This is a genomic window from Paenibacillus ihumii (assembly GCF_001403875.1).
Lineage (GTDB): Bacteria > Bacillota > Bacilli > Paenibacillales > Paenibacillaceae > Fontibacillus > Fontibacillus ihumii.
Window position 1 is genome coordinate 3841373 of sequence record NZ_LN884299.1, and the last position, 115343, is coordinate 3956715.

94 protein-coding genes and 11 pseudogenes (1 of these 105 cut by a window edge) are annotated in these 115343 nt (G+C 47.2%); 28 read left to right on the top strand and 77 right to left on the bottom strand.

Features of this window, described 5'->3' with window-relative positions; genetic code table 11:
* Nucleotides 1-453, top strand: the 3' end of a protein-coding gene (gene glf / locus BN2762_RS24465) for a UDP-galactopyranose mutase (protein WP_055109458.1). It extends 651 nt beyond the left edge of the window; 453 of the gene's 1104 nt are visible here — the last part of the coding sequence; its start codon lies off the left edge, out of view; its stop codon occupies nt 451-453.
* 156 nt (nt 454-609) lie between these two features.
* Here glf and BN2762_RS24470 read toward each other — a convergent pair whose 3' ends face one another.
* The 3 genes from BN2762_RS24470 to BN2762_RS24480 all read right to left on the bottom strand — a co-directional run bounded on the left by BN2762_RS24470 (nt 610) and on the right by BN2762_RS24480 (nt 3675).
* Nucleotides 610-1497 carry an O-methyltransferase gene (locus BN2762_RS24470; RefSeq protein WP_230202591.1) on the bottom strand — a complete coding sequence of 296 codons (888 nt, stop codon included), beginning with the start codon at nt 1495-1497 and terminating at the stop codon, nt 610-612.
* A 25-nt stretch (nt 1498-1522) separates the two neighbouring features.
* Nucleotides 1523-2650, bottom strand: coding sequence for an aminotransferase class I/II-fold pyridoxal phosphate-dependent enzyme (locus tag BN2762_RS24475; RefSeq protein ID WP_262362841.1), 1128 nt, complete (start codon nt 2648-2650; stop codon nt 1523-1525).
* Nucleotides 2651-2889: 239 nt separating this feature from the next.
* Nucleotides 2890-3675: a YheC/YheD family protein gene (locus BN2762_RS24480; protein WP_055109463.1), complete on the bottom strand. Its 786-nt coding sequence runs from the start codon at nt 3673-3675 to the stop codon at nt 2890-2892.
* Between the two features lie 159 nt (nt 3676-3834).
* On the opposite strand from BN2762_RS24480, the gene BN2762_RS24485 reads away from it, so the two are divergent.
* The 3 genes from BN2762_RS24485 to BN2762_RS24495 are packed head-to-tail and all read left to right on the top strand — an operon-like array spanning nt 3835 to nt 7063.
* Nucleotides 3835-5061: a phenylacetate--CoA ligase family protein gene (locus BN2762_RS24485; protein ID WP_055109465.1), complete on the top strand. Its 1227-nt coding sequence runs from the start codon at nt 3835-3837 to the stop codon at nt 5059-5061.
* 17 nt (nt 5062-5078) lie between these two features.
* Entirely contained in the window at nt 5079-6041 is a 963-nt protein-coding gene (sbnA, locus tag BN2762_RS24490; RefSeq protein WP_055109466.1) for a 2,3-diaminopropionate biosynthesis protein SbnA, read from the top strand.
* Between the two features lie 32 nt (nt 6042-6073).
* Nucleotides 6074-7063: a 2,3-diaminopropionate biosynthesis protein SbnB gene (locus tag BN2762_RS24495; protein WP_055109469.1), complete on the top strand. Its 990-nt coding sequence runs from the start codon at nt 6074-6076 to the stop codon at nt 7061-7063.
* Between the two features lie 215 nt (nt 7064-7278).
* Here BN2762_RS24495 and BN2762_RS24500 read toward each other — a convergent pair whose 3' ends face one another.
* The 3 genes from BN2762_RS24500 to BN2762_RS24510 form a co-directional block, all read right to left on the bottom strand.
* Nucleotides 7279-8115 (bottom strand): YitT family protein, encoded by an 837-nt coding sequence (locus BN2762_RS24500; protein ID WP_055109471.1) that lies wholly within the window; start codon nt 8113-8115, stop codon nt 7279-7281.
* A gap of 166 nt (nt 8116-8281) precedes the next feature.
* On the bottom strand, nt 8282-8674 hold the full coding sequence (locus BN2762_RS24505) for a hypothetical protein (protein WP_055109473.1): 393 nt from the start codon (nt 8672-8674) through the stop codon (nt 8282-8284).
* Nucleotides 8675-8702: 28 nt separating this feature from the next.
* Nucleotides 8703-8885 (bottom strand): hypothetical protein, encoded by a 183-nt coding sequence (locus tag BN2762_RS24510; RefSeq protein WP_055109475.1) that lies wholly within the window; start codon nt 8883-8885, stop codon nt 8703-8705.
* A gap of 135 nt (nt 8886-9020) precedes the next feature.
* Here BN2762_RS24510 and BN2762_RS24515 point away from each other — a divergent pair, with 135 nt between their 5' ends.
* Together BN2762_RS24515 and BN2762_RS24520 are read left to right on the top strand one after the other, a co-directional pair.
* Nucleotides 9021-9287 (top strand): helix-turn-helix domain-containing protein, encoded by a 267-nt coding sequence (locus tag BN2762_RS24515; RefSeq protein ID WP_055109477.1) that lies wholly within the window; start codon nt 9021-9023, stop codon nt 9285-9287.
* A 336-nt stretch (nt 9288-9623) separates the two neighbouring features.
* Nucleotides 9624-9881, top strand: coding sequence for a helix-turn-helix domain-containing protein (locus tag BN2762_RS24520; RefSeq protein WP_055109480.1), 258 nt, complete (start codon nt 9624-9626; stop codon nt 9879-9881).
* 141 nt (nt 9882-10022) lie between these two features.
* Here the strand turns inward: BN2762_RS24520 and BN2762_RS24525 are convergent, their stop codons facing one another.
* Both BN2762_RS24525 and BN2762_RS24530 read right to left on the bottom strand, forming a co-directional pair.
* The gene (locus BN2762_RS24525; protein ID WP_055109482.1) at nt 10023-10883 is read right to left on the bottom strand and encodes a formylglycine-generating enzyme family protein; all 861 of its coding nucleotides are present in this window, start codon (nt 10881-10883) and stop codon (nt 10023-10025) included.
* Between the two features lie 106 nt (nt 10884-10989).
* On the bottom strand, nt 10990-11625 hold the full coding sequence (locus tag BN2762_RS24530; protein ID WP_055109484.1) for a glycoside hydrolase family 11 protein: 636 nt from the start codon (nt 11623-11625) through the stop codon (nt 10990-10992).
* Between the two features lie 418 nt (nt 11626-12043).
* Here BN2762_RS24530 and BN2762_RS27970 point away from each other — a divergent pair, with 418 nt between their 5' ends.
* The gene (locus BN2762_RS27970) at nt 12044-12391 is read left to right on the top strand and encodes a hypothetical protein (protein WP_230202592.1); all 348 of its coding nucleotides are present in this window, start codon (nt 12044-12046) and stop codon (nt 12389-12391) included.
* Between the two features lie 79 nt (nt 12392-12470).
* Entirely contained in the window at nt 12471-12782 is a 312-nt protein-coding gene (locus tag BN2762_RS27975) for a GNAT family N-acetyltransferase (RefSeq protein WP_230202593.1), read from the top strand.
* A 473-nt stretch (nt 12783-13255) separates the two neighbouring features.
* Here BN2762_RS27975 and BN2762_RS24540 read toward each other — a convergent pair whose 3' ends face one another.
* The 6 genes from BN2762_RS24540 to BN2762_RS24565 all read right to left on the bottom strand — a co-directional run bounded on the left by BN2762_RS24540 (nt 13256) and on the right by BN2762_RS24565 (nt 24942).
* Complete coding sequence (locus BN2762_RS24540) at nt 13256-13834, bottom strand: DUF4256 domain-containing protein (protein ID WP_055109486.1); 579 nt, start codon at nt 13832-13834, stop codon at nt 13256-13258.
* A gap of 256 nt (nt 13835-14090) precedes the next feature.
* The gene (gene srtB / locus BN2762_RS24545; RefSeq protein ID WP_055109488.1) at nt 14091-14858 is read right to left on the bottom strand and encodes a class B sortase; all 768 of its coding nucleotides are present in this window, start codon (nt 14856-14858) and stop codon (nt 14091-14093) included.
* A gap of 22 nt (nt 14859-14880) precedes the next feature.
* Entirely contained in the window at nt 14881-21231 is a 6351-nt protein-coding gene (locus BN2762_RS24550; RefSeq protein WP_055109490.1) for a DUF7601 domain-containing protein, read from the bottom strand.
* Between the two features lie 476 nt (nt 21232-21707).
* On the bottom strand, nt 21708-22703 hold the full coding sequence (locus tag BN2762_RS24555; RefSeq protein ID WP_074048685.1) for a tRNA dihydrouridine synthase: 996 nt from the start codon (nt 22701-22703) through the stop codon (nt 21708-21710).
* A gap of 201 nt (nt 22704-22904) precedes the next feature.
* Nucleotides 22905-23702 carry a sensor domain-containing protein gene (locus BN2762_RS24560; RefSeq protein ID WP_055110392.1) on the bottom strand — a complete coding sequence of 266 codons (798 nt, stop codon included), beginning with the start codon at nt 23700-23702 and terminating at the stop codon, nt 22905-22907.
* 163 nt (nt 23703-23865) lie between these two features.
* Nucleotides 23866-24942, bottom strand: a complete 1077-nt coding sequence (locus tag BN2762_RS24565) for a LacI family DNA-binding transcriptional regulator (RefSeq protein WP_055109492.1) — start codon at nt 24940-24942, stop codon at nt 23866-23868.
* A 411-nt stretch (nt 24943-25353) separates the two neighbouring features.
* Here BN2762_RS24565 and BN2762_RS24570 point away from each other — a divergent pair, with 411 nt between their 5' ends.
* The 4 genes from BN2762_RS24570 to BN2762_RS24585 all read left to right on the top strand — a co-directional run bounded on the left by BN2762_RS24570 (nt 25354) and on the right by BN2762_RS24585 (nt 30480).
* Nucleotides 25354-26670, top strand: coding sequence for an ABC transporter substrate-binding protein (locus tag BN2762_RS24570; protein ID WP_055109495.1), 1317 nt, complete (start codon nt 25354-25356; stop codon nt 26668-26670).
* A gap of 86 nt (nt 26671-26756) precedes the next feature.
* The gene (locus tag BN2762_RS24575; protein WP_055110395.1) at nt 26757-27626 is read left to right on the top strand and encodes a carbohydrate ABC transporter permease; all 870 of its coding nucleotides are present in this window, start codon (nt 26757-26759) and stop codon (nt 27624-27626) included.
* 52 nt (nt 27627-27678) lie between these two features.
* Nucleotides 27679-28542, top strand: coding sequence for a carbohydrate ABC transporter permease (locus BN2762_RS24580; protein ID WP_222861115.1), 864 nt, complete (start codon nt 27679-27681; stop codon nt 28540-28542).
* A gap of 24 nt (nt 28543-28566) precedes the next feature.
* Nucleotides 28567-30480, top strand: coding sequence for a DUF4838 domain-containing protein (locus BN2762_RS24585; RefSeq protein WP_055109497.1), 1914 nt, complete (start codon nt 28567-28569; stop codon nt 30478-30480).
* 85 nt (nt 30481-30565) lie between these two features.
* On the opposite strand, the gene BN2762_RS24590 is transcribed toward BN2762_RS24585, so the two are convergent.
* Entirely contained in the window at nt 30566-31852 is a 1287-nt protein-coding gene (locus BN2762_RS24590; protein WP_055109500.1) for a glycoside hydrolase family 18 protein, read from the bottom strand.
* Between the two features lie 292 nt (nt 31853-32144).
* Here BN2762_RS24590 and BN2762_RS26650 point away from each other — a divergent pair, with 292 nt between their 5' ends.
* Nucleotides 32145-32897 carry a hypothetical protein gene (locus BN2762_RS26650; RefSeq protein ID WP_055109502.1) on the top strand — a complete coding sequence of 251 codons (753 nt, stop codon included), beginning with the start codon at nt 32145-32147 and terminating at the stop codon, nt 32895-32897.
* 119 nt (nt 32898-33016) lie between these two features.
* Here the strand turns inward: BN2762_RS26650 and BN2762_RS24600 are convergent, their stop codons facing one another.
* The 25 genes from BN2762_RS24600 to BN2762_RS24710 form a co-directional block, all read right to left on the bottom strand.
* Nucleotides 33017-35035, bottom strand: a complete 2019-nt coding sequence (locus tag BN2762_RS24600; protein WP_055109504.1) for a 5'-nucleotidase C-terminal domain-containing protein — start codon at nt 35033-35035, stop codon at nt 33017-33019.
* Nucleotides 35036-35315: 280 nt separating this feature from the next.
* Nucleotides 35316-35891, bottom strand: coding sequence for a TetR/AcrR family transcriptional regulator (locus BN2762_RS24605; RefSeq protein WP_055109506.1), 576 nt, complete (start codon nt 35889-35891; stop codon nt 35316-35318).
* The gene (locus BN2762_RS24610) at nt 35888-36349 is read right to left on the bottom strand and encodes a nuclear transport factor 2 family protein (protein WP_055109508.1); all 462 of its coding nucleotides are present in this window, start codon (nt 36347-36349) and stop codon (nt 35888-35890) included. Before BN2762_RS24610 ends, BN2762_RS24605 begins: the two co-directional genes overlap by 4 nt.
* A 238-nt stretch (nt 36350-36587) precedes the next feature.
* On the bottom strand, nt 36588-37988 hold the full coding sequence (locus tag BN2762_RS24615) for a VWA domain-containing protein (protein WP_055109509.1): 1401 nt from the start codon (nt 37986-37988) through the stop codon (nt 36588-36590).
* A 222-nt stretch (nt 37989-38210) separates the two neighbouring features.
* Complete coding sequence (locus BN2762_RS27115; RefSeq protein WP_154674788.1) at nt 38211-38348, bottom strand: hypothetical protein; 138 nt, start codon at nt 38346-38348, stop codon at nt 38211-38213.
* Nucleotides 38349-38598: 250 nt separating this feature from the next.
* Complete coding sequence (ltrA, locus tag BN2762_RS24620) at nt 38599-39891, bottom strand: group II intron reverse transcriptase/maturase (RefSeq protein WP_055107312.1); 1293 nt, start codon at nt 39889-39891, stop codon at nt 38599-38601.
* A gap of 567 nt (nt 39892-40458) precedes the next feature.
* Complete coding sequence (locus tag BN2762_RS24625; RefSeq protein WP_055110399.1) at nt 40459-43746, bottom strand: S-layer homology domain-containing protein; 3288 nt, start codon at nt 43744-43746, stop codon at nt 40459-40461.
* Between the two features lie 209 nt (nt 43747-43955).
* Entirely contained in the window at nt 43956-46415 is a 2460-nt protein-coding gene (locus BN2762_RS27980) for a chitobiase/beta-hexosaminidase C-terminal domain-containing protein (protein WP_074048687.1), read from the bottom strand.
* Nucleotides 46391-47797, bottom strand: coding sequence for an RCC1 domain-containing protein (locus tag BN2762_RS24635; RefSeq protein WP_083485117.1), 1407 nt, complete (start codon nt 47795-47797; stop codon nt 46391-46393). Before BN2762_RS24635 ends, BN2762_RS27980 begins: the two co-directional genes overlap by 25 nt.
* A 156-nt stretch (nt 47798-47953) precedes the next feature.
* On the bottom strand, nt 47954-50515 hold the full coding sequence (locus BN2762_RS24640; RefSeq protein WP_007130939.1) for a winged helix-turn-helix domain-containing protein: 2562 nt from the start codon (nt 50513-50515) through the stop codon (nt 47954-47956).
* A 194-nt stretch (nt 50516-50709) separates the two neighbouring features.
* On the bottom strand, nt 50710-50928 hold the full coding sequence (locus BN2762_RS24645; RefSeq protein WP_007130946.1) for a hypothetical protein: 219 nt from the start codon (nt 50926-50928) through the stop codon (nt 50710-50712).
* 7 nt (nt 50929-50935) lie between these two features.
* Nucleotides 50936-52027 (bottom strand): GerAB/ArcD/ProY family transporter, encoded by a 1092-nt coding sequence (locus BN2762_RS24650; RefSeq protein ID WP_055109516.1) that lies wholly within the window; start codon nt 52025-52027, stop codon nt 50936-50938.
* The gene (locus tag BN2762_RS24655) at nt 52024-53208 is read right to left on the bottom strand and encodes a Ger(x)C family spore germination protein (RefSeq protein WP_055109518.1); all 1185 of its coding nucleotides are present in this window, start codon (nt 53206-53208) and stop codon (nt 52024-52026) included. Before BN2762_RS24655 ends, BN2762_RS24650 begins: the two co-directional genes overlap by 4 nt.
* Nucleotides 53205-54689 carry a spore germination protein gene (locus BN2762_RS24660; protein ID WP_055109520.1) on the bottom strand — a complete coding sequence of 495 codons (1485 nt, stop codon included), beginning with the start codon at nt 54687-54689 and terminating at the stop codon, nt 53205-53207. Before BN2762_RS24660 ends, BN2762_RS24655 begins: the two co-directional genes overlap by 4 nt.
* A gap of 320 nt (nt 54690-55009) precedes the next feature.
* A complete protein-coding gene (locus tag BN2762_RS27145; RefSeq protein WP_213509925.1) occupies nt 55010-55294 on the bottom strand; it encodes a type II toxin-antitoxin system HicB family antitoxin in 285 nt (94 codons plus the stop codon).
* A gap of 39 nt (nt 55295-55333) precedes the next feature.
* A complete protein-coding gene (locus BN2762_RS26365; RefSeq protein WP_074048767.1) occupies nt 55334-55501 on the bottom strand; it encodes a type II toxin-antitoxin system HicA family toxin in 168 nt (55 codons plus the stop codon).
* A gap of 414 nt (nt 55502-55915) precedes the next feature.
* Nucleotides 55916-56317: an Rrf2 family transcriptional regulator gene (locus tag BN2762_RS24670; RefSeq protein WP_036623450.1), complete on the bottom strand. Its 402-nt coding sequence runs from the start codon at nt 56315-56317 to the stop codon at nt 55916-55918.
* A 122-nt stretch (nt 56318-56439) separates the two neighbouring features.
* Entirely contained in the window at nt 56440-57825 is a 1386-nt protein-coding gene (locus BN2762_RS24675; protein ID WP_036628256.1) for a DHA2 family efflux MFS transporter permease subunit, read from the bottom strand.
* Nucleotides 57826-57903: 78 nt separating this feature from the next.
* Nucleotides 57904-58812: a class I SAM-dependent methyltransferase gene (locus BN2762_RS24680; protein ID WP_036628257.1), complete on the bottom strand. Its 909-nt coding sequence runs from the start codon at nt 58810-58812 to the stop codon at nt 57904-57906.
* A 110-nt stretch (nt 58813-58922) separates the two neighbouring features.
* A complete protein-coding gene (locus BN2762_RS24685) occupies nt 58923-59825 on the bottom strand; it encodes an NAD(P)/FAD-dependent oxidoreductase (protein WP_036623451.1) in 903 nt (300 codons plus the stop codon).
* 24 nt (nt 59826-59849) lie between these two features.
* Entirely contained in the window at nt 59850-60164 is a 315-nt protein-coding gene (gene trxA / locus BN2762_RS24690) for a thioredoxin (protein ID WP_036623452.1), read from the bottom strand.
* A gap of 345 nt (nt 60165-60509) precedes the next feature.
* Nucleotides 60510-61280 (bottom strand): DJ-1/PfpI family protein, encoded by a 771-nt coding sequence (locus BN2762_RS24695; RefSeq protein WP_051985478.1) that lies wholly within the window; start codon nt 61278-61280, stop codon nt 60510-60512.
* Entirely contained in the window at nt 61277-61921 is a 645-nt protein-coding gene (locus BN2762_RS24700; RefSeq protein WP_036623456.1) for a DUF2306 domain-containing protein, read from the bottom strand. The genes BN2762_RS24695 and BN2762_RS24700 overlap by 4 nt, the downstream gene beginning before the upstream one ends.
* Before the next feature lie 43 nt (nt 61922-61964).
* Nucleotides 61965-62996 carry a DJ-1/PfpI family protein gene (locus tag BN2762_RS24705; protein WP_036623458.1) on the bottom strand — a complete coding sequence of 344 codons (1032 nt, stop codon included), beginning with the start codon at nt 62994-62996 and terminating at the stop codon, nt 61965-61967.
* 68 nt (nt 62997-63064) lie between these two features.
* Nucleotides 63065-63280 carry an SHOCT domain-containing protein gene (locus BN2762_RS24710; protein WP_115311194.1) on the bottom strand — a complete coding sequence of 72 codons (216 nt, stop codon included), beginning with the start codon at nt 63278-63280 and terminating at the stop codon, nt 63065-63067.
* Nucleotides 63281-63491: 211 nt separating this feature from the next.
* Here BN2762_RS24710 and BN2762_RS24715 point away from each other — a divergent pair, with 211 nt between their 5' ends.
* The 4 genes from BN2762_RS24715 (at nt 63492) to BN2762_RS24730 (ending at nt 67766) form a co-directional block, all read left to right on the top strand.
* Nucleotides 63492-64178, top strand: a complete 687-nt coding sequence (locus BN2762_RS24715) for a response regulator transcription factor (protein WP_036628261.1) — start codon at nt 63492-63494, stop codon at nt 64176-64178.
* A gap of 1 nt (nt 64179) precedes the next feature.
* Complete coding sequence (locus BN2762_RS24720; RefSeq protein WP_036623462.1) at nt 64180-65514, top strand: sensor histidine kinase; 1335 nt, start codon at nt 64180-64182, stop codon at nt 65512-65514.
* Between the two features lie 330 nt (nt 65515-65844).
* Complete coding sequence (locus BN2762_RS24725; RefSeq protein ID WP_036623465.1) at nt 65845-66657, top strand: CPBP family intramembrane glutamic endopeptidase; 813 nt, start codon at nt 65845-65847, stop codon at nt 66655-66657.
* 707 nt (nt 66658-67364) lie between these two features.
* On the top strand, nt 67365-67766 hold the full coding sequence (locus tag BN2762_RS24730; protein WP_036623467.1) for a hypothetical protein: 402 nt from the start codon (nt 67365-67367) through the stop codon (nt 67764-67766).
* Nucleotides 67767-67830: 64 nt separating this feature from the next.
* Here the strand turns inward: BN2762_RS24730 and BN2762_RS27150 are convergent, their stop codons facing one another.
* The 6 genes and pseudogenes from BN2762_RS27150 to BN2762_RS26655 all read right to left on the bottom strand — a co-directional run.
* Complete coding sequence (locus BN2762_RS27150) at nt 67831-68058, bottom strand: WCX domain-containing protein (RefSeq protein WP_115311195.1); 228 nt, start codon at nt 68056-68058, stop codon at nt 67831-67833.
* A gap of 1 nt (nt 68059) precedes the next feature.
* Nucleotides 68060-68806, bottom strand: a complete 747-nt coding sequence (gene map, locus BN2762_RS24735; protein WP_036623469.1) for a type I methionyl aminopeptidase — start codon at nt 68804-68806, stop codon at nt 68060-68062.
* 7 nt (nt 68807-68813) lie between these two features.
* A complete protein-coding gene (locus tag BN2762_RS24740) occupies nt 68814-69398 on the bottom strand; it encodes a TetR/AcrR family transcriptional regulator (RefSeq protein WP_036623471.1) in 585 nt (194 codons plus the stop codon).
* A 248-nt stretch (nt 69399-69646) separates the two neighbouring features.
* Nucleotides 69647-69769, bottom strand: a pseudogene (locus BN2762_RS28380) (DJ-1/PfpI family protein); the annotation flags it as partial.
* 17 nt (nt 69770-69786) lie between these two features.
* A pseudogene (locus tag BN2762_RS28385) lies at nt 69787-69955 on the bottom strand (IS5/IS1182 family transposase); the annotation flags it as partial.
* A 27-nt stretch (nt 69956-69982) separates the two neighbouring features.
* A pseudogene (locus BN2762_RS26655) lies at nt 69983-70413 on the bottom strand (transposase); the annotation flags it as partial.
* A 394-nt stretch (nt 70414-70807) separates the two neighbouring features.
* On the opposite strand from BN2762_RS26655, the pseudogene BN2762_RS24755 reads away from it, so the two are divergent.
* A pseudogene (locus BN2762_RS24755) lies at nt 70808-72165 on the top strand (IS4 family transposase).
* 78 nt (nt 72166-72243) lie between these two features.
* Complete coding sequence (locus BN2762_RS27985) at nt 72244-72495, top strand: hypothetical protein (protein ID WP_222861116.1); 252 nt, start codon at nt 72244-72246, stop codon at nt 72493-72495.
* Nucleotides 72496-72624: 129 nt separating this feature from the next.
* Here the strand turns inward: BN2762_RS27985 and BN2762_RS27990 are convergent, their stop codons facing one another.
* Entirely contained in the window at nt 72625-74658 is a 2034-nt protein-coding gene (locus BN2762_RS27990) for a C40 family peptidase (RefSeq protein ID WP_055109525.1), read from the bottom strand.
* A 25-nt stretch (nt 74659-74683) separates the two neighbouring features.
* Nucleotides 74684-74998: pseudogene (locus tag BN2762_RS28390) on the bottom strand (DUF6075 family protein).
* 2 nt (nt 74999-75000) lie between these two features.
* On the opposite strand from BN2762_RS28390, the pseudogene BN2762_RS27405 reads away from it, so the two are divergent.
* Nucleotides 75001-75282, top strand: a pseudogene (locus tag BN2762_RS27405) (IS3 family transposase); the annotation flags it as partial.
* Nucleotides 75283-75551: 269 nt separating this feature from the next.
* On the opposite strand, the pseudogene BN2762_RS24770 reads toward BN2762_RS27405, so the two are convergent.
* From BN2762_RS24770 to BN2762_RS24820, 12 genes and pseudogenes are all read right to left on the bottom strand, one after another.
* Nucleotides 75552-75909: pseudogene (locus BN2762_RS24770) on the bottom strand (IS4 family transposase); the annotation flags it as partial.
* Between the two features lie 140 nt (nt 75910-76049).
* Nucleotides 76050-77357 (bottom strand): group II intron reverse transcriptase/maturase, encoded by a 1308-nt coding sequence (gene ltrA, locus BN2762_RS24775; RefSeq protein ID WP_055109533.1) that lies wholly within the window; start codon nt 77355-77357, stop codon nt 76050-76052.
* Between the two features lie 34 nt (nt 77358-77391).
* On the bottom strand, nt 77392-77535 hold the full coding sequence (locus BN2762_RS27410; RefSeq protein ID WP_187386581.1) for a hypothetical protein: 144 nt from the start codon (nt 77533-77535) through the stop codon (nt 77392-77394).
* Nucleotides 77536-77874: 339 nt separating this feature from the next.
* Nucleotides 77875-78863 (bottom strand): annotated as a pseudogene (locus BN2762_RS24780) (IS4 family transposase); the annotation flags it as partial.
* Between the two features lie 237 nt (nt 78864-79100).
* Nucleotides 79101-80387 (bottom strand): ABC transporter substrate-binding protein, encoded by a 1287-nt coding sequence (locus BN2762_RS24785; protein WP_055109536.1) that lies wholly within the window; start codon nt 80385-80387, stop codon nt 79101-79103.
* Between the two features lie 28 nt (nt 80388-80415).
* Nucleotides 80416-81570, bottom strand: a complete 1155-nt coding sequence (locus BN2762_RS24790; RefSeq protein ID WP_055109539.1) for an efflux RND transporter periplasmic adaptor subunit — start codon at nt 81568-81570, stop codon at nt 80416-80418.
* A 48-nt stretch (nt 81571-81618) separates the two neighbouring features.
* The gene (locus BN2762_RS24795) at nt 81619-82431 is read right to left on the bottom strand and encodes a carbohydrate ABC transporter permease (protein ID WP_083485226.1); all 813 of its coding nucleotides are present in this window, start codon (nt 82429-82431) and stop codon (nt 81619-81621) included.
* Between the two features lie 78 nt (nt 82432-82509).
* Nucleotides 82510-83415, bottom strand: a complete 906-nt coding sequence (locus tag BN2762_RS24800) for a carbohydrate ABC transporter permease (RefSeq protein WP_187386582.1) — start codon at nt 83413-83415, stop codon at nt 82510-82512.
* Nucleotides 83416-83681: 266 nt separating this feature from the next.
* Nucleotides 83682-84791, bottom strand: a complete 1110-nt coding sequence (locus tag BN2762_RS24805; protein ID WP_055109542.1) for a HAMP domain-containing sensor histidine kinase — start codon at nt 84789-84791, stop codon at nt 83682-83684.
* Nucleotides 84784-85479: a response regulator transcription factor gene (locus tag BN2762_RS24810; RefSeq protein ID WP_054819298.1), complete on the bottom strand. Its 696-nt coding sequence runs from the start codon at nt 85477-85479 to the stop codon at nt 84784-84786. Before BN2762_RS24810 ends, BN2762_RS24805 begins: the two co-directional genes overlap by 8 nt.
* 40 nt (nt 85480-85519) lie before the next feature.
* Nucleotides 85520-86059, bottom strand: coding sequence for a VanZ family protein (locus BN2762_RS24815; RefSeq protein WP_055109544.1), 540 nt, complete (start codon nt 86057-86059; stop codon nt 85520-85522).
* Between the two features lie 209 nt (nt 86060-86268).
* Nucleotides 86269-87189, bottom strand: a pseudogene (locus tag BN2762_RS24820) (M15 family metallopeptidase); the annotation flags it as partial.
* Between the two features lie 368 nt (nt 87190-87557).
* On the opposite strand from BN2762_RS24820, the pseudogene BN2762_RS26665 reads away from it, so the two are divergent.
* Nucleotides 87558-89184 (top strand): annotated as a pseudogene (locus BN2762_RS26665) (IS5 family transposase).
* 309 nt (nt 89185-89493) lie between these two features.
* Here the strand turns inward: BN2762_RS26665 and BN2762_RS28395 are convergent.
* Nucleotides 89494-89616, bottom strand: coding sequence for a DUF4367 domain-containing protein (locus tag BN2762_RS28395; RefSeq protein ID WP_366925988.1), 123 nt, complete (start codon nt 89614-89616; stop codon nt 89494-89496).
* A 367-nt stretch (nt 89617-89983) separates the two neighbouring features.
* Between BN2762_RS28395 and BN2762_RS24835 the strand changes: the two genes are divergently transcribed.
* Nucleotides 89984-90844 (top strand): AraC family transcriptional regulator, encoded by an 861-nt coding sequence (locus BN2762_RS24835; RefSeq protein ID WP_055109548.1) that lies wholly within the window; start codon nt 89984-89986, stop codon nt 90842-90844.
* A 103-nt stretch (nt 90845-90947) separates the two neighbouring features.
* The gene (locus BN2762_RS24840; protein WP_055109550.1) at nt 90948-91349 is read left to right on the top strand and encodes a nuclear transport factor 2 family protein; all 402 of its coding nucleotides are present in this window, start codon (nt 90948-90950) and stop codon (nt 91347-91349) included.
* A 220-nt stretch (nt 91350-91569) separates the two neighbouring features.
* On the opposite strand, the gene BN2762_RS24845 is transcribed toward BN2762_RS24840, so the two are convergent.
* Nucleotides 91570-92163 carry a TetR/AcrR family transcriptional regulator gene (locus BN2762_RS24845; RefSeq protein ID WP_055109553.1) on the bottom strand — a complete coding sequence of 198 codons (594 nt, stop codon included), beginning with the start codon at nt 92161-92163 and terminating at the stop codon, nt 91570-91572.
* Nucleotides 92164-92251: 88 nt separating this feature from the next.
* Here BN2762_RS24845 and BN2762_RS24850 point away from each other — a divergent pair, with 88 nt between their 5' ends.
* Together BN2762_RS24850 and BN2762_RS24855 are read left to right on the top strand one after the other, a co-directional pair.
* Complete coding sequence (locus BN2762_RS24850; RefSeq protein WP_055109555.1) at nt 92252-92962, top strand: GAP family protein; 711 nt, start codon at nt 92252-92254, stop codon at nt 92960-92962.
* Nucleotides 92963-92993: 31 nt separating this feature from the next.
* Nucleotides 92994-93206, top strand: coding sequence for a hypothetical protein (locus tag BN2762_RS24855; RefSeq protein ID WP_054819294.1), 213 nt, complete (start codon nt 92994-92996; stop codon nt 93204-93206).
* Between the two features lie 106 nt (nt 93207-93312).
* Here the strand turns inward: BN2762_RS24855 and BN2762_RS24860 are convergent, their stop codons facing one another.
* The 10 genes from BN2762_RS24860 to BN2762_RS24905 all read right to left on the bottom strand — a co-directional run bounded on the left by BN2762_RS24860 (nt 93313) and on the right by BN2762_RS24905 (nt 105929).
* Nucleotides 93313-94227, bottom strand: a complete 915-nt coding sequence (locus BN2762_RS24860; protein WP_055109557.1) for an NAD(P)/FAD-dependent oxidoreductase — start codon at nt 94225-94227, stop codon at nt 93313-93315.
* Between the two features lie 129 nt (nt 94228-94356).
* Nucleotides 94357-94548, bottom strand: a complete 192-nt coding sequence (locus BN2762_RS28255; RefSeq protein ID WP_306437000.1) for a metal ABC transporter permease — start codon at nt 94546-94548, stop codon at nt 94357-94359.
* A gap of 175 nt (nt 94549-94723) precedes the next feature.
* The gene (locus BN2762_RS24870; protein WP_055109559.1) at nt 94724-95617 is read right to left on the bottom strand and encodes a class I SAM-dependent methyltransferase; all 894 of its coding nucleotides are present in this window, start codon (nt 95615-95617) and stop codon (nt 94724-94726) included.
* A 59-nt stretch (nt 95618-95676) separates the two neighbouring features.
* Nucleotides 95677-99375, bottom strand: coding sequence for a magnesium chelatase subunit H (gene bchH, locus BN2762_RS24875; RefSeq protein ID WP_007130963.1), 3699 nt, complete (start codon nt 99373-99375; stop codon nt 95677-95679).
* Between the two features lie 39 nt (nt 99376-99414).
* The gene (locus BN2762_RS24880) at nt 99415-101412 is read right to left on the bottom strand and encodes a VWA domain-containing protein (RefSeq protein WP_055109561.1); all 1998 of its coding nucleotides are present in this window, start codon (nt 101410-101412) and stop codon (nt 99415-99417) included.
* Complete coding sequence (locus BN2762_RS24885; RefSeq protein WP_055109564.1) at nt 101402-102340, bottom strand: magnesium chelatase ATPase subunit I; 939 nt, start codon at nt 102338-102340, stop codon at nt 101402-101404. The genes BN2762_RS24880 and BN2762_RS24885 overlap by 11 nt, the downstream gene beginning before the upstream one ends.
* Before the next feature lie 85 nt (nt 102341-102425).
* Nucleotides 102426-103253, bottom strand: coding sequence for an ABC transporter ATP-binding protein (locus BN2762_RS24890; protein ID WP_055109566.1), 828 nt, complete (start codon nt 103251-103253; stop codon nt 102426-102428).
* Nucleotides 103250-104257 carry a FecCD family ABC transporter permease gene (locus BN2762_RS24895; RefSeq protein WP_055109568.1) on the bottom strand — a complete coding sequence of 336 codons (1008 nt, stop codon included), beginning with the start codon at nt 104255-104257 and terminating at the stop codon, nt 103250-103252. The genes BN2762_RS24890 and BN2762_RS24895 overlap by 4 nt, the downstream gene beginning before the upstream one ends.
* Nucleotides 104241-105290 carry an ABC transporter substrate-binding protein gene (locus BN2762_RS24900; RefSeq protein ID WP_230202649.1) on the bottom strand — a complete coding sequence of 350 codons (1050 nt, stop codon included), beginning with the start codon at nt 105288-105290 and terminating at the stop codon, nt 104241-104243. The genes BN2762_RS24895 and BN2762_RS24900 overlap by 17 nt, the downstream gene beginning before the upstream one ends.
* A gap of 186 nt (nt 105291-105476) precedes the next feature.
* Nucleotides 105477-105929, bottom strand: a complete 453-nt coding sequence (locus tag BN2762_RS24905) for a site-specific integrase (RefSeq protein ID WP_074048690.1) — start codon at nt 105927-105929, stop codon at nt 105477-105479.
* Nucleotides 105930-106006: 77 nt separating this feature from the next.
* Here BN2762_RS24905 and BN2762_RS24910 point away from each other — a divergent pair, with 77 nt between their 5' ends.
* On the top strand, nt 106007-106372 hold the full coding sequence (locus tag BN2762_RS24910) for a helix-turn-helix domain-containing protein (RefSeq protein ID WP_055109574.1): 366 nt from the start codon (nt 106007-106009) through the stop codon (nt 106370-106372).
* A gap of 132 nt (nt 106373-106504) precedes the next feature.
* On the opposite strand, the gene BN2762_RS24915 is transcribed toward BN2762_RS24910, so the two are convergent.
* The 5 genes and pseudogenes from BN2762_RS24915 to BN2762_RS24930 all read right to left on the bottom strand — a co-directional run bounded on the left by BN2762_RS24915 (nt 106505) and on the right by BN2762_RS24930 (nt 113135).
* A complete protein-coding gene (locus BN2762_RS24915; protein WP_095397593.1) occupies nt 106505-106987 on the bottom strand; it encodes a hypothetical protein in 483 nt (160 codons plus the stop codon).
* A 131-nt stretch (nt 106988-107118) separates the two neighbouring features.
* A complete protein-coding gene (locus BN2762_RS24920; RefSeq protein WP_055109576.1) occupies nt 107119-108057 on the bottom strand; it encodes a VanZ family protein in 939 nt (312 codons plus the stop codon).
* A 530-nt stretch (nt 108058-108587) separates the two neighbouring features.
* Nucleotides 108588-108876 (bottom strand): annotated as a pseudogene (locus BN2762_RS28410) (transposase); the annotation flags it as partial.
* Between the two features lie 310 nt (nt 108877-109186).
* Nucleotides 109187-112381, bottom strand: coding sequence for an FtsX-like permease family protein (locus BN2762_RS24925; RefSeq protein ID WP_055109578.1), 3195 nt, complete (start codon nt 112379-112381; stop codon nt 109187-109189).
* Entirely contained in the window at nt 112368-113135 is a 768-nt protein-coding gene (locus BN2762_RS24930) for an ABC transporter ATP-binding protein (RefSeq protein ID WP_055109580.1), read from the bottom strand. The genes BN2762_RS24925 and BN2762_RS24930 overlap by 14 nt, the downstream gene beginning before the upstream one ends.
* A 186-nt stretch (nt 113136-113321) precedes the next feature.
* Here BN2762_RS24930 and BN2762_RS24935 point away from each other — a divergent pair, with 186 nt between their 5' ends.
* Nucleotides 113322-113993 (top strand): response regulator transcription factor, encoded by a 672-nt coding sequence (locus BN2762_RS24935; protein ID WP_055110401.1) that lies wholly within the window; start codon nt 113322-113324, stop codon nt 113991-113993.
* On the top strand, nt 113990-115015 hold the full coding sequence (locus BN2762_RS24940) for a sensor histidine kinase (protein WP_055109582.1): 1026 nt from the start codon (nt 113990-113992) through the stop codon (nt 115013-115015). The genes BN2762_RS24935 and BN2762_RS24940 overlap by 4 nt, the downstream gene beginning before the upstream one ends.
* The last annotated feature ends 328 nt before the right edge of the window (nt 115016-115343 follow it).

Sequence of the window (115343 nt, forward strand, 5' to 3'; positions counted from 1 at the left end):
GAAGCCTTTCGGAGCAGCGCCAAAAAAGTTGTATATACCGGTATGATCGACCAATATTTCGACTATAAATATGGCGTGCTCGAATATCGAAGCCTGCAGTTCGAAACGAAGGTACTGCACGATACGGCCAATTACCAAGGCAATGCCGTCGTCAATTACACGGACCCAGAGACGCCATATACGCGGATTATTGAGCATAAGCATTTTGATTTCGGCACGCAGGACAAGACAGTCATCACAGAGGAATATCCTAAAGAGTGGAAGCCGGGCGACGAGCCCTATTATCCGATCAACGATGATCACAACAATGAGATCTACAAGAAGTACAAAGCGCTGGCCAACAGCGAAGCCAACGTCATCTTCGGCGGACGCTTGGCTACCTATAAGTATTACGACATGCATCAGGTCATCGGTGCCGCTTTAGCTGCCGTGAGCAGGGAGCTTGGGGAGTAATTGTTAGTGGCTGACTGAAAATAACCCGCCTAGGTTTTGAGCCTGGGGCGGGTTAAATTTATTTCGATTCTGGATAACTTTTCAACGTATTCGCTACTAACCATAATAATACATCAGCGGATTTGGTTTTTTTTCAGCAAAACACCCTCTCGCCCTTTACAAATAACACAAAATTGACTTCTCGATCCAATACGTAAACACCGTGCCCGGACTCCGATTTTCATATTCCTTCATTCTCAAATACATGCCCATTCCATCGGAAACATCATGCCATAAATCCGTAAATACAAAATCATATTGCCCTTTGCCCATGTGCTCCTGCGCATATTCAAAGGCATCCGCCCGGATGATGCGAATCTTGTCGGCATGCTTGAATTGCGGCAGCACGTATTCCCGGAACAAGTCGATCACATGCTCATTGCTTTCAACGATTGTTACGCTTGCTACATTCTCCTTTTCAGATACCATGTATGCATAGTAACCAAGCCCCATTCCATAGGTAAGCACGTTGCCGAAGGCTTGATCGACCGGCTCCTTCATCGTTTCGATTTCATTCGGCGTAATGGTCATCCAGATGCGGCCGTTTTCCAGCATGGCCGGAAATTTGAATTCCGTGTCAAAAAATCCGATTTGGGGAATCTGCCTTCCCTCTTCCGTCCGGACGATATCGTTGCATACAAAGCCTTCAAAAGGCTTGTATTGTTCATATTTCAATTCGCTGTTCCCTATTTTGACCGCCGGGATCTGGATATGGCTGTAGTACGGATTGCCAGAGTACTCCTCTGCCTCAAGCTTGTGAATCATGTGGTTGAAGTAACGGTTGAACAGGTCTTTATCATCCGCATTATCCACGATATCCATGCCGAAGGCTGCTGCCAGCAAAGCCCCAAAGGCATATTCGTAGGAAACGCCGCCCTGCAGAATTTCTTCCATTTCTTCCTTGTTGATGAAATCAGGAGCCTGGTTCAAATAGTGGCTTAGTAAAGCAAATACTTTGGCGTTATCGGCCTTGATTTTCTCTGTTATCGGTTGATTATGTTCCATTTTCTCTCCTGTCTATGGTTCTGCATTATTCCATGCTGCGTATTAAAATCCCGCTATCATGAACCGCATCGACCGCCTGCTTCAGAATCTCTGTATCCTGAACTAACGCCATTCTCACATACCCTTCACCCGAAGGGCCGAAGGCGCTGCCCGGAGTAACAATGACTCCGGCCTTGGCCACCAGATCCATTGCAAAATCCTCTGACTTCTCGTAATGCCCGGGAATCGCGGCCCAGACGAACATCGTTGCCGATGGCTTTTCCATACTCCAGCCGATCGCATTCAAGCCCTCGCAGAGGACGTCTCTACGCCGTTCGTAAGCCTTCCTCGTTGTCTCTACCCCGCTCTGATCGCCCGTTATCGCGGCAATCGCCGCGTGCTGGAGCGGCAGGAACATGCCATAGTCCATGTTCGATTTAAGAATTCTCAGTCGGGATACAACCTCGGCATTTCCCATGCAGAAGCCGATTCTGGCACCGGCCAGTCCATAGGTTTTGGACAGGGAATTGAACTCGACACCAACCTCCTTCGCCCCAGGAAAGGCGAGGAAGCTGCCGCAGTCTTGTCCATCAAACACTAATTCACTATAAGCATTATCATGAAGAACGATAATATCATATTTCTTCGCAAAAGCAATCAGATCAGCGTAGAAGCTGTCCGGCGCCATGGCGGTGGTCGGGTTATTGGGATAGGACACCAGCATCAGCTTGGCTTGTCTAGCTACATGCTCGGGAATGTCCTGCAGGTTGATCACATAGCCGTTTTCTTTGTTCTGGGGCATGTAATGCAGCTTCGCCCCCGCCAGCAGCGGCCCGTCGGCAAACACAGGGTAGCAGGGATCCGGCACCAGCACGATATCTCCCTCATCCACGATGGATAATGAAATATGCGCCAGCCCTTCCTGTGAGCCTAACAGCGAGCAGATCTCCGTCTTCGGATCCAGCTCAACGTTATATCTCTTCTTATACCAGCTGCTGACCGCCTCCAAGAGCTCACTCTGATCGCTGAGAGCGTAAATATAGTTCTTCTCCTCAGCCGCGGCCGTGCACAAGGCTTCTATCACATGAGGGGCCGGCGGAATATTCGGCGTGCCTATGCTCAGGTCAATCACCCTCTCTCCACGCTGCAATCTGCCGCTTTTTATATCTGACAATTTAGTGAAGATGCCTTCCCCAAATCGGTCCATTCGTTTTGCGAACTGCATTTTTTGGGCTCCTTCTTGATTTGAAATAAAATAGGACTATATGTAAGTTCTCATCAACTCCATCCTTTATTCAACCATATCTTGTGCGTTAAAAAAAGGGGCCCTTTGACCGGCTAAAGCTTAGCAGCATGGAAGCCTGTTAGACGAATGACTAATCTAACAGGCTTGATTGCTGTAAATGCGGCCGGCTATCTGCCGCGTTTTGCTTTTCTGACGACCAGACTATATTTTTTGCCGTACGCTCTGCCGTATCTGACGATCCGTCTGATTATGCTTTTATCCCGCAGCAGCGTATACGGGGATACCCCCGGCTTCGAGTTCACCTCCAGAATCCAAAGCTTCAGCTTGCGGTCGATCGCATAATCCATACCGAGCTCCTTAATCCCGGGGGTCGCGCGCCACAGCTGCCTAACGGTTCGGTGTGCCAGAGTGTTCATGCGGCGATACAATTTCCTGCGCCTTGCGGGACTGATAAACTTCCGCAATATGGCATCCGTTGAATAAATTGAGCCGCCCTGGCTTCCATTCGTCACGATTTTGCGGGGATGGGCCACTCTAGTAAATGTACCGGTCGTTGCAAACCCGCCTCGAGGCGCTCGCTGGATCATTTGCCTAATATCGAATGGACGCCCTCTATACTTAAGCAGCCAAATTCCCTTCTGCACTACATATCGTTCGCCCTTCATCTCCCTGCGTAAGGACGCATAGGCCTGGTGGTAGGTTGCGAATGTCCGCTTGCGCTCACCAAGCTGGTATGCATATCTCCGCTTTCTGCCTTTGCGTATCTGAACCCTCATGACGCCTCGTCCCTGCTGCCCATTATCCGGCTTCATATAGACCATTCCGTACCGCAAGAGCATCCTAAGCAACTGCCTCTTCGTGACGATTCTTGTCGGTGGCATATGCTGCCGCAGGATTCTTTCCTTTCGCATGACCACGTATTTTCCCCATTTATTCAACTTACGGTATCCCATTTGATCCCTCCATTTCTCGTTTACTCCTAGCATACGTTTCAAACAAAAAAAAGGATGTAGGCTGCTGTCGGCACGAGACGAAAGGTTCCGCCATATGCTTAATTGACTAACAGCTGGCAGAGCTGCGTCCACTACTATGTTTAGGAGGCTTAATAGGATATGGCCCTACCCCCTTCGCTTCAACAGCATTTGTCCCGCATCATCCAGTTGCATCCCGCCTATGGCGATCTGCTTGCAGAGCAAGGCATCCTGCCTCATGCTGCGGTCTTGTCCGAACTCCCGCTCCTGACCGAGGAACGTCTGAATACGATCTATTACAAGCAAGAGCCGCGAACAGAGACCGGCCTTACCGTCTACCGGACATCTGGAACCTCAACCGGCATACGCAAATCGATTTATTATTCACCGGAGGATGAAGAGCATTACCGATTGGACAAAATGGCTTGCTACCGCGAGTGGCTTGCAACCAGTACCCGGCAGATACACAGAGCTTTTGCAGATGTAGGCACCGGACATGCGGCAAGCACGGCCAATGCGATTTTTGGCGAGCTGGGCATGCAGACGGAGTCGATCTCCTTCTCCATGCCGATTGAAGAGCATATCGCCCGGATTAACGCATTCAAGCCCGAGCTGCTATATACGATGCCTTCTATTCTGGAAGCCATTGCCCGAGCCGCCGGGAATCCTGCCACACTTGGCATCCGCAAGATCATTCTCGTCGGAGAAATGGCTTCACCCGCCTGGCAGGCCAATATGGCAGCAAGATTCGGCATAGATGCCCACGATATTCTCGATACCTATGGCTCCATCGAGGTAGGCGCGATTGCCTCCTATTCCCACCAGCATGGCGTCTATCTGTTCGCTGACGGGATCCACGCGGAGACGGTGCCCGCCGAGCAGCTTGATCCTCGCTTCGAACCGCTGGAAGATAACGAGGGAGTGCTCGTTCTAACCTCCACCAGACGCAGCTTGTTCCCCGTCATCCGGTATGTCACCTACGATGTTGTGCGCGATTTCCGCACCGTAGAGATTGGCGGGACGATGCGGCAGGCGTTTGCTTGTATCTCCAAACGAATCGGAAGCGAGCTCAAGCACGGCGAGAAAATCAGCTTGTACGATATCGAAAACGTCGTGCATAGCTTCGTCAAGGATGCCGAGCTGCGCGTCAGCGTAGACGACAACAAGCTGACCGTCCGCATCCGCAGCAAGTCGCTCCATAACGAGCTGCTGGCCTCCATCCAGCATGCGATTGAGCATACGATAGAAGCTATCGGACAAATGATCGAAGGCCGTATGCTGGATCGTATTGAGGTTATTCGCGTGAAAGATGATGAGCCTTTTAACCAGGGGCAAGGCTCCGTGAAGTCCAAAAAACTGTATAACTAGGAGGCGTAATGTCATTCATGGCCAAAGATTGGCTTTCTTGTATCGGCAACACCCCACTTGTCCTGCTCTCCCGCCTGTTCGCCAACGATCGCGGAATCGCCGTCTATGCCAAGCTTGAAATGCTAAATCCGAACGGAAGCGCCAAGGACCGCCCAGCTGCGCGTATTATTTCTGCAGCGCTGGAGCAAGGCTTAATCGGTCCCGGCTCGGTCATTATCGAATCCAGCTCAGGCAATATGGCCATCAGCCTGGCTGCCATCTGCTCCCGGCTGGGTATGCGCTTCATTAGCGTTGTTGATCCCAAAACAACGGCCCAAAATATCCGCATCATGCAAGCTTATGGAGCTGAAGTCGAGCTTGTGCAGCAGCCTGACCCCGAAACCGGCGAATTCCTTCCGGCCAGGCTGAACAGGGTTAAACAGCTCGTTAAGAGCATTCCAAACAGCTTCTGGCCTAACCAGTATGAGAATGAAAACAATTACTTATCTCATAAGGACGGAACGATGCGGGAAATTATCGCCGAGCTCGGCCAAGTCGATTATGTCATTGGCGGCGTTAGCACCTGCGGTACGATGCTGGGCTGCGCCGCACTCATCAAGGAGCAGCAGCTTCGCACTAAAATTGTCGCTGTGGATGCCGTAGGCAGCGTCATTCTCGGCGGATCGAAAGGCAAGCGATTCTTCCCCGGCCTTGGCGCCGGCATCGCGCCCCCGTTCAGCCAATCCAAATTTATGGACCACGCCATTCATGTCAATGAAGCTGATATGGTTGCCGGCTGCCGCATGCTTGCGCAGCATGAATCTATCCTCGCTGGCCCCTCTTCCGGCGCCGTCGTTTATGCTCTTAAAGAAGCTTTGATTCACAAAATACCGGATGGTTCGGTATGCGCCATCATTCTCCATGACCGCGGCGAGCGTTATATGGATACGGTATACAACGATGATTGGGTGGCCCGGCATCTCAGCGCCGGTTCTGTGTAAAGTTATTCCAAAAAATAGAAAGGGGCAGGCTCATGCTTTATTTGGACAATAACCACCTGCAGGCGATCGGGCTGCGCTGGGAGGAGCTGGAGAGCTCCATCGCAGAGGCGCTGCGCCTCCTGGATTCGGGCGATTATGCGCAGCCCATCAAGCCTTACCTCCGCTACGGCAATCCAGCGAACCGGATTATTGCGATGCCCGCTTATGTCGGAGGAACGGTGCAGGCGGCTGGCCTGAAATGGATCGCCAGTTTTCCAGGCAATACGTTAAGCGGACTGCCCAGAGCTCATAGTGTGCTATTGCTAAATAAGTCCGATACAGGCGTTCCTTACGCCATTCTGAACTCTCCGCTGCCGAGCATTGCCAGAACGGTTGCTGTGAGTGCGGTCATGCTGCGCCATTATTTGCAAGCGCGCTCTGCCAAGGGACAGTTGCGGGTTGGGATCATTGGTTTCGGACCGGTTGGCCAGCATCACTATGACATGTGCGGGAAGCTGTTTGGGGATCTTATCGACGAGGTTCTCATCTACGATATTAGAGGCGCCAAGCTGGAGACCCCGGTTATAGAAGAAGCCGATGCAGGCTATCGCGGCCGCACAAGGTTGGCCGAAGGCTGGGAGGAGCTGTATAACAGCTGTAATGTCATCATAACTTGTACCGTTAGCGACCACCGATACATCGACCATCCGCCGCTCGCGGGCAGCCTGCTGCTTCATGTGTCGCTGCGCGATTACAAAGCAGAGGCTCTCGAACATGTAAAGGCAATCGTCGTCGATGATTGGAATGAGGTGTGCCGCGAAAATACCGATATCGAGCTGCTGCACCTGGAGCGGGGACTTGCAAAGGGCGATACATGCTCTCTAGCCGATGTTGTCTGCCGGAACGCGCTGGGGAAACTTGCAGCGGGCGAATCTGTTTTATTCTGTCCGATGGGCATGGCCGTGTTCGATATAGCCACAGCAGCCTATTGGGTGCAGAAGGCGCAGTCGCTAGGGATCGGATTGGATTTAGCAAATGGGTGACCCTTCTGTGCAACTTGTTGGGCAGATCAAGCCTTCATAGACTCTTCCTTTCAGATGATTTTCGGGCTCGGTAAATAGAACACGGATGACCGCAAAAGCCGATTCCCTCTATTGTCAGGGGATCGGCTATTTTACGTGTTGCACAAAAATGAGTTTTTTCTATTAATAAACTAATGCAAACTGCCGCATGACCTATGGCTCCTTGTCTGTCACTTTTACTTGGATAATTTAAGGAAGCCTTCCCCGAAGACATCGCGAACATCCTGTATGGTAATAAATGCATTGATATCCTCGGCGCGTACAATTTCTTTGAGCATAGGAACCTCTTTCTTGCTGATGATGATATACAGAATTTCTTTCGTATCCTTCGTATAGTATCCATAACCCGACAGCACGGTTACCCCGCGATCCATCCTGTCAATCACATGGCGCGCAATATGATCCTGCTTGTCGGAAATGATGGTAACCGCCTTTTGGGGATTGAGCCCTTCGATGATAAAATTCATCACCTTGGTCGCGGTAAACAGCAATACAATCGTACTCATCAAACCTTTGGCCCCGATAATGAATACGGACGAGCAGGCTACAATCAGATCAAAGAACAAAAGCCCGTAGCTGATATTCCAATCCAGATACTTATTGGTAATTCGGGCCAGAATAACGCTCCCCGCCGTTGTCCCGCCCACTCGGACAATCATGCCGATGCCAGCCCCGATAAATACTCCGCCGAAGAGCGTGTTGACCCACAGCTCATTGGAATCAATCCTCCACCCCTCCGTCAGATGCAGAAAAATCGAGTTGAGCACCACAACAATAATCGTATACTGCATTGTCTTCTTGTCCAGGAACTTATAACCGACAAGGAGCAGAATCCCATTCAGGATCAGGTTCATCAGCCCTGGCGACCAGCCAAACAGATAATACAAAATAATAGTAAGCCCCGTAACCCCGCCTTCTCCCAGGTCGTTGGGGATAACAAATAAATTCACTGCCAGTGCAAACAAGAAAGCCCCCACAATAAGTGAGGACATGTCGATTATTCTTTGTCTCATCAAGTACTCCACCCAATCTGTCTGAAAATTAACCTATATGTCAACAGGTTGTACACTTTTTGATTCTAACATGCGGCTCGTGAATTTAGTATATGGTAAATCATAGTTCCTCTATCCGCACAAGACAGCCTGCAGGCGGCCAAGGTCTAGTTGGTATGCGGCTTTCCTACAGTTTGGTCCCGTACGCCGCGTCCGCCGCGGCTCGGCCGCGGCCGCGGATAACTGTATCGGATGTTACTGACTCTCGTACGCCTTTTGACTGGCCGGAAATGGAATTAGGACTCTCAGGACTCTCTAACAGTGCAATAGCAAGCTGTACTCCGTCTCTTAACCCCTGTATGTATAATTGTTCATTTTCTACTCCCCGTCTAAAGTGATGCTTGTCCTCCCAATCCATGAATCCCGGAATTCTTGCTCGATCCGCACCAGACAACATAGCCTCGAAGGCCAAGCTCTCTTCGTCACGAAGCTTACGCAGCTCAGGCTGACGTTCAATTCGGGCCATAACCTGTTCCAGTCTTTCCTGAATCGCGCCTTGTAACCATGACGGCAAATCCACCTTTCTTTAACCTCCTTCGAACTTGAGTTTAGCTTGAACGCCGTTTAAGTCCGCTCTGTTTGTGCAGCTGGACAATCAGCTCATCAACCTTCCTGCTCTGAGCTTGCAGCGCGTTGTTTTTAAATAAGGGAATTCCATTCGCCAAAGATTCGTTTCCAAGTTGGTTTAACTTTTGTTTTTCCACTTCAAGTGAACTAAGTAAAATCTTCATCGACCAGCCCCCTTTTTACTTTTCTGTGCACTATAAGTCGGATTTTAAATGTATTTAATTTACATTTTGTTGAATACTTTATCTGTTGTGGTTAGTATAACAGACTGATAATGGTCTTAAAAGGGGTAAATTTCCTTGAACGATCAATCCATCATCAAGCAAATTATCGGGAAAACCGTAAAAGCTATTCGTATCAAACAAGGCTTAAGCCAAGAGGATCTGGCGCATGAATGCGATGTTGATCGATCCTATATTTCCATGATTGAAGTTGGCAGAAACGAACCTTCTGTTACGAAAATATTTGAACTTTGTAAAGGACTACAAATTAAGCCCTCCGATTTTTTCAAACTTGTAGAAAATGAGTACATAAAGATACAGAGAGAAAGCAGAGAGGGTTCATAAGAGCGGAAAGCAGTGCTTACGATAGCATGTTTCCGCTCTTACTTTTTATTGTTAGCTAAGAGATAATAAATATTGTGAATCCGAATTCACGGATAAAGAATCAAAAAGGCGACATAATTCCCCCTTTCCGGCTAGTTAACGGTATTGCTATCCATTATGTAATACGATATTGAGTATAAAACTGAGATAAAAGCGTCTATTGCCCAGATACAATAAGCTTTGTTAATAAAAAACATACCCTTGGACGGATTTACAATAATTTACATTATGTTGAATACTTTATCTGTCGTGCTTAGTATAGCAGATTGATAATGGACTTAAAAGGAGTATTTTCCCTTGAGCCATTCGTCCATTATCATTAAGCAAATTATTGGAAAAACCGTAAAAGCTATTCGTATCAAACAAGGCTTAAGTCAAGAGGATTTGGCGCATGAATGCGGTGTAGATCGATCCTATATTTCTATGATCGAAGTTGGCAGGAACGAGCCTTCCGTAACAAAAATTTTCGACCTTTGTAAAGGACTAAGAATCAAACCATCAGACTTTTTCAAGTTGGTAGAGGTGGAGTATGAGAAGTTGCGTGAACAAAGCTAGAAAACGTAAATAAGAGCAGGATACAGGCTCGAATCCTGTGTCCCGCTCTTAAAAAGGGCTTGGTCTTTTTTATTTAGCATCATCTAAGCCAATAGTGTAGCCGTAAAATCCCTTAATGACCATGACATGATCTACTCCCGCCTACTCACTGCGAACTACGCGAAAACCTTGATCAGGACCAAGGCCATTGGCGTCGAACTTGCCCCGAAAAGAAATCTCGTTATTACTAACGTCGCCGATCCAGCCGCCGCCCTTCACAACCCGGAGAGAACCGCTGCGGCTATCCAAGTCTTCACCATACCAGTTCCAGCACCATTCTCTTACATTGCCCGACATATCGTAGAGTCCTAACTCGTTGGGCTCCTTGGCGCCGATCGATTTTGTTTTATTATTGTTGCTTTCGATCTTAGGCCAGTGCCAATCCCCGGATAAGTATTCATCCCCTGCGTTTTTCCAATACCATGCTACATCATCTGCATTATTGCTGCCGCTATAGGTGAAGCTCTTGCTCATCTGACCTCCACTCGCAGCATATTCCCACTCAGCTTCGGTCGGCAATCGGTAACCGTTAGCCCCTTCATTGATCGTTACAATCCATTTTATATTATCGTATTCGCTCTTATTATCTGGATCTTGTTTATTCTTATTTATATTGTAATAAGGTTCTAAGCCCTCTTGTATACTCCGTTTATTACAGTACTCAACCGCGTCATACCAGCTTACCATTTCCACCGGCAATTGGTCGCCAATGAATTCCGAAGGATTGCTTCCCATGACCTCTGCCCACTCTTTTTGCGTTACCTCATATTTACCCATATAAAAATTAGATATGGTTATGTTTTTTCCATAGTAATTGGATTTTGTATTCTTAAAAGCTCCGCCTTTAATAAATACCATATGATCTATCTCTTTAGGCGCTGCATTCTTTTCAGGCTTTGCTTGCGAACATGCGCTGATCACAAACATCATTACTATTAAAAGGAATATTAGTCGTTTTCTCATGGATATATCTCCTTTAAAGTACATGAAATATATAAGGCCGCCGGCCGTTAGACCGGCAGACCTTAACCATATCTCAATGAGAAGAGGATGTCCTGCAATTAATCCGTTACCACACCGTTACGTTAGAGCGCCCGCTGCTTTGATAGCCTTCTGTCGCTAACACCTGGTAAGACCAGTTGCTCCCCAGATGCATTCCGAAATTTCTCCAGGCATTCACGTGGTTGCTGAAAGTAATGGAAACGTTATTCCCGGTCGGTCTCTTCGACTGGCGGACACTCCAGTATTGTTGGAAAGTCTGTGTACCGTCAATGGAAGGTGCATTGTATCGCATAGTCGTATATACGTCGTAGGTGCCCCCATCGCTGGTCACCGTGCCTTTATACGTTCCCGTAGGCCGATAGGTCCCCCAGCTATCCACTACGTAATACTCGATGAGCGCATTTCTCGTCCATCCGTAGAGCGTTAAGTACCCGTTGCCCGACGGCTCCCAGATGCCCGCGTTATAGTTGATTACCCTATTCGGTGACCCTGTATTCCAGCCCTTGCCGACAACAAAATTCCCCGTATTATACCATGTGACACTATAATTTCCGCCAGAACCATTGACCGCATTTACCGTTCCGCCGCCATCGGTCCAATTTTGCCAATAGTCTGTTGCTGCACTTGAGATAGCTGCAAACATGCTAAAACTCATGGAAGCTACAAGAACTGCCGTTAAAATCTTCTTTTTGAACTTAAACATATTCTACCTCCCAAAATATTGTGATTTGTCCCTACTTCCCTGCATGCTACACCCTGTTGGCTGGTCCTCTGTACAATACAAAACTGACTTTGTCGTATTTCCTGTTTTTTTACTACCACCTCCTGACTTGGTAAATTATAGAATGTAATCGTATACATAACTATTGCTAAATTAAAGGATTAATCCTAGTTTTTTTATATATTTTAAATTGCGCCAAAAGCCGCCCCATTAAGGGACGGCTATGCCAGGGAAACCACTGATGCCACACGTTTCACATGATGATAGAGTATTGGGACTGATAAGCTTGCCTGCCTGGATACAGCTGCAATGGTGGCGAACTTGGCTATTGTTGTATTAGCGATTGAATTTATATTCATTTAATTGTATTATTATTCATAAATAATTTGGAGGTTACAAGATGGATAACAAACTCATTGAAGAATTATCCTTGAACCACTGGCAGCCATTATCAACTCTCCTCTACGATGGATGGGTGCTGCGCTTCGCAAATGGATACACCAAGCGGGCAAACTCCATAAACCCCATTCATTACTCAACCGGTGATCTAAATATTAAAATTAAAGAATGTGAAAAAATCTATTCTTCGAATCATTTGCTAACAACCTATAAAATTACTCCTTTTACCTCCCCTGCAAATCTGGACGACATATTAGAAGGAATGGGCTACTCCTTAGTAGATACTACAAGCGTCCAAACCTTGGCTTTAAACAACATCAACGAGCCCCTGCTAACCTCAAATAAGTGAAACTCTTACTACAGAATGGTTAGTAAATTTCTGCAGGCTTAATAACGTAAACGGCGAATACAAAACCGTAATGGAACGCATGTTGAACAATATTAGAACTACCAAAGGATTTATATCGCTTTATTATGAGGAACAAGTTATCGCTTGCGGCCTTGGAGTGATTGAAAGAGAATACATCGGATTATATGATATCGTTACGGATCCAGATTATAGAAATCGAGGCTTTGGAGAACAGATGATATTAAATCTATTGAAGTGGGGAAAAGAAAATGGTGCAAAATACAGTTATTTAGCGGTTGTATTGAATAATGAGCCTGCATTAAGGCTTTACTCAAGAATCGGCTACTCAGAAATCTATAAGTACTGGTATAGAGTAAAGGACAACCTTTAAATAAGAAGGGTTTGCCGCCTTTAAATCTTTGAGCTTGAAGGCATTCTAAAAGATCATATAGGAACATTTTCCTGGTTATGGTAGACTACATATGAAACACCTAATAATAAGCCACTTGGGCGTTCCAAGTCCTCTTTAAGTTCATTAAGTGGCTACAAGATGGGGAATAGTGAGCAGTTATTAAAAGCTTAACAAAAATGGCGCTTGACATAACTAGAACAGGGGCAAAGGGGGGGATAAATCATGAACCTAGCAACATGGATAATAAGTCTGGCTGCATTGGCTTTATCAATCACAGCATTGGTTCGAACGATTAAAAGTAATTAAAGATCACTGAAACTCTGAGCGTTTTACATATTTCTGATACTTAAAATGGGGATGCGATTGTTTGCGTCCCCATTTTATCGCCCATTATTCTAGAAACCTACGCTAACCCCTCGTACATCAAGGAGCAAACGACAGCCCCGCAGGATTTAGACCTTTAATGAGCCGCGGAACCCTCTTGCACCATAATAGGACTCTGCTCCATTATGGTACACGAAGACCGTATCGTATCGGCGATCGCAAAAGAGGGCCCCGCCCAGTTTTCTAATCTTATCAGGTGTCTTCACCCAGCTCGAAGTTTTCAAATCAAAGCTGCCAAGTTTCTGCAGTTCCCGGTATTGTTCTTCAGTTAGAAGCTCGATGCCCATGTCAACTGCCATACCGATTGCGCTATTTTCAGGCTTATGCTGCTTCCTGGACTCTAACGCTTCGCGGTCATAACAAACACTTCTTCGGCCTTTAGGACTTTCCGCTGAACAATCGTAAAAAATGTATTCGTCCGTCTTGCTGTCATAATCCACAACATCCGGTTCGCCGCCAGTGTTCTCCATTTCGCGGAGCGACCACAATTTTTCAGCATGAGCTTCGAGCTTAGCTTGAACGTTGGCCCATTCAAGACCTTGATGGCGGTTCATGTTTTTCTCAAAACGTGATTTTAATATTTCTAGCAGTTCTTCACGTTGTTCCGGCGATAACTCCTTGTTAAGGCTGCCTTTGCTTGTTGTCATGTTCATTCTCCCTTCATTTGTACTATTACCCTAGTGAATTTTTTTCATGGTTCGTTATGTCGGCTTGTCCTCTTTTTCTTATATAACATCTATTTTCATATCAAGTATATCAGTATTCCACCTATCTGTTAAAAATTTTTTATCAACTCTCTTGCTAGTCTCTTCCCAAATTAGTCAGGTTAAACGTATTCAAAAAAAATCACGCCCTCCAGGGAGAACGTGATATAAATCAGCTTGACTTCGTATTTCCACATCGTCAATTACGCTTTCGGGCGACCACTGCTAACCGGCCTTCTTCGGTAGAGTATTCACACGTAGACAGAACAATAAGCTTGTCGCCATATTGGGCTGTCACACCCGTATCGTAAAGAGCGAGTTTTTTGATGTTCTGAATATAGGAGTCAAACTCGGCGGATGTTCCTACATTCTCAATCTGGTAGTATTTAAAAACGTCGTCCGTTTTAAGATAAACCTTTGAGAGAATAACGGCAACAATTTCATATTCTTCGTTCTCATAAAGCGAACTGAACCGGATCGTAGCATGATCCTTATAATAGCTTTCTTTCTTGTACTTCATCAGATCTGCAAACATCACGCCGTTTTTCATGTGATGTCCATGAATCAGCAAAATGTCTGAGCCGTCGATCCGACTGTGTTCATCTAAAAAAGGGAGTCCGTTTTTATTTTTCTTTTTATCAAAATCATGATTGAGATAGTATTCCGCATCCTGTTGGTTCTGCATAATCGGGTAATCAATTCGGGTGCCGTCAATTTTCAGCCAACCTACGATGTCCGGGTTTCTCTTGTAAAGCTCTTGAAATTCAGGGAGCATAACCGGCTCATTCGCCTTCATGATCAAAGGTGAGGGTGTTGCAGCACCCTCGCCTTGTTCCCGGATTTCTATCAATTCTTTCATTTGCCGACGTTCCTCATAATCTCCAAGAAGAATTCTCGCCACATTGAAGAGAGAAAAAACCAGCAGAATGGTGAAAAAGGCGATAAGAACTTTTTTGAAATTGCTCATTTTCTTACCGCCTTTCCTGTTACTAAATGTGTTTCTTCTTCCTGCTGCTAAGCAGACAGAACCCGATTCCAATCAAGGACATTAGAGCCAAAGCCATATAGAAGATTGGCGATAGGCTATGATCTCCTGTTTTTGGAACACTGTCCAGCTCATTGTTACCGTTGTCGGTTACGTTGTTGCCGTTGTTGGCTACGTTGTTGCCGTTGTTGGCTACGTTGTTGCCGTTGTTGGCTCCATTGTTGCCGTTGTTGGCTCCGTTGTTGCCGTTGTCGGCTTCACTGTTGCCGTTGTTGGCTCCATTGTTGCCGTTGTCGGCTCCGCTGTTGCCATTATCGGCTCCGCTGTGGCCGTTGTCGGCTCCGCTGTTGCCGTTGTCGGCTTCGCTGTTGCCGTTGTCGGCTTCGCTCTTACCGTTGTCGGTTTCGCTCTTACCGTTATCGGTTCCGCTCTTACCGTTATCGGTTCCGCTGTTGCCGTTGCCGGAGCTGCCGCCAGAGCTGCCGCCGGAGCCCCCGGAGCCGCCACCGGAACGGATCGGCTTCATCGGCACATCGTATTTTACAATGTCAAAATCGACAGAGATCGTATCGCTCGTGTGCGTCTCGTATCCATCCTTCGTTACGATCAGATAGTAATCCGCTTCAGGAAACACCATGTACGCATAGAAGCCATTTGCGTCGCTATCCTGCTCCGGGCTGTCGTTGTTGTTCGGCATAAAGCCCGGAATCGGAGGAAGCGTTACTTTCGTATTCGGAATGCGCCCGTTATCTATATTCCGCTGCGTATCCGCATAATACAGTGTAACTGTGGCTCCGTCAATTTTCTTGCCAGTAATGGCATCTCCTGTCGTCTCATCATAAACCGTACCGTAAGGGTCGACCAATTCCTCGGAAATATTCAGCTCTCCGTTTGCTTTCACGTTCAGCTGCGTCACTTTGAAGAGCAGTTCCTCGCCGGTCTCAGCTTTATAGCGAACTTCCATGGTGTATTTCTGCTCGCTCAGATCTTCCACTGAGAAGGTGCCGTTCGAAGCCATCAGAAACGCCTTGGGCTTCCCGTTCTCCTCAATATACTTGTCGTTCTTGTCCTTCAAATAGATATACATATTGCTGGTGAGCGACTCGTTGAATAGCACTGTTGTTCCATCCAACTGCTTGAACAGAACGATCCCTACCGCCGTAATGTCCGCCGGAACGGTCTTGTCCGTCACGCTGCTGTCTACATTGGCCTTCTGCGTAAACTCGACAGGGACATCCTTCCCGCCTACCTGGTACAGCTTCGTATACGTGATCGTATAATCGGTATCCGCTGTGGCTGGGACCGAATATTCACCCTTCTCATCCGTCCAAATCGTCTGCTGCTCGTTGGTCTTCTTGTTCGTCACGATAATTTTCGCATTCGGAATTTCTTGGCCTGTGTTGTTGTCACGCAGCACGCCTTCCAAATACGGACGGGTATTGACAAAGTCTGCCTTGGCCAGTTCTTTCTCCGGAATGGCGCCTGCAAGAACGAAGCCTTCAGGATCCGTCACATAGCCGTCTTCCGTATAATCATCCTGGGTCACCGTATACTCGAGATACGTTGGAAGTCCTTGCACAACGAACGTCTGGCCATCTGTAAGCTCGAAGGTCCCTCCGCTCGTGATCGTACCCTTGCTGCCGTCCGACTTCTCATAGGAGTAGAATTCGTTCGCTCCCTCGCCTGTGAAGGTAAGCGTGTACTTGAACGGCTTTCTCTTGTCGTCGTCTTTGCCTTTAACCGTGTTTTTGATGAGCAGGCCGCCCTCCAAGACTCGCACGTTCGTGAATGGGGCCTCTTCATCTTTGCCCTCCATGACTCCGGTGTGCTTCTCAGGGATGGTGGTATCATATTCGTCGGCTGTGTAATCCTTCTGAGTCACTGTGTATTTCAGATCCTTAGGCAGACCCACAATCTCCAGTGCCTCTCCATGCTTGAGTGTGAAGGTACCGCCGGACTTGATCTCACCTTTGCCGCCGTCCGACTTCTCGTAAGAGTAGGTTCCATCCTTGCCTGTGCCGTCAAAGGTCACCGTGTACTCGAACTCCTTCGTCTTGTCGCCGCCGTTGCCCATGACCGTGTTGCTGATCGTCAGCTTGTTGACGGTCCGTTCATTGGTGAAGTCCGCTTCGCGATCGGTGCGCGCCATGACTCCCTCATCAGACAATTCCACAGGGATGGTCGCGTAGCCGTCGTTCTTGTAACCTTCCTGGATGATCGTATACTTCAAATTCTCTGGAAGATCCTTGATTTTAAAGGTCTCATCATGCTTGAGCTCGAAGGTACCGCCGGATTTGATCTTGCCCGTCGTGCCGTCTGAATGCTCGTAATCGTATTCTTGACCCTTACCTGTACCGTCAAAGGTCACCGTGTACTTAAACGGCTTGTCCGGTTCTGCACCGTCCCCCGTAACGGTATTGCTGACGGTCAGATCGCTAACGAATCGCTCGTTGAGAAAATCTGCTTTGTGGTCGCCGTTATTCTCGATTGTGCCAAACAGCTCTCTCGTCTCCGGTGTGGTCGTATAACCGTCAACGGTCGTATAATCGGCCTCGGTTACGGTATAGACCAGATCCTTAGGCAATGCCGGGAGCGTCACAGATTCCCCGTGCTTGAGGGTAATCTTGCCTCCGCTCTTAATCTTGCCGGTGCCGATTGTACCATCCGGCTCCTTGTAGGTATAGGTGTACTCTCCGTCCTGGCCCTCGCCAGTGAAGGTCACGGTGTATTCGAAATTCTTGTCCGGATCGCTGCCGTTTCCTTTCACCTCATTGCTGATGGTCAGCTTGCCTTGGGCAGGGGTAGGGACAACGAGCGGATCCTCACTGGTTACTTTTACGCCGTCTACCCAGATCGGCTTTCCGGGCGTGTTTCCTACATACACCTGATACACATGGGTGATCGGCAGCCAAGTATTTGTGTCAATATAAGTTTCCTTCAGCTCATAATACCCCGGTTCCGGGAATAGCAGATTAAGCTTGCCATCATTCCCGGTTTTTCCTTTGGTGACTTGCGTTCCGCTATCTTTCTTATACAGCGTAAATTCTACGTCCTTCAATGGATCGCCATCGGGATTTACCTTTTTCAGGGGCAGCAGGGCATTGTAGTCAGATGCTCCGGCTACGTCTGAACTGTCTAGCGTGCTTTCGCTTCTGGCACTGATAGATTTCAGCTTATCATCGCCAATCAGCCTTACCTCGTTGCCCATTTTGTCTCCGGCTTTCGCTTTAGATGGGTCAACCTCTGTTTGGTACACAAACTGGTAAAACTTATTAGGGTCGTCCATTTTGAATTTTAGAACTGTGGTGCCTCCCGCGCCTGGCGCAGCTTCGACCTGAACTTCAGCATTCGGGTCGCTCAAGTCCAGTGCTGCGCCCTCTCGTTCCAGAGCTCCGCTCGCAGTTAGTTTAGCAGGATAAACTGCCATACTAGGCGCTGTCAACACAAGCTTCCCATCTACATCATAGCGTAGGTTCATGTTAGCACCTATCGTATCTTGCAAAACCACGCCCTGCTTCATGTTGAATGGCGGAGTATAGTTCACCGTCCATTCGAGCACCCCTGGAACTGGCTTCGTTACCGACTTGCCCAGGGTCTGAATAGGTACAATAACTTTGCGCTGTTCGGTGACGACCTTTTCCACACCGCCCCATGTCATATGCAGGTCGGCTTTGTTATACAGCACCTGCCTGTCTGTACCGTTTGTAGTATATTCCTCTAAATAGTTCTCCAGAGCCGCATTGGAAGGTCTTGCCTTCACCAGAATGACATAAGGGCCTTCCAGCTCAGAGAAGGTGAAGGTGCCTACGTTGCCGCTATGGGAGAAACTCACCACATGAGCAGGGTCGTTCGGTTTGATTTCTGACAAGGCGGTATTCCGAGTTGGACTACCATTGCTTGAGCTACCTTTCCAAAGCTCAAATTCCTTCTCTTCGGAGAAAGGAACGAATTCCCAGCCCTCCGGCAAGGTATCCACCAGCTTCACATTGGTGATAACCCGACTTCCGCCATCCTTCGCCATTTCGACCGTGTTGTAGCCCGGCATATTGACGCCTAGGCGGAAGGTCACCGTCTTGGTTGTACGGTCAAAGCCAGCCAAGGTGTATTCGTCGCCGCTTGATGTGCCATCATAACCGATATAGCGGTGAACGTCGTTCGGGGTATACCATGTGTCTGCCGTCCCGTCCTTTTTAATAGGATAGGATGCCGCAAGCATATCCTTGTTCAGCATACGCATGTGAAGGTTTGCACTGTTTTGCGCTTCTTTTATGGTTTCGCCATCAAAGAGCAAAGCCCGATTCCAGTGTGTTTTCCCTGCATTAATATCCTGCCTGAAGAGGACATCCAGGTTGGTTTCAAGTGCACGGAAACTGAAGGATGTAGCTTTGTCGGTGTTGTATCCGGTCACCTTGATCAAATCCGCCACCTCTTCACCGTTCACGGTTAAAGGGATAGCCTTCAATGTCAATCCAGACGCATTGTTTACACCCTTCAAGGTTCCATCCTGATACTTCTTCCAAAGCTGCGCAGTATTAACTTTTGCTTTGATTTTCGCAATCGTTTCCGCGCTGACCTCACCGGATGCATCCACTGCGTTATCCAGTACGTTCAAATCTCCGCCATGTACCAGCACATCGTATACCACCGCATCCGGCAGGGCATACTGTGGCGTTAGATTGATGGTCCAGGTAATGCCGCCTAGGTTATAATCCGCCGTCCCAATATAGGCTGATTTTGTAAAAGTGTGCGCCCCGATGGTGACAGTTGCCTCATCAGTCACTGCGTTAGGCCTTGTACCGGTCACTACATCATTGTTCTGTATGCCATCTGGTGTATCCAAATTCCAGTTGGCACGTGGGTCGATTCTGAAGTTGGAACCGCTTTGTACTTTAGTCTTAATGATTAGTTCCACTTTACCGTCAATATCGCCAAAAGAATACATACTGTTGTCATCTGGTATAATCGTTTTCACATCAGATGCAACGTTATCCACCCATGTCCGCCATGTAGCTGATTCAAATTTCAGCCCATCAGGTAATACATTTGTGATAGAAAAGTCCTTTAACCCTTTTTTGTTATAGTGGTTGGCAGTAACTGTCCATGTGATGGTTTCATTAGGATGGTCATAAGAAGCGCTAGCTTGAATCCAATCAGGCTTGAAGGCGACGCGCCACGTGTTCGAGGAGCGCAACTTTTCATCCGACGCATCCCTCAGCTCCGCGCTATTGGTGACGGTCTGCCATCCACTATCACTGCTCTTATACTCATAGTAATACTTCGCCTTGGGAATCCACGTTTTGAAGGTTATGGTCGCCTTGTCGCCGAAGTCCGGAGGAAAGGTGTAGGCCAGTGTGTTTGTGGTTCCGCTATCCAGCTTTACCGCCTCACCGTTGACCTTGAAGGAATCCTCTACGTAGGTGCCCACCTGAGCTGGATCGAGCGCATTATAAAATGTCATCTCATCCAGCGGCTGCGGGATAGTAGGATCCAACATATCCGTGGCAGCGACGTCCACCCGCCACTCGATCGCCCCCTCTACAAGAGCCGCCGTAGAGATCCAAGCGTTTTCGGATGCGTTGCTGTTGGACCTCATTGTGATGCTGTACGCCGGCGTAACGTCCGGGTTCTTTAGCTGGTACGCTCCCCCGAAAATGGAGATGGGCTTTGTATCGCCAAACTTCATTTCCCCTAAATCGGCATTGGCAGTTGTTTCAAAGCTGAAGACAATGCTTCGTCCGACGCCGTTGAAAAGGTTGTCATCACCGTTAAACACAATCTTGATGCTATTCGGAGTGAAGTAGGCGGTTCCAAGCTGTTTTATACCTGAATCAGTCTTTGCATTCAGGGTTTTAGTAGCTGTTGGCAGCACCACTTCCTTGAAGTAGTCTTCTTTTTTCAGCTCAATCCAGTCACCCTTTTGAATGTAAAGGTCGGGATTCGCATTTGTCGGATCATCGTCATCACCATTCACTGGCACCCTGAGGCCTTCCGACTTGAGTGTGAATGGCTGTCTGCCCTGGATGGTGCCGCCGGGATCAACAATTTGACTATTCTGCACTACCTCCAGCGGAAAATTCTCCGCATTTTCCCCGTAAATTTCCATGAAGACGGCTGTTTTATCCGTTGGACCAGCCATTAAGGCCATCGGGACGGCAGCCTGCACATCATCGTACACCGCCTCAGTGACCGACGGTTCGGTCGCCGCATCCGGAGAGCCCTCCTCGCTGACTGCTACCGACCCAGAATCGCCTAGCAAGCTCTCCGCAAATACAGGAGCAGAGAACGTTTGTAAAATAAGCATAAGCGCTAGGCAGAAAGACAGCACAGATTTGCTTATACTCCGTTTTCGTTTCATTCCTAGATTCTCCTCCATTCCCGAAGTTCTGTCGACAGCAAGATCATCTGCCTAAAAGTGCACAACGAATAGACATATGCTATTCGCTTGACCCAAGCGGCCCTTAGCATCTTCGAAACTTGTGGAGTTCTAGATGGCCGCCGAGCAAGCTCCATGGGTTGCGGGCGGTGATCCATGCTTAGTAATTTCCTCCTCTCCGTCGACTATCTTCGCCAATCATATACTGTAGAAAACAGAATACGCCAAGTTTAGACAGCGTATCCGTGCATTTTACTACCGGGACCTATACAAGAACTGCACGATAACTGTACAAAAACTGTACAACTTTTCGACAAGAATAATTCAAATCATTTAAACATCAAAAGGCTCTGAGTACGATGCTCAGAGCCTTTTGATTTATTAATTTTTCCAATGGTCGAAGAGCATTAAGTCAAACTCCCTTCTATCCATATATATTTCACCCATTGTCCTTCTGATCAGAATTCACTTCCATATTCCTTCTCAAAGTTATCGAGCAGGGCACGCACTTCATCCGTTGACTTGGTGCTCATCATTTGATGTCTTAATTCACTAGCCCCCCGAAAGCCTTTGACATATACTTTGAAGAAGCGCTGAAGCCCTGACATTGCACGTGGCAGCTCCTCGATATATTGATCATGAAGATCAAGGTGCAGCTTTAGAAGGTCCAGGTATTCTTTCGGGCTATGCTCTTTGGGTTCTTTTTCAAAAGCAAACGGATTGCTGAATATTCCCCGCCCGATCATAATGCCATCTACACCGTATTGCTCCGCAAGCTTTAGCCCTGTTTCACGGTCAGGAATATCTCCGTTAATGGTTAGAAGGGTGCTTGGGGCCACTTCATCACGCAATGCTTTAATTTCCGGAATCAGCTCCCAATGCGCATCCACTTGGCTCATTTCCTTTCTTGTTCGCAAATGAATAGAAAGATTAGCAATATCCTGTTTTAATATATGCGTTAGCCACCCCTGCCACTCGTCGATCTCCTCGTATCCAAGTCTTGTTTTCACACTTACAGGCAGTCCTCCCGCTTTGGCGGCTTGGATAATTTCTGCTGCCACATCTGGGCGAAGAATCAGGCCGCTCCCCTTCCCTCTCGATGCCACATTGGGAACAGGGCAGCCCATATTGATATCTATGCCTTTAAATCCAAGCTTCGCCATCCCGATACTCATTTGACGGAAATATTCAGGCTTATCTCCCCAAATATGGGCAACCATGGGCTGTTCATCTTCTGTAAACATCAAACGTCCACGCACACTTTTATGCCCATCGGGGTGACAATAACTTTCCGTGTTTGTAAACTCTGTAAAGAAAACATCAGGTCTTCCAGCTTTGCTCACCACATGACGGAACACCACATCGGTCACATCTTCCATGGGAGCAAGCACAAAAAAGGGCCGCGGCAGATCAGTCCAAAAATTGTTTATCAAATCAAACTCAAATCCTTTCATTATATAGAAACGACATGAAGCTCTCGTCCATGATTCTCGGGTCAAATGTTCCAGATCTTTTACACTTATAACATGCCTCATCCCTTATGATCAACCAGAAGTACTCAGGGATATTACAATTTATAAAAAAATAAAAAGCAGCTTATCGGGCCGCGGTAAGCTGCTTTTATGCATATGGATGGGTTTATTTGAGCAATGTGATTAAAGCTCTCTATAGGCTGGCTGTATGAACTCTGGAGCGGATTGATCCGCCGGGTGTTCATAATATGGCGACTGAACTGACGCTTGTGCTTGAGCCTGCAATGGCATTGTCTGCTGTGCTTGCTGATCAAGCTCATCTACAAACATGATTCTGCGCTGAACTTGCATCAGCCCATTGACGACGCGAAGCGCGATCCAAAAAAGTACAACTCCCACGCCTGCATAAAGCATATATTGCTGATTATAGGTCCAATCGATATGAAAATAACTGAACAAGCTATGTTCCAAAATATCCAGCTGAATTTCATTCATCAAAATAATATGCACGACGGGAAGGGTAATCAGTCCAAGTGCTAGTGAAATCACAGTTACCATAATAACAAAGAATACAATGCCTGTTACAAATCTCATGATGACGAGCAGCAGATTTCGAATAAATAGCCTACCGTTAAAACCTCTCACCATCCGCATAAACCAGTTCTGCCCAGCAGCGGACTGTTGATTATAGGTATACGAAGCAGGAGCAGCCGGTAAACCTAAAATTTGTCTAATTATGCTTTGTTCAAAATTCACAATCCCATCCAACAGTTTAGCAACTCCAAAAAACAGCGGTATTCCGATAAATATGGGAGTTAAACCGATAGATAGTGCAAGTCCCGTTATCGCTACTGTAAAATAGATAATCCCTAATGGGAGAGATAGCAAAAAATAGAGGATTGTTGCATAGGTTTTTGGATTAAAAAGCACCCAATTCACTTTACCTGTCGGCGTTTTGGCATTCGCTTCAGTTGCCTTCATCATCAAACACTTCCTTTGGATTCATAAGTTCACGTTCTAAATTATGAATCCTATTATAACCGCCTTATTCGCCTGTCATAACCGTCTTAGGGAGTGTCTGAACCCCGCCTTTAGGCTAGGATCGAGCCTCCGCCCCCTGGGCAACCTGCTACCCTTGGATCTATTATGAATTGCTCTTCTGCAAGCCTGATCCCTCCCTATGGAGTTCACCAGAAGATTGACGAACAATTAACTCGAAGGGCAGCACCATCTTAAAAGGAATTGGATAGCATCCGTCAATGAAATCAATGACGGTCTTGGCTGCGACTAAGCCCATCTCATATTTCGGAATATGGATGGTTGAAAGCGGAGGTGAGGTATACTTGGATACCTCAATGTTATCTAATCCAATGAAGGCGATATCATCGGGTATGCGCAATCCCTGTTCAGATACCGCACGCATAGCAGCAATAGCCATCATATCGCTAGCGCAGAACATGGCAGTTGGCAGATCATTTCGATATTGAGTAAGCAGCTCGCTCATCTTGTCATAGCTGATATCTACATCCCATTCCGCATTTATGATCCACTGGGAATTGATTGGTAAATCCGCCTCTAATAATGCTGTCTTGTAACCTTGAAAACGCATATCTTTATCTGCGCTGTCAACCAAATCAATTCCACCGATATAGCCAATTTTCCGATAGCCTTGATCAATCAAGTGGCTGACAGCCGCTTTAGCAGCGATCACCCGATCGTACACGATTACTGGGAGCGTCGGATCTGTTAGATCAATGCCTACACAGAAGGGAACCCTTTCTTTCAAAGCTTCGACTAACGAAGGATTAACATTCTCGATAATGATTAATCCTTCGGGCGCGCCATCCTCGAACAATCGGTTCTGCTGCCATTCCTCGATGACTTCGTCCTGTGTTTTTATAAACGCCAAAGAGGCTCCCATCTCCTTCAGCTTGTCCTTGATCCCGGCTAACATAGGCGAAAAAAATGGATCATTGTGCTTGTTATTCGGAAAAGATAAAATGCAGCCAATCTGCTTATCTGAATGTAAGGACGCCACCATTTTTTGCTTAATTAACCGCCGTTGTGTATCGCTCGTTTTATAGTTAAGCTGCTTGACAGCCTCCCAAACCTTCGCTTTCGTCTCGGCACTGATATGTTTGCTAGTATCTTCATTAATTACCCGAGATACTGTCGATATTGATACCCCAACCATTTGGGCAATATCCTTCAAAGTTGGCATTGAACTCCCTCCGTTACCCAAACATTTTCCTAAAAACGAGTAGTTTTATTCTTTATTTTTCCTCATATATTGCCATACTAGCCCTATTATTACAAAGTGTCAACAAAATATGCCAAGCAAATAAAGGGTAACATCCAGCTATAATAGTGCAAAAAAACCAATAATAGAAAACCATCAATTATTTTTATTGTATACCCAAACTTTTGGGCATGTTGACAGCGGTTTCATCATCCATTAACATTGGATTCAATTAATTTTTAAGTAAAAATTGTTTGTTTGGGTGTATTTGGGGTGATATTTTGGGCAACGTTTTTTTGGAGGTGAGCTATGATCTTAATTTCTAGTGTTCAAACCAATTAATTTGTTCTTTGCTTCCATGAGCGAATATTCATAATACGGGGGGAAATGGCTATGAAAAAAATAATGAGTATGCTTCTAGTTATACTTTTGCTTGCTGGATGTGCTTCATCTGCTGGGAATAAAAGCGGCAGCAAAAGCGATGCCAAAAAAATTACCATTCGAACGGCCAGTATGTATGGTGGAACAGATCCTGGATCACAAAATTATCAAAACATAATGAATCAATTTATGGCTGACTATCCAAACGTAACGATTGAAGATGAATCTGCTCCCATTGACGAGCAATGGAGAGCTTCCGTCATTAATGACTTTAACTCAGGCAATGAACCCGATGTTATTTATTTCGTGCACCACGCGGATGGTCAAGCCCTGGTGGATACGGGACAAGTTGTTTCTGTAGAGACGATCCGTGAAGTGTATCCGGATTATGCTGCAAATATTGGCGATAGCGCCATGAATGTTCTACGCAAGAAGGACGGCCAGGTTTATTGTGTGCCGATGACCGGCTACTGGATGGGTAACTTTGTAAACACGGAACTCTTTGAAGAGTACGGACTAGATTTGCCTACAGATTGGGACAAGTTAGTTACCGCAGTTGAAACGTTCAAAGAAAATGGGGTTACTCCTTTTGCGTTAGCGTTAGGTCATATCCCTCATTTCTTTATTGAGCATATGTTCTTGTCTGCAGGAGGGGTAGAAGCACTACAGGAGCGCCCAAATTCAGAAGAAGAAGTGCCAGAAAGCTGGGTTAAAGCGTTGGAGATTTTGAAGGAACTGTATGATATGGGCGCATTCCCTGACGATACGAACTCGACTACCGAAGAAGCAGTCAAATTACTATTTAATGAAGGAAAAGCAGCTATGCTCGTTAGTGGAACTTGGCATCCGGGATCTATCCCCGTCGAAGATCCTACCGGTCAATTAGTAACACAGGATCAAGTTATGGTTATGCCCTTCCCAATGCATCCGGACGGTAAAGGAACTCCAGGAATCGTTGGCGGCTGGAATGGAGGATTCTATATTTCCAAAGCAGCTTGGGAAGACCCGGAAAAACGAGATTACGTCGTAAAATTGGTGCAGGCTCATACATCCTCTGAGGCAATCTCAAATTATACAGGTAAAGATACAGGCGGTGTCTCGCCTGACAGCAGTGTACCAGTACCAGAAGTGTCGGATCGCCCGCTGGTAGATCGAGGATTTAAGTTCTGGGCTGAATACAGCGCAAATCATGCAGATCCGGCATGCGATCATATGATGTCAGATCCTAAGAACATCCTATACCAGGGCTTGACCAAAATTGTCACAGGGGATCTCACCCCGGAAGAACTGCTTAAGCAAGTAGCCGAGAAGAAGCCATTTGATTATTAGGAGTAAAAAGCGAAGCCGAATCGTGAGCTGGGCTCTTCTTAATCCGAGAATGCTCAAAGAAAGATGGTGTCTAAACCTTGGGAACGATGATTTATCGTAAGAAATACTTAGCTGTATTTTTTATCGCGCCTGCATTTCTATTCTTACTGGTATTTGTATGCTATCCGTTCCTAATGAACATTTATAACAGTTTTTTTGAAATTAATGTATTAGGCGCACCGATCGGCAAGTGGAACCATTTTGAGAATTACAGGATGCTGTTTAAGGATCCCAACATGATAACCTCCATTAAAAATACGTTTTTGCTCATGGCACTCGTTATCATTTTCCAGGGGGGAATTGCGCTCCTGCTCGCTCTGCTCGTCGATTATATCCGCAGAGGCGCCCAGTTGTATCGCGTTATTTTCTTTTTTCCAATGGTCATCTCTGCTGCCGCCCTAGGATTAATATTTAATTTGCTCTATCTGTATCCTGACGGTCCTCTGAATGTGATTATGACTTCATTAGGCTTCGATCCAATCATATGGAAAGGGGAAGGAAATGCATTTGCAGCCATCGCTATTCCGACGATCTGGAGCAATGTTGGTTTCTACTTCGTCATTTATGTGATGGGGATCAATAATATCCCTACCGATGTCATGGAAGCCGCCCAGATTGACGGTGCAGTCGGTCTCAAAAAAACACGGTACCTAACTATTCCGCTTCTATATAATGTGTTGACTACTACCTTCATCTTGATGATTACAGGTGCATTAAGAGTGTTTGATATGGCCTGGATATTGCTCCCGAACGGTCAGCCTGGAGGTTCAACTTATCTGACAGGCACCTACATGTATCAAATGACGTTCATAAACCGAAATGTCGATTATGGCGCGACTATTGCAGTATTTATCGTTATACTGGGTATTTTATTATCCCAGTTGACTAACAAAATATTTAAACCGAAAGACTACTAAATTTTTCTCTTTAAAATGGCTTTCTATGGGTTGAATGGAAAGGGGTTAGATTGTGGGTATTCATGAATCAACAATACAAAAAACACGGAAGCCCAAATTTTCTGTTTTACAACTGTTAACGCATGGCATCCTGGTCTTGTGGGCGATCACAAACGTGTTTCCGTTCGCATGGGTCGTCATGAATTCGTTCCGGACACGTCAATATATTCTAACCGAATCATTTCGTTTCCCTACAAACCCTACATTGGAGAATTATTTCAATGCGTTTATCAAGATCGATATTTGGCGTGCCTATGCGAACAGTTTTGTTGTTTCTACATCTGTAGCTGCATTGACCGTCCTCCTGGCTGGACTTGCAGCGTTCGGATTGACACGTTATATCTTTAGAGGCCATTCAATCTTAATATCGGTCGTCTACGGCTGTTTAATGATCAGCGTGTACTCTACGATTATTCCCGTCTTTTCTTTATTGCTCAAATTAAATCTGATTAACACTTTAGTCGGTTTGATCTTGCCCGTAACGGCAGGCAGTCTGGCATTCGCCATGGTTGTGTTGATCGCTTATATGTGGGGGATACCAAGGGATTTAGAGGAAGCTGCATTCATCGATGGCTGTAATGTATTCCAGATTTGCTTCAAAATCATATTTCCATTAAGCAGATCTGCATTTGCTACGGTTGCGATTTTCTCTTTTCTATGGTCATACAATGATTTATTTACCCAATTGTTTATATTGCGTCAGAAGCAAACGTGGACGATAAACCGATTGCTGAATGAGATCAGCTCTATGTACGGCACAGATTATGGGTTGATGGCCGCATCAATTACACTCGTAGTTATTCCCGTATTAATCGTTTATATTTTTATGCAAAAACATATTATTAAAGGTTTAACGGCAGGGGCTATTAAAGGTTAACGGCTTATTTTCAGGAGGAGAGGTATGAGAAAAGTAACTGTAACGCCAATGACAAATCATGAGACCATTCGTTTTGCAGCGGAAGAATTAGTACGATACTTGAATGCCATGGGGAATGCGGCAACATTATCATCAAGAGGCGATGGCATTCTTATTGGCGAATATGATGCTCTTGGCTTGGAATCAAGCATTAATCATCCGCTGGATGACGAGGTTTATATCGATATTCAGGAATCCAAGGGAAAGATCAGCGGCCCCCATCCACGCAGCGTATTGTTCTCGGTTTATCGTTACTTAACCGAATGCGGCTGCTGCTTCCTTCACCCTACGCCTGGCGGAGAGAAAATTCCGATTTCTGCTGCCCCGATGGATTGTTCAATGAAAGAGCGACCAAGTTACAGGTATCGATCAATCAGCTTAGAAGGAGCAAGCAGCATTGGTAATTTGCTCGACCTCATCGATTGGCTTCCCAAGGTTGGTTTGAACAGCTATCATACGCAGTTGAAGGATGGCTTTACTTTTTTCGAACGATGGTACTCCCATAAGATGAATCCATTTAAAGAAGCGGAACCGATCGATCTGCCGACTGCTACACAATATATGAAAGAGTTGACGGTTGAGATTAAGAAGCGGGACTTAATCTATCAGGCGATGGGGCATGGATGGACATGCGAGCCGTTCGCGATTAACGGACTTGGCTGGGACAGTGTAGAGCTCCATCTTCCGGATGAAACGATGCAATATTTGGCCATGGTTCAAGGGAAAAGACAGGTGTGGCGGAACATTCCTGTCAATACGAACGCTTGCTACTCCAACCCAGAAGCACGGTCGCAAATTGTACAGTTTGTTGCGGATTATTCGGCCGACAACCCAGAGATTGATTTACTGCACTTCTGGCTGGGGGACGATCTGAACAATTACTGTGAATGCGATAATTGCGCGAAATACCAGCCTTCCGATTGGTATGTAATGATGTTGAATGAATTAGACGAAATTTTGACCAAGCGCAACAATCCGGTTAAAATCGTGTTTCTCATGTTTTACGAGTTACTCTGGCCTCCGGTTCACAAAAGAATCAGCAATCCCGAACGTTTCATTCTGCTCTTTGCTCCGGTTTCGCTAGATTATACAAAGCCGTTTAAAGTAACTAAAGAGCTGCCTCCGCTATCCGAGTTCCGTCTCAATAACATCATCGAGGCACATGGAGTTGAACAGAATGTGGCTTACTATCAGGCTTGGAAAAATATTTTCTCCGGAGATTCCTTCGTCTATACGTATCACTTCATGACAACCGGATGGGAGAAGGATCTTGCTGGCTATCATTTGGCTAAAATTTTGCATCAGGATATTCGCGAGTTCGGAAAGCTCGGGCTGACAGGTGTTAATTCTTGCCAGGCCCAGAGGGTGTTTTTCCCTACAGGGCTGGGAATGACCGTCTATGCTCGAACATTATGGAACGACAGGCTTGAATTCGAGGAAATTTCAAATCGCTACTTTGAAGAAGCATATCCAGGGTATGGTGTGGCTGTAGAAGCATTTATTGCCAGCTTATCAAGTCAATTCGATCCGGTCTATGTCCAGATGGAGGTGCCTAGAGTGGATGAGGCGGCAGCACAGCGTTTTGAGGAGATTCCTGCCTATATTGACACCTTCATTCCTGTAATTACAAACAATTTGAATCACCATGACCCAGCCGTTCGAACCAATTGGCGTCACTTGTATATCTATAGTCTCTTAATGAAGAAATGCGCCGTCATGTTCCAGAGTATAGCCCTTGGACAGCAGGAACGTGTTAAACAGGAGCTTTGGCCAGATTTCATCCAAACGTTCTTTGAATATGAGGATGTCCTATACCATGTGTTTGACATTGAATGGTTTGCCAAAAGGTTTAAATCGATGCAAGTCGATGGCAATAAACATTTCGTGAATTACGAGTAATCTTAGAGCTATCAAGTTTAGGCCACAAAGGACATGATGTCCTTTGTGGCCTTTTATATATGAAGAATTAAAGCAATGCCACTTATTATTTATTAATCGATAACTCCTCCGCAATTTGTGTAACCATAGAGTTGTCATAGTCACTTCCAAACTCCCAAAACATGGTGCCGCCTAAGCCTAGATCTTTGACGTAATTCAATTTCTCGGTTAATCCTTTTGGCTCAATATAGCTCATCACAAATTGCTTTTTGTTATCAAATACAGTTGCTATATACATGACTTTTGCGTCTTCATCCCACTCTTTAGTAAAGCCATTTTTATTCTCTAATAAATCTTTTACACGTTTTAATCCAGGATCCTGCGAATCATAAAAACCAGCTTGTTGTAATCTTTCTTTAATAATAGGATAATGCTCATCCGATCTAACAATCTGTGGGATTGGTGCTGCAAATGCTAATCCCAAATTAATTTTCTCTGGAGGGCATCCATTTTTGAGATAATTCTGTACAGCCTTATCTACCCAGTAACCTTCATTCGCATTTTTTGCTGGCCATTTCTTGGATGGGTAAAGAGCTGATCCAAAATAATTCGAATCGTACTGGAAGTCATAAGTCATAATATTGATAAAGTCTAGAATAGGTATAATTTTATCGAACTCTGTCCATGTCCCATCTTCTCCGCCAGCTTCTGTGCCTGTAAACAATGTATTTGCCGATCCGGCAATCGTCAGAAGCTTATCATGACCAATAGCCTTTCTTACTTCCTGTAATAATAACGTAAAATTATGCTTATCTTCTTTTCTTGCCTTAATGGAACCCCATCCCCCATTTACAGGGTACTCCCAGTCCAAGTCGATTCCATCTAAATCATACTGGGCAATCACCTCTTTAGTTGATTTAGCAAAGGTCTTCCTCGCTTCTTCCGTCGCCGCTGCATCTGAAAAACCTCTAGCATCATAACCACCTATAGATAAAAGCACCTTTAAGTCTGGATTTTTTGCCTTTAATTCATCCAATCTGGATAAATCTGATGCAACTTTTGGCGGTAAATAAATGGTGTGTAGTTGTTCAGGTCTAAAATACTGTGGTGTTGCTACATCCGGATTAAGCTCGGGTCCAAACAATTCACCTGTCTCCGAATTTTTAACATCTTTGTATTCCTCATTATAAATAAGTCCAAAAGAATAATTTAAGTGGGTAATTTGGGTTACGTCAATCTTTGAAATATCACTTCCTCTCTGAAATACATAACCAACATTCCTATACTCTTTAGGCTTAGTGACTTCTTTCGCTTGTACCCCATTTACGCTTACTACAGGCAATGAAACCGCTAACATAAATATGAACAGGGTTTGTAGCCATCTTTTCTTCATACCTTCCTCCCGGGATCGTTATTTATACAAATTTACCGTATATGATCCAATTGTATGCTTTACGTTAAAATTCATTTCAGTTATTTTTGTAAGGTGATATCATTAGGCTCAAATCATTGATGCCCATATTGCCGCTTATAAAGAATTATGGGATGACACTGGTGACGAAGTATGGGAATTCCTCTATAAGTTTGCAAAAAACAGACAGTTCAAATAGTTAAGTATAAAGGGTGGAGCTCGCTCATCAGAAATAAGATACCTTATTCCAATCACTTTCGGCCCGGAAGAAAACATGATTGAGAAAATGGAAGAGATTAGACTCCGTTTACTTCATCTGTTCCCTGTTGATGAAATAGGTGAAGAAATTCTATTTAGTTACAATGACGATGAATACGAGAAAGCACCGTTTTTTAATTTATATTCGTCTGGAAACTCAGCCCAAGCTAATTTAGTTAATAAATATTCCGTCGTTAAAAGCAATATTTTTTGTGAGGCCTGTGGTTTAAAAACAAAGACATTGGAATCAAGCTTAATTTTAGATACCTCTAAATTGAAAAATCGCTACATGATTAATATAGATGGAATGTTCTGGGTAGTTTCTGAAAAGATGGCTGACCTTATGTCAAAATGGAATATAACTGGTTATCATTTCAAAGAAGTAATACATAGAGGTAAACCAGAGAATTCCTTACCGGCATATCAGCTTGTTATAGAAAACACCCTTCCCCCTTTAAGTTCAAGCATGAAATATTATTATTTTGTATCAGAACCAAAAGAAAGATGTTATGTATGTGGTGTAAGAGGAAAAATCAACTACCCTTATCTGTTTGACAAAACCATTACCAAAACCCATACAAATGACCTATATTTGTTAAGTGAATGGGTTAGCAATGGAAGCTCCGTCTACCACCCCCTGTTTATAAGTCAACGCTTCAGAAAATTACTCTTAGAACATGGAGTAACCAGGGATGTAAGAAGTGTATATGACAATAATTATGGATCTAAAGACTGGTACATGACCCCTGTATTTCTTGATCATTATTAAATTTAATCAAAAAAGTGCATATTGCCGTAGCTTTTTAAAATTACACTAATACACGTGGTTTTCTAGTCAAAATACAAAAAAAGCTGCTTCTCCAATTACCGAGAAGCAGCTTTTTCTATTTACGGCAGAACAATTTTTTGTCCGAGATAAATGAAGTTAGGATTTTTAATCGTATCCTTGTTTAACTCATAAATTTGTTTCCAACGTGTTCCGTCTTGTAATGTTTTCTTCGCAATTCGGAAAAGGGTATCTCCTTTTACGACCGTATAAGTCTTTACAGGTTCAGATTTGTCTGAGGTATCGATGGCAGGCGTTTCGATGATTTGCGATTTCTCGGTTGGCCAATCCTTTACCGACTTTATCGAGTAGCTGTCCGCATTCGGTTTAACAAGCTCCCCGCCGTTAAGGTGCTTTGTAAATAACTCAACAAGCGGTACGGCATATTGAAGGTGAGTTTCTTCTTTCACACTAGGGTCTCTTTCAATGGCTTTTTCAAACGTGACATAGCCGTCTTTGCCAAGTGCTGTGAAGGAGTTTGTCACTACTACATATGTCTTATCCATGTCTATTGGAGACCATACGCCTGTTTCTCTATCTTTTACTTCAACATTGTATACGCTCTTAACGTCATCGCTTGCATTTAAATAAACGTCATATCTCAAGTGCGATGCATAAGGAAACGCACCTGTTGACTGGGTAATGCCTTGGGAATAGCGAATAGCTTCATCTAAAACATCGATTATTTCTTGGCCGGTAACTTTAAGGGTGGTAACGGTATTCGAAAACGGCAGCATGGTGTAGGCATCTGCCATTGTTATTTCACCCTGCAAAAAGCTTTCCCTTACACCGCCGGCATTTTGAATGGCCAGGTCAGCATGCGGTATGCTGTATAAGAAAGAATCGGCAACCACTTGTGCTGCAAAGCTTCCATTGGCATCTTTCACATCTATAAAAGGTTTAGGGACCCGATCGTTAGACAGAGTGTCTTGAACAGAGCCGATTACGGACTTCATTTGGGCCTCTATTGCTTCCCGGTAAGGATTAATAATACCCTCTACCACAGGATCTGTACTGCCCTCTACGAGAACATGGCTGGCTGCTATCGTCCGTTTTATTTTGTCTAATGCAGACTCATCCGCATCCACCCATTTATTGTCGATGTTAACCTGGTATGGGCCGCCGACCGGAGCAATTGGGTTTCCTGCTGCGCTGATGATGTCGCCTTGCTCATCAAAGGTTAAATCAATTTTACCCATCACCTTTGCGTATTCCCATGCTTGTACAATGTAAGTGTCTTTGCCTTCTGCATTTTTAACAACCGTTGGATATTCACCGGACACCGGCAAGCCCAGAGCTCTCATTTCACCTGAGGAGTCAAGCAAATTATGTGTGTCCCCGCCAATAATTAAGTCGATGTCTTTAGTTTCAGCCGCCAAAACTTGGTCGAAGTCATAGCCCAGGTGGCTCAGTACGATGATTTTATTAATATTTTGCTCCTGTACTTCTTCAACCGTAGACTTTATAAACTCGATTTCGTTAATAAAGTCTACATCCTCGCTGACAAGAGAGGACTCCTTCGTTTTTTCTATTTTTACAACACCGATAATGGCGATCTTCTCCCCTTTGACATCTTTAATCATGTACGGCTTGTCCAGTTTGCCATAGAGAGGGGATTTTTCAGTTGGTTTAATGTTTCCGGATAATATCGGGAATGCTGCCATGTCATATAAATCCGCAAGATGTTGGTCGCCTTCGTCAAACTCATGATTGCCCACCATGTAAACATCTGGCTGTAAGGCGTTTAGCACCTTGATGTCCGCTTCGCCCTGATAGAGGCTGTAATAAAGGGTTCCGTTCAATTCCCCGCTTTGCAAGTATAAGGTGTGGTCGTTTTTATTTTCGTTAATTAATGAGGATATGTAAGACATTCCGCCTAATTGTAAGCGTACCTTTTCTCCTTCCAGGGTGTCATCATAATTTAAGCTAAGATCAACGGTTTGACTTTCCAAGTGAGAATGGTGGTCATTTAAGTGCAGAATGGTTAATTGAAAAGGTTCAGCGGCAAGTACAGTTGCCGGGGTGATGAATGAACATATCATTGTTGCAGCTAAGCCGAGCTTAAGCAAGTTTTTTTTCACTATCATACGCTCCTTCGTTGTTGTTATAAGCCCATCACAACAAACAATGATACACTTGTTTCATTTTCTTAAAATTAAGTACAGGTATATGTTATGTAAATTATTTTTGTCAGTAGGTCGATTTGGATCACACCATAAAAAAGCCTCCCCAAAGGGAAGGCCGGGCAATTACTTAGATGTAGAGTGAAGCAACAGTTTATATGTCTACTCTGTTGATAGAGGTACAAAGGGGTGTCCTGCATGTCATAAAATGACGGGGATACCCCTTTTACATAGCTAACTAAGGAGCTGCTGTCTTAAGGAACCGGGTCACTCGTTCGGAAAGACCTGCAAGCGTACGCTCGAAAATAGCTTCATCTTGGAGCGCTCTGGCGAGAATCAATCCCCCTTGAATACCGGCAACCACTTCCTCCGATACCGCTTTGGAGGCTTCCGTGTCTGCCCCTGCCCGAACAAGCGCGCCACATAAGCTATCCATCCATCTTCGAAAATATTGATGAACCATTGCCGCGAAACGATCCCTTGTTTCATCCAGCGCAAAAGCGCCTACAAGACAAACCCGCCGGCCCGATTGAAAATAGGCATCGACCTCTCGCCACATTCTTTGAATAGCGGCAAGGGGTTCGTTCTTTTCAAGGGGCTCAAAAATATGGCTTACAAACCAAGCATCAATATGGGCGAGTATTTCAGCGGCCATTTCCTCTTTCCCTCCGGGAAAGAAATGGTAAAGGCTGCCTTTGGAGAGGCTGGTTCGCGCCGTAATCTGGCTCAGAGACGCGCCTTCATAGCCGAGCTCGCGAAAAACCTCGGCAACCCTCGGAACAACATCGGCTTTTTCAAAAACGGTACGTGTCACAGGCCCAACTCACTAAGACCCGGATGGTCATCGGGGCGCCGGCCGAGCGGCCAATGAAATTTCCGATCAGCTTCGCTAATCGGCATATCGTTAATCGACGCAAACCGGCGTTGCATCAAGCCATCGGCGGCAAACTCCCAATTCTCGTTTCCATAGGATCGAAACCAATGCCCGCTATCATCGTGCCATTCGTAGGCAAACCGTACTGCGATTCGGTTTTCGGTAAACGACCAAAGCTCCTTTATTAGCCGATAGTCCAGCTCCTTAGCCCATTTCCTAGCAAGAAATGCCTGGATTTCCGCTCGACCGACTGGAAATTCCGCGCGGTTTCGCCATTGGCTGTCTTCTGTATAGACAAGGGATACCTGTTGAGGGTCGCGGCTGTTCCAGCCGTCCTCGGCCTGACGGACTTTTTGAAGAGCCGTTTCCCGTGTAAATGGAGGGACGAGCAAACTCATTTTTATCTCCTCATTTCTGTACTCTTTGGTTTATAGTAAACCAATCGGTCTAGAGTTGCAAGCCTAATACTTGCACTTGAGTCAAAAGCGAGTCAGTTGTACGAATATCGCTTTAAAGTACAGTGGATAAGGTTATTAATTTGGAAGAGGAAAAAGGAACAGAATAGAGCAAATCGAATCTCTATTCTGTTCCCTCCATTTTAGTGAATGCAGATCGTTCCTCTTAGTTTCTTAATTACTAATTTGTACCCCGATCATACTTTTCATCAATTGACTCTTTTAGTTCCTCTAACTTATCGGCACTAATATCTTTCAATTCCTTTACTACTTCGTCTTGACCATCACGTATAATAACGCGAATTTCGTCGCGTAGACTGCGTAAATAATTCATCTGCTCACGTGTAATAATTCCTTCATTTCTAAACAGATTTGCTAATCTCGCAATGTTATTCGATTGTTTCGTTTCCTTGGTTCCCCACTCTACTTTAATACTCAAAATGTCAAAGTTATTATTAAGTCTTATAGCATCTACATTTCTTAAAGCATCCTTTTTCCAGCGATCCCAAGATTTCAATACTTGTTCAGCTCGCTTGAATTCTTCTTCTAACTCTCTTTGATCATTAGCTGTAGAGAATATTCCTCCAGAAACATCTGCCATAGCCTTTAACTGCGCCTGTGCCTCATTATCTACATTAAATCCAATGATGTTAATAATCGGTTTGGCATTAGAGTTTGAGAGTGATTTAGCAATAGCAACCGGATCACCATCACAAGTCTCTACTCCATCACTCACTATATAAATTAAGTTGGTGTTATTTTCTGTGTCATACTTAGCCAAGGATTCCTCTGCTTGCTTAAGCGCATCCGCAAGGGGAGTCCAACCCGCCGGATGAATTTTATCTAGTTCTTTTTGAAATGCCGTCTCATCATAGGGACTGTATCCATAAACCTGCTCAATTGTACTACAAGAAAGACTTTTATCACTATTTGATCCAGTACCCTTGTGACCGTAAACACGCAGCGAGACATTCGCTTCTTTGGGAACTTGTTTCATGAAATTATTAATTGCTTCCTTAGCGATCTGCATCATCGTTTTATTCCCTATATACGCGCCCATACTACCGCTTCCATCCAGTAGAACTTCAACATTATAATTCTCTTTAAAGTGGAACCGGGAATCAGGTAAGTCAGGATCACCAAATGAACCAAACTCCCATTTTTTAATAACATCCTTTGGATCTGGATAGTCTTCTGCTACTAATGAATATAAGTACTTAAAATAAGCATTTAGTTGTTCTTCCGTAGCGTCCTCAGGCAGCGGCTCCAATTTTCTAACATCTTCAAGTACTTGGTCAATAACACTATCGTCAGTTACATCGATGCCAGAATAAGGTCCCGCCTTTTGCTGAATAACTTCAATAATACTATTAGGCGGCTCTGCTATATCTTCAAGAAAACTGAGATGGCTAGCTTCTTCTTCCTTATTCTTATTATCCGCCTCCCCTATGTTCAATACCTCTTCAGCATTGCGATCTGGAAGATGATCCAGTTCAACATGATCGGAGCTACCCTTATTACACCCGGATAAAGCAATAACAAAAATGAGCAAAATGGTGATTATCAATGTATTACGCTTCATCAAAGAATTCTCCTTAATTTTTAAAAATTCAAAATTTAGTTTTTAGGCAAGCAACTACAGCAGCAATTCCCAACCACTACAGTGTTTGTCAATCGGCCTCCTCCTTTTTCCAGTACTTATCTTATTCATTACCCTGAAAAACTATGGTCACCAGCAGCATATTTCCATTACCACCTGGATAATTATCATATTTACATTGATTGGGGCCCTTAACTCTTGTTCTTAGTAAACACCGCGACTTTGATATTGCGGAATCATGGCTTGTTCATAAAACTCTGTTTTTTGTTCGTCGTTCATATCGTTGTAATACTCAACGAGACGCATATCATTTTTACTACCCTTATCTATTAATCTGCTCATTCTGCACCTCTCATCACCTAATCATGGCGGCCGTACTCCAAAATACGAGGGGTCTGTAATATTGCTTACCAATTTCATAGTTCGACAAATTACTTCAATTCCCTTCACATTTCCCCTAATATCATTCCATTTGCCTCCATGGTGCCTGCTAGAGTGAAAGGCTGGGCGGGGCCCAGCCCCTCCTCATCAAACCGTACGTGAGGTTTTCCCTCATACGGCTTTCCGATGTTCGTCATCATGAGCATGCAGATTACAAGAGCGTTTTAAGTCCATATTGAATAGACAAAGACTTCACTTCGCGCAGCGAACTCAACCATCGTCTGCGTTTGTGTTTCTTAGCATACCACTTCGCAAACCGCTGCCGGATATACCAATCCAACTTCGCCATCTTCCTCTGGCTGTAAGCTGTGTAGTAGTAATTGCGCCAGCCTTGAATCTTTGGATTCAGGTACTCCACGTGCTCTTCGAAACTCAGGCGTCGCATACCTGGCGGAGCTAATCGCTCTTTTACCCCTTCCCGTATTCGCTCTTCCGCCTTCCGGCACAACCACTGCTGGGTTGTGTAGTACACTTGGCCTTTGGATGTTTCGGCCTTCGTCTTTCGATGATGCATGCCCAGAAAATCGAAGCCTTCTTCCCCAGTCCAAAGTCCAACGATGCGCGTTTTCGTGGGGTGCAGGGTTAATTCCAGGCGTTCCATAATCGCTCGTATGAGTTCATAGGCCCGCTGTGCGTCCTTCTTCGTCTTGCAGATGATCACCAGATCATCTGCATAACGCGTCAGTTCCCCAAGCTTACCGCCATGTCGTTCCCACAGAAGATCAAAGTAATTCAGGTAGATGTTCGCCAGCAGTGGTGAGATCACTCCCCCTTGCGGTGTACCCAAGTCTGAGCGTCGGATGTTTCCTTCTTCCATCACTCCCGCACCTAACCACTTCCTCACCAACTTCAAGATTCGCCTGTCACTGATCCGCATTTCGATCAGCTTCATCAGTTTCTCCTGATTGATGTTGTCGAAGTAGCCTTGGATGTCGACGTCGACCACCCAATTTCCTTTGCGGTTGCATGCTTTCCGGATTCGCTCCAACGCCTGTTTCGCGCTCCGCTTAGGCCGAAAACCGAAAGACGTGTCCTGAAAATCCGCCTCGAAAATGGGTTCCATGACGAGTTTGGTCGCCATCTGGATGACGCGGTCTCTCACCGTCGGGATCCCCAGCGGTCGCAGTTTGCCATCTTTCTTCGGGATGTAGTGGCGTCTAACGGGTTGTGGATGGTACTTCCCTTCTTTCAGTAGCCGTTGACATTCAAGCACAAAACGCATTTCTCCCTGTTTCTCGATGTCTGCCAACGTCTCTCCATCCACTCCTGCCGAGCCCTCGTTGGCTCGTACCCTTCGCCACGCTTCCCATAAGATGTCTACCCGATAGACCTTGTCGTACAGCGCGTGAAATCTTCGCTTCTTGTTCTCCTTGGCCGCATGACCGAGTTTCCCTTGGAGTTGTTGAACGTTTTCCTCTGGTGTTGTTAGCCGTTTGGCATTCACTGACTCGTACCTCCTCAAGAAACTTGAACAAAGCAGGGCTCCTTCCCTCCCGCAGGTTGTGTTGTCCTGCGTTCCACGGTACTATGAGCCCCTCGGACTCCCTTCCTGCAGACCGTTCACTTCACCTCTGGGGCTTATAGAAGGCCTCTTTACGGTTTCTGCAACCGTGCAGGGGAGGGCCTCCCCAGTTCACTGCATCCTCTTTCATACCATGCCGTTCCCTCTACGCCGGAGGATTCTTCACTGCCGCTCCAAGTTCTAGGCAGCTTCCATGGCCTTCGTCCATGTACGCGGGACTCGGCTTCCTCTTTTCCCTCTTGCGAGGCCTTTTTGACGACGCGGCAGGATTCACTTTCATGTTACGGCCTGGTATGTTGCTCGCCCTGCCTCTGACAGGTACTTTCGTCGATACGCTTCTACGTACAGATTTCGCCATACGTAGGTATCCTAGCTACGCGGGGGCTTGGCCCTTCCCGCGACCGGACTTTCACCGGCTAGAAGATGCGTGCTTAGCTGGGCACGCCGCAAAAAAAAGGTGCAGAAGCAAAAGCGCTTCTGCACCAAACCTTATTGTGACAACAGCTCCAACAATCTCAGGATACTGGTGACCGCTTCCGCGCGGGTCAGCGTCTCATTCGGCGCGAAGAGATTGCGATCGCGACCGTGAATGATGCCCATGATACGAACCTCTTCCACGTAACTTTTCGCCCATGCCGGAATACGGGCATCGTCTGCAAATCGGGTGTGCGTATGGTCGGTCAACTCCGCTCCTGTTGCTCTTGCGATCATCACCGCCATTTCCACACGAGTGACCGGGCGACCAGGTCGAAATGTTCCATCTTCATATCCTGAAACAATGCCTGCCCTTGCCGCCAAATCAATCGCTTGCTTTGCCCATTCGCCAATTTGCTCCCCGTCCGCAAAAGCAGGCGCATCGCCTCCCGCTTCTCCTTCCAGCCGCAAGGCACGAACGAGCATCAACGTAAATTCAGCGCGGGTGACGGCATGATCCGGTCTAAACGTACCGTCAGGGTATCCGGCAATGATGCCTTTTGCATAGGCTTCCTGAATGAACGGCTCCGCCCAATGACCCGCAATATCCGCAAATAACGGCTCCGGGGAAGGCGGGTCCGGCATCTCCTCTTGCATACGTTCCACGGTGATGGAATACGTTCTGCGCGTTCCGTCTTCTGCAGTGACCACGATGTCAATGATATCCGTATCCGTGTGCAAGGGGATGCGAATGCTTCCCTGATCACTCCGGACTTGCCGACCATTCACGCTGATTCCAGCCTGATGATGTGCAGCACGGATCGTGAGCTGGATGCTGTCAGCATCATGCGGGATCAAAGCCTTGTACGTCGTAATGTCCCCCGAAAATTCCGGTATCAACGCGCCTTCTGACAAGATGAGCTCCCTCAGTGTTGCATTGCCGGAGCGGATATAGACAGGCGGACTCGGCGGTTCTGAAGAAACCGGCTCCCGCTCTAAACGAAAGCGCCGGGATATTCGGTAACTCTCTTGACCAACCTGATCTTTGGCGTAAATGTGCAAATACCAGTCGCCGCCGTTTTTGTCTGCATGACTCAACGTGCTTTGGTTAATGAAAGGTTGCCAATATGCATGTTCATCCAACGGGTCTGAACTCGTTGACCAAACATAACGGAGGGAAGCGGCATCGATCCCGCTGCCGTCGTCCTTCACGTTGACTTGACTGGATATGGTCCGCGAAAGGGTTTCATCGCCGTCGGGTTTCAATTCGATCTCCGGATTCGTGTGATCGATACGGATGAGTACATGCTCGCTCATTTCATTGCCTAATACATCTTCCACTCTGAACCAAAGCGAGTACTGCCCCTCTGTTGTGAAGTCGAGCGGATCATGATAAATCTCCCAAGCCGCTCCTTCATCCAACGAATATGCAATGGGCCGCAGCGCGATCCCGTGGTCATGAGAAGCATAAACCGCTGCGGTCACACTTTGGTTCGTCCACGTTCCGCTGGGATATGCTTTACTGTCATTATCGGTAAAATACAAATCCACATCCAGCTTCAGGCCGCTTCTGCTGATCTTCACGGTCCGCTCAACGATCGTACTCTTATTGCCGATGTCATCCATCGCTTGCGCCTGGATCTTCGTTTGCCCTTCTTCCGTCACCTCTAAGCGGATAGGTGTACCGTTAAATGCACGATCCTCCCACTCCTTGTCGCCGACTTTCACACGAATCGTGTGAACATCTGTCTGCCTTGGGTTAGCGGCGCTGTGGTCGATCGCCACTTCCACTTTGGCAGCATTGGTCCAGCCGTCGGGATGAAGGGTGATCGTCGGCGGTTCCGGATTTCCGCTGTCCACGACGATGTCGAGAGTCTCGGACTTGTCGAATAAGGAGACGGTGATCGTCGCTTTGCCGCCTTTGACGGTGCTGACCTCCCCGTTAGGATCAACACGCACAATTTCGGGGTCATCCGGATCAACGCTATACCTGGCGGTTGTTGTCGCATTGTAGCGATCCCCGTTTTGATGTTCCGTATTCACGGTAATGTGGGTCTTGTCGTCAAGGTTCAACTGATCGTTTGCAATGGACGCAGCCCAGGAGATGAGCGGGTTTTGCCATTGGAGAAATGGCCGATGTCCGTCGTACTGGTACCAGCCCTCTGTGAGATCCCAATCCTTAAATGTTTCCGGATCGCGGAGATCCGCCTCTTCCACAGGTATTCCGATTCCATTGTCAGGGAGTTCACCATCCGTATAGCTATCGGTCAACCAGTAGCTGCCGGCGACCTCAATGATATTTCCTCTTTCTTCATATTCATTATTCGCCCCGACCAGCCCGCCAGTCTCAGAATGACCTGTTACCTTGCCTGTCGCGTAACAATGCTCAACTTCTATCACTGAACCGTAACCCCGTGTAGTATTATATCCGATCAATCCACCCACGAATCGATTACCGTTAACATTCCCTGTCGTATACGAGTTCTTAATCCTGATCACACCAAAAGGAAGATCTATAACTCTACCGACTAATCCACCTACAAATTCGGCTCCATTGACCTCTCCAGTCGCATATGAATTCGTGAGTTCATTGACACTGCCCAAATTTCCCGATTCAATCATGCCAACTAAACCACCTACATTAACTATACTTCCCGTAACGTTACCTGTTGCAAATGAATCGCGAATCGTAATCTTTATTCTTGAACCGTCTAATTGACCTACCAATCCTCCGACTTGACGGTTTCCGACAACATCGATATGGGCCGATGACCCGATCACGTCTTTTCTAATCAGACCTGCTAACCCGCCGACACAGAACTCTCCTTGAATAAGGGTTCCCGTTATCGTACTGTTTTCAATCATCCCGTTGCTATACCCTACTAACCCGCCGACGTAGCCTCTCCCTTTGATCTCCACAACTGCGAGATGGACATTCCGGATGACAGCTGTTTCTGACGTCACTCCAAACAATGATTGATAATCTTTGTCTGAACGGTTGATCTTTAATCCTGTAATTTGATAGCCATTGCCATCAAATGTTCCGGTAAATGGAGAAGAGTATACCGTTGCTATTGGCAACCATCCTTCTCCAGCACTGTAAGTTGAAAGATCAATATTGGCTCCCAATCGGAAATGGGCATCCAGATAATCTCTCACCTTGTCCAGCTGTTCAGCGCTTTCGATCATATACGGGTCTTCTTCCGTGCCCGAGCCGCCGGCAAAATCACTGCTTGACGGCGCGAATGCACCGCCATCGGCGGCCTGAACCCCATTCCCGTCAGTCCCGACGAGTTGTGTCCAGATCCATCCGAAACAAAGAACGAACGCCGCCAACAGAACGGCTGATTTAAACGGTCTCATTTTCCTTTCACTTCCTTTCCAACGTGCGGAGCCCGCCAGTTCAGCATCATTGTCCGTCTGAAAGTCCAATTCTCGCCTTCTCCAAGGCTCCCAGATCAATCTTTTCCATCGCAAGCATGGCCTTGTTCACGCTCTGCTGTTGTTCCCCGGATTCGTCGAAACTGATCGCTTCCTAGTCGGAGGGAAATACTTGTCAGCACGATACTCTATCATCTATCCAACAATCTTAGCAGCATCACCGTCGCTTCTGCACGGGTAGCCGTTTCGTTCGGCACAAAACGGTTTCCGCCGCGGCCATCGACAATGCCAAGTTTGCGGATGGCTTCGACCGCCCCTTTCGCCCACTGCGGAATCGCTTCATCATCGGCAAAGCCGGGTAACGCATTCGCGTTAAGCTCCAGTTGTAGCGCTCGGGCGATCATCACCGCCATCTCCGCGCGGGTGATCTGCGTGTTTGGCCGGAAGCTGCCATCGTTGTATCCAACCACGATGCCCGCTTGTACGGCCTGCGCAACGGCTTGCTTCGCCCATCCGCCGATCCGGTCATGATCCGTGAAAGTTAGCGCGGAGCCGTCACCTTCCAGTTTCAATGCACCTGCCAGCATCACAGTATACTCGGCGCGTGTGACTGGATGATTCGGTTTAAATGTGCCATCTGGATAACCGCTGACAAAGCCTTTCTCTACAGCACGCATGATATAGTCCTCCGCCCAGTGTCCAGCGATGTCGGTAAATGCAATAACCGGTTCATTTGGCTTTGGCATTTCACGATAAATGGTCAGCGTATAGGTTTTCTTCGTGCCATTCTCCGCTTGTACCGTTAGTTCAATCGTATTGTCGCCTTCCTCCAAATCGACTTGAATACTGTCCGTAATTACCTTGTCCTTCCATATCACTTTCGCCGCGGAGTGAGCTTCTTTGACCACAATCTCAATTCGTTCGGCTTCTGTACGGGCCGTATATTCTGTTGTTCCAGAAGCAAATGAAGGGCTTAGTTTCAATAATTTCCCTTCCACCCATACTTGCAGATCCGCAAGATCCGCATTGTTGGACAACACACGGCCGCCCCCGCCACCACCGGAACCGCTGTTACCTCCTGGTGCTCTTGGGGTCGCTATCGCTACATTAGAGAAATCGCTGGCCCCCTTCACAGTGATAGCCTTCACTACAAATGCATACGTTGTTCCATTCGTCAATCCCGTGACGATGTAGGAGTTCGTTTCAACACTTGATTGAATGAGCTTCCAGTTCGCCGGATCGACCGGAGCTGATGCGCCTTCCGCTTGGTAAACCGCGTAAGTCACGCTGCCTGCTTCCGTAACCGCATCCCACTTCAATGTAACGGAACGATTAGCTGCCGAAGCTGTCAGATTCCCAGGTGCAGGTATCGTTGCAATCGTATACTGCTCCTCCATCACTTCGCTGTCGAGCATACCTGCCTTCACAGCAATGGCCTTGAGCATCATTTCCGTGGTCACTTCGATGGGCGCGGTATATTCGGCACTGCTGCTCGTTGGTTCGCTGCCGTCCGTCGTGTAGTAGATCGTTGCTGCTTCCGTTGTCGTGCTCAATGTTACCCTCGTACCGGACGGAACCGCTCCGCCGGATGGACTTGCGACCGGCTTGGCGACTTGATCAGGAGGTAAGATCGTATAATGCTCCTCCATCACTTCGCTGTCCAGCATGCCTTCCTTCACCGCAATCGCCTTGAGCGTCATTCCCCCAGTCACTTCGATGGGTGCGGTATATTCGGCACTGCTGCTCGTTGGCGTACTGCCGTCCATCGTGTAGTAGATTGTTGCATCGTTCGTATACGTGCTCAACGTCACCGTTGTACCAGCCGGGACTGCACCGCCCGCAGGACTGGCGACTGGCTTCGATACTTGCTCTGGCTCCGCTTCTTGTGAGAGCGTGATCGTATACGTTTTACTTTCTTGCAAATAAGGGACGACTTCCACGGTAACGACCGTTTGCTCATCGGTTACTGGTATATTGACTCCTTTAGCGGGATCGGATTGTCGCTCACCATTCACATACACAGCTGCAAATTCCGCATTTTCCAGTGTCGCGAGCACGTTCACCAACGTAACATGATTGTCAATTAATACCGTGTATTCCTGTTGTACAGTATCAAACAAGAGTTCCAATTCCCGACCGCTTTGATCGGTTAGCTCAATCGTTTCGAGATCGCTTGTTGGAATGTTGAGTTGATCCGAGACATTATCGCCCCAACCGACAATCGCTCCATCTGCTTGCAAGGCTAACGTGAGAGGTGTACCTGCCGAAATCGCTACAACTTCACGCAAATTAGAAGGAACTTCGAGTTGGTTAAATGTGTTATTTCCCCAGGCAACCACCGTGCCGTCCGACTTTAAAGCAACGGAATGATGGCGACCTGCACTGATGGCCACAACATCCTGCAGGTTTTCGGGCACTTCTAACTGTTTATACGTATTATCTCCCCAAGCGACCACCGTACCATCCGTTTTAAGCGCCAAGGAATGGTAATGTCCTGCGCTAATCGCTTTTACATCATGCAGACCACTTGGCATATCCAGCTGGTTCCATTGATTCGCTCCCCAAATCACTACTGTACCGTCAGCCTTCAGAGCAAGGGAGTGAAACAATCCTGCACTAACGGCAATCACCTGATCCAAATCATCAGGCACATCGAGCCGCTTATCATTCTCCCCCCTTCAATTCTACCCCAGGCAACGACTGTGCCATCGGCTTGCAACGCCAAAGCGTGATAGCTGCCTACGCTGATTGCCACAGTCTGTCCTTGCACTTCAGGCGGAATCGCCGCATAATGAGAACCGTCTCCCCAGATCACAATCGTGCCATCGGCTTTTAATGCCAGGCAAAAATCCTCCCCCGCCTCAATGGCGCGCACATCTTGCAAATCGGCAGGAATCGATAGGCGATTGTACAGATCGCTTCCCCAGCCGAGTACTTGGCCATCGGAGGTTAACGCAAGCGAATGGTTTTTCCCGGCAGCCAATTGTTTGGCTTTCACACGTTCATGGACATGTTCCGGCACGTCAGTCTGACCGTCATCATTATCCCCCCAGGCAATGATCATCCCATCCGCTTTCAAGGCAAGCGAATGTCGGTATCCCGCTGCAATCGCGATCACACCGCTTTTCGCAGTTTCGGGTACAACCGTTTGTTCGTTGTCTTCCCACGAACCGTCTGAAATGCCCCAGGCAATGACAGAGCCGTCAGATTTCAGGGCTAGAGAGTGTTTTTCCCCTGCCGCAATGGCGATAACGCCGCTTTCCGCCTCTTTCGGCACAGAAGATTGTCCGTAATCGTTACTCCCCCAAGCAATCACCTTGCCCGAAGCAGTTAACGCTAAAGAATGATCAGATCCTGCACTAATGGCTACTGCCTGGCCCTGCACCTCGTCAGGCACATCGAGTTTTCCTTCGCGACCATCTCCCCATGCAATCACTTCTCCGGCAGCCGTTAACGCTAAAGAATGCCAATATCCCGCCGCGATGGCGACAACGCCGCTTTCCGCTTCTTCCGGCACATCCGATTGACCATAAGAATTGGAGCCCCAGGCAATGACTTTCCCTGAGGACGTGAGGGCTAACGAATAGAAGGCAGCAGGACCCGATGCAATCGCTATAATATCGCTTTTCGCTTCTGCCGGTACATTGGCTTCGCCGAATCTTCCCCCACCCCAGGCGATGACCTCGCCGCCGGATGTGAGAGCCAGGGAGTGATCCTGTCCTGCGCTCACCGAAACAATATTGGACTGTGCCTCAAGCGGCACCGTTGTTTTGCCATACCCATTCGATCCCCAAGCCAGCACTTCCCCGTCCGCTGTTAAAGCGAGGGAATGGTAACGCCCTCCTGCAATCTGCTGGACCCCGCCCCAACGATCACTCAAGGCTGGATGAAAACTCCCTTGAGCAGACACGTTGTCATAGGGTACCGTGATCAGAAACGACTGGATGAGCAGCAAAGCGATGCACAGCTTCACCAAGCCGCTCCTCCTGTTGCATATGTATGATTGTTCCAAGCTTTTTCCCCATGGATTCATCTCTTACAAATCCTCCTTCAAGTTAATCTCTGCATAGCTTCACCCCATCTATTGTATATTCTTCCAATCCCATTGTGATCAACCCTGCCCGGCACAAAAGATCAAAAAGGTTGAGCAGGGTGGTTGAGATAATTTGTACAAAATAAAAAGAACGGGTCAGAACAATTGTAGTGTTCTGGCACGTTCCAACGCTTGTAAGCGATTTTTGGATTGCAATTTGCAGTAGATATTGTTAATATGTGTTTTTACGGTTGCCAGGGAAACATTCAATTTAAGCGCGATTTCTTTATTAGACATTCCCGTTTCCATCAACCGAAGCACGCTTTGTTCTCTGGCTGTAAGAGCAGCCAACGTTCTATCATGGGGAGTACCGGCTTCCCTTTCGGCTAGCGGAATCAGTCTCCGCAGCCGTTTCACATAGGATAAAGGCACCTTATGGCTGGGGCGGCGAAGCTGATTTTGGCGCAATCGGATATATTGATCCAACAATTGCCCAAGTGATGCTCCTTCGTCGACAAAGGTCCGGATATACCCTTCCGGCCGCGCCAATGCCAGCGCTTCTTCCAGTACGTCCATGGAGTCCGAAATCTTTCCTTGTAAGGATAGGATCATACTCTTGTGAACGAGCAGACGAATTCGGTCGCTTTGCCGTCCTTCTTCTATTGACAGCTGGAGTAGACGCTCCGTCAATGCTGCGGCTTCTTCCATTTTTCCTTGCTCCGCCAATATAGAGGCCAGTAAATCGTATTCCTTGATCATGGATACCGGAATTTCATCACGGAATCGCAAGCGGCTCTTTCTCAGCCATTGTCTCACCGGTTTCTCTTCTCTATGCATCCTGCCCAGCATGGCGCGAAACGAGGCGATTTTCCCGGACAAACGCGAATTCGCCGTCTTGGACGTGAGTTGGGTTAGCTCGCGTAATATGTGCTTTGACGTCGCCTCGTCTCCTTGTACGGTGGCAATGCGGGCAAGCCAGAGCGCTGCGATGGTCGCCAAGATTCGATGATCATGCAATCTTCCAATATCATAGGCTTGGCGCATCAGCTTTTCCGCTTCGACCAAGCGATTTCGTTCGTACTGCATTTTGCCTAAGTCGATATAAAGATGAGCAACAAAATAGACATTTCGGGTTTCAGACCAAATCGACAGCAAGGACGTTAACACCTGCTCCGCCAATCGAAGGCTGTCATCCGACACGTAGATATCCCACACCGGATGATAGCCATCCTCGTCGCTCCCAAACTCAATGAAGAAATCGCCTTCCGGATGCTTCTCGACATATTCATGTGAAAATTGAACGGCATATTCAAAATCACGATCCAAAAACGTGCGAAATGCAGCCAGAAAAGCGAGTCCGGCTTGCAATGTTTCGGCTTCTTCAGGAGGAAGGGGATCTGTGTCCTCTTCTAGCCTGCGAACCGCTTGCCAATACCCGTCAGTGGCCGCTTCGACATGCCCGGACAAGTACTGGGAAGCGAGTTTTGTCAACAGCATCATCGGTCTGGCAAATAACAGCGTGTCGGGAATTGCGTTTAACCACTTGCAAAGCGTCGTCCATTCATTGGTCATCAGCTCCGGTGTCATCTCCTCTATCAATGATAGCGCATGTTCATAATCGGCAGCCGCAAGGTAATGATCTACCGCTTCATGCGGATAACCGTTCTCTTCCAACCATTTTCCCGCTGTCATGTGAAGTGTTTGCCATTGCCGCGGCTCGCGCATTTTCAACTGCGCCGTCAAAAATTGCCGGAATAAATGATGATACCTGTACCACTCCCGCCACTCGTCCAAAGCTACAAGAAACAAGCTTTCCTTGTCTAATTGTTGCAGATACGCATGACTTTCGGCTATACCGGTTACCGCTTGACAAAGTTCGCCCTTCATCCGGTCCAAAATGGAAGTATAGAGTAAAAATTGCTGCATCGTTGCGGATTGTCGGGCTAACACCTCATCAAAGAAGTAATCCGATATATCACGTTCCGTCCCCGCCATCTTCCGGATTAGAGATACGGGATCGGTATGTTCGTGCATTGACAAGACCGCCAGTCGCATCGCCACTGCCCAACCCTCTGTCTTTTTTTGTACGGTCGCCACATCTTCATTGGATAATTGTATACCACCGCACTTCGCAAAAAATTCAGTCGTTTCGTCCGGCACAAACCGGAGATCGCTCGCCTCCAACGAGATCAGCCTATTTTCTGCTCGTAGTCTGGAAAGAGGAAGCGCTGGAGAATTTCGGCTTGCAAGATAGAGATGGACATGTAGTGGTAAACGTTCCAGCAGATAAGTGACGCCCTGCAAGATGGACGTTTCTTCGATATGATGAAAGTCATCCCATACGAGCACCATCGTGTGTGAAATGCGATGTAGCCCGTTGATGAGCGCAGCAATCAGTGACACACCCGATGGATCTTCTGCGGCATGACGAAGGACGTCCTGTTGGTCAAAAGACGGATAAGCTTGTTTTAACGCTGCAATGGTATGTGCCCAGAAGCGCGTGCGATCATTATCCCCTTGATCAAGCGAGACCCAGGCGACGGGATTTTCCAGCGTCATCACCCATTCGCCGAGCAATGTCGTTTTGCCATACCCGGCTGGAGCTGAGATCAAAGTAAGCGTGCGATCTAACCCTTCATGCAAACGCCGGGTGAGACGGGAACGCACAACAAGCGAGCTTCGCGATCGAGGAATATGAAGTTTCGTGGCTATGATCATGGTTAGCCCCTCCCTTTGACTATAAGCATCAGGAATGAACATTTTCCTTACCATTTTACCAAAAATCTTTTATTTTGGCGGGGCTATCCCTGGTTACACAACGCGGAAAAGTTATGATGTTGACTATTCACAAGGATTGGCGGATCATAGTGGTACTAAACTGGGAAGAACCCGCAAAACAATTCATTCTACGTTTATATCATCGTCGTTGAAATGGATTTTAACATTTCAATCATTCTTTCAATAAAAATCGTAATGATAAAAGGACGATGATTCACGATACAAATCCATAATCCGTATCCAATAACAGATACAGCCCCAAAAACTGCTGCATCCCGATAAAGTCTCTTTCGAAGCAATCCCAACATCGGTAAACCTATCAAAGGCGCCAGCAGGATGTGAAGCATCAACATGTTCAATTCATCCTCCTTTTCGCTTCTCGAACGTGCGTTTGACCCATGTTGTCACTAGCAACAAAAAGGGGATCAGTAGAACAAAGAAACTGTCATATATGAATGTATATTTTTCATCCCATTCCTCGTTTTGGATCGGGTTTTCATAGATGGACAAGGCGGTCGCCGACAACAAAATCGTCAAACCCAGAAAATGAGGCCACCGGGTTTTTGGACGAAATACTTGACGCAGCGTTTCGGAAGCTCCGTAAACGAGTACCAACAGCTTGATAAAAATCAGAATCAGTAAAATAACGGAGATAATGGAATGGATGTTGACGATCACCTCTCCGATGGAAATTTCCTGCACGGTCGTATACACTGGAAAGGTAAGTTGTGACGCCCTCTCCACTCCTAATAAACCGATAATCATAAACAAGGTCATGCTAAGAGAAAGGGAAGCGGTCATCAACCCAAGCAAAAAGGGGCGTGTTGCCCCCTGTTTGACCAGCGGAAAAAGCATCGTGAGCGCTATGGCTTCCATATAGGGAAAGCCCAAAAAGGAATGGTATTGCAAAATGGCACCCAGGCCGGAATGGAAAGCTGGCTGAAGTCTTCCCCAATCCCAGTTCACCATTGCCAGCAACAGAACAAACCAGAACGGGAAGAACAAAAACGGAGTGATGATTTGATTTAATCGTCCGATGGCTTCCGTCCCCTGAGCGACCGTGTAAAAGGCGACAAGCAAAAACATGACGTGAAAAACGGTTTTCGGCGTCTCCGGCATGATGGTTCCATTTAAAAAATCGCTTAAATTTCGAAGAGCCCATCCAGCCAAAATACAGAAATAAAGAAAATACAAGACGGAGACAAGCGTTCCCAGAGAACGTCCCCAAGCTTCCAGCGGGATTTGCACCAGACTTTTGCCCGGGTAGTATCGGAAAAGAAAAGTCCAGAACAGACCGACGAGTATGCCAAAACTTCCTGCCCACAAGGGCATGAGCCAGGCATCCTGTCCCGCCTGTACGACTAGCCGCCCGATCAGCACGAAAAGGGTGGTTCCGAGGATATAATTGATTGTCAGCAGATAAAACTGGAATCGGGAAATCATTGGCTTCATCCTGTTCCTCCATAAGGTTGACTCATGCTTCCCGTTCGGAGCAGCCGGGTATTTGCACGAATCTCAATTTGTACATTTTTCGCCGCTTGGTCGATATCCGGATGATTTGGCGTTTGTTTGCGCAACAAGTCGTTGATGCTTAACAGATCCCAGCCACGCTCCCTTATCATTTGATAGAAAGCAAGCGACTCGTCTGCTATGATCTGATTCAGTCTGTTTTCAAGTCTCTCCACCTCGTTCCGAGACTTCGGGACGGACTCGATTGTATAGGCAGTGGAAAGTTCGAGGTCCATGCGGATCCGAACGACAGGTTGGTCGGATTTCCAGAAGACCTCACGTTTTATGCGAACCAGTCTCAATTCCACGGATACCTGTTTTCCTTCCACCTGAAACTGTCGCACGTGGCGACCTCGATCGCCATTTAGCAAATGGTACCAGACCAGTTGCGTATCATTCAGTTTGCCCGCCATGCGATAATCACGGAAAACCGCCCCGCCTCGGATGATAAAGTTGTTTTGATTGGCGTCGATATCCGCCGACCTTTCCCCGCTGTTGGAAGAAGGTGCCTCTGTCATTCCGGTGATCAACGGTAATACGATCGTATCTGACTTTTCCATCCGTTCAATGACATCACTGACCTTGATCTGTTTTCCCACTAGGAGCGAATTCCGGATCAGCAGGTCGAGCCTGGAATCGATCGTGTCAGACGGCACCCGCTCCAGGGGAGTTAATGTTCTCATGACCTGAGATATCGATCCGTCGACAATCAGCATCGGGACCGACGAACGGCCATTAGGTTGCATTTCGATAAAGTTGACAATATCGCGTATGTTTTGTTTGGCCACCCGTCGAGAAACGAGCAGCACCTTGCAGTGGGCCATAAATAACTTGCGCGGCAACATTTTGTAAATCGTAGATTTGATTTCTCCAAAAGAGGATCCACTGATTTCGTAAGTGTATACAGGGGCTTGTTCGCCTCCCGACGTACCTTTGGCGGAAGTGCCGCTGAGCGGGTTGATGATCTGGTAATATACGGTTATTTTTCCACTCTCAGGATCTCTGTCCACCCCCATCATACTGACCAGCGCCAGTTCGTTCATTTCCGTTCTGTCCCAGCAAGCCGTAAGCAGGGCGGTAAACATCATCAGGATGAACAGACCCGCTGCATACCGGTTGGTCATGTTTGATCCTCCAGATTACTTTTTCTCTTCATATTCCGAATATATCCGGGCAGACCGTTCGGATTCAGCCAGGGCCGGGGCAGCCGCACCAACACATCTTTCCAATCGGTTCCTATGGACGGGGAAGCGGGAGTGAAGTAAGGAACGCCAAAGGACTTAAGCGACACCAGATGGGCAACCAGAAACAGGGCACCGCATAAAATGCCGAAAAGGCCCATAAAGCCGGCCAACAGCACGAACGAAAAACGAAGCAGGCGTTGTGACATGCCAAAGCTGTAAACCGGAACGACAAAATTGGTGATGCCGGTTATGGCTACAACAATGACAATCGCGGCGGAAATGAGACCGGCTTCCACCGCCGCCTGCCCCAGTACAATCGCCCCCACGATCGAAAGCGCCTGTCCGACCGCTCGCGGCATACGCAGCCCCGCTTCCCGGATAATTTCAAACACGACTTCCATTAACAACACTTCGAAGATGGCGGGGAAGGGAACCCCTTCCCGCTGGGCGGACAAACTGATCAGAAGTTGGGTCGGGATCAGTTCCTGGTGGAACGTCGTGGCCGCGACATACAAGGAAGGGACGAACACGGCCGTAAAAAAGGAAATCAACCGAATCCAGCGAATAAACGTGGCGATGTCCGCCCGCTGATAATAATCTTCAGGAGAACTGAAAAACTCGAAAAACGTCATGGGGGCAAGCAGGACGTTGGGCGTTCCGTCCACCATTACGGCCACTTTACCATCCAGCAACTGGGCAGCTACCATATCTGGGCGCTCGGTGTTGGTAAGCGTCGGAAAAGGAGACCAAATCCGGTCCTGGATGAATTCCTCCACATAAGCGCTTTCCAGCACACTGTCCGTCCGGATGGCTGACAATCTGCCGCGCACTTCCCGGACCAGCGATTCCGGGGCGAGGTTCTCCATGTACACCATAAGCAAAGTCGTCCCGGTTTGATTGCCGATGTTCATTTTATCAAACCGGAGGAATGGGTTGCGGATTCTTTTGCGGACAAGCCCCACATTGGTCAGAATGCTTTCCGTAAAGCCTTCGTGCGGCCCGCGAATGGTCGATTCCGACTTCGGTTCTTCAATGGAGCGTTGTTTGGATTCGGTCACATTGATGAGACAAACGCGCTCCCTTGCAAAATCGGTTAGTGCGCAATGGCCTGCAAGGAGTGCTTTTACGGCATGTTCCCGCAACTGTTCATATGGATCGGAAAAGGAAAATTCGCGCAAAAAACCGCTTTCGGCGGAACGAGGCGCTTCCCCTTCGGAAAACGTATTTTCCGTGAACGATTTCAAAATGTATTCGTCAATCGTTTTTTTATTGACCATCGATTCCAGATATACGCACTGCACGGTTTGTTCCCCTTGGACAAACAAGGATCGGCAGACCAAGTCTGGAGGGAACCCGAGGGCTGATTGAATGTCTCCGAAAAAATCATTCTTAATCAATAGATTTTGTTTTTTTCCTGCCATCGACGAACCTCCAGATTCTCACATCTCATCATTATCATTGTTTCCTATTGGGTGGATTCTTATTCCATTGGCAGTTATGCTGTTGCAAATTATCGTGAGGTGAAATCCATACGAGACATTCAAGAAAACGTCCAAGCCGGGAAAGGTTGCGCCGGGAGTGCGAATGTGACTGTGTAGGAAGCACTTCGCATCGTTCACGCGATCAATGCCCAATTCCTGCATCAGCTTGGATTGCAGTGCCTGTGAAAAGTTAATGCCCTTCTCCAGCGCGGCGGCGTTCAGCCAAGCCGGAAGCGTGACCGTCCGATTGACAGAACGGTTCACTTGCGCCTGCGGATAGATGGCATATAGACATCAATCAGCACAGCGCGTTCGTTCGCTTGCGTGGTTTGAATCTGGGAAAGCGGCGTTGGAGCGGGAATAGGTTCGCCATCTTCTTCCAGCCCGTACAGGACAATGCCGAGCAGTTCCCGCGCGGACAAAAGCGCATCGTGATCGTCCGTTCCGCTTGTCGCGCAATCCAGATCAGGGAAAACAACAGCGATTTCCTTGCCGGGGTCATAAGTGAAAACGGCAGGGTAGAAATATCGCTCCGGCTTCTTCATGTCGGATACCTCCTTTGAATGGTCGGGAGGGAGCCGGGGCTATTCAAACTTTAACCCCGACCGCCGTTCAATGCTTTTGAGCGTAGGAACGGGAATGTCTTTGTCAGGATGTTTGACGGTTGTTCGTCCCTTTTGGGTTGGGTGCTTGAACTGGTGATGACTTCCCGAGAAAAATCCACGGTAACAAATACTATTATATTTGTCAATTGAGAACGCAAACTAATCCGCCTTTTTAAGGTATCTTCCAAGTCTTGAACCAGTAACGATATTGTCCGAACGTCGGCAATTTATCCTGCGGAGGAAGAATAGGGACGAGTGCTTTCCCGTCTAATACTTTATTTTTCAGTCCATCATCCCGATTCCTGACCCATCATTTCACGAATTAAACCAGACCCTCCAGGCTCCTGCATTCGACAAGTTTCCGAATATGCAAAAGAAGAGCTCTCGATTCACCATTAAGGTATATCGAGAGCTCTTCTTCGCGACATCGATGCGGTCGAGAGGACAATGGTATCAATCTAACGCAGCACAATCTTGTTCAATGCCGTTTGTATATCTTCCTTTCATGCTTTTCCCAAACGGTTTAATAAAATAAACCATTCTCATAAAAACAGTTTTTCTTCAAAGAACTACCGTCATTTTCTTAGCAATCTCAGATAATTTTTGGTTTTTTAAAAAGTCCTCCATTTTCTCTTCAGCCGATACCATCACCTTCTGAACTAAACACTCTGATCCATGATTCATTTCACAGTCGAATAAGGAGGCGGAGCCTTCAATGGCATGAATCACGTCGAGAAACGAGATTTCTTCCCAATTCCGTTTTAAGCGATATCCACCATTGGCTCCTGAAGTCGATTCAATCATTCCTGCCTTGACCAGCTTGGTAAGGATTTTGGATAAATACGTTGGAGAAACCTCTTGTCTCTCCGCCAATTGCTGTACGCCGATAAGTTTGTTCGGCGGGAATGCGGCAAGAAAGAGCATCGTATGAAGAGCATAGTTTGTCGCTTTAGAAAATTTCATAACGTGATGTTCACCTCAATTATGGACTTTATGTGCCCATAATAACTTTTTATATTGGCTTATGTCAAATATCGCCTCCCTTATTACTCCTTTATTCGTTGTAACTGGCAACACTCCAAGACCTACGATTCCACTGAACCTTTACCATATGGAACAAAGAAAGTAAGAAGAAAACCACTCGCTGCAACGAGGGCTAGTGACCAAAACGCGGCTTGAATTCCTTGATGCATATTGATCGGAAAAGAGAATGAGCTATAATCTGCGGTAATTGTCACCAGGGTGATGAGCAGTGCCCCGCCCATTGACATGCCCAATGTACGTATGGCCGTGGTCATCGGCGAAGCGTAATTCATCATCGAATTCGGCAAGCTCGCCATGGCAAAAGCAGTAATTGGGGTCATCATAAAACCGACCCCGGTCATAAGCAACGCATATAACCCTACCAACAGACCATACGGAGCGTGAATCGATAGCGCTATCGTTAATAGAGCCGTTACGGCGGCTATCCCGAAGAAGCCGATCCGAATCAAATAGCGACCGCCATAACGGTCGTAGATTTTACCCGATACCACTCCGGACACCCCCATCAGCAATGCACCTGGGAGCAGCATTAGCCCCGATTCTCTAGGCAGTAGTCCCCTGACATTTTGTGCATATATCGGGAGCAGCAGTTCCACCCCGGCCATCACAATGAACAGGACTACGCCTATAATCGATGCATAAGTAAATCTCGGGTAACGAAATACGTTGAAATCAAGCAAAGGGACGGCCAGTTTGAATTGGCGCTTCACAAACAGAAACGACAGTGCGAATCCCACGATAAGGAAGGTCAGCGCAAGCTGAATCCCTTTTCCCTGATCGCTAAGGATACTAAATCCATACAACAGACTGCCGAAGCCCAAACTTGAATAAAGAATCGATCTCCAGTCCAATTTCGCTTTATGCGTATCCCAAACGTTTTCCAAGCAATAATAGGCGACAAACAGGTTCGCGATCGCTATGGGCGCCACCCCATAGAATAAGATTCTCCAAGAATGATGTTGAATCACGAAGCCGGAAATCGTCGGCCCCAGTGCAGGGGCGAGTCCCACAATGAGACTGGCCAGTCCCATCGCTGCCCCGAGTTTTTCCTTTGGGAACACTAGGATAATCGTATTCAGGAACACCGGTACCAGCAATCCGGCGCCAATCCCCTGAATAATTCGTCCGCTTAGGATCAATGTGAAGTCGACGGAGAAGCCGGCAATTAGCGTCCCTGTCGTAAAGGCCCCAGCGGATGCGAAAAACAGGGTTCGCGTCGAGTATTTTCCGATCAGGAATCCCGTCACAGGGATGACAATTCCAGAAACCAGAAGATAGACGGTGATCAGCCATTGCGCCCGATTGACCTGGATTCCAAGGTCAAGCATCATTTGTGGCAAAGCCGTGTTCAGCATGGTTTGCATGAGTTGTGCCAAAAAATTCGCGACGATTAGAGATGCGACAATGATTACAGGTTTTCTTTTCATAACGTTCCTCAATTTACTACAGACACTCCAGTTTGTAGATATTACAGATATTTTTTGTCCATTATATAGTTAAAGAAATTACTTATGGGAAAATTCTTGGACACCGGTGTACATGCTCTGATCCTTCAACTGAATAAGCACCTTGCCAAAACGCCCACCCTGCTGGATGACAACCTTATCCGTCGGATAGGTCCGTTCCAAATAATTGGCTATGATTTTCCTGTTCTGGTCGTCCGCAGGCAAACCGAAGATTCTCAGCCATTCCATCACCTCCTGGAGCGCCGTGTCTCTAGGTACCTCTGTAGATTTCATTTCCCGGGTTACGAGCGACTGATAGGAATACCCTTTGAGATACAGTAAATGGAGCAAATAAGCCATTTCCAAATGTTCCGTTTTCATGGGCTGATCAGTGACCAAAGGCCAAATCTCTTTTACCAGACTGTGCTCCCTGGAGCCGACAGACAGGCTGATATAGCAATACTGTCGTGCGCAGCTCAGCACTTTCTCCACACTCTCCCAGTCGGCAATAACCGGGCACATGGAGACAAATACGAAATCAAAGGCTTTTTCCCACCCCTTTGCTTGAATATCAATGTCTTCAAAAGGCTCAGCCACAATCTCTACATTCCCGTTCTTTAATCCCGTTATATTACTTTTCAAGAGCTCAACTAATGGAAGACTAGGCTCCACAGAAGTAACACTAGCCCCTCTCTCCGCAAACGGCACTGTAAATCCGCCTGAGGCCGCTCCAATGTCTAATATGGAGGTATCTTTAAATGTCACACCCTGACTTTCCAGCCAATTCATTATCCGTTTTGTTCTTCGCCTGCCTTCTTCGCTAAACGCCTGCTCGTTAAATGACTTTGCCCTATGGTCAAAAGTATGTGCTGGATCAATTCCAACTTTTTTCATTTTGCTAATCGCTGTATCTGGATCCTTCTTCCAAGCTGCTTCCCAAACGGCATCATTAAAAAAATCGTTCGTCATCATCCTCTTCATCCCTTTCTGTTTGATGCAGTCATTACACTTATGACTTTTGAAAAAAGTCCTTCTCTCTAAGAAACTTTTCCCCAAGAGAAGGACATGTCCACTTAGAGCTAAACGAAATCCTCTTCGGTCAGCTCCATGTTGATGCCAATCGCCGCTTTGCTTCCGCCTGCTGCGGCATAAATCAACTGGGAAGGCATGACGTAAGCTGCATCCCCGGCGGCATACACACCTGGAACCGAGCTTTTGCCCCACTCATTTGTGGCGATACCGCCAAACTCATTTACCTCATAACCAAGCGAACCCTGAAAAGACGCCTTCGGTTTCCATTCCGGTGTAATGAATCCTCCCGTTCTCTCGATTCGCGTGCCATCTGCAAATTCCACCTGCCGCAATTTCCCCTCATGACCGATAAACATCGTTACTGCTTGTTCAACCACTTCGATGTTTCTGGATTTCAACAGTTGTTTTTGATCGTTGTCCAGAACCGCATGCCCATTTGTACAAACCACAAGATCTTTACTCCAGGTATAGAGCAGCTTGGCCATATGAAACACTCCAGAGTTCTCGGAAACAACAATTAGCGGCTGATCTCGAAGCTCCCAACCATCGCAGTAGGGACAACTGAACAAACTTGTTCCATAACAATCACGCAAACCTGGAATATCCGGGAAAATCTCCCTAAGTCCAGTGGTGATCAGTAATTTGCGTGCTTCAATCCGTTTTCCGGTTGACGCCACGGCGACGAACCTGTGATCAGTCCGGTGAATCTCGGTTACCTCCCAAGGTAAAAGTTCAACGGAGGGATACCCCAGAACCTCCTCATATGCAATACGCCTAAACTCGGCGGGTGTCACACCGTCTCTTGTTATAAATCCATGAGAGGCATGTGTAACCGCATTTCGGGGCTGGCTGTTATCAAATAACGCAACACTGCGTCTGGCCCGCCCAAGTACCAGAGCCGCATTGAGTCCTGCCGGGCCTCCGCCGATAATAGCACAATCATAAATCAAAAGAATCTCCCCTTTTTTGTTGATTTATTTGGAGCCAACAAGCTGCTGCAGTTCACCTTTCGACAATATGCCTATTTCTTTATATAGAGGCTGTCCATCTTTGAATATAATGGTTGTCGGGATGCTCATAATCTGAAATTGTGAAGAGGTTACCGGATTTTCGTCTACATTAACTTTAACGACTTTAATGGAATCATTTGCTTCCCTTTCAAACTCCTCTAATACAGGTGCAAACATTCTGCATGGACCGCACCAAGCGGCCCAAAAATTCACTACTGTTATACCTTCCGTTTGCACCATCTCATTAAAAGTAGAATCTTTCGCATGTTGAATAGCCATCGTGATCTTCCTTTCGATTAAATATACTATGGATATATAATATCTTTAATTTGTCATAAGATGGGTCTAGTAATCTTGTCCGGCGTTGTTGCCAGTAAATGGAACATCACCTCAAACGCATAATCAGTGGCTTGTGAGTTTTCATAGCACTCCTCCATTCGAATTAAAGACTTCATGTATCTATGATAACTTTGTTTTGGATAAGATGCAAGTCAGTCCCAAGAAAATTTAGCCAAACCCAGGCCAGTTGTATTCTTTTGGCCTGTGATCGAGCCAACAACAGCGGACAGGCCAGGGTGTTTTGCATCATCCTAGTCTGCCGCTGTTGCTCTTATCGGATCGGTATTAGTTTTCGTCAAAATGGATCGGCGCAATGCCTTCCGCTCGCCACACCGTGCCTCTTTTCTCGTACTCGAATAACTGTTCTACAGCATTTGCGATTTGAGGACCTAACTCACGATCAACCAAATACAAGGCCACATCAAGACCCGAAGTCACGCCTCCCCCGCTTACGAAGCGAGGACCATCTTCAACGACTCTTGCTTCAATCGGAATTGCACCGAGAGCTCCTAACGCTTCCATGCCTATTTGATTGGTAACCGCATGTCTATCTTTCAACAAACCTCCCATCGCAGGCAGCAGTGTACCACCGCATACTGTAGCTACAATAACTTCCTCATTGTTAAAAGCTTGTTTCAATTTCTCCGACAAGCCCGTCATCATGGCCTTCTTTAAAATATTCGGAATGGTATCTTCCGAATTTCCTGCTGGCTTGCCCGAAGCCCCGGGCACCAAAATGATTCCAGGACGCTTGGGGTCTAATGCAGCTTGCGCTTCGAGAGCCGGCCCGTTCAGACCGCTCGGGACAGAACGCTTGCCTTCCGCGGAAACCAATTCCACAGTAACTGCTCCGTTTGAGTACATTCCCGCAGCAGCAAATACTTCGTATGGTGCTAATGCGTCCAGCAGATCGAAACCATCGAACAAGACGATTTGAACATGCATCCTTTTGTCTTTGAATGGATCATTATTTTTTTTTGAATTCGCACTTGCTGCAGAGGTAACTAGACATAGAACTAGTACAAACGACATGAGTACTCCTATAATTTTTTTCATCCTACCACTGCCTTTCTGGATCGATTGATATTTCTGATAATGATGTTAGGAATGATCAACAGCAGCACAATAGAGCCGTAAACCCCTATTGTATAGCTGGTAGCGTAGTTGAGACCAAATCCCTGATAAAAAAGGGAGGTGATGAGATGAATTGTCATGTTCGTAAAACAAAAGGCGTAACTTCGGATCATCCAGTTCCGGTGCCGAATGATGCGTTTCTTTTTGATTTGTACAAGCGCCGTAATGGTGATAAACAGCCATATTAGATTAAGAGCGTTGAACCCCATACTGCTTATTTTTCCTCCGGTAGCATAAGGAGCCATATATCCGGAAGTAATCACGACAAGAAGGACGGATACTAAATAAACGTAGCCGTTTATACGGTGGAACTTGCGGCTTTTTTCAAGGACGCGGTTGGAGAAGTTGAGCAACCCTGTCGCCATGGCGATGCAGGCAAACGCAACATGAACGTGCATAACGTTGATCCAGACCGGAAGATTAAGTTCGCGCTTCAGGCCGATTTTATGGCTTATAAACGCCTTTGCTTCGGGATCGATAATAAAATTGGCCACCAAAGCGTAAAGGATAAATAGAATACTGATGCAGGCCAATAAGCCGTATGATATTTTCCACTCCTTCATGCGATCCATCCCCTCATTTTAATTGCCAAATCGCATTTATGGGTTAGGTAACACGCTTGCCTGTTAATTTGGATGCAGGCAGTATGCCGGCCCTGGCGAATCCAATCATGTCATCTCCACGCACGGTAACTTCGAATTTTAGATTTAACCGCATAGGTTTCGTGACGCGCAGCGACCAGGTGAGCTTATTGTCCTGAAGTAAGGGATTTATAAACTCGACCGTCTCATCCCCTTGTGTAGCCTGGCCTTGGACCAACCCATTCCTTATGGAAATGGAGAGCTTGACCTCCAGTTTTCCAACAGGCGTAGCAATTGTTGTATCCCAATCCCCGTCGAAGTCAGATTCTCCGGGTAATTTTATATCCGGGGTATCATAAATCATCCCCATATTGTTCGTCGCGTTCGTTTCTTCGTCGGTCTCTGCCTTGTGAGAGCCAGGCGCCCTTCCTTCTTCCCGCCAGACCGTTCCTCTCCGTTCGTATTCGAACAGTTGCTCTACCGCGTGCGCGATGCGCGGTCCAAGCTCGCGTTCCACCAGATACAGCGCTACATCGAGTCCCGAAGTAACGCCGCCACCAGTGACCAGGTTGCCGCTATCCACTACGCGTGCAGGAACGGGAATGGCTCCGGTTGCTCCAAGTACATCCATGCCCAGATGATGCGTTACCGCTGGTCTGCCCTCCAAGAGCCCTCCCATGGCCAGTAACAGGGAACCGCCGCAAACCGTGGCAACGATGATGTCATTTTGCCCGAGTGCTTGCTCAATCATTTCAACCAATTCGGTATTCAGTGCCCGCGACAGAATGGCTGGGGGCGAATTCGGCCCATCTCCTTCGACGTCGCCCGACGCGCCAGGTACAAGAATGATGCCTGTTCGTTCCGGGTTCAGTCTGCCACTCGCTTCAATTTTTAACCCGTTGATGCCGCTGGTGACGGATCTCGGCCCTTCAGCGGTAACGAATTCTACGCTTAACGCGTGTTCAGCATACATTGCCGCGGCACAAAAAACTTCGTAAGGTGCAATGGCATCCAGAAGGTCAAAGCCATCAAAAAGCACGACTTGAACCGTTAACATCCATAAACCTCCTCATATTCAAAGTCAATAGATTGATCCTCGAACCTGCGGATCGTATCAGGGAAAAGTTATTTTGTCAGAAGATCCTTCAGCCTGTGATATTCCTTCTCGTCGATTTCACCACTCGCCATCCGACCTTTTAGAATCAATGCGATGTCACGGTCTTTTGGATTGGAATCTCTGTAGCGATGACGAATCAGATAAATTCGAATTGCGACAAAAGAAAAAAGCGTAAGACAAAATAGAGCACCGAATGGAAAAAATGAGAAACTTCCGTATTCCAAGTTTGTCAACCTCCTTCATCCGTTTTTGCGTAGAACGGGCCCTAACTCGCGATATTTGCTGTCCGACTCGGCAAGAAGTATCGTAACAAACGAGTATCTCAAATGAAGTTGTATAAAGGTCACAAAACAATAAACAAATCATCACAAATTAGGTGGTTCTGTTTGTTGCATGGGGTTAAATGATAAACTAGTTTTCAAAGGTGGGATATTCATGAGTGAAATCAGTACCATACTGGTTGTAGACGATGATCAAAGCATTGTTGAACTATTGAGCGACTTTTTAGAGTATGAAAATTATCGCGTTATAACCGCTTGCGATTCTGTTCAAGCTTGGACATTGTTTGAGCAGAATTCCATTCATTGTATTGTTCTTGACATCATGATGCCGGGTCAAAACGGGTTTGAGTTATGTCGCCGGATTCGGGAGAAGAGTAACGTTCCGATCCTTTTCTTGAGCGCACGCAGCGACGATGTGGACAAGATTCGCGGCCTGACGCTCGGCGGCGATGATTATATTGTCAAAACCGCTTCACCCGGTGAAATTGTAGCCAGGATAAAAGCTGTACTACGACGTTCTGTTTCCCAACTGCAAATGAGTGAGAGAATCTTGGATTTTGGCCGCATCAAGCTAAATCTATCCACAAGAGAAGTATTCGTGGATGGGAAGAGTGTAGTGCTCACCCCGAGGGAATATGAATTATTGCGATTATTTGCCGAACACCCCAGGCATGTTTTTTCATATGAACAGATACTTTCGAAATTTTGGAATGGGGTAGGTGACAGGCATACGATTCGGGTGCACATCGGTCGACTTCGCGAGAAAATTGAATCCGATCCGAACCATCCTCAATACCTAGTCAACGTATGGGGAATAGGGTATCGCTTCGAGGGAGGTTAAGATGAGAACACTTCGTATTCGTTCGTTTACTATACTGCTTTTCTTCTTCTTAATGTTAGTGCCGTGGATCTTTTATGTGACAACACACTTCATAGAGACAAAAACGCTCAGCTTCGCAAAAAACGGAGCTCAAGCCGAGATTCTGCAAGGACAATGGATCGAGAAGATCGTACAGCTGATCGAAACCAATTCGAACAAATGGAGGGATCCGAATTGGCAAAACCAATTGCATCATGAGTTGCAACAAGCGAAAATGGAAGCGGCTATTCTATCTGCATCAGATCAAGAAATTTACCGTTCTAATCCACAGAGCCATGGCATATTGCCTTCTACCGAACGGTTCTCCATTATAGAGGACGGGCATTTGCTCGGAAAGGTCATTATTTATCTTCCGAAGTCAAATGCGGCTAAGTTCATTTCGATATTTACCGGGCTATTGTTAGCTTTTTTTATTGTCGGTGTTGAAATGCGAAGGTTTCTTCTTAAGCCTCTCGAAAAGATGAGCTTTGCAGCCAGAAAAGTCGCTGCAGGAGATTGGGACGTAGAGTTGCCTGGATCCTATATCACCGAAATCTCTGAGGTACGCGATGCATTCGAAATGATGGTGAATGGAATGCAAAAAGCTTTTCAAAAACAAGCGGAATTGGAAGAAGAGCGCCGATTCGTCATTACAGCTGTCGCTCATGATTTGCGTACCCCATTGTTCGCTTTACGAGGTTACTTGGATGGTCTGGAACAAGGCATTGCCCAATCCCCGGATAAAATAACCAAATATTTGGCCGTTTGTAAGGAAAAATCGGCGCAATTGGACCGGTTGGTAGAGGACCTGTTCACATTTACAAAGATGGAGCATGTGCAGATGGATCTTCATCATCAGAAGATTGATATTAAATTCATCATCCTGAAATCGATTGACAGTTTAAGTCCGCTAGCTCGCCAAAAGAACCTCTCGATTTCGACCCATATTGAAGACGACTGCTTCATTAACGGTGATGTGCATTTATTGGAACGAGCGATGAACAATTTGTTGGATAATGCCGTCAGACACACACCCTCGTATGGTGAAATTGTTGTTCAATGTTATAAAGAAGGTAACAAAATAAAGTTTATGATCCGTGATACCGGCCCGGGCTTCTCCTCGGAAGAACTACATCGAGTTTTTGAACCTCTATATCGTGGTGAAGCATCTAGAAATCGTTCAACTGGAGGTAGCGGATTAGGGCTGACCATTTCACAACGAATTGTAAGGCTTCACGGAGGTGAGCTCTCCGCAGGCAACCATTCGGAAGGCGGAGCGCTGCTAACGGGTTGGATACCTGTAACTAACCCAGGCTAAAATCGAAGAACGAACGTTACTGGACAATTTTCCTGATCACAATAAGGAAACATCCCCTGAAGTTCTTTGCTTTGTGGGATAGCGCCAGCAGATAAAAGGCATACCTCAAATACCCTGATTGAAAAGCCATGATACCAAAAGAATTACAATTAGCCATGGAGCCTCCGTCTTGGACGCAGTTTCCGCTCATGTTATGATAACTTAATCAACACAAATCATTTCCGAAAGGTTGAGATTTTCCTGCCATCGGTAACGACCATTGCAATGAAGCTCTTGGGAAAAGATCCTGAGAGCTTTTCATTGTAGATGAACAGAAAAGGAGAAATAAACATGATTCGGAAATCAGCATTGATTGTGTATCTGATCATTTCTTTCGGTTGGACATGGGGGTGTTGGATTTCAGCTTATCGGTGGAGCAGATCGACAGACCATTTTTTACGAACGGATATGACGATTTTTCATCTTGCCGGAAATTTTTCCATTGTTCAACTGTTATTCGCACTAGGCGTGTTCGGTCCTTTGCTCGGATTCCTTGCGGTCCGTACCCGAGAGGGAGTTATACTGTTCAGACGTCCGGGTCGAGCTGATATCCGTTTCGCATTATCTATTCCGATCGTGATCGCAATTCCGATGTTCGTACTCAGCATCCTGCTCAGCAGTTTGGCGGATGCAACATGGCAAGCGGTTGCGTTATCCGTAATCGGATATTTCATTTCAAATGTGCTGACAAGCGGAACCGAGGAGTTTGGTTGGCGCGGATATCTGTATCCTTATTTGAAGACAAGGGAACAAGATTTCTGGCACGCTGCATGGAAGGGGGGCTTCATCTGGGCATTATGGCACTATCCGTTGCTCTTTATTTTGTATGTGGACGCGGGGCTGGCTGTTCTTGTGCCTTCTCTGATTGGATTTACAGCGTCCATCGTCGCCATGAACTATATCACCAATTTTATCTTTGAACGATCAGGCTCCATCCTGCTTGTGATGGTGTTGCATGCCTTGAACAATACGGTCAGTTTTACTTTGATCAGTCTGTACCCGGAAACACCGTTCACGATTGTGAGCAGTCTGATGGCGTGGGCGGTTGTCGGATACTTGGAGAAAACATGGACAACTGGCGGCTGGCCGAGGACGAGTGAATGAACAGATCAATGTAGTGGTAATCTGGCAAGATAACTACTGCATGATATCCCGTTTCAGTCATTCGGCGTCCATTTAGCCGTACAGTGGTGAGAGCCACTACCCGCTGCTCGTGTCTGCGATCAGCCAGTTCGCTATCGACTGACGCGACAGTTTCACCCCTGACCGCATAAACAGTTGTTCCTGACGATAACGGTGCAGCACCCCACGTATTTCTGATTCACCACAATCGATGGCGAGGTCGAGTGCCCAGACACCATGGGCACAGGTATGAGACAGGTGAGGATTGGCGCGTATCGTTTAAGCAGGGCATGCTGAACATTTCGCTTTTTAGCCGTGCACGACGGGTCTAGCGTGCAGCAGCGCGATGATGACGATAAAGCTCCTGGATGACCAGCAGTTCTTTGACAGACCTCGTGTCAGCCGAGTTGTCGCCGCTCGCTTTCGTTGACGAGAGCTGGGCGGCGATTTCTTACGCTTGGATAATTTCGCAGAGCTCATTTTTTCTTGAGCAGTGTGTGAACGAATACTGGTAAGCAGTTTTAATTAGTCGAATATAAAAATAAAACCCGGATAAATCTTTGATCGTCTCGATCTGTCCCATCTTGAGCATCTCCCCGTCCCCATAACCTTTCGCTTCTCTCTATGAATAGGATACAGGAGTCTTCTGTTGCGGTCTATTCCCCCACGATTTATTGGGGGATTTCTGCTTGTTTTTTCCGGGGATTTCACTTTGCTCTTTCGGGGTACTTTTAGTCTACATTACACACTCGATTAGCCGGCTGCCCGAAGCGTTGGATCTTCCTGTCGAACCGCGCTTGCACACGAGTTATCTGCCGCAGGAGATGATTCGTTTTATTGGTCGTACATGGGAGGGGGCGCCTCTTGAGGAGCATCATCTTATTGAATTTTCCCGTTTTTACTACAAAGAGTGGCTTGAGCGGTTGAATCGGCAAAAACCGCGAATTGAACAAACGAAAAAGGCCTTTCGTGACTCCTCCCTTCAGATGGATGAGATCGACCAAGAGGTAAAACGTTTGGATAACAAGTGGGAGCACCTTCATTCGTCTGTTGAAGAAAAAAGGGAAACCTTTAAAAAGGTTATGAAATGAAGCAAATTGAACTGCAGATGATCGGAGAAGCCGGATCTTGACGGGAGATCAGCTGGGGTTCCAATCACGTGCACGATTCATCGTATAACGGGCACATGGTTTGCGCTTCCGCCCGGACCGCGTCCCTCATCTCGGCGGGCATGAGCGCTTTCGCTTGTCTTCCATAACCGAGCACAATGGAGCAAGCGGAGTCGAGCGTATGGAACTCGACCTCCTCCTCGACCCATCCATTGGCAGGCAAAGCTGTGGCAGCCTCCGCAGCCGACCATCCCGTTGGTCGACTACTAATCATTCTATTGCGCCGTCAGGATTTGTGGACCTTCAGCCGTGATGGCGATCGTATGCTCGTATTGGGCGGCAAGCTTACGGTCCAGCGTCCGCGCGGTCCAGCCGTCCGGATCGATTGTCATGTAATAGGTGCCTTCGGTGATCATGGGCTCGATCGTGAACACCATGCCTTCCTTGATGCGGGGGCCTTTGCCGGGATTGCCGATATGCACATAAGTCGGCTCCTCGTGCAGGTCACGACCGATGCCATGGGCGAGAAGGTCGCGCACGACGCCGAAGCCGTGCGACTCCGCATGCCGCTGGATCGCGCTTGTCACGTCACCGAGCCGATTGCCGGGCTGCGCCTGCGCGATGCCGAGGTCAAGGCATTCCTTCGTGACGCGCATCAGCTTCTCGGCCGTAGGCGAGATCTTCCCGACCGCATAGCTCCAGGCCGAATCGCCGAGCCAGCCGTCGAGCTCCGCAACCGTGTCGATCGTCACGATATCGCCTTCCTCAAGTGGCTTATCGCTAGGAAATCCATGCGCGATCACGTCGTTGACGGAGGCGCACGTCGCATATGGATAGCCCTTGTAGCCCTTCTCGTATGGCTTGGCGCCATGCTTCAAAATAATGTCCTCGAATATGCGATCAATCTCGTTCGTCGTGATGCCCGGTTTGATGAGCGGGGCGATCGTGCGATGGCATTCGGCCACCACTTGGCATGCCTTGCGGATGGCCTCAATTTCATGCTTGCTTTTTAGGATAATCATGTTCGTATCAGGACTCCTTCGTAATAGCTTGCATTGCGAGCTGGGCGATTCGATCGACGTCCAACTCGGAAGCGCCCGTATAGTAGCGTAGCCCGCTGCAGCCGACCAGCACGACAAGCATATGGTCGACGCTGTCGTCTTCGCGCCGGGCGATCGATTGAAGCGGGACGTACAAGCGTTCCATGAATCGTCTCTTGACGGGGTGCCGATCCTTCTCAGGCAAGCCTGCATAATGTTCCGCCGCCATTTTGTAGACGAGATATGCGCGGGCATCCGACTGCCACAGCCGGAGCAACGCCTTGCAATACGTCAACAGTTGACTATCATTCGGGCTTCCGCCTCTGATATTCGCCCATTCTGCCAGGGCTTGCTCGCATCGCTCGAAGCCGCTATCCAGCACATCTTCGATTAATAAATGTCGGTTGGGGTAATAATGGTATACCGTGCCGTAACCGAGTTTGGCCTCGCGGGCGACGTCGCGAATATCAAAGCTGCCTCCCGTGCGGAAGTAGGCGTGCGCGGCGGCGTCCAGGATCTGTTCTCTGCGCTGCATGCGGATCAGCTCATTTTGTTCTTTGGTACGGGGGCACATGGACGAATGAACCTCCTTGTTTAGACCTGCAAATTTGTCGATGAAAATATAATAAAGCATGGGGCGAGGAGATGCAAATATTCAGGCGACAGTAGCAGCATTAAGTTCCTCACGGATAACGATCGTTGAACTTTGCTCAGCTGCGAATCTCGAAAAGCGAGCCCCATGTAGAGAAAGGGAGCTCGCTTTTTTAAACGATGATTTTGTCTTTCGTTGTGTCATAAAAGCGAGGCAGCAAGTTGTACAGATTAGGGCGATTTTGGACTCATATTAAAGTCGACCGGCGCAATGCCTTCCGCTCGCCACACCGTGCCTCTTTTCTCGTACTCGAATAACTGTTCTACAGCATTCGCGATTTGGGGCCCTGATTCGGGTTTGCTGAACGATTTTTATCCCGCGCTTCATTCAGCAAATTCAGATCGGTCGGATACGCCACATCCGCCGGGGCGCAGGTGGCGTCCACCAACAGTGTCCCTTGATTCGGTTGTTCTGGCGTTTCCGACGCCGCGGTGGAATCGATGGCCTCATCGGTCTCAAGTTCGGACGCTTCCGGTGGCGCCGCCGATCACGTTGCTTGGATCGTTGTCATCGTCTCTCATTTCCTTCGCGCCCTCGGTGGCGATGATCTCGTTCAGCTCGGCCAGCACGTCCGTCAGACGTTTGCGGAAATGCGTCATCATGGAATGGTGGAACGGCGGCTTCATGACAAATCCGGGCAAACCGATGAAGTATTGCATATAGGGATTCTCGCTGATCGACGCCAGGGTTTCTCTATCGGTCAACTGCATGCGCTCCTGAATGATCAGCGCGCCGAGCCCATCCGCAGGCTGATCGTTTGCTGACCGCGGAAGGTGTCTTTGAAGAAACGACCGTATTTCTGTTCAGCCGCCGCCCACGACACCAACTGAGCCAACTGAACCCAGCGATTCCCTTCATCCAGTTTTCCGCCGAAGGGAAGAAAGAAATCGCCAGGCAGGATCAATTGATTGTCGAGGTGTGCTGTCGTCTTGAACATTTTCATCGCTCCTTCTGCAAGGATTTTGGGCTGTTTTCCGAAGATTCCTTTGCATATGATTTCGACATACAAATCCCGAATCCCTTGTGCTTACTCGACCGAACCCCATAATACTGGAGGTACTCTTCTTTTTCAAAGTTCAATATAATTCATTACAGGAATAGCTCCTAACATTTTTTGTTTTAACAAAAGAGTAAGCGATTACAGTAGGCAACGGAGTTCCTTGATTTTCTTTTATGTTACATAACTCAACTTTTGCACCTAGAAAATCAATGTAAAACCAGTTGTAGAACGGTCTTACGGTCTGTTGAATAGCCAGCTTGCCAAAATAGAAAAACACCACTTCGTTTGGTAAAGTGAGAGTGTCAAGCCATCACTACCAGACAGAACCATCATGATAGACCATCAGCCCGATCTGAATCAACTGCCAAACGAATTAAAGCCTGCTTTTCAAGAACTGAAAGTGATGAAACATCTTCAACAAGCCGGATTCCGTAAGCGATTTGGCTTTAGCTGTGCTCGGCTATTCCAACTCGTCTTTGTCCTTCTGTTTCACCAGAAGAATTGGTTTCGACTGCTCGAGAGCAGCAAGGGCGACTCCTTTCCCGGCAAGGATGCCGTCTATCGTTTCCTCAACCATGCAGGCTTTGCCTGGCGTCGTTTTCTGACGTCGCTCAGCGTCGCGACGGTGCAGAAGGTCAGCGTGCTTACGTCGGCAGATCGGACACCGTCTTCATCGTCGACGATTCCATGTTCGAACGCAACCGCAGCAAAGCCGTTGAGTTGCTGGCCAGGTTCAAAGATCATGCCACCGGCGCTTATTACAAGGGATTTCGTATGCTCACCCTGGGATGGTCCGACGGCCATACCTTCCTGCCGCTGGACTTCGCGCTGCTCAGTTCCGGCAAATCTGCCATTAACGGCATGAACGAGAAGATCGACAAACGGACGAACGGGTATAAGCGACGTCAAGAAGCACTCCTGTCGGCTCCGCAGGTGATTGTATCGATGTTGGATCGCGCGCTTGCCGCCGGAGCCACGGCCTCCTATGTCTTGATGGACAGTTGGTTCACGCACGCGCCCCTCATTGGCGAGATCGCCTCCCGCGGGCTCGACGTGATCGGCATGGTCAAGAACGACAATAAGCGTTTCCTTGTTCAAGGCCGGAAGCTGTCGCTCAAAGAACTATACACCGCAGCGTCTCCGGTGCAAAGCAAGAAACGAGGCATCCTTCGTTCGATTCGAACCGAGCTTGCCTCCGGCATACCGGTTCACGTGGTATTCGTCCGTCATCGCACGAAGAAGAACGAATGGCTCGCGGTGCTGACGACGGATCTTTCCCTCTCCGTGGAGGACGTGATCCGTATTTACGGGATCCGCTGGGGCATCGAGGTCTTCTTCAAGTGCACCAAGTCGCTGCTTCGTTTGCAGAAGGAGTTTCAAGGCCGCTCCTATGATTTACTGATCAGCCATACGACGATTGTATTCTCCCGCTATATTTTGCTGGCCTGGCAGCATCGGCAAAGTACGGATGCTCGCTCGTTCGGCGGTCTGTTTTATGTGTTGTGCGACGAAGTTGGCACATTGGACTGGGCCATCGCCTTGCAGCAACTGCTCGATCTGATCAACGAAATCACTACGAAAGCAGGAAAAAAGCTTTCGGCTCTGATTCAACGTCAACTCCAGCAATGGATTGCAACTTTACCCAGCTACATCAAGGCCTGTTTGCCCATTTCATGCTGCGAAAGTTGAGTTACATAACCCTTCCCTCCCATTAAATTTCATAGCTATCAGAAAAAGATACTGAAGCAATATCATGTTGTCTACTATATGATGACGATTGAAATCAGAATATGTAACAGAAGAGATCAAAATTATTATGTTACTATCTTTTCTGATTCTTATGAAGTCGCTTTTTGCGGATTGGATGCCCGTTACAGAACAAACATTGTCATTAGTTTTGAAAAAGAATATTACGTTACCTCGGGCAACACCTACAGAGTGGTGACAACAGCCACTATCAAAGAGAGGAACAGAATTTTAGAAACCGCAACTAGCACCTCGGCCCAAGTAAAATACTAACTATTTATTTGAACCATTAGAAATAGACAATAGTAGCGGTAGAGACAATAATCGTTTATAATGAAATTATAATCCGAAAGCATCGGTCAAAGTAACCTCGGGAGAGTTTTCCCCGGGGTTACTTTGTTTTTAGCTATAAACATTTTGTACGTTCATTTGAAACGGCCGCCCATACAGCACCTGTTGATCGGCGTCAAACAAATTCCGGTAAACCACTTGTCCGCGAGTGGATGAAGCATCGACGACCTTGCCGTTTCCGGCATAGATGCCAACATGGGTAATGTCCATAAACCGACCATTGCTGGCATAGCTCCAAAAGACCAAATCGCCCGGAGCCAAATCTTCAAAACGGATTGTCCACCCGTTATCGACACAATGTCTGGCTTGTTCAGCCGCCGTCCGCGGCAACTGAATGCTCAACTGCCGGTACACCCATTGAACAAGATAACTGCAATCTGTATAGCGGTCTTGCCCGGCCAAAACTTGACTGTATGGATCGCCCAAGCGAGTCAATGCCAAGCGGACAGCTTCACCGCCCCATTCCCCTTTCGGCAGATCGTGATAAACGATTTCAAGCTGCTCAGTCGTTAACCCAACATCCATATCTTTACCGAGAAGCGCGAACATGAGCGGGCGGAACTCCGCCGACAACATTTCATGCATGATCTCTCTTTGTTCGATTGTAAAGTCGTAGATGTCGGCCTGCTGCCCAGCAGTATGACTGGCAACTGTAATGTGCAATACCGATTCATACCAGGTTATCGTTTCCTTACTCGTGCTCCCATCTTCATGTTCCACCGTAATCGTTTCCCTGTGTTCAATCGTTTCCACGTAAGAGTCCAGTTGATTCATGTCCCAAAAGACGGAGCGAATCACATCCACCCGAGTGGCGTCCAGTGTGGCTACGTCCATGCCGTTTTCGCTGTCCATTACGGTACGAACCGCAAAGACCGCGATGACGTCCATCCAGTTATCGATGCGAGTATTATCAGCGCTTCCGAGATAATGGATTTCTACACGATCCACTGAGCCTGCATCCCGACGTATGTCCTCCAGTCGGACAGCAAATTCGTTGTCGATGTCTTGTACGATGTCAGAAAGCGGCAATACATCGCTATCCGTATTATCACTGGAGACAAAGATGCCAAAAGGGGACGTTACGACCGCCGCTACAGCCATCATGATGCATAGCAAGATGATCACCGTACCGCTAACACCTAAAAGAGCGATCATGCCTTTGGCGAGTACCGCAGTCATTTTGGCCGCTACACGAATCATGCGAATGTTCCATCTGGCAACCGCTCGCAGCCGTTGCTTTGAACGGTGCGTGGTCATCAATCGAAAGGCTGCTTTTTGCGCTTCCCTGGCTTTATGTTTCATCCTATCTGTTGGATTATGGACCTGTCCTTTTTCTTGGCTAGACTGATGAATCGGTTTTACTGAATGGGAAAGCACCTTGATGACTTTGCCGCCCGTTTTGACACGCCCGGATACACCTGCATGCGGCTTCACCAGCTTATGAGCGGAAGAACGAACGGGGGCGGGATTTCGTTTCCTCCCGATTGTCATTTCGCCGGGTTGTAGACTCGAACGTTTGTCACGAGAACGCACGGTAGTCTTGAATAGGGTGTTCGTGGTCGTGACACGCTTCTCGACAGGTTTTGACATCGGGTTTGACTGTAATGGACGCTTGGTTTTGGAAAATGAATGTACAGCCTGACGATTATCTCTTCCTTGTATGGCACCTGTTGAATGGGCGGACAGCGCTTGTTGTTTATCAGAAACAACCGAACGTTTGCTCACTTGAATGCCGCTTCGCTTACGTGAACGCCGACCGCTCGCCGTTTCCCCCGATTGCTGAGGCATGGTTTCTTTCTCCTTCGCCGTCCCTATCAAGCGCTCCCGTTTTTTCCGAAGAAGACGAATTGCTCCTTTGCTCACACCTGGAATGATGCGCATCCCCTTGCGCAGCGTGGTTTTTGCCGCCCTCACGGATTGATTTTGCGCGTACACCACAGAGGAACCTGTAGATTCCAAATCATGGCGATTAGATGACTTATGTTTGGAACGTACATCGACAGACTTTGCTTTTGCCATCAAGTTGGAGAAGCGATCCAGCTTCTTAATGTTCTTCACCCGTGTCCTTGTCTTTATATCCTTCATCAAAGTTGCCCTCCTGGCATATCCATTAACGGGTTGGACCGTTCATACGTTGGGGAACCCGGTCATGGCTCCTGCAATATTCCGGATAACGCAAGCGAATCGCCTCAAAGAAATAAGGCGCATAACGACAATCAAACAACTCGTGCGGCGTGGAATCCCGTTCCTGCTGTTCTTCTGCCCATCCGTTCCACAGATTAAAGGCCAAGCGGCTTGCTCGAAGGGAAGTACCTGTTTGCTAGGAAGCCTTTAAACCTTTCGGTCGGATGCTGTCGTTTGAAAAGTCAAACAAGTCCTGAACATGCGTCCTCGTTTCTCGCGTCAAGCCTAACGTGTAAAACAACGCACGATGATAGACACCATGAGTACCAACAACGGCTCCTAAAATACGGGATGAAGGGCAGCATGAGCCGCAAGGGCAACTGCTACGACAACGCCTGCATCGAATCGTTCCACAGCATACTCAAAAAGGAACTCGTTTATCTGGAAAAGTTCAAGACCCGCAAGGAAGCGCAAAGCAAGATTTTTGAATATATCGAGTTTTTCTACAATCGCAAACGAGTCCATTCGGCGATCGGGTATCTCACACCCATTCAATGCGAACAAATGTACGATTATGTTGCGTAATTTTCTCGATTCCATGTGTCCAATCTATTGACAGAGGTCCAGTATCTGTTGCCGAAAAAGAATTAAAAATGGCCACTTAATGCTGTCGCGATTACATCTTGGTCTGTAACCAGCTTTACATGTACGGAAAACTGAACAAGGTGAAGAAAATCCCGTTGAAGGTGGAAGCTAGTGAACTGGTGGTGCCCGAAGAATTAATCAAGAGAGTTCAGAAGAAGCAGGAAGCTTTTTAAGAACGGCTCTGTTAAAGTTAGTTGTTGTTAATTGACTCAACTTTCGCAGCTTAATTTTCCGAACAAAGCCTTGATATAATTAGGCAAACTCGCAATCCATTGCTGGAGTTGACATACTACGGCAGACTGATCCCGCCTGGATTTCACTTCCGTAAATGCCATGAAAAATGCGATCAGATGTTGCAAAGCCGTTTTGAGATCCAGGTCTCGAACTTCGTCGGAAAACAGGAAAAACAGACCACCCAACGACAGCGCGTCGTTGTTGTGACGGCGTTCCCATTCCATCACGAGATAACGTGTAAACACGATCGTGGTGTGGCTGATGAGCATATCAACGACCTTGAAACTCCGTTCCCAGCTTCAGGTACGATTTGGCAAATTTGAAGAACATCTGTCGGGTAAAGGACTGGCGCGGTGCTCATAGCCCGTTCCCAGCCCCTCCCCATAAGAACTGCTCGTGAGGTTTTCCCTCAAGCAGCTCACCCCGTAAACTTCGTCGAAAGGGTTATGAGACCTATCACATAGCGGACACTTTCATCGGAACCCATCTGCGTTTTTCAAGGGATGGACTTTCCAGTCCCAGTATAGCCCCAACACGCCATAGAGGTATTCGTTACTCCATCTCCGCCATCCAATGCTACTTTTTCGTCTCCGTTTCCTTCTGGTCAGCAATGTCCGGATTTTCATTTCTGTGTAATCGCGCACTTCACTGAATGCATCACTGGAATTTCCCACCCGAAAATAGTTCACCCATCTAGCCAATATCGCATTGATTTGTTTCACGATCTCTTTGGCCGGTTTCGCACCTCCGTTTCGAATCACTTCACGGATTCGCGCTTTCACCGCTATACGGGCTTTCTTTTTCGGTGTCATGAGGATGAAATGGCCGGTTTTGCTTCGGTTCTGTATTCGCCTTAGATCGAATCCCAGGAATGCAAAAGCGTCGCCTTTCAAAGCATTGACCATACGGGTTTTCTCCAAGTTGAGTTCCACACCAAGCGGTTCCAATTGTTCGCGTAGTCGTTGCAGAGCAAGCTCGGCCCAACCGCGTTTGCTGGAATGCCCACTCACGGTAATCAACATGTCATCGGCAAAGCGATGGTAGTTGACGGCTTCGAAGTCTCCTTCCGCCGTTTTCCGTCGGATCGCATCAAACATCCAGTCCACTTCATTTAGGTAGATATTGGAAGCCAGTGGTGAAAACGGGCCCCCTTGAGGTACGCCGATCTTCCCTGCTGCCTTTATCACCTGTCTGACGAGCTGCATCACTTGAGGGTCTTGGATGCGTTTTGCGATTTTATCCAGCAATATGGTGTGTCTTATGGTGTCAAAGTAGCGCGACAGATCGACGTCGATGACCATCGTCATTCGACGCAGTACGCTGCGCCGCACTTCTGACAGTGCTTGATGGGGAGAGCGTTTCGGTCGAAAACCATAGGAGTTCGGGCAGAAGTCTGCCTCGAAGATCGCCTCCAGTATCAGTTTCAGCGCACCTTGCACCACGCGATCTCGAATACTTGGAATTTGCAACGTTCGCATTTTTCCGTTTGCCTTCGGGATCTCTACTTTACGGTTGGCTTGTGGGCGATACGTTCCCGCTTGAAGCTCCTCTTGGATGTTTTCCAGAAACGGGATGACCCCTTCGCATTCCACATCTGCAAAGCTTTTTCCGTCAGTACCGGGGGCACCGCCGTTTTTCTTCGCTTGTTGGTACGCTTCCTGAAGGGTAGTCATCTTGGTGACATGTGTGAATAGTCCCCAAAATCGATGTGTAGGTTCGGCCTTCGCCTTTCGATATATCCGCCGCCTTAGCTCCTGCAAATTGATGGGTGTTTTTGTCATGGCACCCTTGCCTCCTTTGGTCGTACGGACTTGCTTACAGGTCCGGGTCCTTCCCTCCCCGCGCGTTTTGCTGCACGCGAATCATCAGTACTACAACCCGATCCGCCACCCTGGCACCTGCCTGTCCCATTTCCCGATCACGGTTATAGGAACGGCCTCCTCGATGAGATTTCTTCACCGGGTGCCGAGGGCTTCTCCAGTTTCCACAACCTCTTTCCCTCCATGTCGCCGCTGATACCCCGCCGGTGAGAACTGCCGTTTCAGACTCTTTCGGTCAGTTCTTACTGCTTTCGCGCGTTATCGACCGTCTCAGCCACCGGATTTGCGTGTTACGAGGCTACGTCTGCGTTCACTGCACGTTACAACCTGGAATTTTGCCGCATTCCTAATGAATGTTTGTCAGAGGGCTCCATCGGTTCACTTTCGTTCCGCGATGCCTCTCAGGCTACGGGAGTGTAGTCTTTTCCCCCGGTCGGACTTTCACCGACTAGAAGTTGTGTCCTTAACTGGACACGCCAATGCTCCAACGCATGCCGTAGATGCGAACGATTTCAGCATCTTCCAACGCCAAATCGGTGCTGAGCAGAACCAGCCAATCCCGCCGCCGATGGCGGTTTTGCACAAAGACCAGTTTGATCGGTAAACCGCAGGCAGTTTGAACGATGACCGAGCCAAGGATTTCTTTGTTTTTCTGCTTTGGCAACAGGGCATACAGTTCATGGAGCGTCAGGCTTTTTCCGTTGAACCGGTATCGTTGTTTCATCGCCTTGACCATCCCAATGACATGTAGACCTTTCGCCATCAATTCACGCAACAGAGGCGCTTGGGTAAACCAACTGTCCATCAGGACAAAGTCAGCGCTGAATCCCGCCTGGATCGCTCGATCAAGCAGAGCCGCCACGGCATCCGGTTTGCGTGAAAGTGCCTCGATGCGGCGTTTGTAGCCTTGGGTACGCTTGGACGTTCCTTCATCACGCAAAAGCGATTCGTCAGCTTGGCCGAGCTGAGCATGACAAAATCGATGGGCGCAAAGCTGAAGCCATCCGACCATCCGAGCGTGAGCATGTTGTAGCCGCGAGCATATCTCCTCGTCGTATGATCGAAGACGCGAGCCAGCAACTCGGCTTTCTTGCTGCGATCCCTGCGAAGAACCGAATCATCAATGATGAACGTTCGAACGCGGGACGAAGAGGTTAAGGAATCAAAATGCTGAACGACCTTCAGACTCAAGGCATGCAAAAATCTTCGCCAGGCAAAGCGTGGATGGTTTATGAATCGATAGACTACATCTTTGCCAGGCAACGACTGGCGGTCGCTATGCAGATGACGAAACCAATTGCGCCCTTCGAACACGAGCGTAAAGATCAGCTTAAAAATGACCAGACTGGACAATCCGAACGACTTCGAAATACCGGCTTTACGCAACAGTTGTCCGATTTGCAAAGCGGAAAATAAAGCAGAGATTCGTTCTTGCCCCTTTTCAGACAGGAAGTTGTGTTGTACCATAGAGTTACGCTCCTTTCTGTTTGGGATGGGAATACTATCCACTTCCATTTAACCAAACGGAAAGGTGTTTTTCTGTCAAGAACGAGATTTTTCAATAAGAAATCCTGGTAATATCAAGGCTTAACACTAATTTTCAAGCTGCGAAAGTTGAGTAAATAATAGCACTCGGCTAAAATCGGTTTGTTGCTATTTTGAAAAGTAGCGCCCAAAGATACGCTACTTCAATTTAAATGCTTTCTACTCGTTCAAATAGGTTGTCACTCTGTTCTGGATCAGCTCGGCAACTTCTTCAGCAGTTTTTTGCTCACTAAAGAAGGCCATAGATTCTTCTCCTACAATTGAAATTACCTTGCCATCCGCTGCCGAATGGTTATTTGCAGTATGAATGAACTTTTTGAACTTGGCAAATTCATCATTCGTCACTTTCGGCGCTTTCCCGTCTGGCGTCTTATACGTTCCGTTTTCCACTTGTTCCTGCATCTCGTTCAATTGCTTCTCATTCACAGATTTCAGCAGCGAAAATCCTTGTCTTTCTTGCAACGATTGCCCTTCTTCCGATAGCATGAAGGCAATAAACTTCCAGGCCTCCTCTTTCACCGCGGATTGGGCTTGAATGGCGAACTGGGAGGCGAGAACAATTCTCGTTCCTCCTTTTTGTTCCGGTTTTTGCAGCAGCTTCGGATTGGAGAAATAAAAATGCAAATCATTGATAAAATCTGCCGGCGATCTCAGAACGGTCGAATAAAACATTTGCTTGCCTATATCCGCCGGTTCTGAAGTCATGACCTGATTATCGTACATATCTTTTATTTGCTGCATTGCTTCTACGAACGATGGAGAGTCAAACAATGCCTTTTTCGCCGCGGTATCAACAAACTCGGAATACCTGTCCACAACCATTTCTTGCATGCGGAAATCAGGTGTTTCCCCCGCCATGGCATAACGACGTTCCGCACCGCTCTCGCCTAACGTCTTCGCAATATCTTCAAACTCCTTCCAAGTCCAATTCTGGTCGTCAATACTCGTGTTCCCGAGAAGATCCCCATCACCTACAAACGCTCGCAGGCTGAATCCGAAAGGCATGGCATACAGACCATCATTTGATTTTATCGCATCCAAAATATTTATTTGCAAATCGCCATGATTTAGTGTATCGTCTTGCTTCATGAGCTCCTCCATATCCAGGAGAAGGTCCTTGTTCACATAATCTTTGGTTGGCAGACCGCTGACTTCAAAGATATCCGGACCTTTGCCCGATAGTATTGCTGTATTTGTCGTTGTTTGGTATTGTTCATAATCTTCTATAACCTGAATTTGCAAATCGATATCCGGGTACTTTTCCTCAAACTTTTTTTCTGCGATTTCATAAAATGAGCTCGCTTGTTGGACAGACAACGTAACGATAGTTTTCCCCTCTTTATTTACCGGTTTCTGGCTTCCCGATTGATCACTTCCCTCAGAAGCGCATGCACTCACCAACAGAAATAAAATGCCTATAAACACCATAAATGACCACTTTTTCATCGAATAAATTCCTCCTGTTAAAATTAGCTTATTGCAGACGAACACGGTTTCCGTCTTGTAAAGGCTCGCTGCTTTCCAGAATTAACAGATCGCCCTCATAGAGACTGTCGGCCAGAAGCAAGGCTTCATGATCATTCCTTTCACTGACCTGAATGCGCACTTTACGAGCAACGAAAACATTGCCCAATGCTCCTCTCTGCTCGTCAATTTTATAAACAAACATTCCGTCACGCTCATAATGAATGGCCTCACTCCAAACAACCAGTCCTTGCTGGCGGGAGCGTTTCTCAATATTGACCCATGCTCGCTCACCCCCTTTTAGCTCGGCATTGAAGACGTTGATACGTATCAGCTTCCGTGGAATCGTACGGTTCAGACCAGTCAAATCAACGGATTCGATTCTCGGCTCTGCATCCACCATTTCGATAATCGTTCCTTCAAGGATACGGGTCTGTTGTGCCTGAACGCTTTGTACCTCGACCTCTACCTTCGTCCCAACTGATATATCCAAGTGGGTCAACAGCGTAGAATCGGCGGGAATATCCAACTTGTAGCCCAAGCTATCATTTGAGATTCGAACATCCGGTTCTCCCATAAATGCCATTCCTTCGACTGCACTCAATTGGGTTACAATCCCGTCGAACGGAGCGATCAACTCCTGTCCGCTTGCCAAACGGTCTCTCAACTCGTTAATGTTTCGTTCCTGCGTGTCTAGGTCAAGTTTTAGCGATTCAATCGCGCGGCTAGCGATTCGTGTATCAAGTTCATCCCCACCCTGTGCTGCCTCAATGAACTGATCCTGAAGATTTTCCAGTTCAATATTCATTTTCTTCAAGTTGGCCATTTCATTTTCTAATTCTCGTTGTGCCGCTGTACTGTCATATTCTATTAGCTTTTGCCCCGCTTTCACACGGTCTCCTTCCTTTACGAAGATCTTTCGGACCTTCCAACCGGCAGGGTTCGTTAACCTCGCTTCTTTGAGCGGTTCCAATATGCCGCTTCCCTCAATCGTAAATGTCAAGTTTCCTGTAGTCAGCGGTTCCGTTCTTACTTTCGGCAAGGTTAATGATTGAATGGTATTTCCGAAAAAAGTAAGCAGCAACAACAATCCTAGAAAAACAATAAAGGCAATTTGAATCATTCGTTTGCGTCTGCGATCAACTTGTTCGTTTGCTAACCCCATATTCAGTCTTCTTCCTCCTAAAACATTCCGTTGGAAAGATTGCTCCTATTACCCCTTGATGCCGGATAATTGAATGCCTTTAATGAAATAAGTTTCCGCATAAAGAAATAACAGCACCATGGGGGTCATATACAGCACGGATGCCGCAAAAGCGATCCCAGGTTCATCATTGATCCTGGACAAGTACACAGATAACGGATGCCTGAACGGATCGTTCAGAAAAATTAGCGGCTGCTCTACCATGTTCCAATAATCAACAAATAAGAGAACGACGAGCGCAGCAACACCTGGTTTCACCATAGGAACAATCATCGTGAAGAAAATCCGCAAATGGCCGGCCCCGTCCAACTTCGCCGCTTCAATATAGGCATACGGAATATGTAGCATGAACTGTCGAAGCATAAAAACACCGAAAGCTGCGAAAATGCCAGGCCATATAATGGCATTCGGGCTATTCAGCAGCCCCAATTTATCCGCCATAATATAATTCGGCACTAGTGTCACCTGAAACGGCATGAGCATCGTCATGACATAGACGATAAACAGACGATCTCGGTAACGAAACTGCAACTTGGAGAAGGCATACGCAGCAAACGCCGAGACCAAGATTTGCCCAACGATGATCGGCACTACCAACAACACCGAATTCCAAAACAACATTAAATATCGGGGACTTGCCACCAACACTTCGCCATACTGCTTCACAGATACATGATCCGGCAGCAATTTTAAATTTCCATAACGGTTTTTCCCCCCTTTCATCGCTTCATTCATCTGTCCGATAGATCCATAATTGATATCGATTTCCTGGGCTGTCATGAATGAATTAGTGAACGTGACCACAATTGGAAATAAAAACATAAGCGCAATTGTGCCCAACACGACTGTGAGGCCAATTTTTCGAATGATTTTGTGAAAATTATCCAAAGACTCTCACCTCTATTCCATGAACTGCCGATATCGGCGTTCAAGCGCAAACAAACCGATGACGATCAAAAGAATACAACCGAACATCATGGTCGCCGCGGCTGTCAATTTCTGAATATCCAACGACGTGAACATGTTGTTCATATAATGTTGCATCATATAGATACTGTCATGCGGATAGTCTCCTGCGATTAAATACGTTTCCCGAAATACTTTAAACGAGTTCATAATCGACAAAATGACGACAAAGAACATCGTGGGAGTTAGATAGACAAGAGTGATGCTGCCAAACTGCCGTAAGCGCCCAGCTCCTTCCACATGCGCGGTTTCATAATAATCCTTCGGGATTTGCTGCAAACCCGCCAAAAATAAAACGACGTTATAGCCAATGTTCTTCCATAAATAGACGACAATAATGACATATCGGGCAGCATCGGTCTTCATCCAGTCCACGCGTTCAGTTCCGAAGCTGCTCAGCCAGGCGTTTACGGATCCGTTCCAATCGAACAACAATTGCCAGACGAACACAATTGAGGCAACGGGAACGACAAGCGGCAGCACATAGGCGGTCCGCAACCATTTTTGCAAATATAAATTTGCATTCAGCAGTACCGCAAGACCTAGCGACAGTGTGAGATTAAGCGGAACGCTAACCGCGCTAAAATAAAATGTATTGGTCACTGCCTTGCGGAAGGACTCGCTCATAAGCAACTCGCGGTAATTATCCAAACCCGCAAAATGACGATCTACCGGGCTGTCTACAAATGAATAAAATACTCCCATGATAAATGGAACAAGGTAAAACAGTGCGAATCCAACAGCGCTCGGTGCGAGAAATAGCCAGGCTACCACCGCATCCTTGCGCATCCATTTCATGATCTTCCTATCGTCATCTTGTCTAAAAAACCGTTGCTTCATTTACGCTTCCTCCAACCAGTCTTACCAGTACTATAAAAAGAACAGTTTAAAGAATAAGTAGGGTAAAAATAAAATTTTTATTAAATACCGTCCAACATTGAACGGACGATCCTCTTTGTTTGCAGTCTCAGTGATAACACGCTTAGAACATAAAAAAACACTTATTCATTCTCAGTTTCCTCCCATTGATGCTTTCATTTGGGAAAACTGATTGAAGAATAAGTGGAGAAAAAACAGAAATCACGCAGTGTCCAGACACATCCTAGTTACTGATGCGCTGTAGGTGCGTTGCTTTGCGGGAGACGAACTTCAAATAACGTGCGAACGGGATCGCTTTGCGCTGAGATCGTGCCCCGATGCTGTTCCACGATATTTTTCGCAATAAACAGACCGATACCGGAGCTTCCTTCCCGCTCAGTACGCGCTTTATCGACCGTGTAAAACATATCGAAAATATACGGCAGCTCTTCCGGGGGAATGCGTTGACCGTAATTGATCACTTGAACTACTGCGTTCCCCGCTTCCAGATTGCAATGAATATCTATATACTGGCCATCTTTGCCATAACGAATGGCGTTCGTAAGGAGATTCTCAAATACTCGCGCCAATAAAACTCCATCCCCCCGGATCGTCACATGGGGAGTCACATGCAATCGGGTGGTCAGGTGACTTCTTTCTAAAGCAGGATATAATTCCTCATTTAATTGGATGAGAAGCTCGCTAAGATCGATCAGTTGTTTATTCATCTTTAGCTGACCGTAATTCATACGAGCGATTTCGAAAAGCTCGTCGATCAGCTTCTCCAGCCGTTGTGACTTGGAGTAAGCAATGCCCGTATACCGCTTGATCTGTTCTGTCGTCAGATTTTCATCATGAAGTATGAAGTCCAGGTAGCCCAGAACAGAAGTGAGCGGTGTTCGCAAATCGTGTGCCAGATTCAAAACCAGTTGTTCTTTGCTGGTCTCCGCAAAGTCCCCCCTCTCCAGCGCATGCTTTAATTTGTCACTAGCCAGATTGATATCTCGCGCAATATCTTCGAACTCGTCATTCGATCGAATGTTGATGTGGCTGTTGAAATCGCCGTTTGCCAGTTGATTGATCCCACGCGATATTTCGTGAAAATAAAGCGAATATCGTTTCGTGAAGAGAAAGAAAAAATAAAAGGAGAGAGGAATAAAAAGTATCAGAAAAAAATTGAGGTCTCCGATTTCCCGCATGAAATAACGAATTCTGGTCGTCGGATCTTCAAATTTCGTCGTATGATAGTAGAACTGGAGTGCTTTAAAGATCAAAAAGGTGATCGTGCCAGAGCAAAGTGTACTTAAAACAAATAGCTGAATCATTTTAAATCGGAAACCTCGGATCTTATTAGCCATTGAACGTATATCCCACTCCCCAGACCGTCTTGATCCATTTGTTCTTGTGCTTATCTTCTTCGAGCTTCTTCCGCAACGCGCGTATATGCACCATAACTGTATTGCTGCCTTCGTAGTAGGCTTCCCCCCATACACGTTCGAAAATATTCTCCGTGCTGAACACCTTATTCGGGTGGCTGGCCAATAAGTACAAGATGTCAAATTCCTTCGGGGTTAGCTCAATCGGTTTGTTATACAATCGTACCATTCGTTGTTCGGGATTGATCATCAGACCGCGCACCTCCAGAACGGCAACGTTCGATGTCGCCGATGGATTGAACTGCAACGCTCGCCGCAATTGCGCATTTACCCGAGCGACCAGCTCCATCGGATTGAACGGTTTGGTCACATAATCGTCCGCTCCTCTGACCAGTCCTGTAATTTTATCAAGATCGGTCGCTTTAGCACTTAAAAAAATAATGGGCAGGTGGTGACTTTCCCGAATGAGCTGCGTTGCTTCGTAGCCGTTCAGATTCGGCATCATAATATCGAGAATCGCCAGATCAATCGGTTGTGTCCGAATGGCTTGCACGGCGGCCAGCCCGTCAGAAACTTTCACACAACGATAACCCTCTTTGGTTAGATGCAGTTCTACCAAATCGGCAATTTCCGGTTCGTCATCGGCGATTAAAATAGTGATCGATTTCATAATCCACCTCAAGTAAATATGATGATTGAACTACATCGTATCAGAACTTCTTCGCCAGAACAACGGCGCGCGGGGCACCCGGAACGGCGGATGCCGGCGTCGTCAGCCAGGACCCCAGTCTATAAGCGACGAAGCCGAGCATGCCTCCAATGGAATTTAAAAAAAGATCGTCCACGTCAAACGTACCGAGCGAAAATAACACTTGGACGCTTTCCAGCCCGATACTTACCGCCAAGGAGCGCCATAGCGTCCCCGCCAACGTCAGCTTTCCGGCCTTCGCAAGAACATTAAGGAACATGCCGAACGGGACAAAGATCGCAATATTTCCGAAGAGGTTCGTCAGGCTGTGTACAGTCAACGCATCAAGCGCTCTGGTAATTTCCTTCAAGGGAACCAGATTCCCAGCTTGCAGTCTGGCAACGATATATTCCGGATAAGTCGCGGTTCGCAGTAACTGATCCCATAGAAACGCAACATCCACCCGGCCGAACTTGAATAAAATAATTTTGAGCAGCGCGTACATGTAGAAAGCAAACAATAGCCGAACGCCCCAATGTTTCAACCGGTAGCCGGCTCTCATCCGTTCCCCTCCTTTGGTATCGAAACCTCCGGATTCTTAACTTCCGGCATCCCATCCTCCTGAAACGCACCCTCCGGCTTCTCAAGCGCCGGATCGATGTCCGCTGGCGTATCGCTAGTCGGCGTATCAATCTGCGGTTTATCGTTCGGACGATTGCCGGTTGGAGCCCCCTCGTTTGTCGGCGTATCGCTTGTCGATGAATCGTTCTCCGGTTTATCGTTTGTTGGAGTATCGCCCTGCCCGGAATATACTGTCACAATAACACCATCCATATTGTTGCCTGAAATTTCATAGCGGGTATCCGCCGGCACATGAATCGTGATATCTTCGAGAACAGAATAGTAGTAAATGGAATACTCTTCGTGGTTTATCGTGGTCTTTATCGATTTCCGTTCCTTCAAAAATCCCAAATATTCCTCAAGAACAAAATTGTTCTCATACATAATAGCGCTATGCGGCAAACCGACATAACGATAATGCCATGGTTCATACGGAATCCCTGTAATTTCTGTTTTGTCCTCCGGATAGCGCAAGATAAAGCCGTATTTCCAGGCGTTCTCTTTCAGCCATAGCCCTTCAGAAGCAGACTCCATCTTCCCTTGCGTTGATCCGATATCCACCGCCAAACCGAGGTTATGCTCACTAAAGCCTGCCGGCAACGCGTAGCCGGGCTCGTTTTCCTCGTATTGCTTGCTCTGTTCCGCTTCGTCCCGATAGCCGCTGGTGAGCATAAAGTGGTTAATGCCATCCTGATGTGCCGCTGCAATCATCACAGATAATTTTTGTGCCAAAAAAGGCGTCAATCGGATCGAGTTGTCCAAGAGCCCGTATCCGTTTATCAGTTCCGGATTTTTTGCCAAATTGACGGCATCCGATACGTTAGTCCCCGGAGGTACGGGATAAACTTCATTGATCAGCAGCAAATTGCCTTTGTAAACCTGATCCTTTGTTATCCGTACCGGAATCCCGTCCCCTTTAAGAGCCTCATCAAGATTCTCATCCAGATTTTCATCCTCTACTTGGTGGTTTTCTTTCGGCACATTTTCATTGTTATCGGGTTCCGGTTTAACTTGGATTACGGCATAGCCAATTATTAAAAGGATGACAAGCCCCAATAGCCATTTCTTCATTCGTAGTTTTCCTCCTTATCTTTCGTCTAATATAGAGTAGGGGGGACTATTTAAAAAGAAATGGGGCTAATATTAAAATTTTTATTAAATCGTTATCGAAAACTAACAAACGGGTTAGTGTAAAATCTTCGTGGGATTAAGATCTGGAAAAGCGAACATCGGAAAAGAGCTTCATCCTGGATACAGTGATGTTTACCAATAACACACCGTAAGGAGGAAGCTCTTATTCATTACTTAGGGCTTGCTGAATGGTGAAAAAAAGGCTGAAAACCGCATAACAATAAGGATTTTAGGCTCTTGATGTCGAATTCATATGTAAAGGAAAGCATGGAGAACGGGCCCAAATCCTTGCAGATGGAGTGACAAATGTGTTCAAGCCGACCGCGCATCTCGACAATCAATTGATCCTGCCAGGCGATTTCTTTTTGCCCTTTGGCGGAAAGCTGGACGAAGAGAATCGTTGGGTTCAGTTGGCGCGGTTAGTGCCATGGGCAGAGGCCGAGAAAAAATACGGACCGTTTTTCAAAGACACCTTCCGCGGCCAGCAAACGATCAGTTTGCGGATGGGGCTCGGGGCGCTCATCATTCAAGAGAGAATGCAGTTGACCGACAGAGAAACCCTAGAGTCGATCAACGAAAATCCATACATGCAATACTTCATCGGTCTGCCCGGATTCGTCATGAAGCAACCGTTCCATCACTCGATGATGACGCATTTTCGGAAGCGTCTGACGGATGTGCTGGCTGAGCTGAATGAGGTCGTCGCCACGGCAGGCGCGAAGGAAACGAAGGACCATGACGACAACAACGTTAGCGGCGGCGGAGGGAAAGTAAAGCGGTCGAAGAAGCGCGCCTCTGTTATTGAAGCCGAACAGCAAACACTGTTCGCGGAACCACAAGTCGAACCGTCAGCAGCAACATCTCCCGTGGAGCAGACGGCCGCGGTGCCCGAGCCTCTTGAAGCGACCGCGCCTCCTTCCGAAGGGCATCCGGTATCGGCCATGGAATCGGAAGCACCTGCGCTACCCAATCAAGGGACGGTGCTCATGGACGCTACCTGCGCGCCAGCGGATGTGGCGTATCCGACCGATCTGAATCTGCTGAATGAAGCGCGGGAGAAGCTCGAATCGATCATCGATACCCTGCATGTGCCGGCCGTCAGCAAAGCGACGAAACCGCGCACGTACCGCGAAAAAGCGCGCAAGCAGTTTGGCGGTGTCCAAGCAACGCAGGCCGGGACCCAAAGTGATCCGCAAAGCAATCAGGCGGCAGCTCGGTTACGTTGGACGGAACCTCTCCATCATCGCCGAGCAAGCCAAGGTGCAACCGCTCACGCTGCTTAGCCGGAAAACCTATCGCGACCTGCTGGTGATTCATGAACTGTACCATCAGCAACTTCAAATGTGGAGCGAGCGTTCTCACCAGATGGAAGACCGGATCGTCAGCATTCATCAGCCGCATATCAGGCCAATCGTGCGCGGGAAAGCCAAGGCACGCGTTGAGTTCGGAGCCAAGATTGCGGTAAGCATGACAAATGGCTATGCGTTCCTTGATCGTCTGTCTTGGGATAACTTCAACGAGAGCACGACGCTAATTGGCGTGATCGAGAAGTACCGTGAGCGCATGGGGACCTATCCGGCTGTCGTCCAAGTGGATCAGATCTACCGCACGCGCGAAAACCGGAGCTTCTGCAAACAGCATGGGATTTGGCTCAGTGGGCCGGCATTGGGACGAAAGCCTAAAAACGGTCCGTCAAGTGAAGATAAGCAAGACGTCAAACAGGATACCGGGGAACGAAACGCAATTGAAGGCAAGTTTGGAGAAGGCAAGCGCAAGTATGGGCTTGGCTGTATTCGCGCACACCTCGCCAAGACAAGCGAATCGGTGATTACGCTGCAACTTCTCGTGATGAACCTGGAGCGCAGGCTCCGCGTTCTTTTTTGCCTTATTTTCGCGATGCTGTCTCGCCGGCGCCTAGCTCTGAAATTCGGATAAAAATCGTTCAGCAAGCCCCCTACTTAACCACAAGAATCCCAACATTGAAAAAGCTGGAGCAATGGCTTTCGGAAAATGCAAGAAGAGTTTGCCCGTATCATGAAAATGATACTGGAGATGCTGGATGAGCAGATATTGACTACACTTCACGTCCTATTACCCTTTCAGACATTGGTGGAAAAGCTATATGGAAAAAAGGTCGTCTACACAATTTCACCATATATTATCACTTTGATTGTTTTTAGCTGCTCACAAAACTTCCCTATATCCAGGTCTCCTTCTACCGTAATCCAATGATTATAATCCAAGTCATTTCTCAATTTCAAAAGAATCGATGATTTTTTTCATCTCGGTGGATGGAACGTTTCCGGATATTGTGTAAAACAGATTGTCATGTACAAAGACTGCAATCTTTTCTGTAGTACTTTCCACAGAATATACCAATAGTCTCTCCTCCTTCGTATGCTTTAATAAAAGTAAAGTGATGGAATGACATTCTATATAATCATTAGTTTGTTCAAATAATCGCTGCAAATACTGGTCGGTGCCAGATGTACCCCTCCCCCATTCGCACCATTTGTATGATGAATCATCTTTACCTATGCTATAATCTTACTACAAGAATACATAAAAAGTGGGACTATGAAAGCATACTTATTGGATTGTTTAAGATCGGCGGCAGACACGATGATTCGATGTAACGTATGGACGTATTCGTTGAGAATCTGTCCCTACTGCGCATAAGATGACAGGATACTCAGATGACTTTACGTTAACTTTTAATCAAGGAGGGAGTCATATGGCATGGGTAGAATCGCTGCAGAAGGCAATTGACTATATGGAAGCGCATCTGTTGGAACCCATCACAATAGAAGACATTGCGAAGCAGGCACATGTCTCCGCCTTTCATTTTCAACGGCTTTTTATAATCTTGACTGATGTTTCGGTCAAAGAATATGTGCGAAGGCGGAGAATGACATTGGCTGCTCAGGAATTAGCCAGCAGCGATTGCAAGATTATCGACCTTGCCTATAAATATGGCTACGATACTCCTGAAGCTTTCGCAAAGGCTTTTCGCAAACAGCATGGTGTGACACCGAGTGAAGCACGAAAAGGATTGGGGAAGCTGCAATCTTATAATCGCTTGACCATCCAGGTGAATCTAAAAGGAGCTGAACCTATGAATTATCAATTGGTAGAACGCAAAGGATTCCAAATTGTGGGAGTGAAAGAACGGTTTAATTGTGACGGAGATCTCGGTCTGTCTCTGGATATCGGTCATTTTTGGACCAAGGTCGGAAAAAATGGTACCATTAACCGATTACTAGGTTTGAATAACGGCCAAATATCAGGTTTGATTGGAGCATCAGTAGATTACAGCAAAGAGGACAATGAGATTGAGTATTGGGTGGGCACTGAATACAAAGGAAACATACCTGATGGATTATCTAGTTATCAAATATCTGCCGAAAAATGGGCGATATTTGAAGCCGTGGGGCCCGTAGCCGATGTGGTACCGAAGACATGGAAAAAAATATATTCAGAGTGGTTTCCGTCTAATTCATATGAACATGGTGACGCACCGTCTTTGGAAGTATATAAAAGCCCTGACCCAACGAGCCCCGTAGCCAAAACCGAAATTTGGGTTCCGGTTAAATAGACAAAAATAGACCATTATCATTGATTTCACAACGAATATTCCAATAGATGCGCGACAATGACCCCGGTCATCTGTCGGGGTCATTTGAAAAAAGGAGGTAACGATGAATACTCATTCTGAGAACTTAACGGTAGAATGCGCCGAAAATTGTGGAAACTCACCTAAAAAAGAGTTGCTTAGAGATCTTAGTATCGCTTTTGTCAAAAATGAAATAAGCTTCTGTATGGATTGGATGACAGATGATGTGGTTTGGGAAATTGTTGGTGATAAATTAATTCAGGGAAAAGATGATTTTGAGAAAGCGTTACATCAAATGAAAAATTGTAAAGTTCAACAGTTTCGTATACAGAACATTATCACACATGGCAACACAGGATCTCTAAATGGAACTTTAATACTACACGATAAGCACAGAGTTGCTTTTTGCGATGTATATAACTTTCGAGGGTTTGGTAAAAATTCAAAAATTAAAGCAATCACCTCATATGTTATTAAAACATCTTGATTGTTAATAAGTTCGTACTAGAAGTCTTTATTTGGGACTCTATCGCTTTTCTATAAAGGAGCGATTGTGCAATAACAAGTTACATGGAGTGCGATATAAAATATATTAACAAGAGTGGATCATTATGGAACCTGTTTTATGGATAAGTGTATTTAGTTGTTTTGCGGCTGTCTTTGCTTTGTTTATTATCAAATTCATGTTTTAATAAATGAGAGCAATATTATTTATTGCAAAGTTCATTTAAGTGGTGTGTAATAATTTGTTCCGTTTTTTCAATTGTGAATATATCCGGTCTTAAAAGAGCATGAATGGATAAGCCTTCAATGATGACGGCAAGTCTTAACGTTTCAATTTCAATATTTATAGTTTTGTTTATATAGCCTGCCTTTATCAAGATTTCAAGCAGTGCCTCCATTAAAATGTATTCTCCTTCGATGAGTTCAGCTTTTTTCGTGTTCAAAGCTGCACTTGTAAGTGAACGAATGACGAAAACCAGCCATACGCCAGCTTCAGCTTGTTTATCCCGATCTACAGGAACCAATTCTAACAACGTTTCCTGTACCGCAATGAAAGGGTCTTGTGACCATGATTTATTCTTCGACCGTTCTTTCCCGCGAGCAAGAAAATAATCCATGATAAATAATAGTAACTCATCCTGGTTTGAGAAATAATGTCTCAATGCTCCGGCAGACATTCCAGCCTCAGATGCGATTCTGCGGATAGATGCTTTTTCAATACCTTCGGTTTCAATAATTTTCCAGGCCGTTTCAGCGATGAGCTTTCTTTTGTGATCATGATCAACAATTTTCGGCACTTCAAATCACCTCTTGTCTTATTTAACACACTGTGTTATTATTATTTTATCACAGTGCGCGAAATAAATAAATAAGGAGGATGTTTAGGTGATTGAATTCATTGAATCATTAATTCCTGCCAACATAGATTTCACAACAGCACTCCTCATTATTGTGCTCTGTGCTGTCATTGATATTTTAAGCCCCGGGGTATTGGCGATTACAGCTTATATCCTTCTCATACAAAAAGAAAAAACAGCATCGCGATTGATCGTTTTTTTATTTTCGACACAATTTTGCTATTTTATAATGGGTATCTTGGTTTATCTCGGAGTTGGGCCGATTCTTGGTATTATAGAAAGCATGGCGAACAATCAAATTTCAAGTTGGTTTTATACGATACTTGGAGTCGCCTTTGTACTCATTAGTTTTTATAAGCCTAAAAAAGGGATGGAATCCCGATTTTTGGAATGGTTACCTACGCAAGTGTCTATAAGAGGAATGATCATACTCGGTATTATTGTCTTTGCGATTGAGTTTACCACAGCTTTACCGTATTTTTACTCGATATTACTAATGGATGGTTTAGCGTTTCATACGGGTTTGTCCATTGGCATTTTACTTGGCTATAACGCGATTATGGTACTTCCTTCAATCTTACTATTGATCGTGTTTATACTATGTAAAAACTGGATAATGAATCAGCTTGAACAACTGCGATCAAAATTAGTAAAAGCTCCGTTGTCTTCTGTATTAGTCGGAGTGGCAGTTATTGGGGCGATTTTATTCAATATTGGCATCAGGGGAGTTCTATCTTGATATTCGTTATGTAAAAAGGAGATGTAGCGTTATGAAAGAGATTGCAAGCGGTGCAAGTTTACTTCTATTGCTTCAGGGAGTTGGAGGTATCATAAATCGATTGGCAGGCGGGGGACCAAGTTGGTTTCTCGTCAATTACATCGATGCATTGCAAGGATATGAAATAATAGCCAGTATAATTTTAGTGATATTGGGAGCAATTATTGGTGTGGGTTCTCTTAAAATAAAGGATAAAGTTGACTAACCTATTATGTCTTGAAGATCTCATAGTTATTCCTCACCCTTGAAGTTTATTCTATGAGCATGATACTTGGGTGAGGAAGGCTCGTAAAGTGTTCATGGTTATTCAATCAAACGTTGCTCTTCCGCCATTCTTCTTGATTTAATTCCCCGTTTATTGCAGCTGCGGATACAGCACCTGAAGCAGCAGCAACAATAGATTGGTGTAAGTGTGTAGTTGCATCCCCTGCTGCATAAACACCAGGTACACTAGTTTTTCCAAACTCATCGACTTCAATGATTGCAGTATCCAACATCCGGCAACCAAGGGCAACTGGCAAATCCGATCCAAGTTCCAATTCCGGCTTGAAGAAAATCCCTGTGCACGAAATTTCCGTCCCATCCTCAAGCTTGATATGGCTTACCATGCCTTGATTTGATTGGATTGAATGTATTGGTGCATTAAATACCGGGATATTATGTGCGCGCAATTCTTCACGTTCTGCTTCACTCAATTCATCGGGACCATTTGTACAAACTACTAACTGCTTCGACCATCCAGAAAGCAATGGGACAAAATGCATTAATGTCGCTCCTCTGTTTATGACAACTAATTGCTGATCCCTTAGTTCCCAGCCATCACAATACGGGCATACAAACGCACTCTTACCATAGACCTCTGCCAACCCTGGTATGCCAAGATCACGATCCTTCATTCCGATAGCAAACAGCAGTTTACTAGCGGCTATCTTCACCCCCGAAACAGTTTCCAACAAAAATTGTCCATCTTCCCCTTCTATCAACCTGACGATATCTTCCAGATGTGAAACCGATGGATAAGTGCGAAGCTGTTCTTTCGCAATTTTTCGAAAGTCATGTGGGCTAACGCCATCACGTGTTAAAAAGCCATGAGCCTCTCTAGTCACTGCATTACGCGGTTGGCCCTCATCAATAATCAATGTCTTCTTTCTAGCACGTCCTAGTACAAGTCCAGCACTTAAACCTGCAGGACCTCCTCCAATAATAACAACATCAACTTCCTTCATGATTAACTCCCTCCCACTTCGTTTAACTTTCCATACGAGATGTGATTACTCAGTATAATGCATGGGCTTATTTTCAAAATGGCAAATCTACGGCGTAAACTCGTTTTGTCATTTTCTGCATATTTCATTCTAGACTTGACTTTTATTAAATAGTCTATCCAATTTCAAGTAATCTAACATGTACTTTGCAAGTGTTATGACTGAAAAAATCAACATTAAAATTAATGTGATGGAAGCGCCGGGTGGTGTACCCAATTCATAAGAAGCGACTAAACCACTTAACATGCCAACAAGCGCAATGACCATTCCATTTAATATGATAAGTGTTGTTTTTCAAAGGCAAACACAATCAAAGTACACGCCTCTTTCTTCATCCGCCTGAATATCATGCCCATCTGGATCAAAAATTCCCGCACTTCCGGAACCGCCATTGTTTCGTACAACGCGTCCCTTATGCGGGAACTCATCTGATGTAGGCGCTTTGGTTGATTCATCCTCATGAATAATTAAACATGCTTTGCTCTTCTAACTGAATGAGCACTTTGCCGAAGCGCCCTCCTTGTTTGATTGGGATCGTTTTTCCAGGATAAGTTTGATCCAGATAATCTTCAATGATGGCCTGCGTATTCTCATCTACTGGATAATTGTAAAAGTTAAGCCAATGTAAAACCTCTTGAATGGCTTCCGCACGAGACACAACCCTGGCTTTCATTTCTCGTGTGACGAGTGAATGAAAGGCGTACCCTTTTAGATAAAGCAGCTGTAGCAAATACATCATCTCGGAGTTTTGATGCTTGTTGTATGAATGGTTTAACAGCGGTAATATTTCAAGGGTGAGGCTGTGTTCTTTAGGACCTGCCGCTAGGCTGATATAACAAAATTTTCGAGCGCAGCTGATCACTTTCTCCACCATCTCCCAGTCTGTGATCGCCGGGCACATTGACACAAAGACAAAATCAAAAGCTTGGTTCCAGCCTAATGTCTTCGTATCCATATCTTCAAAGGCTGCGCGCACGATCTTTACCTTACCGTCGGCCCATTTTTGATTGTTGTGCTCCAATAGTTCTGTGAACGGAAGCGACGGCTCAACGGCGGTCACATCTGCTCCTCTTTGCGCAAAGGGAATAGAAAATATTCCAGAGGCCGCTCCGATGTCGAGGACAGAGGCGCCATTAAAATTTACGCCTTGATTTTCCAACCAGCCGATAATACGTGCTGACCGTCTTCTTCCTTCATCGTTGAACGATTGCTCATTGTAGTTTTGGGCCGCGATGGCGCCAAAAGTGAATCTCGGCTCGATCCCTGCTGATTTCATCAAGTTTACACCTGTCGTTTGGTCGTCCTTCCAAGCTTGTTCCCAAGCAGCTTCGTTGCGTAAGATTTCGATCATCTAGGTAAACACCTCATTTCTTAATTTAAATGGATTTCAGCTTATGCCTCAAGCTGTTCTCATTCCCCTTCCAACTCTCCTTCAAGCTCTAGGTATTTCTGCCGCAGCTGATGCAGAACTTGTTCATCCGGTGTCCAGTATCCTCGCTGCTCGCTTTCCAGCAATGTTTCGATCATCGCATGGTAAGCCCAACGGTTGTTGTCCTGCAGCTTCCGGCTAAGTGCTTCATCAGCCATATAGACGTCATGCAGACGATCGAATACCCAAGGTTCTACTTTTCCAGTCGTGGCTGCAAGTCCCAGTACATACTCGAATCGGCTGGCCATTTCCTTTGCGCCATGATAAGGATGCTTCAAGAGATCGTTGATCCATTTCGGGTTCGTTAAGCGAGTCCTTACTCCGCGTGCAATCGCATGTTCGGCAGATTCTGTCTTGATTTGCTCCCCTGTCGTATCCGTAATATGAATGTCTGCTTTACGACCTTTCATCACTTCCACAGACTTTGCCAAGCCGCCAAAATACTCATAATAGTGGTCAGAATCCGTTACTTCCCATTCATGACTGCTGCGAATTTGCGACACAATATCCACCTCCAGCATATGTGACCGGTACAATTCCGGCTCCGCCTGTCCTCGCGCTAGTGCGCTGTATACATGCTGCTGGCTGTCCGTGTATGCCGCTCCGAGCTCAGACTCCTCGTTCCATAGCTTCGTCTCGATCATCCGCGTCACCGTCGTGCCATACTCTCCTTCTGCCGGGCCGAAGATGCGGGCGCAAGCTAAGTCATGCGCTTGACTTGCCTCATATCCAGCAGCAAGCAGCTCCTCCTCCATGCTTCGTGTATGAGCCTTGAACCAATTGAGTTCATCAGGTTCATCCAGCTCCGAAACCTTGCGGAATAGGTCATGTAATTCTTCCAGCAAATTCGGAAACAAATCGCGAAAAACCCCAGTAATATGCACCATGACGTTCAAGCGCGGTCGGCCTAATTCCGCAAGCGGGATCACTTCATATTCTGTACGGAACGTTCCGACTCCCCCGCCAATGCGAACCCCCATATAATGCAGGATTTGCCCGATGGTTTCCCCTTGTGTGCGCGACGTCTCAATCCCCCAGAGGATGACCGCCGTCGTGTGCGGGTAGTCCCCGTGCTGCTCGCGATATTGCTGTATGGAGTTTTCGGCGACAATCGCCCCCCGTTCAGCAGCTGTACGGCTGGGCACTAAGCGGGGATCGAATTGGTACAGATTGCGTCCGGTCGGCAATATTTCAGGTGTTCGCAGCACGTCACCAGCGAGCTTAGCTGGAACGTACCGGCCTTCCAACGCCCGCATCAGCCCTTCTGCTTCCTCATTTTGCAATGATCTTAGGTAAGCTTCGTAACCGTACTCGAGCGAAGCTTCCAACTGCTTAAGCCAATCTGGATGTTCACTCTTATACATGTCCGGGATTGCCTTGTTTGACACATAAGCGGTCACTAACGCATTCGCTTCCTCATCGAGCTGGCGCAGCAAGCTCACATGCTTGCCCGAAGTTAGCGCATCCGCCCGAACGCCTTGACGTTCAGCGAGCAGTCCGCGAATTGAGCGAATATTTCCCCGCTCGTGGCGAAGCACGAATTGCATATGGTTCAAAGCGACTTCAGGAGAATAGCTGTCGCCAAGCACATGCAGTCCACTAGGGATGAGCGAACGCTGCATGCGATAGAGCTCCTCCTCCATGTGTTCTACGGTCTCCGCGGAGAAGTCAAGCGACTTCGCTACCGCCTGCAGCTCTTGTAGAATCGCCTCACATCGTTCCGGCGCGAGCTGCTTCGCTTCACGATATTCGTGCAGCAAGGCTTCAAGCTCACGCCATTCGCCATACAGCTCAGCTTCAGTAAAAGCCGGCGCCTGATAGCCGATCAATACGGCATGGCTGCGCCGCTTGGCGATCATCGCTTCGGACGGATTCCCTACGTAATAGTAGTACAAATTTGGCAAATCCCCGAGTAAGTCATCCGGTACACAGTCCCCAGACAGAGCGGCCTCTTTCCCCCGCTGAAACTCTAAGGTGCCGTGTGTCCCGATATGGACGATGGCATCCGCTTGAAACTGTTCACGAATCCATTGATAAAACGCAGTATATTGATGCGTAGGTAGTAACGAACGATCGTGCAGTGACTTCTCTGGATCCTCATGGATACCGCGTGAAGGTTGCAGGCCGATAAACACTTGGCCGATCATTAGACCGGGTATGAGAAAGGAGCCGTTGTCCGTCATGATGTCACCAGGCGGCTGACCCCAGCGGCTTATCGCTTCTTCTCCCCATGAACGACCGGATAGCTTCTGTGTGAAATGGGGATCCGCATAACGGATCAACTGACTCGAAGCTTGAGGATCAGACCATTTTGCGGAATTGACCAGACCGCCCTCTATAAATCTGGCACGCAGCTCCGCCGCTGACAGTTCCTCGGTATGATATCCTTGCTGCTTCAGCCAGCTCAATAAACGTGCTATCGATTCGAATGTATCCAAGAAGGAACCGCCGAACACCGTTCCTTCGCCTGGCGGATAATTGTAGCCAATGAGCGCCAGCTTCTTCTCTGCATTGGGCTTGCTCCGCAGGGCAAGCCAGCGGCGGATGCGATCTGTCAAGCGTTTTGTCCGTTCAGGGATAAGTGCAAGTCGCTTTAGCGGAACGTTTAGCTCGGCGTCTTCTCCTTCTTCCTGCAGTGCCGCTATCGGAAACATCTCCACGCTCCCGTCAAGCTCCGGAAGCATGACCTGAACGAGTAGCAACGAAGGCTCAAGTCCACTCGCAGACTGTCTCCATTCTTGTTCCGTTCTACTGTTCAACAATAGCGGATGCAGCATCGGCACATCGAGCTGTTCCAGCATCTGCACAGCCCCGTCCTGATTTCCTCCGCCGGGACCAATCCCAAGTCGGAAAGGCAGCAGGTTCACGATAAGGTCGACTTGGTGACCGTCGCCAAGTAGCAACTCGCGCAGACGGTCGAGCGGAATGTTCATCACTGAAGGAAACGCGATCGGCATGACGTTCACGAAAGCCTCCAATTGTTCCTTAAGCTGCGCAATACATTCTGCGGTATCGAGCGGATTGCTATTCCCAAGATATAAAATCGCGACATTCGGCCGACCTTCGTCGTAGCGATTGCTTTGCCGGTAGCTGGCTGCAGACGAGTAAACCGTGCGACTGCTCGGCTCCATAATCGTTAACTCCCGAACATATACCGGCTCCTTAGGCTCCGGCAACAGATGGCAGCCGCCGTATTCACGGCCTGCCAGACAAAGCAGACCGAGCAAATTGTCAGTACCTCCGCCCCGCCAATATTCGGTAAATCGAACGTAGTGTTCATAATCCGCCTTACCCTCATCCATTCCTTCTAGCGGCAAGGACGTTGCCGCATGTGTATGCCCTTCTTGTCTAGGCAAATTTGCAAAGGTCAGACTGCCTAGCCTGAGCAGCGAAGCGATCTCAGCGGAGTTGCCGCCAAGCGGAACGATATGAGCCGTCCCTTTGCTTAGCAGGCTACTCAACCATTCGACAACGTCCTGGCGGACGCCATGTGCATCGAAGATGACAAGGTCAGCTCCAACAAGCGTGGCTTCCACGTCCTCAAGCTCGTCGATCTTCCGATTCCCTAAATCGATGATGGTCAGATGCAGCTGATTTTTCTGATTTTGATCAAGCAATTGATATGCTTCAGACAAATGCGACAACGTCGTTTCCCCGTTTGTGAGTATGGATAGCTTCAACGCGCCATCCTCCTTTCCGTAATCCATAAATCATTATTTTTAGATCAACGTCCGTACAGCTCGTTCGATACTCCCAGCCTCCAATTGTTCTAACCGGTAATACCGCGCTTGCATCGCTTCCGCCAGCTTGCGGGCATAGCCGAATCGTACTACACCATCCTCCGTATCGATCACAAGTGTGCGTATGCCAGCCGCTGCGATGCGTTGTGCAGCTTGCAGGCTTTCCTGCCATGGATCACCTGCCGCTTCTGCGCTGACGTTCGCCTTTCCATCGGTCATGACGATCATCGCGGGGATGAGTCCACTTCTTCTATTTAACAAAGGGCGGATCGCCATAAGTCCCTTTTCCAGTCCAATACCTAGCGGAGTTTTCCCGCCAGCTGGCAGCGTCCTCAATTTGCGTTCCGCGAGCTCTACACTGCGTGTCAACCCGAGCAGCAATTCAGCTTGTTGATCGCGAAAGGCAATCAAGCCCACATGGTCACGCTGCCGGTACGCATCACGAAGTAAAGACAATACCGCACCTTTGACAGCCTTCATTCTCTTATTTGCATTCATCGAACCGCTGGCATCGACGACGAATAGCAAAGCAGTTCCTGTCTTGTTTTCCCTAACCTTCACACGCACATCACTCGGCTCAATCCATAGCTTTAAGTTCGTGTTATATGAACTTGATTGTTGCTTACGTATCCGCTGAAAGGGAGCCGCCATACGAAGCGTGGCATCAAACGCAATGTCTCTTAGAGGGCCGCGTGGCATCGCAGCCCGCACATATCGACCGTTTACCGTTCCTACTGACGCTTGATTTCGTTTCCCAGTTTGCGCTTGTTTCATTGGATGCGGCGAGGTAAAGACGAATGGCTGCACAGCGATTTCCCGTCCAACGGCTTCCACTACAGCCCGCGCCTCTGAGGAAAGAGATTGTCTACTATCGGCTTCGCCGTTGTGGTCGCCCCCAAGTTGTGCAGGCGAAGCGAATTGTGACCGGTCAACTTGCTCGCCGTTTGTCGCATTATTCTCTCCTTCCGCTTGGCTTTCTCTTTGGCTTTCCTTATCGCGATGCGATCCTGGTGATGGATGATCGCCATTCGAATCATGCTTCGTTTGCTCTTGATCCGGCAAGTCTCCAGGCGACTTCCCTCGCGACACTTCCGGTTGAGATGCTGCACGCATCCGGTGCGGCAGCACAAAGCCCGCCGCTTCTTGCAGATGTTCCTGTGTCGTCTCGCTAAGACCCTCCCAAGCTGTGATCGTACGGACCGCTTCGATCAGCAGGATGTCCGCGCGGTGTCCCAGACAGCCAGCTTCCTCAGCGATTTCGGCAGCCAAACGTAGCAGCTCTCCATCAATATGTACAGCAGGCAGCCGAGTCCTAGCCGCTGCGATACGTGCTCTCAATTCCTTCGTTTCCGATTCATAAGCTAGGCGAAACGACTCAGGATCTTGTTCGAAGGCGAGCAAGCGGCTTGCGATTTCCGTTCGCTCCGCAAGGTCCGCCGAGGTTTCCAGTCGCACATATAGCCCGCAGCGATCAAACATCGCCGGCAGCGGCTTCCTATCGTCCGGACTCATAGCTGCGAACAGGCGGAATGCTGCACTGTCAAGGCCACTTCTTCGCTCAGAGCTCTTGCGGACATGCCCATGCGCGGGCTCGCCCGCCACATTGTCGCCAGCAGTCAGGACCGCTTTCATTAACCTTTCGGGCATGATATGCGCATTGTCTACCGTGACGATGTGCCCATCCGCAGCTGCAAGCAAGCCGGGTACAAACGTTCGTTTGCCGCTGCGGACAGCAGCTGCCATATCCCAGTCGCCCCAAAGCCGTTCCTCATCCACGTTCAAAGGAATGTTAATGACGTTAAGTTCCGGCAGCAACTCTGCAACACCATGGATGAGCGTGGACTTCGCCGTTCCTGGTGGGCCTGCCAGCAGCACCCCCTTTAATCCCGGATTTACAGCATGAAGCAGCAGCGCCTTTTGCGCACGTTCTTGACCGACTACAGCACAGAACGGATACAAGTGAGGCTTAACTTGCATGGGTGACCTCGGACAGAAGGTCGCCGAGCAGCTCGCGTATCGTCTCGTGGTCATATGCTCCCTCTTCGAACGGCCGCTTGCGCATGCGATGCGGCATCACCATCATCGCCGCTTCTACCATATCGTCTGCCACGATCTGCGTTCTTCCCTGGAATGCAGCCATCGCCATGGCGGTTTTCATTAACATGATATCCGCACGATGTCCGTCTACCTTCAGCCGAATGCCGACTGCGGCGGTCCATTTCAGTAACTCCTCGGACGGTTTGATCTGCTCGAGCAGCTGACGCGCTCGTTCTATCCGTTCCCGAAGCTCTAGTTGTTGCGGCTCATAACGTCTTCGGAATTCGTCTGGATCTGCTTCGAATGCTAGGCGCCGGCGAATGACCTCCATTCGGCTCTCCACATCTCGTTCCCCATTCACCTCTACTGAAAGCGCGAAGCGATCCAGCAGCTGCGGCCGCAGCTCCCCTTCCTCCGGGTTCATCGTACCGATCAAGATAAAGCGGCTCGGATGCGAGTAGGAGACGCCTTCTCGCTCAACGGTGTTCACCCCCATGGCTGCTGCGTCGAGCAGCGCATCGACGATCGCATCATCGAGTAGATTGATTTCATCCACGTACAAAATATGTCCATGCGCCTTCGCTAACAGTCCCGGCTCGAACTTTTTCTCTCCTTCTCGAATCGCATGCTCGATATCCAATGTGCCGACGACGCGATCCTCCGTAGCATGTACGGGCAAATTCACGACGCTCAGCTCCGGCATTAAGTCCGCGATTGCGCGTACGGCCGTCGATTTGGCTGTGCCTTTCTCCCCGCGGATCAAGATGCCGCCGAGCTTCCGATTGACAAGATTAAGCAGCAGCCCTTTGCGCATCAAGTTCTGTCCGACGATTGCCGCGAATGGATATACGTCTGCTTTCCCCTCCATGTTGATCCTCTCCTTTGTAAATGTTTTCTATTAAGTGAACTGAACAAGGCAAAATCTGCACATATACACGAAATCAAGACATTCGTTATTTGACTGCCGCGATTGCGGGTTGAGCTGAGAAATCCACCGCTTCAAGCAGCCCTTCGATATGGCAATGCATGCGACCGCTTCGATCATCCCTTCCCACGCTCGCTCTTACACCAAATACATCGCGCAACATGCGATCGGTGATGACTTGCTCCGGCGACCCGCTGGCATACATTCCGCCTGCACGCATCACCAACAATTCATCGGAGCAAGCTGCAGCATGGTTGAGGTCATGCAGGACCATGACGATCGTGATGCCATATTTGCGATTTAAGTTATGGACTAGCTCCATAACCTCCCACTGGTGATTGACATCGAGATAGGTCGTCGGTTCATCTAATAAGATGAGCCCCGATTGCTGTGCCAAGGTCATGGCAATCCATACGCGTTGCCGTTCTCCGCCGGATAAGTTAGACAGCTTTCGCTCCGCAAAGGGAAGCGTTCCGGTCTGAGCCATGGCCCATTCGACAATCTTCTCGTCTTCCTTGCGCTTTGCGCCCCATACAGGCTGATGAGGAAAACGTCCGTAACTGACCAGCGAACGCACGGACACGTCCGGCAGAGATGCCTGACTTTGCTGAAGCATTGCCATATGTCGTGCCAACTGCCGACGGGGATAGCTGTCGAGCAGTCTGCCTTGCAAGAGCACCTTTCCTTGCGCAGGCTTTAATTGACCGGCGCAAGTTTTGAGCAAGGTGCTTTTGCCGCTGCCATTCGGACCGATAATGCTGTAAATTTTTCCGACCTCCACCTGCCAATTCAGCGAATCCAGCACCGTACGGTTGTGAAGCCTCACGGACACGTCTTCCAAGCGTAACAACGTCATCTCGCTTCCCTCCTTAGCAAATATAGAAAGAACGGCGCCCCCAAAGCTCCCATCATAATGCCGACCGGCAGCTCCAAAGGAGCAAACATCAAGCGGGCGAGTGTATCGCAAAAGGTCACGACGGCCGCTCCAAGCAGCACGGATGCAGGAAGTAAGAACCGATAATCACTGCCGATCAGCAAGCGGGCTGAATGCGGAACGATCAGACCGACGAAGCCGAGCAGGCCGACGACGCTGACCGCGCTTGCGGCAAGCAAGGTAGCGAGCGCCGTTAGGAAGAAGCGAGCTGCTTCCACCGACAAGCCGAGGCCGCGTGCATTGGAATCACCAAGGGCAAGTATATTCAAATGTGAACTGCCAATGAACGCCAGGCTCATGCCAATGAGCGAATAAGGCAGAATGATTTCAAGCTCTGGCCAGCTTTTGGCGGACAAGCCGCCAACCATAAACACGAGGGCACCGTTCACCCGATCGCTAAAGAAAATTAACAATGCGGAGATGCCGGAGCCGAGAAAGGCGGACACGGCCACGCCTGCAAGTATGAGGCGCTCCGGCTGTACACCGTCCTTCCAGGCAAGCAAATAAATGATGGCAGCAGCTCCGGAAGCGCCAAGAAAAGCGATTGGTGTCAGCATCGACCATAGATGAGGAAATAAAATGAGAACGATGATGCCGAATAATCCTGCTCCAGATGACACGCCGATGATGTGCGGATCTGCCAGCGAGTTCCGCATCACGCCTTGCAAGAGCGCACCGGACAGTGCCAGATTAGCTCCAACGAGCATGCCCACTAACGTTCGAGGCAGCCGAATGTTCCACACAATTTCCTTCATTGGACCGTCATAACCGTGAAAGACATATAACCAAATCTCTGACAACGAAATGCGGACTGCTCCGGTACCGATGCTGAATCCAGTAGCGAGGATTGCCGCAGCCGTCAAAGCGACAATGACAAGAATGCCTTTGGACATCGGAATACGGAAAGCATTAATGACCATTCTCATATGTATCCGGATAAACAAGCTTAGCCAAATATTCGACTGATTCACTTAATCGAAATCCCGGGTTTGAGAGAAACCGATCAGACGGCAAGATGACCATACGGTTTTCCTTCACAGCACGCAGCGATGTCCATGCAGGTTGGCTGGCCAGATCGGATTGAATTTTCTTCTCCCCATCTTCTCGCGCCCCGTGGATCAGAATAAAAACATAATCCGGATTTAGCTCGACGATTTTTTCCAGACTAAATGGTGCAGTCGACGGACTGTCGCTTGCTGCTTCCCATGTTTCCGCCAAATTGTTCATATGCAGCATAGTTGCGACCTCGATTCCGACGGTATCTTGCCGCTGCACAGAAAGGCTGTTAGGGGTCACGTTCAGCATGATGAAAGTTGGTGCATCACTGGCCGGTACCCGGGCAGTCCATTCACGAATTTCCTGATCCAAATCGGCAAGTGCTTCCCTAGCTTTGTTTTCCGTCCCAGAGAGCTGACCGAACAACACCGCTTTTTGTTGCAAATCTGCATATGTACTCAGATTGAACAGGGCGAACGGCACGTTACTCGCATCCAAAATCGCCGTTAACTCACGGTGAAACACCACAGAGCCGATCACGAGATCAGGCTTTAAAGCAAGTAGCTTCTCCGTATTGACGGTCGTCATTCCCCCGACTTCTTCGATTCGCTCCGCCTCATCCGGCACCGTTCCACCCGGTGATGTGGCGTGGGCAATGGCGTGACCGTCAACCGAATAAAGCAAATCCAATAGCTGCGGCGATAGGACGATGATGCGCTGTGGTTGCTCAGGCAGCCGAATCTCCCTTCCAGTGTCGTCTTCGAACGTGAGAAACGACTCCCTTTCCTCCGCATCATGAACAGATACAGGTCTAGACTCCGCTGACGGCGATAACTCCAATGCATCACGATTATTGTCGCTCGCAGGATTGGACGGCGCTGCACAACCGGATACGAACATAACTCCTGCTAGCAGTCCTCCGCTCCATTGGCGAAGTAAATTTTGCCGCTTGTATGCATGCATCACTTTGAACCTCCTGTCTTTTGATTCATACAACACTTCACTCAAAATGATGTTAATCGTAATCATTACGATTAACTCATGCATATTGTAACAGCGACTACTTTTATATGTCAACCACTTCGTAATGTTTACTATTAATTTTTTGAAAATCAAAAGGACTTGACGGTTACAAAGGTTCCACAAGGTTTAGGTGGGAGGATGGCAAATATGCTGTAACGCCACCTCTATCGATGCCCCACCCTTTAATGCGTAGCTTGCAAATACATGACGGAATGTATGGCTAGTAAAATCAATTAATTCGTTGTTCTTATCTCGGATATTATGCTGTTTAATCCATGGTCGCAAATGATTCTTATTCCAATTTGAATGCGAAGCCAATCCAACCGGGTAGCCTTTTTTGCTTCTATTTCTTGACAGGAACAAATATGGAAGCCCTGATTCCTTTTGTAACGGCACTGCATATTCTTTGATTTTATCCAATGCGTATACTACTAGTTGATTCGCTGGCTTTGAAACCTCTACTGGTTCGGGACTCAACTTTCCAGTTGAATAAATTAGCATCGTATCGCCGCCTACTTGCTTGATTGAGGCGCTATAAATAGTGATCAACTCACTAATACGCAGTCCCAATTGAGTCAATATATTTAACTTATAATGTTATGTATTTTTTCGATTGAAACACTTACCCTTAGGATAAGCAGGGAGGTTGTAAATCGATGTCTGATTTAAAAAAACTGATCGGTGAAAAAATTCGTAGCATACGTAATAAAAAAAATCTGACCTTACTTCAATTAAGCCAAATAACAGGGCAACAAACCTCATATTTAACCGAAGTTGAACTTGGAAAAAGAAATCTATCCATTGATTCATTGGAAAAAATCATGGACGCTCTTAACATAAAGCCAGGAAATCTTTTAGATTTTCGAGAAATCGATCCAGATTCTCAGGAATTTGAGACCAGAACTGTCCTTGAGGTCCACTATCAATTTCTATTAGGGAAGAAGAGCGAAGATGTAAAGATGATCCATAAGGTAACAACGGAGATTTTCAAATCAATAGATGCCGCAGCGAGGTCTGAATAGCCATTTTTTATCGCCATTAACACAAAAAGAGCGTTTTCTTTTTTACACGGGATTTCGCTCTTGTATTTTCTTTAACTGTACCTGCCAATAATCGCTTCAATAATTTGTAAGTTTTAAGAGCTGACAGTATCCCTATGCAACGCTTAGCCATGTTTTAATTTGGTCTAATGTTGCCTCACTTTTGGCTTGGTTGTAAATATATTCAATCATGTCGTGCTTTTTCTGGATACGGTAGTGATGTAACCCATCGTTTAAACTTCCTTGGCTGTCATACTGGTAATATAACGTAGAAAACATGAGCAGGGTCAAGTAACGATCAATCGCCTGAGTAGATCGAACCTGGTAACGATCCATGGCCGGTTGTACTTTCGCAGTTCGAAAATACGTTTCAATGTCCCAACGTTTGCTGTAATAGCATAGAATCTCTTCATTGCTCAGTGAAATATCCGTGCTCAGAAAGGCCTTCATCAGCTTAGATTCAAAGCCATCTCCCTCTTTCCAACATAGGAGCAGGGCGGCATTTTCCAAGAGATTGAGCTTCCCTTCATAGCGATATACTCGGTAAGCGGAGGAGCCGATCGTTCTCCAGACCTTCAGCTCCTTTAAAATACCCAATTGGACAACCAACCAGCCTAGGTTATAACCAGGTTTCTGAAAATCCCGATCTCAAAAGTAAAAAAAGCGCTTGAAAACCCAAACGCTAGGTGTTATTCATGATAAAATGGCGGCGAAATCCCTTTAAGCACTTAGTTCCAGAAATACTGCATCCGCGTATACCCGACATCCCATGCTTTCATGTCGCCCTTAATCGTGATCTTCAGCTCATCCCCCGGCTCAAGCGGAATCTTGAATAGCGAAGGGAACAGATCAGGATGAGTACGCTGAAGTTCTCCAGAATTGCTCATGATCTCCCTGTCATCCCGAGTAACACTGATACTACCGGAATAATCCGTTGGTTCGGGGCATCCGTAATCGAAGGAGAAAATCGTCTGTCCCTCAGACTTGTACGTGAACGTTCTGGAATCTCCGCCTTCAGCGCCATATAGGTTATAGCGGAGCGGTATCTTCTGTCCGTTGATTTGAATACTGTCCGGTTTGTCTCCGGTGGATGAATTGCCCGAGTTGTCCGTCCATTCAGTGATCGCCACAAACGGACCCTCTACTTTAGTTGTTATTTTGTCTACCGCCGCCCCTAATCCCCATAAAGCTATAAAAAGAACCATACCCGATATAGCCGTTGCCACCAGATTGCGCCCGAGGCTCCGGTAACGGAAACCAAGCTTGTACGCCCCAAAACCGAGGGCTGCTCCCATCGAATTCTGAAGAGCGTCGTTGATATCGAAGCTGCCCAGGAATGTAAGGGCCTGGATCGTTTCCAGCACAAGAATCGCGATGAAGAATAAGATGATGAACCGGACAAAGCTGACCCGGTATAGCCATGGAATCAATATACCGAAAGGAATAAACGCAATAGTGTTCCCGAAAGCCACCATACTCATTAGGTTGGGATGCAGGAGATCAGCTGGAGACGGCAAACTAATAAAGTTCTCCGGCATGAAAATAAAGGTGTAGCTGGAAATTTGCTCCGAAGCCTCTCCTCTGCCGAAAGCGAAGAACATAAAATAAAGTACAATAATGGTATAGACAATAGTTGCGGTTAGTAAAATTTTGCGTTGTTTGACCATGCTTAACTCCTCCACTCTATTTTTCCACTTGTCACTATAACCTACTTACCTGTTTCATGAACCCCCCCACCCCTTAGCTTGATTAACTTTACTTGCCCAAATTCAGTTCTATGAAATGTAAAAAGAGACTCCCTTGACTCTCTGCGTAAAATAGAAATAACACCAATCACTCCACGCAGAGGAGAAGATGATTTGTCTCATACGTTTATCACAACAAAATCATTGGAACAATCGGTCGGAACAATGGAAACTTCCGCTCCCCTGCATGATACACGCCGCTCATGCTTACTTGATGCATTGACCGGTGATCCGACTTATAGACGTCCGCATTACACATAAGAGCTAAGCATCGCAGGACATGTAGATTCCAAGGCAATATCTTCACCCAGCGATTGGTTTCTGAAGTATTTGGCGAGTCATGAATGTGATAGGTCAGTCTTCCGCAAATCATGTTCCAGATTTATTGTGTTATTCGCTTTTGCTTCATCCAGCAGGGCGGCCATTAGCTTCTAGTATTCTTGGTAAGTCTGACCGACCTCTCGGCTTACTTTCAGCAAATTTTGAAGCAAGAAACGCCGGAATCCCCGGTTGTTCTTCATTTCACCGAATTACACTTTCCACCTCGATCATGCGCCGGACAGAAAGTTCACGACCTTCCTCGCTCTGGAGTTTTTCGCGTGCTTTAGCCTTTTAGCCAAGATAAGTCATTTCTCACTTTAATCTCGCGATTCCCTTGCGCTTTGCTGCAACGCTCCTTAAGTGGGCAACCTTCGAGTCTGCACATCGGTAGTAACGCACTTGTATTCCATACACGCTTTCATTTTATTGTATGCTCTCGCTCAGAAATGAAGCGCGCATGGGCTTGATGGCGGTAGGCGGCTCATTCAGATTACAAAGGTGCAAGGGAGTGGGGTATGGGTGGAGGAGTTTACGTCCGCCCTTTGAACGTCGTGTTGTACTCTTCTAACCTTTTCCAAGAACACAACGTTCAAGAGCGGCCAGAACTCGTTCCCCCTCCCGACAAATGTCCCTAGTCATTTATGACTTTGAGACAGCCCCTTAAAATTAGAGTAGTAACCCGTAGTGCTTGATTTTACAACTTTTCCTCAAGATGGTTCAGTTGTGACCGTTATTCCAACACCTCCACATTCGCATAAGGAGATTTTGATGACTCTAACAGGGGCTGCGACACCCCTTTCAGATGCATGTCGAAAAACGCGGTAATGTAATCGCGTTGTGCCGCAAGCGCCTGTTCCGGCTCGACGATTCCAACACTCCCCTGGACGACTTGAGGAGAAAGGCTCAGCTTACTGCTTATTTGCGGCAGCAGATATTGTTGATCGGTGAACGTATAATGCGCCCCGTTCGGTATCGCTACATCTAGTTTCCACCCGCTCGACTCGTTCCAGAACGATGCCCTATCCTCCGCCGTGAGATGGGAATCCACCTCTCCCTCGTCGGTAAAACCAGCATTCATTAGTAAAAACGGGCGGTCAAGTCCATGCTGAGCAACCGGAAGCAGGTGGTTGGGTAAATAGCCCATCGAGCCATCCATATCGATACCGGCGCCGATTCGCTCATCTTCATACATCGCTTGGGCAGCCGTTGCGCCGCCAGCAGAATGACCAAAAATGCCGATTCTAGATAAGTCCAGTGCAAGGTCCAACCCTTCAGGCAGCTCACGTTTCGCATGATCGGGATTTTGCCCTTCCTTGAGCGCCTCCAGTCGATCCAGTACAAACCGGACATCATCAACCCTGACGCTCATCATTTTCAGTACCGTATTCGGCCCGAAATCGGGCAATTGCTCGGTCTCTATTCTCCCGTCGGGAAACTCTACGACCATTGTCTCATATGTGTGGTCAATGGTCACAACGACATAGCCAGTACTGGCCAATTCCTGAACGTTAATCGTACCTAGACTTCTCGGAACAGATCCGCCCGGAGAATAAATGATGACAGGCCAGCCCTTCTCTCCGTGCTCTGCGGGTGCGTTCAGCGAAGCATGAACGCCGATGTTGGATAGATCGATTCGGCCGGGCTCTACTCCGATTGTCGGCATGACGGTTTCGTCGTAAAATGCAGCTGCGTTTGGCGGCATATATTTGGCTTTCTGGCCAACCTCCCGGGTGGCCGGGTACCAGATGCTGATCATAAGCTCCCGCTTTCGATCCTTTACCCAAGGATCGGCTCGGTCGATATCTGTCAAGTGGAGCTCCGTCACGCCCACTGGCATCTCGCCAGTCGGCTCAGGTAACGTGATGTGAATCCGTTCACCGGTATGCGGTTCGTCGTATTGTACTGGCGGTTCCGCCAAGATGAACAGGCTAACGGCCGCAACCATTACGGCTGCTGAGGCGAACATGGCGAACCTAACCTTACGAGCAGACTCCCCGTTGATAAACTTTATGATAGAATTTACTGTGATCATGTAATATGTCATATAGATCACCATAAACAATCCAACGCAAACCAATATTGGAAGCAGGAGATTTATACCACCCATTCCTCCGAAGAGCTTCCGCAGCCAGTTAAAGATAATCAAATAATGACCGAGGCCGACCAACAGCGGCAACAAGAAGATCAGTGCGTTCTGTTTCAGGATCGTAGCGGCGATTTCCTTGTGGCTCACGCCGATTTTTTTCAATATCTCATAGCGAGAACGATCGTTCGTCGCCTCCGTCAACTGTTTAAAGTATAGGATACTGCCCGTTGCGAGAAGGAACATCACACCCAAAAACCCTAGAATGAAAACATTGAAAGCTGCATTCTCGATGCCGAGGCGATACACGGAATAATAGGTCGACAGCTTCATTTCTGATGTCTGTATAGCTGCAAGCGCATCAGCGGTCGCCTTCGTATTCTTCTGGTCCTGAACGATGTAACCAACATATTGCTCGGTAGGAACTTGCGCTTCCAGCATGCGAAATGTATCGTCCGCAACGACGACCATAATATCCGGATAATGCCAATTGAGAACACGTTCAATCGTCATGCCTGCAAATGCTAAATTAACGTTCCCATTAGGCAAATCCAGGGTGATGGTTTCTCCTGCATAATCCGCCCATTCGTAATCGGTATACATGGGGCGAATCGCGATCACTTGATCTGATTCGTTCAGCGTTAACCGGTCAAGACTCAGTGCCTCCGCTACGCGATTATATTCGCTGGCCGATATCACTTTCACCGGATGCTCGGCTGCCTTGCGCTCACGATCAGACAAGATTTCGTCACTTGACGCTTCGCCGCTCAGATGGATGACCGGAATCGACATCTTGGCTTTCACGGGATGTGCATTGTCGCCACGTATGATCTCCTCGATCTTTTGATCGACTTCGTCATCCTGCGCTATATGCATGTAACTGAAAGGTGCCGTTACACGTGCCGTGTGCTCGTAAGCGTAGTAAGTGCTGAAACCGAAACTGAAGGCGCATAATGCGATAGCGGACAAGATGGAAATGACGCTTAGCGTACGTGCATTCCCTTTCATTCGGTACACCAGGTTGGAAATCATGATTAGGTTCATGCCCTTGTAATAATGGGACTTCCGCCTCTTGGCGTATTTCAGCAGGTAAATAACGAGCGATGAAAAAAGCAAGAAAGTTCCTGCGATGATGCCGACGGTCATGACGCCCAGGTTCGTAAAGATCTGTTCATTATTTTCAAAATTCCGAAGTCCAAATCCGTAGCCGACGATGAGCAACGCGACCGCGGCGGCAGCGGGAACGATCGACGCCCTCGGTTCCTGCTCCCCTTCCTGCTCTGCGCGGAACAATTCGATAAGCTTGAATCGATAGACCAATCGATAAGCTTGTATAGAAGTTATTGTAATTAGTATAAGAAATATAACCACAGTGGTAAGCACCGCAGGAAGGGAGAACGTGATTCCGACATCGACAGCTACTCCCAATAAGCGCATTAAAATCATGGCAAACAGCTTCGACAATAGCGTACCGGCCACAATGCCGAGAACCAGGACGCCGGCTCCAATTATCATATTTTCATAGAACAGCATCCGGCCGATTGTTTTTTTTGGAAAACCTAATAAAGCATATAGCCCGGCTTCTTTTTTTCGTTTGTGGGTAAAAAATTGGCCAGAGTACATCATAAAGACGGATACAAACAATACCAGGATGATTGATCCAACCATGAACACAGATTGCATGCTATCTGAAGATTCGACAGCCTCGACTACCTGCGTACTATATTGTAGTGAAGCAAAGACATAAAATATGGCGACGCTTGCGAACATGGAAAATAAATATATGAAATAGTTGCGAAGATTACCTTTTATATTTTTCTTGGCCAACTCAAATAACGTCATCCGTACGCCCTCCAAGCACCGTCAACACATCCAGTATCTTTTTAAAGAATGCTTGTCGCGGTGTCGTTCCTTTGACGATCTCGGCAAAAATGACACCGTCTTTTAGAAAGAGAACTCGACTGCAGTAGCTTGCCGCTAATGCATCATGAGTCACCATCAGAATGGTCGCATGCTCTTGTTCGTTCAGTTCATTTAGCGCCTCTAGCAGGCTGGCCGCAGCTCTAGAATCCAGCGCTCCCGTCGGTTCGTCGGCCAGAATCAGTCGCGGACGCGTCACAATGGCACGGCAGGCAGCAGTTCGCTGTTTCTGACCTCCGGAGATTTGGTAAGGGTATTTTTCTAGAATATGCTTGATGTTAAATCGTTCCGCAATGGCAGACACTCTGTTCTCCAATTCGTCGACCGATATACCGGACAACGCGAGGGGGAGCAGAATGTTTTCCTTGACCGTCAACGTATCCAGCAAATTATAGTCTTGAAAAATGAATCCTAGCTTGGATCGCCGAAAAGCCGATAACTGCGCCTCGTTCATTTGAAGAACGTTTTCCCCGTCGATCACGATGCTGCCGGAGGTCGGTTCATCGATGGTGGCGGCCATATGAAGCAGTGTTGTCTTCCCGGAGCCCGATGGCCCCATAATGCCGACAAATTCTCCTTCGCCTATGCACATATCGATCCCGTGAAGCACCGGCACGACGTTCCCTTTATTCCCATAACTTTTCGTTAACGCTTTTATTTCAATAACCGTTTCCACTGTATCTTTCCTCCCTGCTTTCCCTTTTTCAATTTCCATCGTACCATGCCGGTGACTAGTTATCCTTACGCTGAACTTACGTTTTTCTACTGGCGAGCTTACATTTTTGTCACGGTACTAGTTGCAGTAGTGTTAGCCGAATTAAGATATAATAGGATTAAGGATATGGAGGCGTATGGAATGAAGATGAAGATAATGATCGTAGAAGACGACCCGACTATTCGGGGGTTAATCGGCGAGACCGTCGGGAAGTGGGGATACGAATCCGTATTGTGTGACGAGTTCAACAGGATTCAAGACATGTTCCTTCAGACCGAACCGCACCTCGTGTTAATGGATATTAATTTACCCATATTCGATGGATATTATTGGTGCAGCCGAATTCGGGAATTGTCTAACGTGCCGATTATTTTTCTCTCCTCACGGGATTCGCCGATGGATATGGTTATGGCGATGAATATGGGCGGTGACGATTATATCCAGAAGCCGTTCTACGACGAAGTACTTATCGCTAAGATTAAAGCATTGTTGCGTAGAACTTACTCTTATGCCGAAACGCCAGTCAACATAATCGAGCACGAAGGCGTCCTGCTGAACCTAGGTGATCGGAAGCTTACTTCCGGCGATCGATCGATTGAACTGACAAAGAACGAATTCGTCATCGTACGGCTATTGTTGCAGAATAAGGGCCATATCGTAAGCCGGGACAAAATCATGCGCTGCCTATGGGAGGACGAAAGTTTCGTCGACGACAATACGCTGACCGTGAACATGACCCGAATCCGAAAGAAATTGGATGAGATTGGACGTTATGGGTTCATTACGACGATCAAGGGAGAAGGTTATATAATCAAATGAGCTTTCTACATTATTTGGACGATAAACGTTATTTTCTGATCTTCTTTGCTGGAATGCTATCCTTCGTTGCTTTGATGATGTTCGTAAGCACCGAGGGAACGTATCGTGTTGGAGACATAATGTATACTCTATCCGGATGCGTGTTGTTGGCCGCGGTATACGTGGTCGGAGGCTATTTGCGCTGGAGAACCCGCAACAGGATATTACATGACCTGGTAAACAACAGATGGGACGAACTAACCGTAGCTTTGCCCGAACCTCTAACATATGAACAGCGTCAGTATACGGCACTGATCAAGAAGCTCTACAGCAATAAGCTTGAGGCCATCGGAAGGCTTCAAGACGAGAAAAAAGATTTTCATGATTTTATTGTTTCCTGGATTCATGAGGTCAAGCTGCCGATTACGGCATGTACCCTGCTGTTTAGAAATGCGTCAGGTAAGTCGGTAGAGGAGCTGATCCATGTATTCGAAGATGAATTGTTCAAAATCGACCATTATGTCGAGCAAGCCCTGTTTTACGCAAGAATTGATTCCTTTTCCAAGGATTACTTGATCGCGGAAGTCTCTCTAAACCGAATCGTGCGAAACAGTGTGAGAAAGTACGCCAAAATGTTTGTAGCCAAGCGAGTTCATTTTACAATGTGGGAAAAAGAGGAATGGGTGCATACCGATGCGAAGTGGCTCGGATATATCGTAGATCAGATCATGTCGAATGCCTTGAAATATGTCGGTGACAGCGGAAGAATCGTGTGCTCTTTCGAGGCTGATAACGAAGAGAAGAGGCTTTCCATAAGGGATACTGGTATTGGTATTAAAGCGGAAGATATTGGTCGTATTTTCGAGAAAGGGTTTACGGGCGCTAACGGAAGGCAATTTGCAAAATCGACAGGATTGGGGTTATATCTCGCTAACCGCATGGCCGTCAAACTCGGACACCGATTGTCCGTCCAATCGGAAGAGGGAAGCTATACGACACTTACGCTTCACTTCCCTAACTCGAACCATTTATATGAAATGTGAATTATACTTTCAACTGGCGTAACGCCTTCAGCTCGGTTAAGTATCACCAGGACGGGGGATTACCTGCCTTGGCGATTGCTGTTAGGGGTGTATCAATTACCTTGTGAGACAGGGGTTGCCAAGGAGTTATTTCTTGACCAGTATGACAATCTATCTTTCCTATAACATCTCCTTCATTTTTTCTTGGTACCCTGTATTCCTGACGGACTATTTAATTCTTTCTTCCTAACAATGACTAATCCATGATTGCTCATCCCCAAGATACTCCGCTCTCTACATGTTCTCATATGATATTTCAGCCATATCTCCTACTCGTCATCGTCCAGTC

Excerpts from the sequence above, each read along its gene's own strand:
- BN2762_RS24470 (WP_230202591.1), bottom strand. The coding sequence starts at position 1,497 with ATGGAACATAATCAACCGATAACAGAGAAAATCAAGGCCGATAACGCC.
- BN2762_RS24480 (WP_055109463.1), bottom strand. The coding sequence starts at position 3,675 with ATGGGATACCGTAAGTTGAATAAATGGGGAAAATACGTGGTCATGCGA.
- BN2762_RS24485 (WP_055109465.1), top strand. The coding sequence starts at position 3,835 with ATGGCCCTACCCCCTTCGCTTCAACAGCATTTGTCCCGCATCATCCAG.
- sbnA (WP_055109466.1), top strand. The coding sequence starts at position 5,079 with ATGGCCAAAGATTGGCTTTCTTGTATCGGCAACACCCCACTTGTCCTG.
- BN2762_RS24495 (WP_055109469.1), top strand. The coding sequence starts at position 6,074 with ATGCTTTATTTGGACAATAACCACCTGCAGGCGATCGGGCTGCGCTGG.
- BN2762_RS24500 (WP_055109471.1), bottom strand. The coding sequence starts at position 8,115 with ATGAGACAAAGAATAATCGACATGTCCTCACTTATTGTGGGGGCTTTC.
- BN2762_RS24510 (WP_055109475.1), bottom strand. The coding sequence starts at position 8,885 with ATGAAGATTTTACTTAGTTCACTTGAAGTGGAAAAACAAAAGTTAAAC.
- BN2762_RS24525 (WP_055109482.1), bottom strand. The coding sequence starts at position 10,883 with ATGAGAAAACGACTAATATTCCTTTTAATAGTAATGATGTTTGTGATC.
- BN2762_RS24530 (WP_055109484.1), bottom strand. The coding sequence starts at position 11,625 with ATGTTTAAGTTCAAAAAGAAGATTTTAACGGCAGTTCTTGTAGCTTCC.
- BN2762_RS27970 (WP_230202592.1), top strand. The coding sequence starts at position 12,044 with ATGGATAACAAACTCATTGAAGAATTATCCTTGAACCACTGGCAGCCA.
- BN2762_RS27975 (WP_230202593.1), top strand. The coding sequence starts at position 12,471 with ATGTTGAACAATATTAGAACTACCAAAGGATTTATATCGCTTTATTAT.
- BN2762_RS24540 (WP_055109486.1), bottom strand. The coding sequence starts at position 13,834 with ATGACAACAAGCAAAGGCAGCCTTAACAAGGAGTTATCGCCGGAACAA.
- srtB (WP_055109488.1), bottom strand. The coding sequence starts at position 14,858 with ATGAGCAATTTCAAAAAAGTTCTTATCGCCTTTTTCACCATTCTGCTG.
- BN2762_RS24550 (WP_055109490.1), bottom strand. The coding sequence starts at position 21,231 with ATGAAACGAAAACGGAGTATAAGCAAATCTGTGCTGTCTTTCTGCCTA.
- BN2762_RS24555 (WP_074048685.1), bottom strand. The coding sequence starts at position 22,703 with ATGAAAGGATTTGAGTTTGATTTGATAAACAATTTTTGGACTGATCTG.
- BN2762_RS24560 (WP_055110392.1), bottom strand. The coding sequence starts at position 23,702 with ATGAAGGCAACTGAAGCGAATGCCAAAACGCCGACAGGTAAAGTGAAT.
- BN2762_RS24565 (WP_055109492.1), bottom strand. The coding sequence starts at position 24,942 with ATGCCAACTTTGAAGGATATTGCCCAAATGGTTGGGGTATCAATATCG.
- BN2762_RS24570 (WP_055109495.1), top strand. The coding sequence starts at position 25,354 with ATGAAAAAAATAATGAGTATGCTTCTAGTTATACTTTTGCTTGCTGGA.
- BN2762_RS24575 (WP_055110395.1), top strand. The coding sequence starts at position 26,757 with ATGATTTATCGTAAGAAATACTTAGCTGTATTTTTTATCGCGCCTGCA.
- BN2762_RS24585 (WP_055109497.1), top strand. The coding sequence starts at position 28,567 with ATGAGAAAAGTAACTGTAACGCCAATGACAAATCATGAGACCATTCGT.
- BN2762_RS24590 (WP_055109500.1), bottom strand. The coding sequence starts at position 31,852 with ATGAAGAAAAGATGGCTACAAACCCTGTTCATATTTATGTTAGCGGTT.
- BN2762_RS26650 (WP_055109502.1), top strand. The coding sequence starts at position 32,145 with ATGATTGAGAAAATGGAAGAGATTAGACTCCGTTTACTTCATCTGTTC.
- BN2762_RS24610 (WP_055109508.1), bottom strand. The coding sequence starts at position 36,349 with ATGAGTTTGCTCGTCCCTCCATTTACACGGGAAACGGCTCTTCAAAAA.
- BN2762_RS24615 (WP_055109509.1), bottom strand. The coding sequence starts at position 37,988 with ATGAAGCGTAATACATTGATAATCACCATTTTGCTCATTTTTGTTATT.
- BN2762_RS27115 (WP_154674788.1), bottom strand. The coding sequence starts at position 38,348 with ATGAGCAGATTAATAGATAAGGGTAGTAAAAATGATATGCGTCTCGTT.
- BN2762_RS24625 (WP_055110399.1), bottom strand. The coding sequence starts at position 43,746 with ATGAGACCGTTTAAATCAGCCGTTCTGTTGGCGGCGTTCGTTCTTTGT.
- BN2762_RS24635 (WP_083485117.1), bottom strand. The coding sequence starts at position 47,797 with ATGAATCCATGGGGAAAAAGCTTGGAACAATCATACATATGCAACAGG.
- BN2762_RS24640 (WP_007130939.1), bottom strand. The coding sequence starts at position 50,515 with ATGATCATAGCCACGAAACTTCATATTCCTCGATCGCGAAGCTCGCTT.
- BN2762_RS24645 (WP_007130946.1), bottom strand. The coding sequence starts at position 50,928 with ATGTTGATGCTTCACATCCTGCTGGCGCCTTTGATAGGTTTACCGATG.
- BN2762_RS24650 (WP_055109516.1), bottom strand. The coding sequence starts at position 52,027 with ATGAAGCCAATGATTTCCCGATTCCAGTTTTATCTGCTGACAATCAAT.
- BN2762_RS24655 (WP_055109518.1), bottom strand. The coding sequence starts at position 53,208 with ATGACCAACCGGTATGCAGCGGGTCTGTTCATCCTGATGATGTTTACC.
- BN2762_RS24660 (WP_055109520.1), bottom strand. The coding sequence starts at position 54,689 with ATGGCAGGAAAAAAACAAAATCTATTGATTAAGAATGATTTTTTCGGA.
- BN2762_RS27145 (WP_213509925.1), bottom strand. The coding sequence starts at position 55,294 with ATGAAGAAGCCGGAGCGATATTTCTACCCTGCCGTTTTCACTTATGAC.
- BN2762_RS24670 (WP_036623450.1), bottom strand. The coding sequence starts at position 56,317 with ATGAAATTTTCTAAAGCGACAAACTATGCTCTTCATACGATGCTCTTT.
- BN2762_RS24675 (WP_036628256.1), bottom strand. The coding sequence starts at position 57,825 with ATGAAAAGAAAACCTGTAATCATTGTCGCATCTCTAATCGTCGCGAAT.
- BN2762_RS24680 (WP_036628257.1), bottom strand. The coding sequence starts at position 58,812 with ATGACGAACGATTTTTTTAATGATGCCGTTTGGGAAGCAGCTTGGAAG.
- trxA (WP_036623452.1), bottom strand. The coding sequence starts at position 60,164 with ATGGCTATTCAACATGCGAAAGATTCTACTTTTAATGAGATGGTGCAA.
- BN2762_RS24695 (WP_051985478.1), bottom strand. The coding sequence starts at position 61,280 with ATGAAAAAAATTATAGGAGTACTCATGTCGTTTGTACTAGTTCTATGT.
- BN2762_RS24700 (WP_036623456.1), bottom strand. The coding sequence starts at position 61,921 with ATGAAGGAGTGGAAAATATCATACGGCTTATTGGCCTGCATCAGTATT.
- BN2762_RS24705 (WP_036623458.1), bottom strand. The coding sequence starts at position 62,996 with ATGTTAACGGTTCAAGTCGTGCTTTTTGATGGCTTTGACCTTCTGGAT.
- BN2762_RS24715 (WP_036628261.1), top strand. The coding sequence starts at position 63,492 with ATGAGTGAAATCAGTACCATACTGGTTGTAGACGATGATCAAAGCATT.
- BN2762_RS24720 (WP_036623462.1), top strand. The coding sequence starts at position 64,180 with ATGAGAACACTTCGTATTCGTTCGTTTACTATACTGCTTTTCTTCTTC.
- BN2762_RS24725 (WP_036623465.1), top strand. The coding sequence starts at position 65,845 with ATGATTCGGAAATCAGCATTGATTGTGTATCTGATCATTTCTTTCGGT.
- BN2762_RS27150 (WP_115311195.1), bottom strand. The coding sequence starts at position 68,058 with ATGATTAGTAGTCGACCAACGGGATGGTCGGCTGCGGAGGCTGCCACA.
- map (WP_036623469.1), bottom strand. The coding sequence starts at position 68,806 with ATGATTATCCTAAAAAGCAAGCATGAAATTGAGGCCATCCGCAAGGCA.
- BN2762_RS24740 (WP_036623471.1), bottom strand. The coding sequence starts at position 69,398 with ATGTGCCCCCGTACCAAAGAACAAAATGAGCTGATCCGCATGCAGCGC.
- BN2762_RS27985 (WP_222861116.1), top strand. The coding sequence starts at position 72,244 with ATGATGACGATTGAAATCAGAATATGTAACAGAAGAGATCAAAATTAT.
- BN2762_RS27990 (WP_055109525.1), bottom strand. The coding sequence starts at position 74,658 with ATGAAGGATATAAAGACAAGGACACGGGTGAAGAACATTAAGAAGCTG.
- ltrA (WP_055109533.1), bottom strand. The coding sequence starts at position 77,357 with ATGACAAAAACACCCATCAATTTGCAGGAGCTAAGGCGGCGGATATAT.
- BN2762_RS24785 (WP_055109536.1), bottom strand. The coding sequence starts at position 80,387 with ATGAAAAAGTGGTCATTTATGGTGTTTATAGGCATTTTATTTCTGTTG.
- BN2762_RS24790 (WP_055109539.1), bottom strand. The coding sequence starts at position 81,570 with ATGGGGTTAGCAAACGAACAAGTTGATCGCAGACGCAAACGAATGATT.
- BN2762_RS24795 (WP_083485226.1), bottom strand. The coding sequence starts at position 82,431 with ATGTTTTTATTTCCAATTGTGGTCACGTTCACTAATTCATTCATGACA.
- BN2762_RS24800 (WP_187386582.1), bottom strand. The coding sequence starts at position 83,415 with ATGAAGCAACGGTTTTTTAGACAAGATGACGATAGGAAGATCATGAAA.
- BN2762_RS24805 (WP_055109542.1), bottom strand. The coding sequence starts at position 84,791 with ATGGCTAATAAGATCCGAGGTTTCCGATTTAAAATGATTCAGCTATTT.
- BN2762_RS24810 (WP_054819298.1), bottom strand. The coding sequence starts at position 85,479 with ATGAAATCGATCACTATTTTAATCGCCGATGACGAACCGGAAATTGCC.
- BN2762_RS24815 (WP_055109544.1), bottom strand. The coding sequence starts at position 86,059 with ATGAGAGCCGGCTACCGGTTGAAACATTGGGGCGTTCGGCTATTGTTT.
- BN2762_RS24835 (WP_055109548.1), top strand. The coding sequence starts at position 89,984 with ATGGCATGGGTAGAATCGCTGCAGAAGGCAATTGACTATATGGAAGCG.
- BN2762_RS24840 (WP_055109550.1), top strand. The coding sequence starts at position 90,948 with ATGAATACTCATTCTGAGAACTTAACGGTAGAATGCGCCGAAAATTGT.
- BN2762_RS24855 (WP_054819294.1), top strand. The coding sequence starts at position 92,994 with ATGAAAGAGATTGCAAGCGGTGCAAGTTTACTTCTATTGCTTCAGGGA.
- BN2762_RS24860 (WP_055109557.1), bottom strand. The coding sequence starts at position 94,227 with ATGAAGGAAGTTGATGTTGTTATTATTGGAGGAGGTCCTGCAGGTTTA.
- BN2762_RS24870 (WP_055109559.1), bottom strand. The coding sequence starts at position 95,617 with ATGATCGAAATCTTACGCAACGAAGCTGCTTGGGAACAAGCTTGGAAG.
- BN2762_RS24880 (WP_055109561.1), bottom strand. The coding sequence starts at position 101,412 with ATGCAAGTTAAGCCTCACTTGTATCCGTTCTGTGCTGTAGTCGGTCAA.
- BN2762_RS24885 (WP_055109564.1), bottom strand. The coding sequence starts at position 102,340 with ATGGAGGGGAAAGCAGACGTATATCCATTCGCGGCAATCGTCGGACAG.
- BN2762_RS24890 (WP_055109566.1), bottom strand. The coding sequence starts at position 103,253 with ATGACGTTGTTACGCTTGGAAGACGTGTCCGTGAGGCTTCACAACCGT.
- BN2762_RS24895 (WP_055109568.1), bottom strand. The coding sequence starts at position 104,257 with ATGAGAATGGTCATTAATGCTTTCCGTATTCCGATGTCCAAAGGCATT.
- BN2762_RS24900 (WP_230202649.1), bottom strand. The coding sequence starts at position 105,290 with ATGCATGCATACAAGCGGCAAAATTTACTTCGCCAATGGAGCGGAGGA.
- BN2762_RS24910 (WP_055109574.1), top strand. The coding sequence starts at position 106,007 with ATGTCTGATTTAAAAAAACTGATCGGTGAAAAAATTCGTAGCATACGT.
- BN2762_RS24920 (WP_055109576.1), bottom strand. The coding sequence starts at position 108,057 with ATGGTCAAACAACGCAAAATTTTACTAACCGCAACTATTGTCTATACC.
- BN2762_RS24925 (WP_055109578.1), bottom strand. The coding sequence starts at position 112,381 with ATGACGTTATTTGAGTTGGCCAAGAAAAATATAAAAGGTAATCTTCGC.
- BN2762_RS24935 (WP_055110401.1), top strand. The coding sequence starts at position 113,322 with ATGAAGATAATGATCGTAGAAGACGACCCGACTATTCGGGGGTTAATC.
- BN2762_RS24940 (WP_055109582.1), top strand. The coding sequence starts at position 113,990 with ATGAGCTTTCTACATTATTTGGACGATAAACGTTATTTTCTGATCTTC.